The sequence below is a fragment of the Pseudoneobacillus rhizolycopersici genome (assembly GCF_054786815.1).
The window spans coordinates 1-115,343 of the sequence record NZ_JBTOOE010000001.1; the positions used below are offsets into that span (position 1 = coordinate 1).

The window sequence follows — 115,343 nt, forward strand, 5'->3', positions numbered from 1 at the left end:
ATAGTATTTAACGATATTAACGTTAAATACTACGCCCTGATATACTACATATAAGACGCAGTTTAGTGGAACAAGAAATTAGATATAATTTTTTGAAATTAAGATATAGGGTCCAGAAAGGAGAGGTAAAGTGGAGAAAATTAAAAATGTTATAGGCTTAATATTTGTTGCTATTTTAATTATCGTTTTATATTTAGGGGTTTTATTCAGTATTGTATTTTGCCTTAGTTTTATTCCCTTCTTGGGAATTGAAGTTAATAGTTGGAAATCCGTATTAGCTTTTTCCATATTCGTAATGATATGGTCAGTTCCCTTTGAAATTATTAGCTTTTTAATGGATATTCGCTTAAAGAACAAATCAACAAAGAAAGTCATATGGTCAGCAGCTATAATATTAAACTTTATAGCATTTACTATTTTTGTTATTTGGTTAAATTCGTATTTAGAAGGGATTCATTTTTCTAATACTGGCTTAGTTTTCTATATCATCATTGTAGCACTCCTAGTTTTTGTTATTAATACTAGTGGTAATCGCATAAAGGATTCAGACCACAAGCAAAGCATATAATAAAATCCAATTTAACTTATTCAAGTGACTGGAGCTATTCTTCAAGAATGAGAATAGCTCTTTCTTATTGGAGTAATGGAAGCAGGTTAGTGCAATAAAGAGAAGATGTTTTATGGTAATATAAAGGGAATAATTGATTCATTGTTTGGGGGAATCGTTGTGTCGAACGAGATTATTGAAAAAGTAAAAAGAGGGCTTATGGGATTTGAAATCGGATATTTTGATACAGGTCGAATCTTTGAGGAAGAAGCGTATTACAATTATTTTGGCTCTCCAGATAAAGAAACTCGTCGCTATGCGGTTGCTGTATTTGCAGTAAATTTAGGGAATTGCTATAGCCTTTGTAATTTTCCGTTTCTGAATGCAAAATCTAATTTAGAAGAGTTTATAAAGGCATTTATAGAGAATCACCAGCAAATCGAAAAGGATTTCCCTATTATGCATGAATATATCATTTCATTTTTAATTAAGATTGAAGAAGAAAATGGTGAAAAATATGCTAATTCAACCTTCAATATTGACCAGAAGCTACATGAGCGTTTGAAAAGGAAAGTGTTAATTCCTAAACGAGAATATTTAAACAAGTACACACCAATAAAATACTTTTTGAGGGAAATTAGAGTTAATCCTTTTTTTAAGTCTGATTTTCTTTAAGAATAGCATTAACAGATTGATTTTATAAAAAGCGAATACGCTCTTTCGCTAACGGATAGCGTTACTTGAAGAAGTCAGATAAAAAAGTCGGTTCCTTAATGTACAGGGAATTCGACTTTTTAATGTTTGAATTTGCTTAGCGTACAAAATTTCCGAAATGTTGGCGATACCCCATCAATAAGACAAAGGTAGTAAAACTGGAAGAATGCGAATTTGATTTTGACTATGCAAAAAAACATGATTGATCATTTTTAGGAATGGGAGTCCCGAGCACATAGTTTTGGGACTCCTTTTATGGCAAAATCAAGGCCACTGCCCATTTTTCTGTCTTCGTTTAGTTAAGTATCATACCTTATTTATGGCGCATAGACTAAAGCATGAATCTGATTGGAGGTTTAGGAAAATGGTAATATATCCATTTAGTTATCCCTATAGGTCCCAGCCTTATCCTCAGTCCTATTATCAATATTCTTATCCTTATCCCGCCTCTTATTATGGAACTTATCCTCCAGGATATTGGCATATAGGAGGTCAAATGGCAGGTATGTATGCCGATGGCCATTTGGGAAGCGGACAGGGGACTGGCTACAATGTTGGCGGTCATTTAGGAGGAGAACATGGTCTTGGGGTTTATTCGGGAAGCCAGCTAGGCGGCGGTCAAGGGATAGGTGTCCATGCAGGCGGTTATTTAGGGGGCCAGCATGGTCTTGGCGTCCAAGCAGGCAGCCAGCTAGGCGGCGGTCAAGTGCTCGGCATTCAGGCAGGCGGTCATTTAGGGGGCCAGCACGGTCTTGGTGTTCAGGCAGGCGGCAACTTAGGCGGCGGCCAAGGTCTTGGCATTCATGCGGGCGGCCAGTTAGGAGGCCAGCACGGTCTTGGTGTTCAGGCAGGCGGCCAGCTAGGCGGCGGCCAAGGTCTTGGCGTTCATGCGGGCGGCCAGTTAGGAGGCCAACAAGGTCTTGGTGTTCAAGCAGGCGGCCAGCTAGGCGGCGGCCAAGGAATAGGCGCTCATCTTGGCGGTAATCTTGGTAAATACAACGGTCATTTCGGCTTCAAATTTGGCGGTAAAGAGAATGCGTAAACCTAAATAAAAATGATAACCAATAAAGGCTGACCTATTGAATTCTTCTGGGTCAGCCTTATTTTAGTCTGGTGTAATAGTAATTGATTTAACTGTAAGGCCCAGTACCAGTGTTGGTGTAATCAGGGGCAAAGTAAATGTTAGGGCTAGTGACTAGCAGAGCTGTCATCATCCAGCTAATCAAGGGTAATACTTTTTCTTATTGAATGATTTTTGGTATTTGTGAAGGTTTGCACTTAAACTAATGGGTGCATTTATGCCTTAAGCTGTTCATGGAGAGAGCCGAGAATATACGAGATTTTATTCATTAAGACTTGGTTATCTCGGCTTTTTTGGTAGGGAATCAGGTAAAGACGCAGGCTAGCACAAGAAGGATATTTTTTACTAATCTTGAATACATAACAAAAGTTCCGATTCTTGGGAGGAATATTATGATTGATAATAGACGATTAAAAGAGTTTGAACACGAAATAGATGAGGCTTTGCAAGGAATTTCTGATACATCAATCTTACTGAATTTCCAACAAGCTATCGTCAGTTTGTATCCCCACTTAATACCAATAAATGCTTTCGCTTATGACTCTTGGGATGATATAGTAATTCCGTTATTTTATGAGATGGTTTACAATACTTTTGCTTTTAAATATGGGATTGACATTAATCGTAATGAAACCCATTCGTATATGTTTACTTTAAAATGCTATAAAGGGATAAATCATATTGAATGTACTCCGAAACATCATACGTTCAAAGCTCTGATAAACTATGAGTGGATTGAGATGGATAAAAGCGATTTGGATGAAAAAGTGTTAGTTTTTAAATCATTTGGTGATGGGGTACATTTTTTAACTGGTGGGCTGGATATAGAGGAAGCTTACAATGTAAGGTTCAATCTTGTTGAGGTTGATATTGTTTCTACATTAACAGATTATCCTTCTAAGACAAGTGTATTTATAAACAAAGACGATTTAGACTTTGAATTTGTTGCTGAAATATATGAAAAGGATATACAACGTTAATTTTCTTGTTGAACTAAACCAGCTAATAGTGGATCCTTCCTTAAGGAAGTAAAGAGAGCGATTGTGGTTTGAAGTTCAATAATAAAAAGCTGAAAAAATACAGGAATTCTCCATGATATGCTCCCCTTTACGTAGACAGATTAAAAAATAAAAATCTGGCTACTTATTGGGGAGCATATTAAACATATCCTCTGTGTATCTTGGACTTTTTTATTTTATAAGGACATAAAAGACGCAGGTTTGTTCAATAAGAAATCACAAAAGGTGGAGCATTTACTATAAAATAAGATTTAACGTATTAATGTCTAATAAAAAAGTAATTTTAAAAATTGAGATGATGCGCATTAGTATTATTACACGACATAAATAAAAATAAATGGGGTTATAGTTATGTGGTTAATATTAGGGTTTATTGCCATAGTAGTAACTGTTATAAATCTTTCTTTATATGCAGCAGGAAAGGATTATAAGCTTGCTATGGCGATGGCATTATCATTTACAGCATTAACAATTTGTGCAGATTACAGTTATCTAACTCGGTGGGTAAAAGTGGAAGATTGGGCGGCTTTATCGGATGTAATACCTGGTATGGCAAGGGCATTTTGGTTTTTGACAATTGTTTCTATCTTGCTAAATATAGCACCTATATTTTTAGAACGAAAACGTAAGAAATGATAACTTATGCAATTATTGTGTAAGTCTTTATATATAACTAAACCAGCTAATATAGCTTCTTTTCTTAAGAAAGTTACGTAAGGCTATTGTTGGTTAAAGATCCATATTAAAAAGCTGAAAATATACAGGTATTTATTCATTTCACCTGATGTATTTTCAGTTTTTCTTTCACTTGTGTAGTAAAGAAGGAGTTTACTCCCATAAGAAGGAAAAAACCATTATGATGAATATAAATACGTACAAAAGATGAAGGAGGCGAATTGAATGTTAATCAGAATTACCACTGCAATAGTTTCTACTATTGTTTGTTTTCTTTATTTAGCACAACCAATAAGTGGAAGCATTATCTCAAATGGTATTGCACTTTATTTGGTGATAATTATCTTTTTCGGTTATTTAATATTTGGAATTCCAGTTTCATATTTAATTGACATGGCAAACCGAAAAATCGTGATTCGGAGCAGTATTGGTAGATATTTTTTAAATATAGTTTTGTACGGAGTAATTGGAATTATGGCATTCTATATGCTACTTGTTATTTTGGAAGGAGAGATAATTATTAGGGATAGCTCAATCTGGTTTGGTGGATTTATCCCTGCTCTCATATATTATCATGTTCTATTAATGTTAAAAGGTTTAATCTTTATTATTCAACAGAAGAAGAATAGGGACATTCAGAGTTAAATTAAAGGTTGGCACCCCTATGGCTGTGGATTTATAAAAGTCTTAAAATATTCCTTCTTGAATTAACGAGAGTAATTCCTCCATAAATATGAGCTATCTAAAACCGAGATAATACGGGATTTTATTCATCCTGTAGGATCTTGGTTTTTTTTTTTTATAAAAGAGTTTATGAGCAGGTTAGTAAAAAATTGGATATAAATACAAGTTTAACTTAGAAAATAGATACTAAAAGGAGTAGATTTATTATGGAAAAGGTCACGCCATTTTTAATGTTTTAAGATAGAAAGGCAGAAGAAGCAATGAATTTTTACAGATCTTTCATTTTTCGATATGTTGCAAATGAAAGTTGGAATCCAACCCAATCTATCTAAATAATATTCTCGAAATGTTATAAGTAAATTCTGATACTTTGAAACTATTAGATATTATACATCATATTTTTTACCAACTTTGAGAACCTCTAGGTTATAATGTTTTTATAGCTGAATGTATATGGAAGAGTTGTAATCTTTCTTCTTCGGGATTTATTTTCTTAATCAAAAATGGGGTGGTTAAGCAGTAATATATACAACTAAAGGAAGGTAGTAACAAGCAAGGGTAATTAAATGTACAAGTTTGTTTTTGATAATTTTAGAGGGGTATTGAAAAATGACTAGTTTTATTCATGTGGAAGGTTTGTATAAATCATTTGGTCAACAATCAGTATTAGAAAATGTAAACTTCAAGGTAAAAAAAGGGGAGGTTGTTGGGCTTTTGGGCCCAAATGGAGCTGGGAAAACGACCTTTATAAGAATATTGAATGGCGTTATCAAACCGGAAAAGGGTTCGATTTTATTAAACGGAATGGATCCAACCCTAGGGGGAGATGCAATTAGAAAAATATCTGGTATTGTGACGGAAAGCGCAGGACTTTATCACCAGATGAGCGGTAAAGAGAACCTAGAATTATTCGCAGAATTATATGGGGTAACGGATAAGAGAAGAGTGGTAGAGCTACTTGACTTGTTTGATTTGAAAGAACATCAGGATAAGCCAGTAGGAAAGTATAGCACCGGAATGAAAAAGCGGTTGGCATTGGCTAAAGCGCTGTTGCACAAACCAGACATTTTGTTTTTAGATGAACCGACAAATGGATTGGACCCTGATGGAATTCAGATGGTCTTATCCTATTTAAAAAAATATAATCAGGAAACAGGGACCACAATTATCATTTGTTCACATGTCCTTCATCAATTGGAGACAATCTGTGATTCTTTTGCTTTCATTGAAAATGGGACGATAGCGGAACAAGGAACTTTAAAAGAGTTAGAGGATAAATATGTTCAAAACGTTATCGTGAAAGTGAATACCACCTTTAAGCCACAAGGAAACCAATATTCAGGGTTTCCTTGCAGAATAATAGGAGAATCCATGGTAGTTTTTGATCTACCTTCTAAAAATGATATCCCTCAGTTGCTAAATGGCTTGCTGAAGACGAGTCCTGTTTATTCGGTTACAATTCTGAATAATGACTTACAATCGATTTATTTCAGGGTAAGGGAGGGCAAGTAATGGGTACATATATTAGTATAGCTCTGATCAAAAAAGACATTAAAGATATTTTTAGAAGTAAAACATTGCTAGTAACCATGATTATCATTCCAATTATGTTTTGTGTTATATTCCCTTCCATTGTGATGGGGAGTGCCCTAATTTTTGATGTCGAAAAAATAGTCGGAAATGATGGACAGAAACTAATTGATACTTTTCTCAAAAGTACAACGGGAAATGAGTTTTCTTCTTATACACTTGAGCAGCAAATTGTTTATATGTTCATTAATTTTATTCTTCCAACCTTATTTTTGCTGGTTCCGATTATTACTGCCATGACAGTAGCCGGTAATAGCTTTGTTGGAGAGAAGGAAAACCGAACGCTTGAAAGTTTATTATTTTCACCAATTTCGATTAAAACGTTATTTCTGAGCAAGATATTAGCATCTTTCATACCGCCATTATTTGTTTCACTTATCAGTTTTGTTGTTTGTGGAGTCATTATCAATTCTTTGGGGTATCCTTTGTTTGGTGTGCTGATCTTCCCATCAGGTAACTGGATGGCGTTAATAACCTGTCTTTCCCCAATGGTTATTTTGCTCTCGGTGCTGCTGAATATCATAATATCAGCAAGGGTGAAGACGTATCAGGAAGCCCAGAACCTTGGCGGCATTATCGTTCTGCCTGTTATTGCGATGATGATCGGCCAGGTTACTGGACTGTTTTTACTGGGAGTTCAGCTAATAATCCTGATTTCAGTAGGTTTATTGATTGTTAATCTCGTGTTATGGAGCATCGTTTCAAAAAATAATAACAGGTATGTGTTATTTGAAAAACAAATTCATTAATGAATTTGATGGTTAAAAAGCCAAAAAAATTGATTCATTTTAATCGCTTAAAACCTAGATTAAATTAGCGATAAACCAGTACCATTAACCAAATTTGTTATATTTAATTCTATTTATAATTGAAATTACCCCTAACAACTTGTTTGGGGTTTTTTTATGAAAACAACACTCATAATTAACTAACATGAGGCAAAAATAAGAAAAAATTGAGGAGGATTTATATGTACAAACTTGCTTTTGCACTCCCCTTTTTGTTTAATTTATGGTTTGCGAATCCAGCATATGCAGTAGAAGTAAATGGCATTATTCAGATTATGGATCAAAACAATAAAGTTATAGTAAAGAAAAATATAACATTTGAAGAGGGAGACAATATTTACGACATAACCAAAAACAACTTTGATGTGGCGGAAACAAATGGTATGATTACAGGAATCAATGGATTGGTTGAAAAACCTTCAGAAAACATCCATTGGGCTGCATTTATTGATAGTAAATTTGTGGAAATTTCACCAGACGATGTAGGACTTTACGCAAATGAAATTTTAACTTGGGCGTTAAGGGATTTCGATAAGCAAGAAATTATGAAATAAAAAAGAATGTTCGTCACGGAAGTTATATAATCCACCTCTTTAGAGTAAGGATTTGAAGAGCCAGTTGCCAATCTCGGTAGCTTTTGTTATTTATGTAACGGTGTAGGATTTTTAAAGATGAATTTCAAATTTATATTAGAACAATTTTATGGGAAAATTATGTTATAAAAAGTTTATGTACCATTCGAAAGGAATGATAAAAATGACAAAAGTAACCATGTGTCAAAGCTGTGGCTTACCTTTTAACGAAGAGCATGCACATTTTATAGCAACAGAACCAGATGGAAGTAAAAGCATTTACTGTACAAATTGCTATAAAGACGGGAAATTCATTCACCCTAATCTAACTATGGAGGAAATGATTGAGATGCTGGTACCAGTTTTGGGAGAAGCAATGGGCGAAGAAGAAGCAAGAAAAGAGCTGACAACTTTATTACCAACTCTTAAACGCTGGAAAAGAGCATAATCCTTCTATAATCAATATGTGAAACAATGTACTTAACAAACGAAGAGCGATTGTACCTTAAGTTGCTAATAAAGAACGCCGAGAATATACAAGATTTTCATTCATCTTTTGTATAATCTCGGTTTATTTGTTTTATATTTGGAAATATAACGGCTAAAGGGGAATTTTAAATTGGAATTTTTTATAAAAATTGGGGGGATTAAGTGAAAAAATATATATTATTTATATATACACTGTTACTTTTAATACTTTTCGCTTGTTCATCAGATCCAGTTAATGATTTTGTTATTACTTATAGTGATAAAAATGTTAAACAAATAATTTTAATTATTAACAACCTATTTTAACAGAAAAGTATATTCAAAGATGCCGACACAATCGGTTTAGTTATTGAAGCGATAGAAAATGCTGAAAAAACACCTTCATTTGAATGAATGCTGATTAAATCCGACTACGACATGGTACTAAAATTTGATGATAATACAGATAAGAAATATCTTCTAACATTAAAAAATGACAGTAAAACAGGTCTTTTGATAGATTCTGAAGGCTCTGCTTATCGTATTCCAGTGGACGATACCACCAAAGTAAAAGAAAATATTACTGAGTAGGAAAATCCTTTTGAGGGATTTAGAAATGAGCGATTGTCACTTATGCAGCTGATATAGAAAGCCGAAAATATAAGGGTTTTTATTCATTCAAACTTGTATATCTTGGATTTTTGGCGCTTGATCTCGTAATAGAAGTAGGTTAGTTTAACTAGAAAAAAAGGATTCATCATATATTTCAGTTAAAGTACTGGATTAATATGGTAAAGTTGAATTAGGAAGGGTAAAGCTGTAAATATCAATTTTAGACTATGAATATCACTTTTCGGGATAATGTGGATTTTAACTTCAAGTGGTTCAGCAAGAACATTTGGGCTTGAGATTTTCATAGGGAGTTGAAAGAAATGAGTTTTATTAGATACATGTATGTCAGTTTAGTAATAGGTATAGGGATTATATATTTTCTTACTCAACTGCAAGGTGGATTTATGAATATCTCGTTTATTATTTGGATTCCTGTTTTAGGTTCTTTATTATTTATGTCTTTTTACTCTATGAGAATTACTTGGTTTGCTAGTCCCTTTATGTTCTTGTTATCTTATTTTTATCTTATGGGAGAAACGCCAGTGTTGAAGGATAGGGTTGTTTTTTCATTTAATTTTACTATTGTAAGTTTCTTACTTTCTATACCTTTCATGATTCTTTCAAGAATAATAAACAAGCAAAATAAATAATAATATTTTTTATTCAAATGAAAATTCATAACGTGGGCTTTTCTTTAGATAATAAAATAATATATGACCTTTTATTTAGGAATAATATTTCCACTAAAGAACGAACGGTTGTGATTGTAGTTCAAGTTGCTAAATCAGAAAGCCGAGATTATACGAGTTTTATTCATTAAAACTTGATTAACTCGGTTTATTTGCACGAGATCTACGAACGGGGCAGGTTTGTGTGAAAAGGGGGTAGTGAAATGGGACTAAAAATGGAGATTTATGAAGTAATCATTTTTATGCTTGTATATGGTGGTCTTTTTTTATATAAATTACGAACAATTTCTTCAAAGAACAAAACATTAGTTTATATAAAATCTATATTCCTAATAATTTTGTATGGTTTTATATCTACTATAATTTGGTTCACATACAAAGGGGAAGAATATCATATTAACAACCATAGCGGATATGAACCGATTAGTTTAACAAATAATGCAATTCTTATGATAGTTGGTTTGAGCATCTATAGCATAATTCTATTAATGTTAGATAAATCTCTAAAAAGAAAGAGCCATTCCATAAAATCAAAAAATTAATACATGATAATTACGCTTGAATATCAAAATCTTATTTAACTATAAGAGGCGATTATGCCTTAAGCTGCTAAAATGAAAAGCCGAGAATATACGAGTTTTTATTCATTAAAACTTGTTTATTTCAGCTTTTTTTGCACGAAAACCGGAAACGAAGTAGAGAAATAAAGGAATACAGACGAAAGCACAGTCAAAATAAACATTTGTAACCTTTACATTTTATAATTCGTCTTTTAATTATGAGGTGATACGAATGTATAAAATATATGGATTTATAATTATCAGTATTCTACTCTTATTCGTCCTTGGAGCTTGTGTAAATTCAAAGGGGAATACAGTTAAAAATGAAGATAAATCAAGTGGTTCTTCATTAGAAACAAAGGTAGAATCGGAGAAAATGGAGGAAAATGAGAATAAGTCTGGCCTTGAATACAAAAATGCCGCTTTAGTTGTGGAAGATGCTATATTTTTAGGTCAAGTAGATGCAAATTCAATTGAAGTAAAAACTAGCAATGGTGTAAGGACGCTTCAAATTGGAAGTGTTGGTAAGGTTAATTGGAGTTCCATAGAAGTAGATACACCAATTAAAATTGAATATTACGAGAATGAGTTCGGTCAGTTCGAACTTACTAATTACTTAGTAAAATAATAAAAAAGAGTAAAATCTAATAAGATGAACTGTGCCCGTCTAACAATAGCTTGGTTTAACAATAGGGATATTTAATCGAATAAATAATCCATAAACTATTAATAAACAAAAATAGCGAATTCCTTTTATCAAAGAATTCGCTTTGAAATTTTTCCATAAGCAATGATTTCACCTCCAATGTTAAATTCCTTCACTTCACCACCTTCTAATGCGTAACTTGTAACATCATCACCGTGCGTAATAATATCTCCATTAACGGTCAAACTTTCAATTTTGCCACCTGATTTAATACTTACGGCGTTTGCTGGAAGTTTCATATTTACAACACCTTTAACTAGGGATTTGCCAACAGGTCCATAGGTTGTGATATTTTCTTCAATAATCATATATCCAACTTGCTCCTAATCCATAGGTAATAATATCCTGCGACAAGAAATCTGTTACAGTTCCAAAATTCACAAATCCGATGCCGCTAGGGCCATAAGAAATGACTGGATCATGGCTAATCCATTTTTTAACTTTTCCCCATATCCGGAATGCCACAGACTGTATAAATGGCTCTGTTTGTTTTGCTAGTACCGTTAGGTTTGAAATGGTATTGTTGCGAGTCACTCCAAAACCATCACTATTATTGAAGCTTACTATACATGAATCAATATTTTTTCTAGTTAATTGATAGCCTTCAGGTAAAGGAATCGAATGAGGGGAAAGAATGGATCCTTGTACTTCCAAAACCTGTGGTACATTTTCATAAATAGCATTCAATAGTTCTAATCGTATAGTTACTTTTGTATTTTTCATTATTAAGATTCACCATTAAGTTCGTTATACTTATCTTAAGCTATGTTGACCAATTTATTAGAATGGTATTAAGAAATAATAATGGATCACTTAGATTTAACGGAGAGGGATACACCAGGAAGAATTTTGATATTAATGCCTAATCAGAAAGTAGACTATAGATTATTGATCAGTAAAATTCCAGAAGGAAACGATGAAGTTACTGTTGGCGCTGCAACAGGTTATGGAAGTATCCAAAATTTAGTTTTTACGATTGAAAATTAGATCAGGTTAGTGAAAGAATGCTAAATAGGTATAATAGAGATAAATGTAACTTTAAAATGGAATTGGGGAGAATCAGATGTCTCAAGATGGAATTGTTTTAGTAGCAAGTGTGTCAATCTTTCATGACGATAGAGTCTTGATTATCAAAGAGAGTAAACCTAATGCAAAGGATAAGTGGAACTTTCCAAGTGGTCATGTCGAAAACGGTGAGGATATTCTCTATTCAGCTCAGAGGGAAGTTAAAGAGGAAACAGGGTTTGATGTAAAACTTATTGGTACTACTGGTGTATATAATTTTGTTAGTAATACAAACAATCAAGTTATTTTATTTCATTTTGTTGGTGAGATTACAGGAGGTTCTCTAAATCTCGAAGAAGATGTCATTTCTGACAGCAAGTGGATAAAAGTAAATGAACTTGTAACATTTGATAACAAAGACATACGAGAACCCAGTGTAATGAAGCAAATAATTAATAACTTATTAGAAGAGAAAATACACCCAATTAGCGTGTATAATGAGCAACTAATTTGAATCGCCAGTGGGCAAAAACGAGTACAAGAGTTACAGAAAGTGATCGGTGCGGCGGTCTTTTTTCTTGTTGTACGAACGACGCAGTTTCGTTCAACAAGGAATATGAAATAAATGATGAAATTATTGTTTAAAAAACGAGGGTATTGTACAATAATCTTGAAAAATATGGAAGACTAAACTAAAAGGGTATAACTTTATGACATATTAAAAATAGCTGTAGCATTTATAAATTCAAAAGGCCAGAAGTTGTTATTTTAGTAAGATGTGATGACCATTACACACATTTTAAACAAAAAGCTCCTCTACCATTAGTCGTAGAGGAGCTTTGCTTTATATTTCATTCAGTCAAGACAAGAACATACGTTCTATAGGTGTGTCAATCAAATTAAAGAAGCCAATTTCCTAGCTTCTATAGTATTAGTTTAAATGAATTTTAAATATAAGTCTATATTTACCAAAAAGTTTATCTTATTCTTAATTGTACCTGGCCAGGAATCTTTATTAAGAGGAGAAACTGACTTGAAATGGTTTTCTTGGGATATTAATTTAAAAACAAGGCTAATTGGAGAGACGTTATTTAACATGTTGTTTTGGATGTATTTTCCCTTTCTAACTATTTATTTCAGTGAAGAATTGGGAGAAGTTAAAGCAGGTATGATGATGACGGTACCTTCTATCATTAGTATATTTGGGGGCATGATTGGAGGATATATAGCAGATCAATATGGAAGGCGGAAGATCATGCTAATAGGCGCATTTATGCAGGTGGTCTTTTTCGCCCTGTTTTCCCTTTCTATTTCCCCTTGGTTAGATTATGTAGCTTTTATTGGAATTAGCATTGGGAAGTCATTTTATAGACCGGCTAGTTCTGCAATGGTCGTCGACCTAGTGCCAGATGAAGAAAGGCGTAGTGTGTTTGCAACCTTTACATCGGCTAATAATCTTGGGGCTGTTCTTGGTCCAATCATAGGTGTAGTATTATTTTTCCAATATCGCAGTGAGCTTTTATGGACTTGTACAGCGGTTACGTTACTTTATTCGATTGCCATATTGTTTATTATTAGGGAAACCATGCCGGAGCGCGAAGAAGATGTGGTAAAAAACAAGAAGTTGTCATTCGTCATAACACAACAATTCGTCAATTATTATGTCATTCTTAAAGATAAGGTGTTCTTCTTATACATTCTCGGAGGGATCTTTATAACCGTTTCTATGATGCAATTGGATTTATATTTAGCTGTATATGTTAGAAACTTTGTACCGGCTCAAGAGTTGTTTTCTTATGGTGAATGGTCAGTCACATTAAGAAGTGAGGAAGTATTTGGATGGATGTTAGGATTAAATGGTCTTATGTTTGTTCTATGTGTTATTCCTATAACCAAAATTTTGAATGGCTGGAGTGAGCGAAATTCACTAATACTGGCAGCGTTATTATCTGGATTTGGCATGTTTTTAGTTGGATTCACCACAAATGCTTGGTTACTTTTTGGCATTACAGTCATCTTAACGATTGGAGAGATTATACATGGCCCAGTCGTGCAAAATTTTGTTAGTCATTATTCACCTAAACATGCAAGGGGGCAGTATATAGGAGCATCTAATCTCCAGTATTCTCTAGGGCGATTAATTGCCCCCGTAACGGTCATTCTCTCTGTCTCTTTATCACCCGTTTTGATATTTGGATTTATTATGGTATGTGCTTTAATCAGTGCATTTATTTATGTCTTCATGTTTAAGGTTTTGCCAATGAACAAAATGGCAAACAGTAATTATAGCGATTCTTAATTAGAATTGAATCTATTTAGAAAGTTTACTAAATTTCCCCTTGAGTAAGATATCAGAAAGGAAAAATGTGCTACAAGAGAGTGGGTAAGCAGGCGTAAATAATTGTAGTGATGGAAGTTTGCGAGTACTTAAACTAATATTGAGCTTATGTTGAATTGCTGGAAGAAGGATAATTTTACCTTAAGTAGAATAGATATAAAAGAACCTTACTAATTTGTGATAATAGTAAGGTTCTTTTGAATAACAAAAAGTAAGTAAGCTGGGGGTTACTATGAATACGTTTATATATCTGGTGAGACACGGAGACTCACCGAAAGTTGGAGATGAAAGAACCAGGGGATTAACTCAATTAGGAGAATTAGATGCTAATCGAGTAGCAGATCTTTTAAAAACAGAGGGGATTAACGCTGTTGTATCCAGTCCATACCTACGTTCAATACTAACGGTTGAGATATTAGCCAATGAAATAGGACAAGATGTATTAGTGTATGAAGAACTTAAAGAGAGAACCTTATCTGCTGAATCTAACAGAATTAGTGACCAGGAATTATACCCTTTACTAGAAAAATCATTCGCTAATCCAAACTACTCTTTAACAGGAGTAGAATCTAATGCGACTTGTCAGAAACGAGCTATAAAAGTCTTAAGGGAGATATTAGTAACCTATAGTGGTCAAAAAGTAGTAATTGGTACTCATGGTGTTGTAATGACTTTGATGATGAATTTTTATGATTCAGTGTACGACTTGAATTTTTTATATAATACATCTAAACCAGACATATATAAATTGGAATTTAGTAATCAAGAACTAGTAAAAGTTGAAAGAATATGGGAACCGTGAGCTTAGTTCTTGAACGAAGCAGTTTGGTATCCAAGTAAGCGGAAGAACTTGGGAATTATAGGAGACCATGATGAGAAAAATAGACCGAAGTATTGTAATTGGAATTTCAGGTGGTTCAGGCAGTGGAAAAACTACTTTTTGTAGTAGTTTAGCAAAGCATTTAGATTTATTGAAAGTTAAAATCATATCTACTGATGATTACTTTAAAGAAGTAAAACCAAAAGTAAATGCTCCCTACAATGGAAGAGAATATGATGATTATGACCACCCTAATTCTGTTGATATTATCAAACTAAATAAAGATATAAATAATTTATTGTCATCTAATATGTTTGATATCATAATTGTTGAAGGCTTAATGGTCTTGTATTTTGAGGAAATTAGAGCAAAGCTTGATTTGAAGATATTTGTTGATTGCCCATCAGATGAGAGATTAGTAAGGAGATTAAAAAGAGATTTAAACGAAGAAACCTTTGAAGAAATTTCTTCGGAATATCTCGATATCGTTAGACACCGTCATAACGAATTTGTTGAACCAACAAAATGGTACGCAGATATCATCATAAACGGTTCCAATACTACTAAAAATTCTATAGATGTTGTTCGAAAATGGTTATTAAATTAACACATTTTCAAATTCAAGTAACAGAGACGTTGGTTCTCAACACGCTTGTTAAAAGATGTCATCAAAGAAAAGCTAATACAAATCAAGCAAGATATGTTAAGAAAAAAATATTCTAATGAACTAAACTTGCCTTAAAGTAAATAATTAAGGCGGGATGATTTAATGGAATTCAAAGTCCAGATAAAAAATGAGTTTGTATTAATAGGATATAGTGCGGCAGGCAAATGGAGTGCAGATATTGTTCATCCTATTCCAACTTTATGGGATAAATCGTTTAAATTTTTCAGTGTAAATAATGTGGATAAAATTGTGGGAGTATGCCTTCCGCCAAGAAGTGACCATTATTTCTATACCTGTGGAATTGAGAAAGATTCAGTTGCTTTTGATGATATTGAAAAAGATATGACCGTACATATTTTTCCTAACCAAAAATATGTTGTATTCAAACATATTGGTCCTACTTATGAAATTCCACATACTTACTGTAAACTCTGGAAGAAATTTGATGAAGAAGGATTCAGAATAAAAGAAGGCATGCCCGAGATTGAAATTGTAAAAACGGATATGTTTGGGAAAGAGGATAAAAATCAGTATGAGATGGAAATCTGGATACCTGTTGAATAATAAACATTGTACCTCTAAAAGATAAGCTATTCTGCCTTCATCTACAATTTCAATAGTCTAAAATATGCAAGATCTTCAATCCTTAGCATAACTTGGACTTTTTTGGCTTTTAAGGCAATAAAGAAGCAGGTTTATCGAAAATAACATCAAATTCGGAAGGAATTATAGAAAAAAATATGGAAATAAAGAAATAGGAAGTCTAAAGAGGTAGTGCGGTTATGAACCTGTTAAATCAATTGATAGAACAAGCTAAGAATCCTGTTGGAATTATAGGTTCATTTATGTTGAGGATAATGAATACTGCTCATACAGAAATGAACAAATGGGCTTTAGCGAATATGAAAATTGGAGAAGATTCGATTGTGTTGGATGTAGGTTGTGGTGGTGGGAAAACGATCCAATTATTGTCACATATTAATAAAAACGGAAGAATATTCGGAATAGATTATTCTGAACAGGCTGTAAAAGATTCTATAAGATCAAATAAAATTGATTTAACATCGGGTAAGGTAATCATTCAACAAGCAAGTGTCACTGACATTCCGTTTCCAGAAAACTTTTTTGATTTAATTACGGCATAATGTTTGAATATTATGTTAATATGTATATAGAGTTATCAAACTAAAAGCTAAGTTGGGAATAATGCTAGGAGGTTTGAAAAGTGAAAAATAAAACTCGAATAATTATTACAATTATAGGTAGTTTGCTTATTTTTGGCGTAGGTATGTTTAGAATACTTACTGAATCGCTTTCTTCAACACCTTTGTTTGTAGCATATGTATTCGCAATTACTGGGTTTATCGGAGTTATTGCAAACGGAGTAACACTATTGAAGCTACAATCTAATTAAACAAACCAGAAGTGCGATTCCTAAAATGAATCGCTTTTTTCTTTTTGAAATATCCGGAAGTTATTATGCCTTAAGTTGTTCATAATGAAAGCCGAGGATTTACGTGTTTTTATTCATTAAAACTTGTTTATCTCGGTTTTTTGGTATGGAATCAGGTAAAAGTACAAAGTGAACAATCTAGTGGCTTCCAACAAAAGGGAGCTAACGCTTCTTACGCAGCTATTACAGAAAGCCGAGAAACATCAATGCCCTTTTGGTCCTTAAAATCCAGGGCTGAAAAGATTATCAAAAACAAATGTTCCTACATATAATGGATTTCGAACATTTGAAATTAAACACTAATTCACTTTATACCAGTTCTCGGTTCTATAGCTTAGTATAATAATGGTATTGGCTTATTTTTGTTGCAATAATCCTTTGGAGGTGAAATATGAAATTTAAAAAAGTTTTTTCAATTTCCTTCATTATTTTTTGGGGCTTTTTTGTAATTTTCACTTATTATATAGTGAATTATAAGACTCTCGATGAAGCAATAAGCGAATCAAACGTGCCAATTGATGAAATATTTCATACCACTGACTATAAAGGGCATACTATCATATTTTATGGCAAGGATGATAGTTTATCAGTTGGATTAGTTAAAAAAACCATTCTTGGATTTCGGTGGGGTTTTGGTGCAGGAAGTAAATTGTTCAATGAAGAAGATATTGTTTTAACTAGAATGTTTAGTAACCTACAGCCAAGGGATATAAATTCCGACGAAGAACTTGTGTCTTTAACATTTGGTGTAATTAACGACCCTTCAATAGAGGAAATGGAGATAAAATATAAAGACCAAGATTTTACTAAAGCTACAATTATAGATACTAATAAAGGTAGAATATGGTATAGCTTCTCAGAGACTCCTGTTAATTACGACCCAGAAGTGAAAGTTTTTTATAAGGATGGAACTAAAAAGTCAGGTTGGTATTGAACGAACTTACCCCATTCATAAAGAATTATCAGTCACCTTTATTAAAAACATTATGAAAGTAAAGGGAGCTATTATATCTCAAGCAGGTATTTGTGATAGCCGAGAAAATATGAGTTTTTATTCATAAAGACTTGTTTATCTCGGCTTCTTTACGCGGATCTACTAAAGAATGCAGGTTAGTTGAAAATGAATGTTATACGTATCTTGCTCAAAACCGAGGGGGCAGTTAATTGAAAAAGGTTGGACTAATTTCAATAATTATTGTCATTGTTATTTTTGCTGTATTCGTTTTTGAAAATAAATCATACTATCCTCCACTTCCAATAGAAAATTTAACAGCAAAAGAAGTAATAGAAAAACTGGAAGAAACAGATAGCAAGGTAGTAGAAATTGCAGTAGAAGATGATACGATTTGGTATATCACAAGAACTGAAAATCAGGGTATTTTAATAGTAGTTGAAAACATTAAGCAAATGATTGGCTCAAATGGTTGGGAATTCAAAGAAAAAGATGGTGCTGGTCTATTTTTTGAAAAAGATGGAGAACGTTTAGTTGCTACTACACAAATGTGGGGCAAACATTACGTACTAGTCAAAGTTCAAAGCAAGTTCAACAATCTATAGAATTTTATTAGGTAATGAAGGATTTAACAAGTAAAGGAGTTGTCGTGTGGCAGTTCCTTCAGCTATTAAAGTAAAGAAGCAGTGTTAATAAAATATGATTATCTTAGAAAATATTGTATAATTTGGCAGAGATGATTTCGATGGAGGAGATTTATGAAGAATAACAATCAATTTATAAGACAGTATGATTTAGACTGGATAAAGGTATTGGCTACTTTAATTGTGTTTCTTTATCATTGTTCAATGTTCTTTAATCCTTTTGATTGGCATATAAAGAATAACGTCATTAATCGGTCGTACATTGACTTTTTTTCACTCTTTGTTGGAAATTGGATTATGCCAATATTCTTTATCATTTCAGGAGTTAGTACATATTATGCCTTACAAAAAAGAAATTCTCAAAGTTTTATAAAGGAAAGGCTTGTCCGTCTTGGAATCCCTTTACTTCTAGGGATTTTTATTCTGTCACCTCCACAAGTATATATTGAAAGAATAACAAATTTTCAATTTGAGGGTTCTTTCATTCAATTTTTTCCTCATTATTTTGATGGGTTATATTTAGAAATCGGTGGAACAGGTAATTTTGCATTTTTCGGACATCATCTTTGGTATCTATTGGAGTTATTACTTTTTTCGATCATCACATTACCTATCTTCTTGATTGTCAAAAAAGGTGCAGGACGTAAAGACTTTGGAACTTTTCATTACTTGGTTATGCCAATCCCTTTAATGATTGTGGCTTTGACTGCCAACCATGTTGTGAATTTAGCTAGTTGGGGAATTATCTTTTATTTAATTTTATTTATTTATGGATACTATTTCTTTTCAAGAGAATCTTTAAGGGAATTTGTACGTAGAGTAGGAGTTATTGCTGGGTATTTAAGTGCATTTAGTACAGCTGGGTATATATTCTGGGCTATGTATATTGGGTTTCCCATGAATGTTTCGTTAAGTTGGGGTATTTTTATGATACTACGAGTTATTTTGGTGTGGAACGTTCTTTTCTTTATCTTATATCTAGGTGATAAATACTTAAACTTCAGTAATAGCACTTTAAAATATACAAGCGAGGCATCCATGCCTTTTTATGTGCTTCACCAACCTATTATTATAATGTTGGGATTTTTCATCTGTAACTTGGAATGGGCAGTTGCTGTTAAATTGGTATTTTTAGTCCCTGTAGCATTTACGATCATAATGATTTTATATCACTTTGTCATTCGAAGAATTAATTTTTTAAGAGTTATATTCGGTTTAAGAATAGCCAAAGAAAATAAAATTATGACAGAAAAAATAAGAACGAGTCTAAAAAATTAACACTATAATCGGGCCGGATAAGTAAAACGAGGAAGGTCATGCAATTTGCCAAAGCCTTTTATGTCTAACTTAACACTGGTTAAACCCATATATCAACGATGCTGATAGGGACGGTATATGGTGAGTAAGCCCTTAGAACTTTGAGGCAAAATAAAATTAGTCATCTCTAAAATTTGTACCATGAGATTATACTTATTTTTCGCTAACTGGTGCGTTTACTCCATTAAATTTAATCATAAGAAGTCCAAAATATACAGGATCTTATTCAAATCCTTAGCGTATCTTGGACTTTATTAATATAGGGATTATAGACCAGGTTAGTGAAAGAAAGCTAAACAGGTAAATGTCCGTTAAAAGGGAATTGGGGAGAATCAGATGTCGCAAGATGGAATTGTTTTAGTAGCAAGTGTGTCAATCTTTCATGACGATAAGGTCTTGATTATCAAAGAGAGTAAACCTACTGCAATGGATAAGTGGAACTTTCCAAGTGGTCATGTCGAAAACGGTGAGGATATTCTCTATTCAGCTCAGAGGGAAGTTAAAGAGGAAACAGGGTTTGATGTAAAACTTATTGGTACTACTGGTGTATATAATTTTGTTAGTAATACAAACAATCAAGTTATTTTATTTCATTTTGTTGGTGAGATTACAGGAGGTTCTCTAAATCTCGAAGAAGATGTCATTTCTGACAGCAAGTGGATAAAAGTAAAGGAACTTGTAACATTTGAAAACAAAGACATACGAGAACCCCGTGTAATGAAGCAAATAATTAATAACTTAATAGAAGAGAAAATACACCCAATTAGCGTGTATAATGAGCAACTAATTTGAATCACACTTGTTCAACTAATGGAAGCAATTGTCCCTTAATAATTCATTTGTAGAAGTCCAAAATATGCAAGGTTCTTTATAAAACCAAGTGTATTTGGACTTTTTACATGTGTATGGGTATTAAGGGAAAAAGAGTGATTTAAAAAAAGAAAGAAACTTTATTCTCTTTAAATCGTAAATAAGTTTAATGAGATTATCAGAGGTGGAGGGGTATTATGTCCGAGGAAGAAAGAGAAAGATTAAAAGCAAAAGAACTTCGGAAAAATCCTGTCGGTGCCCTGAACAACGCTTTTACTCGGGCTTATACTGGAGCTCCAAGTAGTGGCTGTTTCGTTAATATTATTTCTGTTTTAATCATTATTGCAATTCTTTTGTTAGTAAGGGCTTGCTCAAGCTAATCTTATAGAAGAATGGTAAGCAATTCTACCATGGTTATTATTACATAATTAACCAATTAATAAACCTATTTTAAATATGTGAAAGGTGTGTTGGATAATTTGGCTTTATTTATCGGGGTATTGTTCATTTTCTGGGGAATCCTTGTCATCTATTCATCTTTGTTCAGAATGAAAAAAGGGGATTATAAAGATAAGGGTGGTATCCGTGTGCACTATATTGAGTTTGAATTTTTATTTAGATTATTAAGTAGACTTCCGTTTGTTGTAATTAAGGGATTCACAATATTAATTGGAATCGCATTCTTTATCTTTGGAACAGTTTTCATTATTTGAAAAAGGACTTCTAATCGAAGTCCTTTTGTTATATTAAAAATCAACAATAATGATTAACATAGACAAATGAAAGTAAGTTTAATGGAAAGGAACGCTTCCATGGTTATTGGTTAAATATTTGAAAGGGTCTGTTGTTACATCCATGTGTTACTTCATTACTCTTTTAATTGCTTTCAGTCTCTATAATGTAATTTTTGAAATACCTTTTGACAGAAATAGAATCATATCTGGGATATTCGTTGGATCATTTGTTACTACCTTTCCTTAAGTTTTATTGGGAATTTTAATGATTGTCATAAACAAGAATAATCCATTAAGTGATTCATTTTTAATTGGTCTTTTTGTCGTTTTATCAGAACGGGTTTCTCTATATTTAATTGGATGGAGTTTTGTAAGTTCAGGAACAGACGGATGGACCAATGAAAATTTTTTATCCCCAATAAACTTTGTATGGGCAGAAGCGTTACCTTATTTTACACCTTTCTATATAATCGTTGGGGGTAATATAAGTCTTATCACATGTCTTAGTACTATTTTATTGAGTTTAAAGATGTTGAAAAATGGAGAATTTAATCCCAAAGTAACATAATCATGCCCTTCATCAACGCCTTAAGATGTTCATGGTCCCCAGTATAAATAAAGCTAGTTCGGTTAAGGAGAAGTGGATGGAGTTTTTTGATTTTGTTTTTGACCCTTTCACAGGATTAACAACTTTGTTTTATTTAGGTCTTCTATTAATGCTATATGGATTACTGAGGTTATTAAATTTACTTTGAGTATTTTACTAACGATGACCTAATCTTCCATTGTAAATAATCCAGATATGCTTGAAACATACGGAATTTTATTATGCAACATTTGAACAAAATTTGTATTTGTTCTGCTTATTTTTTTGGCTTATCAAACAATAGTAGCTGATAGTGGAAAAGGTTCTCGCAATGGAGGAACAAAACAATGAACAGTCTTTTAACAGAAAATTGGATAGTCACTTTTGTAATCACAACGGCATCTGTCTATTTGATATTAATCAAATTTTTTAAAGCAAGTACCATACAAAGGAACAATTTTATTATAAGCTATGTAATTTTAGTGCTAATTTTGGATGCGATATTCATTCTAAATAGAGAAGAAGTGAGTCCTGAATTATTTAAGGGGTTATCAATGGGCTTATTAATGGGAATGGTTTTTGCTGTATTAAGAAAAAGCAAGAACTCTGGTAATGTTTGAAAATCGCTAATAAAAAGCTGAAAATATACAGGTATTTATTCAATTTACCTGCAATATTTTTAGCTTTTTCTTTTATTTATGTAGAAAAGACGCAGCTTCAGGGAAGGATTATTTATCCAGGTTAACGAAAACCTATTAAACCACATTTAATGATGGCGTATGGTTGAATGCATGCATTACTAAAATGGTAATGCTTTTCTTTTATATAAAAAGCAACGTTTCAAAAATATTCAACTTAAACAACGAACCTTTTCTAATTTCAATGTGTATATAAGGTGAAGTTATGAAGAAAGGAGGAGAGATTTTGGAAACCAAAATAATAAAGGAAGAGGCAAACAGAATTTTCAATGAGTTCTCACCGTATGTTTATAGGACTGCTTTATTGCTAACGAAATCTGAATCACTTGCTGATGATGTAACGCAGGAAACATTTATTAAAGTATTTAAAAACTATCACTCATTTGATAAGACCAAGCCAATTAAACCCTGGATCTATAAAATTACTGTTAATACATTCCGTAATATGCATCGCAGGCAAAGGTGGCTCAAATTTATTGGTTTTGTTCCAGATATGCCGACAGAACATAATACGGTAGAACGTTCAATTTTACAAGGAGAACAAAACCAGGAGATTTGTAATCAAATAGCCAGATTATCGACTAAAAGCAGAGAGATAATTGTGCTGTATTATTATGCTGAACTGAAATTAATTGAAGTTGCATCCATATTAGATATTCCTATTGGAACGTGTAAATCAAGATTAAATAGGGCACTAAAAGAATTACGAAAGCAACTATGCGATAAGAGTTTTTACATAAATCAAGGAGGCGATATTTGTGAAGAAAATTAACGATTTGGATGTTAAGAATCACCTACAAAAGTATGGAAAAGATTTAAATCCGTCGGTTACTTTTGAACAAGTGTGGAACAGATATTCTCTTGAAAAGAATGAAAACAAAAATATTTTTTCACGTTCCAAATTAGCATATATCTTAAGTGCTGCGATATTATTGTTGATCGTTGTTCCAGTTAGTGCTGCCGTATTACCCATTGAATGGAATGGAATTAAAATAACGATTCATGATGATAATGGGGAAAATGCACGAATAGATCGATTTAAGGAATTTCTTTTTGGCCCCAGCCCTACCACTAAGGAAGTTATCGAAAATACAATAAACAAATCACTAAATATGAAGGGCACAGTGTCTTTGAAAGAAGCCGAAAAGGAATTTCCGTTTTCCATTTTGAGGCCCGAAGAAACTTTTACTCCTACAAAGTCCATTGGAGCATTGATGAATAGTAATTTGCAGGAGAACGGCGGTAAGGAAAATCTTATTGGCTATAATTATGTTTTTCATGATTTTTATGAAAAACATAATAAATGGGCTATTGTTACTCAGAGTATAAATCAAGCCGCAACGGATTATTTGACTGGTAATGTTGACAGTATGTCGAGTGCATTTTCGAGTAGATGGGAAAATGTTAAGTTGAACGATAACACGGTGGCAATGTTTGCAACTGGTGATAAAGAAAATACCTTATTACTAAATTATAAAACAAAAGACCTCAAAATCATTGAGCTAAAAGTGATTGGTAATCAATCTAAAGAAGAATTAATAAAGCTTGCAGAAGCGTATATGAATAATAATTAAGTTCAGCATTTACTTGGATAGTTTCTTTGGATGATTGCAAAAAGGATATTATCCTAATTGACTTAACAGGTGAGTGGGAGAAAGAAAGGGTTCAAGAAATGGTCGCTCCGGCGGTCATTTTTTTCTTTTTGAAGTACGTGGAAGGTTATATGGTCTATTTGATTTTAAGAAAGTTCTTACCTTGTAGATTAGGTGCGATTTATGGTATTACAACTGATGCAGTAACTTTTTGTATATGAGGAAAACTATTGGTCAAATGAGGGAAATATGTATGTGCTACTATCGAAAGTTTTGAGTTTGGATATGTCTATACATTAGAGCAAATAGGTCATTAGCATGAGTATCAACTAAGGGTAAGGAGAGTTAAGTGATTTAACCATTAGTCGCTTATTAAACAAACAAGGCAAGAGTTTGAAACTGTATCTCCTTCTACAGCATTTTTTGTTTGTTTCATTATATGTTCAGACAGTTCTACAAAATTAAATAAAAGTGACATCCATATAATTGTATATTTCCTATCCTCTCCATAGATAATATGAGAGATTAACGAAAGGAGATGAACAAGATGGAGACGAAGGATGATTTTTTAACCGGGGCTAAAGTAACGAAAGATAATCAAATCTATGGAACGCCTAATAGCAAGAACAAAAATGGTACCGGTGACTCACCAAACGATAATGTCAGTAAGAAAAAAAAGGGACTTGGGCAGTAAATAAAAACAAAATAAATACACTTGGATGCTATTTGTACCACTAGTTTTGAAAAAAATTAGTCAGGTAAACAACTAGTTAATTTGGGAACCGATTGGCGATGCTTATGGATGCATCGCCATTTCCTTGTTTGACTAAAAGAATCAGGATCATTGCAGTGGAAGTAACTGACAGATTTCAGCCACACATCAATCTTAAATATCCGGCTAGTATCGGTGATGAAGCAGGTGGCCGTCAGCACCTGAACGTCATCACTCTCTATCGTTGTCGTGATGCCCGAAGTTTTGAATTTTACGGTATTGTTTAAATGGAGTTAGGATATACAGACAAAACGACCGTCAAAATAAACATTTGTAATCAATATCAAGTAAGACTAACAATTTTGCAAGAGTCCCAGCAAACAGGTAAGTTAGTGGCTTTATAGAATATGAAATTAATAGAACCTTACTTAATCATAATGGTATAATAAGTTAAAAATGTAAATAATCTCTTTTACTTCATTTATTAAAGGGAGAAAAGCAAATAACATTCGAATCAGGTTTGTTGGAAAAGTTTAATTGATAATGAAAGAGAATTGATTTAGAAATTAGCGATTCTTGATATTTTTTTGGGGGAAATTTAAATGGAAAATAACAATAATAGACTAGAGGAAAAAAATTACATACAAACATTTCTTTCATATATGTTTAGAAATAAGTTCACAGTTCCATACGATGATTATCATTACTTTTCAACTAAGAAACTCCCAATAGATTATAATCCATACTATTTTAAAGAATCTCCAAATAAACTGGATTTTTCATCGATCGAATACTTACATAAAGGAAAAAAAAGAACTGCTGACTTCAATCAATTTATGGAGAATACCGGTACAACTGCGTTACTTATTATAAAAAATGATACAATTTTTTATGAGGGTTATTTTAATGAGCATAAAAGAAATACACCTCAAAAGTTGTTTTCTATTACAAAATCATTTATTTCTGCTCTTGTTGGGATTGCTATTGATACTGGTTATATTAAAAGTGTTGATGATTTCGTTTCTTCTTATATACCCGAAATTAAACTGAGAAATATCAAAATCAAACACCTTCTTCAAATGGATGCAGGAATAAAATACAAGGAAGGCCATTTTCCTTGGAGAGACGAGGCAAAAGTTTATTTGCACCCGAATGGAAGGCAATTGGCACTGTCTGTTGTAGAGGATACGAATGATCATTTTTTTCATTATAATGATTACCATTTGTTAATATTAGGTCTGATTCTTGAAAGGACAACAGGAAAAAGTGTAACAGACTTTTTTTATGAGAAATTTTGGAGTCAATTAGGAATGGAATTTCCAGGTTCAATGATCGTAGATAGTGAAAAGTATCAATTTGAAAAGATTGAGAGTGGGTTGGTCATGACCGCAATAGATTTAGCTAAGTTCGGTAGTTTATACTTAAAAAAGGGTGAATGGGAAGGTAAACAAATTATTAGCCGAGACTGGATTGAGACTTCAGTAAGTCCAATTAATGTACCAACATATAGTGATCATTTCCGATATTATCATAAACATCCATGGGGAAAAATGTGGTTTAATCAAAATAAAGCCTATTATAAATATTTATGGTGGGGACATTTAAACAACCAAACGAATAATGACTATTTTGCTTTAGGGGCATTAGGACAAGTTCTTTATGTTAGCCCAGAAAACAATACCATTGCTATTCGTCTTGGAAGAAAATGGGGAGTTATGGACTGGTGGCCAACAATCTTATATAAATTAATTAATTCTTCCATTTAATTATGTTGTTGCATAAAACTAAATACTGGTTCAATAAAAGATTGTGAAGGAGTGTACTGTAGCTAAAGATTGGTTTCTACTAGATAAGTAGTAAATGAGTTAATAGAAGGTATTGAGGATGAGAACCCTTAAGGACTAGGGGGAAAAAGCTATGAAATATTTATTCTTAATTAGTTTACTAATAATCGGTAGCATGACTTTTATAGGTTGTGGTACAAGTAGTGAAAATAAGACGGAAGGAAACAATGTCCAATTGTCTTTAACTGAGGAAGATTCTTCTGAAAGTAAGGAAGAGAAACACATAACAACAAAGATTGGTTCCTATGAAGCTAATAATTCTGAATCGAATTTACGGAAAAAATTGATTCTTACTATTGAAAAACCGAATCAAGTGCCTATCCAAATAGATATTAAGAAGTACATACCAGTTCTTGTATCATACTTAGAACAGTTTGATGAACCTGAAAGGGAAATGAATAGAATTCAAAGTAACTATTTGTTTTCAAACCAAGAAAGGGACTTCTTTCTCTTAAGTTACAATTGTGGAATTAAGATTTGTAACCAACTCTTTTTAGAGCATTATCAAGGCGACATTAAATCGATTGAAGTGTCAGAGGCGAGTTTCCTTCAAGATTTCAAACGCAGTAATACTTATTTAGCATTTCTCTTTGGAAGAAATGAAGGTACAGAAGTCATTAGAAACCAAGTCGTTATTTTCAACTTGCAGGACTTTCAAAAAACAAATCTGCCAGAGGACTTGGGAATATTGGAATCCTTCGAATTCCCGATACTAAGTATTGAATGGAAGGATGGGGTATTTATCTCCACTGTTGCTGTTGTAGAGGATACCTCCTATGATTGTATTATAGAATGGAATAAAAATAATAAAGTGCCTATTCAAAAATTAAAATGGAACATTCAGGAAACATAGGATTGGTGGAGAATGATTAGATACTTCAATAACATACATTTATCACTTTTAGCCAACTAATAGAATATGATAATAAAAATTCTATTGCAATTAAATGTCTTTTAACTGTAATTAAATATTAACCTCTTGAATAGCTAAGGCACCCACCGTTTATCCATATTACTAGCTTTACAGTTGTGGAAATAAATGGTAAAAATACGAAGTTTGTATTAGAAGGAGACATCAATCATAAAGATAGGGTTGATAACTAATGATAAGAAAAGCTGTTGGTGCTATTGTATTTCAAAATGATAAATATTTATTAGTACACAAAACAAAAATTAATACAAATACAGGAAAAGAGACGATTAATGGTGAATGGGATTTTATTAAAGGTGGAGTAAAAGAGACTGATGCTGACCTGGAACAAGCTGTATTACGGGAAATAAAAGAAGAAACTGGTTCGACTGACTATAAGATAATGAAGCAATTTAATGAAAAAATTTGTTTTGATTTCCCTGAGGAGTTAAAAGCAAAGGTGGGTTTTGATAGACAAGAAACTACCATGTTTCTTGTTGAATTTATTGGAGACGTTAACTCAATCAGACCACTTGATAATGAAATTAGTGATTTTATATTTGTAGAACAAGAAAAGGTGATAGAAATATTAACTCATTTTGATACAATGGATTTTTTTCTAAAATCAATTTAAGTTATCATATTTGTTAAATATTTTAAGTCTTTGTGAAATTATTTTATTAAACATACATACTAGATTTTTTATTTAAGGAAGTAAAGGTAGCTTTAAACTACTAATATAGTAAGTCGAGAATATACGGGATTTTATTCATTCTTGTATAAGCTCGGCTTATTTGAATTAAGGAAAGTAACATATGCAGGTTCGGTTCATTGATGGGATTGTCGATATAGTTATTGGTAAATAATACCTCATTTTGAAAAATATGATAAAATATTCATAATTGTTCTGATTTATTAATTTTTTAGGGTGAATGAATATGGAAGTAAAGAAAAACACTAACTTACCCATACGGTTAAACGTATTGTTCATAATTGTTTTTTTCTGTTTCAGTATCCTTGTCATTAAACTAGGGACACTTCAAATCATTCATGGAGAGGATTACCGAAAAGAAGTTACCAAAACAGAGAACTACATTGTTAGTGAGCCAGTACCTAGAGGAAAAATATATGATAGATATGGAAGACTAATTGTAGATAATCAAGGCAAGTATGCTATTACTTATATAAGATCTCCAGGTTTAAAGAATACTGAAGTATTAAGTATAGCCAGAAAACTATCTAAAATTATTCATGTTAACACTGATAAACTTACAGAAAGAGATTTAATGGATTATTGGATTCTCACTCGTCCTGACAAAGCGAAAGCAAAACTCACAAAAGCAGAACTTGGAAATAAGAAGATAACGTCTGCTGAACTTTACAAGATTCAGCTCAGTAGAATAAATGCTGAGGATCTATCAGAGATAAAGATGGCAGAGAAAAACGTGGCTGCAATCTATCGTGAGATGACCAAAGACTATGTATTAACACCCCAAATCATAAAAAATATTGATGTAACAACTAAAGAAGTAGCAGTTGTCAGTGAACATTTACATGAATTACCTGGGGTAGATGTCATTACGGATTGGGACAGAATTTACCCAAATGGTGGGGCTTTTCGCTCTATACTAGGAAATATAAGTTCACCTGAGGAAGGATTGCCAAGCGAATTATTAAGTTTCTATCTAGCTAAGGATTATAACCGGAATGATCGTGTAGGTAAAAGTCAAATAGAATACCAATACGAAGATGTTCTGAGGGGCGGGAAAGCCAAAACAGAATATAGTGTGAACCAAAAAGGAAAAGTAGAACAAACTAAAGTCTTATCAGAAGGTCAGATGGGTAAAGATTTAGTATTAACGGTTGATCTAGAATTACAGAAGCAAGTTGAGGCTATTGTAGAAAAAGAGTTAATTTCTGCAAAACAAAATGGTGGTGGGCCATTTTTAGATAGCGCCTTTGTAGTCATAACCAATCCAAGAACCGGTGAAATCCTTGCTTTGTCAGGGAAGAAATTAGTAGAGAAAGATGGGAGCTTTGAAGTAACCGATTTTGCCTTAGGAACTTATACATCTGCTTATGCGATGGGTTCCGTTGTTAAAGGAGCTACTATACTAACAGGTTATCAAACTGGAAGGATTGCACCAAATACATATTTAATTGACGAACCGTTGTATTTAGACGGGACTCCGGTAAAAAAATCCTATCAAACCATGAACCGAATTAATGATTTAGAAGCATTAAAGCGGTCATCCAACGTTTACATGTTTAAAACGGCTATTAGAATATTGGGGTCTGATTATTACTATAAGATGAAACTTCCGAGTAATCCAAAAGCCTTTGATACTTTTAAATATTACTTCAATCAGTTTGGTCTCGGTGTAAGAACAGGAATTGATTTACCGAATGAATCTATTGGGGTTCCAGGTGAAAATACTGCTACATCTGGATTGTTACTAGATTTTGCCATAGGTCAGTTCGCTACCTATACGCCCCTTCAATTAGCCCAGTACGTTTCAACTATAGCTAATGATGGGTATCGAGTTAAATTACAAATGGTCAAGGAAATTCGTGAGCCTTCCTTAGAGAGGGATTTAGGCAAGATTATTGATTCCTATGAACCAGTCATCCTTAACCGAATAGATATGAAAGATGAACATATTACCAGGGTACAAGAAGGGTTTAGACAAGTATTCCAAGAAAGTGGTGGAACGGCTACATCCTTCTTTAATTTCAAACCATATTCAGACTATAAAATAGCAGGTAAAACGGGAACGGCTCAATCTAATTACTATGATCCAATTGCCAAAAGAAATCTCACAGAATATCCCAGCTATAACCTGACGTTAGTCGGATATGCTCCTTTTGATCAACCAGAGGTTGCCTTTTCTATCGTAGTACCTTATGTAAAGACGGATAAACATCCAGTCAATAAATTAATTGGGCAGGAAATTATGAAAGCATACTTCGATTTGAAAAATCAAAATGATTTTTAAAATTAATCACTTATTGAAGTAACGAGGGCGATTTTTGTTTAAAATCGCTAAGAAAAAGCTGAAAATATACAGGTATTTATTCATTTCACCTGCTGTATTTTCAGCTTTTTCTTTCACTTTTGTAAAATAGCAGTCTAGTAACAGAACTCTAATATTGAAGGATATCAGCAAATATAAGGCGAATATATTTAGCAAAATAGTGAGATAAAATGGAGGAAAGTTTATGAGGTTATTTCGACGTATCCCCAAAAATAGCGAGCCAATAACTTTGAGCCATAAACAACTACGATTTTTATTAGGAAAGCAATTTGTTATTGGTATATTATTAGGGTTTATTATTCGAGAATTACTTATTAGATTCTGAACAAACATAGCGCATTTCTTCATGAAGGAGATATGCCTTTTTGAAGGAAGTGAATACCTTTAGGTAGAATATATATTTAGTAACAACAAAGTAGGTATTGGATGTATAAAGAACAAAAAGGTCAATTAGCTGATTAAAAGAAAAATATCTTAAGATTTTTAAAGGGAGATTAAGACATTTAATTTTATTGTTTTTCTGTTTCCACTTCCAAGCCATGAAAGAATAGGTGGACTAATCTTCAATTTGTACTTTTAGTATATAAATATCTTCTAAAGAATGGACTATTTTCTATGCAAATAACCAAACATTTATTGTTTAATTTTTCTATCTTAGTCGGTTTTGTGTTTATTTATCATATTTTAACTGACCGTAATGGACAAAAGGATTCAAAATTTTTATGGTTTCTTATGTTATTTTTTTCCCTTCTTGCGTGTTTTATTTTTAGTTTAGAGTTATCAAATTTATTTAGAATTGATCTTAGAATAATCCCTCTTGTATTAGCAGGACTATATTTTGATATGGGGTGGACCTTTATCCTCATTGCAATTTTCATACGTGCTTTACTTGGGGTAGATCATGGCTTCGTTATATTTACAGGTGTTTATATTGTATTAGCGTTTGTATTGAAATTACTCCACCCCAGGTTTATCCGACAATCATCATACAAGAAAATCATAACAACTATGGGTATTACACTCCTTACTCAATCTTTAATTATATTTTTTCGCCACCTCTACTTTGGGAGTATATGGGGAATGAGTATTCCATTTCTCGTTTTTCCTGTTATCGGTATAACTATATTTGTATATGTTATCGAATATATTCGCGAGACTGACCAATTGAAAAAAGAGATATACCAATCCAAAAAAATGAGTGCACTAGAGCATTTAGGGGCTGCTATTTCACATGAGATACGAAACCCATTAACTTCTGCCAAAGGTTTCGTCCAATTGGTAAAAGAACAGAAAGAAATTTCGGAAGAAAACCGATATTATCTTGAAATCGCTTTTGGAGAATTAAGCAAATCGGAAGGAGTCATTGAGGATTACCTCACATATACAAAACCAAGTTTAGAAGAAGTAATAGAATTGGATGTGTGTAGAGAACTTCAGACTGTTTCACGCACAATTAGCCCTTTAGCTAACCGTCACTCTGTAAATATCTTGGAAGATTTCCATTCGGTTGATTGTATTCTAGGGGATCGTGAAAAATTTAGGCAATGTCTGTTTAATGTGATTAAAAATGGGATTGAAAGCATGCCCCAAGGAGGAACTCTGAACTTAATGACTAAACAGTCTGAAAAAAATATCCTGATTATTATTGAAGATAATGGAATAGGAATGACACAAGCGCAAGTGAGTCGAATTGGGGAGCCTTACTACTCTACAAAGGAAGGAAATGGTACTGGCCTAGGTATGATGGTGGTCCAAAGTATTATTAGAGCTATGAAGGGGCAGTTGCGTATTCAAAGTAGAGTGGGGATAGGTACAAAGATTACAATCATATTTCCCTCAGCTAAATCTATGTCTCGATTCCAAACAAATTCTTCTCTAAATAGGGGCGAACTGTTTAGTTGACGGGATCAAGTCCCAGAAGAACGGCAGTCTAGAATACTTGTTCAACTAAAGTTCCTTTAGTTTGCTGAGCTTATTATAGCTTTTATTCATTAAGACTTGTTTGTCTCGGCTATTTTTATTGAAATTAACCGGAACATAGGGGGTATGAGAAATGAAGATCAATAGAATAGATCATGTGAGTATCAACGTAAATGATCTTTCAGGTGCAAAAGCATTTTTTCTTGATTTAGGTCTTGAAGTGAAAGCGGAATGGGAAATGGATGGAGAACAGTTGGACAGAATAGTTGGGCTTAATGGTGTTAAAACGGCATGTGTAGGATTGTGGATGCCAGACGGTCAGGCATGGATAGAGCTAGTCAAATATTATACGCCGGCAGATGAAAAAGATAATCAGCAAACCTTTGCAAATGCGCTGGGTATCCGACATATTTGCTTTGCTGTTGAAGATATTGAAGCTATTGTTGCAAAATTGAAAGAGAAGGGCACGGAAATCTTTAGTGAGATACAGCAATATGAAGAAAGCTACAAATTATGCTATGTTCGTGGTCCAGAGGGAATTATCTTAGAGTTGGCAGAGAAAATGAGATAAATATTGAATGGGACTTAATGGGGGCAATGGTAGCTTAAGCTGCTAAAACAGAATGCCGAGAGAAAATGAGTTTTTATCATAAAAACTTGTTTAGCTCGGTTTTTTTGCGTGAATGACAGAACCCGGCAGTTTAGTAGCTATGAAATAATCGTCTAGAATATTTACAGAAAATTAAATCAATTACTACACTTATGGTAAAATGGAAATATAAGGAGGCGTTTCAAAGAATAGAAGTCTTTAGTAATGACATTCTTTTAAGCTCTAAATGTCAATTAAAACGAACGAAGTGCAATGACTTAAGAGGATAATCGATTCTTGTTCTATCGGGACGGTTTATTTCATTAGTATGAATGATAAAGAAAAACGTAATAAGAAAGGATATTTAATATGTTATCTAAAAATTCTAGGATCATTTTATGTCCACTTTTATTTAGTTTTATACTTTATTTGTCATTTACACCGTGGGATTATACTCATTTTATGCAACATATAATGATGTTTTTGCTTTTGTTGGTTTTTCCCTTAGCGGTAACCATTAACTATATTCAGAATAAAATGAAGGCATTTTGGCTCTCTGCAATATTCTTTTTAATAGGGTTGCTAGCTCATTATCGTGGCTTCTATATGAAGGACCAATACTATGTTTTGGATTATATGATTAATAATAAAGTACAAGACACCATTGTAACGGAGAATAAAATCATTTATGGTGAACCCATTTCATTATGGTGGGTGGAAAGTGCCGTAATATATGTCTCGTTAAGTCTATTAGGATTAATAGTTGGTTATTTTTTCGAAAAGAAAAGGGATTCCTTTATATGAAAGGCAACTTACGGAGGATAGAGTTAATTAGAGGGATTGCTGAGGCGGTTCCTTTTTATTATTGCTATAAAGGGAGCAGGGTACTTACTTTTATCAAAATTCCCCTTTTTATTTTTCTTATCTTAGAATAGAGGTAATGAATGAGTTTTATAGAATTTATTATAAATAGAATAGAGAAAAGGAGTACATGAAAAGTGAGTGAACAAATAATCCCAGCGTTAATTGCTTTTATCGCAGTTTCCATTTTATCTCCACCATTAATTGGTGTTTTGAGAAAACTTAGGCTCATTCAACCGATAAGGAAAGAACTTCCTTCAGGTCATCAGTTAAAAAAAGGCACTCCGTTAATGTTTGGAATTATTCTTTTTGTAGGGATTATCGTATCGATTCTTTCTTCACCTACGCCATTAATGTATTTCTTGTCTATTACCTACATACTTTTTAGTTTTGTTGGGTTTTTGGATGATTTTTGGAAAGCTTCACGTCAAGATCCAGGAGGGGTATCGGGTAAGACTAAACTTATTTTTCAATTTATTTTTACTGGTACTTTGCTTTTTTACGTAATCAACGGACTAGGTGTTGACACCAACATTGCTATTAATAAAAATATTTCCTTGGAACTGCCCATGGTGTTATATGTCATTATCATTACCTTATTTGTCGTAGGTTCTGCAAATGCCATTAATTTCACGGATGGTTTAGACGGTCTTTTAGGAGTTGTGGCAATCCCTTCATACTTTTTCTTTTTTGTGGTTTCAGATAGTTCAGAGGTGCAAATTTTTTGTTTAATTATGATTGGATGTTTACTTGGGTTTCTCATTTATAATATATTTCCTGCAAAAGCATTTATGGGGGATACGGGATCATTAGCTATAGGGGGGTCGCTTTCATTTCTTGCTGTTATTGAAAAAGTTGAAATATTAATTCCCATTTTGTTCTTTATTTATTTTGCTGAACAACTTTCCGTTATTTTACAAGTTTCATCCTTTAAACTTACTAATAAGCGTATCTTTAAAATGACACCGATTCATTATCATTTTGGCTTAAAATATGGGTGGTCCGAAACTACTATTGTCACGGTTTTTGGATTTGTTTCTTGGTTTTGTGCTATTATTTGTTTAGCTTATTGGAGATTTCTTCTAAATCCATAAATAAAGTTAAAATCATGCCAATAATTATTAGCGGTAACCAGGCAATGCATAATACAGGAAAAAAAAACCAAGGACGGAAATCTGCCACAGCATAAATGATTGTACTAATTAATAGACCTATCATTAAATAAACGGAGATGATACCCATTTTGTCATTAAACTCCTTTTTAATATTATAGAAAGGTGTACTGATAGGGGTACCACATTTTGGCATAAAAAGAAGATTTTTTATAAGGTGATAGGATGTAGGTTACTTAACTAACAACTTGATATCTCTTATTAATATAAGGTATGGAGAATATAGACAGATTAAATGGATGAGAGATGTGTTTTACCATATTCATGCTGATTTCGAATGGATGAACCGGGGGCATTCGTTTTGAACTGTGTGGTAAGGTTTAGCTATTTTTTGAACTCTTCCTAATTTAATTATAGCATATAAAAAATGGTCAATATAGACTGTTTATTCTCATTTCGTCCTGCTACAATGCAATAGAACTTTAGTGAAATTTCTTGGGGGGATATGGAATGAATTCATTGGTTCTCGGTTTTCAGGAAATAGATAAAACACAGCTATTGCTTGTTGGTGGAAAAGGGTTGAATTTAGGGGAATTATTAAAAATTCAAGGAATACAAGTCCCAGAAGGATTTTGTGTAACAACAGTGGGATATCAAAAAGCTATCGAAAAAAATGAAATGTTTCAGAGATTATTAGATCAACTGTCAATACTAAAGATAGAGAATCTAAATCAAATTGGTGAAATCAGCAGGAAAATTCGCCAAACCATTATGGAAATAGAAATTCCTTCCGATGTTGTGAAGGCCATTGCTGATTATCTCTCCCAGTATGGCGATGAACATCCTTATGCCGTGCGTTCCAGTGCAACGGTTGAAGATTCACCACATTCCTCTTTTGCCGGCCAGCACGACACTTATTTAAATATCATCGGAAAAGAAGCCATTATGCAGCACATCAGCAAATGCTGGGCTTCCCTCTATAGTGATCGTGCGGTAATCTACCGCATGCAAAACGGATTCGACCACAGCAAGGTGTATATATCCGTTATTATTCAACGGATGGTTTTCCCACAGGCTTCAGGGATTTTATTTACCGCTGATCCAATTACATTTAACCGAAAGCTGCTATCCATCGATGCCGGTTTTGGACTTGGAGAAGCACTTGTCTCTGGTTTGGTATCTGCCGATTGTTACAAAGTAAAAGAACAAAAAATCGTTGAAAAGAGGATAGCTACCAAAAAGTTGGCTATCTACGGAAGAAAAGAAGGCGGAACAGAGACCGTGCCGATTGAACCTGATTTGCAAAAGTATCAAACACTTACTGATCACCAAATTATAAAACTGGCACGCATCGGAAGACAAATTGAAGCTTATTTTGGTTGCCCGCAAGATATTGAATGGTGTTTAGTTAATGAGACTTTTTATATCGTACAGAGTCGTCCAATCACGACTCTTTTCCCCATCCCTGAAGCGGATGATCAAGAAAATCACGTCTATGTATCTGTTGGTCATCAACAAATGATGACGGACCCCATCAAACCATTAGGATTGTCTTTTTACCTGTTAACGACTCCTGCACCCATGCGCAAAGCTGGTGGAAGATTATTTGTTGATGTCACACAACAATTGTCTACACCTGTCAGTAGAAACATTTTATTAAATGCCATGGGACAACACGATCCGCTCATGAAAGACGCCCTTATGAACATCATTGAGCGGGGAGATTTTATAAAATCATTATCAAAAGACAATAAAGCACCAAATCCCAGAAGAGGCAATACAGATATGCTGGCACAAATCGAAAACAATCCATCCATCGTTTCTGATTTGATTAAGCGTAGTCAAACATCGATAGAAGAGTTAAAACAAAACATCCAAATGAAATCAGGATTGGATTTATTTGATTTTATTCTAGAAGATATTCAGGAATTAAAGAAGATTTTATTTGACCCACAAAGTTCAGCTGTATTTATGGCCGCTATAAATGCTTCAACATGGATCAATGAAAAAATGAATGATTGGTTAGGTGAAAAAAACGCAGCAGACACGCTTTCTCAATCTGTACCAAACAATATTACTTCGGAAATGGGTCTGGCACTATTGGATGTTGCAGATGTGATTCGTCCTTATCCAGAAATAATTGATTATTTACAACATGTGAAAGATGATCACTTTTTGAATGAACTGGTTACGTTTGATGGTGGACAGGAATTAAGAGACGCATTCTCCGCTTTTCTAAACAAATACGGAATGCGGTGTTCCGGAGAAATCGATATGACGAAAACTCGTTGGAGTGAAAAACCAATTACACTTGTACCCATGATTATTGGTAACATCAAAAACTTTGAGCTTAATGCCAGCAATCGAAAATTTGAGCAAGGGCGGCAGGAAGCTTTGAAAAAAGAACAAGAGTTACTAGAACGATTGAAGCAATTGCCAGAAGGGGAACAAAAGGCCAAAGAAACAAAACGAATGATTGACCTAATCCGGAATTTCATCGGATATCGTGAATATCCCAAATACGGTATGATTAATCGCTACTTCATTTATAAGCAGGCTTTACTGAAAGTAGCCGAACAACTCGTGCAAGCGGGCGTTATTCATGAAAAAGAAGATATATACTACCTTACTTTTGAAGAACTTCGCGAAGTCGTACGTTCAAAAAAACTGGATTACCAAATCATCAACAAGCGAAAAGATGATTACAAATTATATGAAAAACTGACTCCCCCGCGCGTTATCACGTCTGATGGTGAAATCATGACAGGAGAGTACAAACGAGTAAATCTCCCAACCGAAGCCCTTGTTGGTCTGCCGGTTTCATCCGGAGTGATAGAGGGCCGAGCACGTGTCATCTTAAACATGGAAGATGCGGTTTTAGAAGAAGGAGATATATTAGTCACCACCTTTACTGACCCTAGCTGGACACCATTGTTTCTATCCATAAAAGGCCTAATAACTGAAGTTGGTGGACTGATGACGCATGGAGCAGTGATCGCACGTGAATATGGCTTGCCGGCAGTTGTCGGGGTGGAAAATGCCACAAAAATAATAAAAGATGGGCAACGAATTCTTGTCAACGGAACGGAAGGGTATATCCAAATTTTATAATGGCAAATACGTTCAGAATTAATACATCAATATGGCCAAATTTCCTATTTACAGAAAAGGATTAAATTGGACAGAAAGCGGCATGCATCGAATTGGTCATATTTTACAAACATGCCTGTCACCACCCAAATTTTGTTGAGTATCACGACATTTAACGGGGTGTGACAGGCACTAGGATATGAAACTTCATTCGTCAAACTGTATAATATACATCGCTAAATCTTTTCCCTCACCATTTAGTAAGAATGTTCCTTCTGAAGTAAACCGCGGCTTCACTAGACGTTCCTTTATGGAGGGTAATGTTGAAACTATTTGTAGCTTATTATTTTCCTCCCTAAATAATTGCACTGTATCGCTTTCATTACGAGCAACAGACAATGCGAAATATCTGCCATCTGTTGCATATGCGTTCGAGACAACAGGCATATATAAAACTTCAAATTTCCCTGAATACATATTAATTAGCCCAAGAACACCTGGATCTTTACCATTCAATAAATAAGCGAAAATAGTATCGTTCTGAATTTGAATGTTCTGCGCTATTTTATATGGGAATGTATAAGTTGCTATTTGTTTTTGCAAACGAAAATCATAAACATAAACCATGGTTTCTTTCTCCTTGTTAATCGTCAAGGTTTCTGGAATAACGATTAGATTCTTATCAATTGCTGGTTGACTATTAGCACCTTCGCCTTTCATTTCATGCAGAACACTTTCTTTCAATGAATCAAGTGCCATCGTTAAGTAACTAGTTTTTCCCTGATTACTGCCTAGGTAAATAAGCGTATCTCCACTCAAATGTAGGCCATAAAAATATTTATTTTCCACCGTTTTTAATTCATTGTTTTTGCGATTTAATATGTGTATTTCTTTTTTTTCATGAACAGGTGATACCCATATAAGCCATTTGGCAGACGCTGTTAACTCAAATACCCTGCCAATTTCATGAGTATTGACCAACTGCTTAGATTCATCTTTTTCAACATTAAATGAATAGATACCTTGATCGGTACTATAAATCAATTCATTGGATTCATCAATGTAAAATGATTTAATCAAGGAATCATAGGGTACATGGGGAATAACAACTTTTCTAATTGAAAAATGATTTTCACCTTGAAAAGTCTGTTGTAAATATGGCGAAGCTATTACTAAAAAAAGTAAACAGGCAAAAATGGTGATTAACGCAGGTTTCCAAGAGTTCCGTTGAGGCTTCTTTACCATCATATTCATTCTATATTTTGTATTTTCAATAATACGATCTCTATTTTCGTCTATATTCTCTAACGGATTCAATCGGTAATTACTCATTTAATAGCACCTCCCACTCTTCATGAGCAAGTTTCTTTTTTAAAAACGCTTTACCACTTTTCAATCTGGACTTCACGGTACTAGCTGGGCTATTCACAATTTGTGAGATCTCTTTAATCGATAAATTCTCTAAATAATAGTAAACGATTGCTTCCCGCTGTTTTAGAGGCAATGCTAAAATAGCCTCATCCAAAGTTGTCAGTTCATCTGCTTCAACTAAGGAATCCTTATCTAGTAAGCTCTCCTTCTGAAAAAATATATTTTTAATAAGTATTTTTTTATATGACCAGCTTCTCAAATAATCTTTACATGCATTAGCCGTCACTCTTGATAAATATGCTTTCAACTCGCCACGTTCTTGATAATTGGAGCAGTAAAACTTAAAAAAGACCTCTTGAACAATATCTTCAGACAATTGTTTATCCTTTAAGTAATAATAAGCAATACGAAAAAGTAACTCTGTGTATTCAGCCATTGCTCTTTCTACAATCATAGAATCCTGCACTATCAATAAACCTCCCCTCAAAGACATAAACGAATCTAATCCACAGAAAGACGAAATCAAACTAAAAATATCTAACATAAAATTAAAACCACAAAAGGGTTTTATTGATTTACCATAGTTATCTAGTATTATCGCATATTGCTGAGTAAACTTATGAGGGAAAATCAGCTGGCCATTCCAAATAACAAAAATTCCCTAAAAAGAGAGGTATTTTTAGATTAAAAAAGAATAAGGAAATATTGATGTATTTATTTGGAAAAGAGGGGGATAAGATGGAGATCATTAATTTAATAGCCCTAATTGTATTTTTAGGAACATTGTTATCGATAGAAGGAAAGGTAAGAAAGATAAATGAGAGCAACAAAGAAATAGTTGATTTATTAAAAGAAATGAAATCCAAAAAATAATTTTTATTAAACCCTAAAGGTGAAGCTAAGCCTGAAATTCAAAAATAGGAAATATATCGATACGATCTTGATGGACCTAACACAGGGGGGAGTAGAGGAATTTGTTAATAACTTAGGGGGGGGGGGGGAGAATGATTAAGAAATTATTCCTAGTTTTTTCAATAGTCATATGTCCCGTTATTTTCGCTGCTTTAACAGTAAAACCTACAGTTAGTTATGCGTGTAAGTGTGTTAAACAAATGTCAGTTGAAGAACAGTTAGAATTTTCTGATACAGTTTTTAAAGGGAAAATTATTGAAATTAAACAAAAAAGACATGCAAGAAAAATTCTGTTTGAAGTAAGTAACATATGGAAAGGTATTTCAACTTCCCAGATTGAATTAATTGATGAACCATCTTCTTGTAGTATTGACTTTATGGATGGGCAGGGATATTTGGTTTATGCTAAAAACTATGGAAATGATGTACTCACTACAAATATTTGTGATAGAACAGTTGAACTAAAAAATGCTGATAATGATTTATTGCTACTAGGTGAAGGTGGATTACCAACTGAAATGGTTAATTATGAAAACGAAATTTATCATTTTAATGTGATATGGTGGCTTCCCATTATTGTAATTCCTGTTCTTATTGTTTCTAGTTTTATATGGAAAAGGAAGAGAGTTACAAAATAAACAGTAGAATCTTTGTTTATGAAAATATGTACTGAAACTAACGAAAGACGATTGTATTATATCGAATGATTTCAGGAAGTAGGAATCATACAAATGCCAGACCCTACAGACTTTAACATAGTAAAGTATGTGGATCTGGCACCAATTTTTTAATTATTTATTCATAAATTCTTCAATTTCTTCAACAGATCGGATAATATCTTTTGAAAGAACTTCATTACCTTCTTCTGTAACTAACACATCATCTTCAATTCGGATTCCTATTCCTTCTTCTTCGATATATAAACCAGGCTCAACCGTCAACACCATACCAGGTTGTAAGATTAAGTCCTTATAATCGCCGACGTCATGGGTATCTAGTCCAAGAAAGTGGCTGACTCCATGATAATAATAATTTCCGATTTCACTTTCTTCCTTTATCAATCCTACGTTGATGCATTCTTCCGCAAGGATTTTCTTCGTATACTCATTCAGTTTGGCAAAAGGGACACCCGGTTTGATTAGTGCAGTCGTTTCTCTTAATGCCTTTAAAACAATGTTGTAATACATCTTTTGTTTTTCGCTAAATTTACCATTCACGGGAAAGGTATAGCTTATATCCGCATTGTAATAATGATATTGCGCGCCTAAATCAAGAAGGACAAGACTTCCTTCCTCAATCGCTGCATCATTTTTTTCATAATGAAGGACCGTAGCATTTTTGCCACTTGCTACTATTGTAGGAAAAGCATAATCTTTGACACCTTCTGATGTAAGAATAAAATCAAAATAAGCTTCAAGTTGATATTCTTTTGTCACTTCTTTTGCATGGCTCATAATATTTTTTATGCCTTTATAGGTGATATCAATTGCTTTTTTGATCTGCTTGATTTCTTCAGGTGTTTTATAAACACGTAACTTACAAATATCAGGATACACATTTTTCATTTGCAGGAATGGATAATTCGCTTGGATTTTACTTGCAAATTGTTGTGCTTTCGTCATTGTCTGATCTAATGATCTTCTTTCAAGATCTAAATAGACATTCGTTAGCGAACTTGTAAAGAGGATTCGAGCCAACAAGGAATCAAATTGTTCAATAAATTGGATATTGCCTATTCCCGAAGCCTCGACCGCTTCTTCTTTTGAAATAGACTTTCCAATCCACTTTTCCAATACTGGATCTGATTTTTCGATAAAAAGGTATTCTTCTACATGATTATTTGTTTTATGGGCCAAAAAGATAATATTGGGTTCATCCATTCCTGTTAAGTAATAAAAATTACGATTAGGCACAAACCTGTATGCTTCATCTGCAGATTTTTGTGGGGCATTTCCGGCAAACAAAACAAGTAATGAACGATCTTCTAAATTTTCATATATACGATTGCGATTAGTTGTATAAAAATCCTTTTGCATCTAATTACCTCACTTATTCAATGTTTTTCGTTTGTAGATTAATTATACTATAAGGCGGGAAAATTCGAACTAATTTGAACCGATAGAAAAAACAATCTCGTTTTCCCTATAAAGAGTAGTTAAAAGGTGCACTCCTTTGGGAAATAATTTTTTAAAAGGTGTAGAAAAGATATGGAATTCAAAAAAAGAAAGGTAGTTCCTGAGGAATAAAAGATAAGTAAAATAGAAGGTAGTTTTCTTTTAATGTGAAGGAGCGTTAATGTTTAGAAGCGTCTTTTTCCTTCTTCAACTTAAAAAGAGTGAGAAATAAAGATTAGGATTCCTTGCAATTAACTCCAACAAATGTTATTCTTAGATAGATTATTTTTGTTCGGTGTAACGGATCGTATTAGTAAAACTTTTCGTCTTGATATTCACTGAGAGCAAGGATAGTAATACATTGTGTGTACAAACACACTAGGAGGCAACAAACATGGAAAAAGGTAAAGTAAAATGGTTTAATGGCGAAAAAGGCTTCGGATTCATCGAACGTGAAGGTGGAGAAGATGTATTCGTTCATTTCTCAGCTATCCAAGGCGAAGGGTACAAATCATTAGAAGAAGGTCAAGAAGTGACTTTTGATGTTGAGCAAGGCCAACGTGGAGCGCAAGCAGCTAACGTTCGTAAGGCTTAATAACCATGACAACTATGAACAGGCTCTTTTTTTAGAGTCTGTTTTTATTTTTCTAAAAAACAAAAAACCCCACTCAATTATGAGTAGGGAACATGAAAACAGTAATTCAAATGGTAAACATATTTTAACATATAATTACGTTGATATCTAATTTCTTTTACCAACATAGATAAAAATAACTAGAAGAGTAACTCAAAGTGAATAATAAGGGGTGAGTGTATGAGTAAAGCTAAGGGGAAAAGTGGAACAGGCAGAGGAACAGACAAAAAAGGATGGAATCGTTGGCAAGCAAGTGCAAACAAAGCAAAGAGTGCCAAACCGTATATAAGTAAAGGTACGAAAAAAACGGATAGTGCCAATACCACGAAGAATAGTTAGAAGTAACATATCCATTTCACAATCGGGCGTTATCCTCGAACAAGGATAACGCTTATTTTTCGTTCTTTCTCAATTTAACTTATGATAAACTAAGGTTATCGGAATTTTCCGAATAATAGAAAGTCCATTGTTCCGTTTAAATCCATGTTAATTCATTAATTGTAAGAAAAAGGGATATAGAAAGGGAACTATTTGTTATACCAGATTAAATAAAGGAGAGAAGGCTATGGGTAAATCATTTATTGAACAAGTACATTATATTAGAATTCCTGTAAAAGATTTAGAACTGTCTGCACAATGGTATAGAGATGTATTAGGGCTCCAGTTACTAAACAATACTGAGGAATTTGCCATTTTAAAAGTAAATGAAGGACCTTTCTTACTTATCTTAGTTCCTACTGAAGATGAAACATTTGCCCATTTTACTATTGATAATGAACATGAATTTAGCATTGGCTTTACAAGTCCAGAATTATCTGAATTTCACCAACACTTAATTGATAATCAAGTTAAGGTCGAGGATATAAAAGAAGATAATGGTCATGCCTATTTTCACTTTTATGACCCAAATGGTAATAAACTTCAAGTACACTGGTAAGATTCTAATAAATAAATTACCTTATTCATTAACTTGTGCTTTATCGGATTAAGAACGGGAACGTCCAAATCAGACGTTCCCATATTTTTTTCCTGAAAACCAACAAAACTGTTTAACAAAGCCTTTCATTAAAGAACACGATTGCGAAAGTAGTAATCCTTTTAACCCACAAACTTATCCTAATTCATTAATGTAGATATTGATTCAGAAGACTATTGATTGAGTGATTTATTTCATATATGTTAAAGATTTTCTACTTTTGCATCGCTAATGTTATATTTCCTTTTTAGTTTAATAATTCTTTCTATACTTTCATATAATCTTAGTTCGGAAATTTCTCCATTTCTAACAGCCGTTAATAAAGAGGAGGCAACCTTTATAACATTTTGAAATTCATGTCCTACTAAAATGATATCGCTTCCTGCCTTTACTGATTCTACCGCTGCTTTACCAATATCAAAATGTTCTGTTATGGCTCCCATTGTCATATCGTCCGTTATGATTACTCCCGTGAAACTTAGTTGTTTTCGAAGAAGATCCGTCATGACAGCTTTTGACATAGACGCTGGATTGGTTTTATCCAATTGGGGTATTAAGATATGGGCGACCATTACAACATCTGCTCCATGATCAATCGCATGTTCAAACGGAATTAACTCTAGTTCTTTAAGATCCTTAAGGCTTTTATTGACAATCGGGAGTTCCAGATGGGAATCAACCGATGTATCTCCATGTCCAGGAAAATCGAATTCTCTGTATTTATACCGGTAGGTTTAGTATCGGATGGATTAGTTATTATTGGGTTTTCTTTAACTGGCATCTGTTCATAATCATATTCTCTGATTGTATAAGTAACTCCAATGATTAAGGCTACCATTAAAAGTAGACCTATAAAAATAGGTCGCTTATTTTGAGAAGTCCTTTTTCTTTTCATTATCCAATTCCTCTTTCTGCCTTTTTATGGGAAGTATTGACTTTATATTTTACCGTTTATTTGTCGCAATGCCAAACAGCATCCATAAAAGTGTGCTTTTCATTAATAAGAGGGCATCTTTTATAATGCTTCATCCAAATTTTTGATTAGATCTTGTTAGTGTCAAGAAAAGATAGGGAAGATTTCTACCTAAAGAATAAAGTTCTATTCTTCTAGAAGGATATAGCTTTTTATTAACGAAGTAATGGGTAGGCTTAATACATATTCAAGAAAACTAAATCCATACATGAAACCAATGATAATAAACGATCGTATTATATAGACAAACTATTAATTTGGGATAGGATGGTGCAATTATGGCAAAGTATGAAAAGTCAATTATTGGTCAATTTGAGAAAGTAGTTAATCATTTGGAAAACGATATTAGTAATAGTGGAATAAGTATGAAATTAGTGGATGAAAGCAACTACACTATTGGAGATACGAAAATAGCAGTTCGAGTCTATGATAAATATTTTATGCGAAATGGGAATAGAGCAAGTTTGAGCCTTACTGTAGTGGGGAACAACAATAATATTTATATTTCAGCAATTGGTGCTGGCGGAGGACAAGGTGTTTTTTTAAACTTTAGTCTTGGTGCCGAAAATAATATGGTTACAATAGTGCAAAAAAGTATAGAAAAACTGGAATGATCATTCTTTTTTTGAGTTTCCTCCAATTGGGAAGATTGATTGGTCAATACATTATTACCATACCTTGATAAAGATCATTTCCAAACTACAGGAATTCTTAAGGAATCGTTCCTTTCTAACCGAATGGGAAGCACATAATTCTGAGGTCAAAATACTCCAATATGGATTAGAGTTTTTTGGTAAGGTTAGAGTAGCAAAACGGGGAAATTACATAGGAAACGTAAATTAGAAATAATTTAGATAATAGGATTTCCGCTCTGATGTAATGTGAGAAAGGTGTTTTCCTCACTAAAATTAAAAAATACTCATAGGAGGGAATGTTTTTGTACTTATTAACAGCAGCACATGGAATGAATGTCGGCGATATTATTTTTCAATTAATCATGTTTATTATCTTACTAGCAATTCCTTTAGCTATTATCATTGTATTTTTAGTTATAAGAAAAAATAATAACAGATTAAAGAGGGTAGAAGAAAAAATTGATAAACTCCTTTCCGAAAAGGGCAAGTAATAAATAAAGGAAAGAAGGTACTAACGGTCCTAATCTGCCATAATGATAAGAATTCTATTAAGAAAATATGAAGTTTCTTGAACAACAATTTATAAAAAATTAACACAAAGAGGAGTAACTTATGTGTAGAAACATTCGAACATTATTTAATTTTGACCCACCAGCTACAGATGAGGAGATTCATGCAGCCTCTCTACAATACGTAAGAAAGATAACAGGTTATAACAAGCCATCAAAAGTTAACGAAGATGAATTTTATCGTGCAGTAAATGAAATAGTAGCTATTTCTAGAAATTTATTTAATGCAATGAAAACCAATGCTGAGCCTCGTGATCGTGTGGTCGAAGCAGAACGTGCTCGCACTAGGTCTGCTAAAAGGTTTGGACCGAAAATTGAGGAATAAAGAAAAGAGTTGGATTGCTATCGTTTCCCTTAATTAATGACTGGTTTTTTGGTTTAAACTAAAGGTTATGGCAAACCAAATCTTAGTGGTTTGACCGCATAATACTAACGGACGCAACTTTAGCTTAAGTTTTGTTGGTACGAAATCGGTTTTAAGAGACTTTTCACTGCAAATCATTATCAAAAAAGGTATTAAGACTAATTTATCTCTGGTAATACACAATTGTTAAAAAATTGAAACAATCACCCCCTAATAAAATAGATTATTATGATATATTGAAGTGGATATATACTGATAACAAGGGGTGAATCTTATGAAGTTAGTTGTTTCCTCCATTTTTATTTCGACCTCTTTAATGATGTTTTTTATACATAGTATGGTAAAGAATATTGCTAGTTATTTTCTTGAAAGCTATGAATACCAAATGATCCACACCATTTTCCCTTGGATACCTTGGTTAGCGTTAATTATCGGATTATATTATTTTTTTTCGCATACTTATGAAATTGGAGAGATAAAGAAGTAATCGTGTTATTTTAAGGGAATCACTCAATTTAATAAAGTTTAAAAGTGAATTGTAAGTACAGAGGTCCTTAAATAATTTTTTTATTTATCTGAAAAAAGATTGTTGACATTTCATCTTAATTAAATATATAATGTGGAAAATAATCATTATACGTTCGGCATTGAAAGGAACACGAGTAGTGGATGATCTCCCTGTCCAAGAGAGCTGATGGCGGTGCAAATCAGTACAAAGATCAACATGAAATACAATCCTGGAGCTTCTTTTTCGTAGCAAAGAGTCTTCTTTGTGAAGGGAAGGACGGTCATATGATCGTTAACAAAATCGAGAGGTGAACAAGACTGTTCACAACTAGGGTGGTACCGCGAAATCAATTCGTCCCTACTGGAAAACCAGTAGGGACTTTTTTATATTCAAAATTGAATAACATGCAAAGCAATGAACGGAAACAAGTAGTGGATGATCTCCCTGTTTAAGAGAGCTGATGGCGGTGCAAATCAGTACAAAGATCAACATGAATTACAATCCTGGAGCTTCTTTTTCGTAGCAAGGAGATATACTTGTGAAGGGAAAGACGGTCAATGATCGTTAACAAAATCGAGAGGTGAACAAATCTGTTCACAACTAGGGTGGTACCGCGAAATCAATTCGTCCCTACTGGATAACCAGTAGGGACTTTTTTATATTCAAAATTGAATAAGATGCAAAGCAATGAACGGAAACAAGTAGTGATGATCTCCCTGTTTTAGAGAGCTGATGGTGGTGCAAATCAGTACAAAGATCAACATGAATTACAATCCTGGAGCTTCTTTTTCGTAGCAAAGATTATCTTTGTGAAGGGAAAGACGGTCATATGATCGTTAACAAAATCGAGAGGTGAACAAGACTGTTCACAACTAGGGTGGTACCGCGAAATTAATTCGTCCCTACTGGAAGAAACCAGTAGGGGCTTTTTATTTTTAAAAAAATACGCCCTTACAAACTTAAAAGAGGTGATGACTGTTTAGACTTTAATATTTTCGGTTCATGCATAGTTTTCATTTTAAAAATTCGTGATTTTAATGATAAATGTTCAGGAGGAACAAATATGACAACCAATAGATTAACGCAATTACGAAACAAAATTGATGAGATTAACTTAGAAATATTACATTTATTAAACGAAAGAGCTGAAGTCGCTCTAGAAATTGGAGAAGAAAAGAAAAAACAAGGAGTTAATCGTTTTGATCCGGTTCGTGAACGAGAATCACTTGATTTCATTATAAAGCATCACCATGGACAATTTAAAACATCAACCATACAACATATTTTTAAAGAAATATTTAAAGCAAGTTTAGAGCTTCAAGAAGACGATAGTCGAAAAGTACTGTTAGTGTCGCGGAAGGCGCATCCTGAAAATACTATTGTCGATATTAATGGTGAAACAATAGGTGATGGAAAACAAAGATTTATTATGGGACCATGTGCGGTTGAAAGCTACGAACAAGTAAGAGAGGTGGCCATTGCTATGAAAAAGCAAGGCTTGAACATCATGCGAGGTGGCGCATTTAAGCCACGGACATCACCTTACGACTTCCAAGGCTTAGGGGTAGAAGGCTTGAAAATTCTAAAAAATGTCGGAAATGAATTTGGGATGTCCATTATTAGTGAAATTGTTTCCCCTAACGATGTAGGGCTTGCACTAGACTATTTAGATGTCATACAAGTCGGGGCTCGCAATATGCAAAACTTCGATTTACTTAAAACAGTTGGTAGGGTAAATAAACCGATTCTTTTAAAACGTGGACTTTCGGCTACAATTGAAGAATTTATTCATGCAGCAGAGTACATCATGTCTCAAGGAAATAATCAAATCATTTTATGTGAACGTGGAATTCGCACATATGAAAAAGCGACAAGAAATACGTTAGATATTTCGGCCGTACCTATTTTGAAAAAAGAAACTCATCTCCCAGTAATAGTCGATGTGACACATTCGACTGGTAGAAGAGATTTGCTGCTTCCAACAGCGAGAGCGGCGATGGCCATTGGTGCTGATGCGGTTATGGCGGAAGTACATCCGGACCCAGCAGTAGCATTATCAGATGCTGCACAGCAAATGAATATTCCGCAGTTTAATGAGTTTATCCAGGAATTAAAAACGTTACAAGAAAAATTAGCGTAAGAGCATCTTTATAAAAAAGAATAGCGATCCCTGCAATTCAGCAGGGGTCATAGGAGGATGTCACCAATGAGACATATTACAGCCGGTGAATCACATGGACCGCAGCTGACAACGATTATCGAAGGCTTACCCGCAGGGATGCCGTTAACGGTAGAGGAAATTAATCATGAACTTGCTCGCCGTCAAAAAGGGTATGGACGCGGAAGAAGGATGCAAATTGAAACCGATATGGTCCAAATCACTGCAGGTATTCGCCATGGCTTCACATTAGGATCACCGTTAGCCCTTGTCGTCGAGAATAATGATTGGAAGCATTGGACAAAAATCATGGGGATTGAGCCTTTGGATCTGGAAAATCAAGAAGAAGTGAAGCGAAAGGTAACGAGACCAAGGCCAGGGCATGCTGATTTAGTTGGTGGAATTAAGTATGGGCATCGCGATATGAGAAATGTCCTTGAGCGTTCCTCGGCGCGAGAGACAACGGTTAGAGTCGCAGCAGGTGCGGTTGCGAAAAAACTTCTTTCACTACTTGGAATTGAAATTGCCGGACATGTTCTAGAAATAGGCGGAGTGAGAGCAAATTCACCACAATATGAAAATATTAGAGAATTGCAGAAAAAAACCGAAGATTCTCCTGTTCGCTGCTTCGATCAAAAAGTGGAAAAACAAATGATGGAGGCTATTGATTTAGCAAAGGCAAATGGTGATTCGATTGGGGGAATTGTGGAGGTCATAGTGGAAGGTATGCCGATTGGTGTAGGTAGCTATGTTCACTATGATCGGAAACTGGATGCGAAAATTGCTCAGGCAATATTAAGCATTAATGCCTTTAAGGGGGTAGAGTTTGGTTTAGGGTTTGAGATGGCGAGAATGCCAGGAAGTGAAGTACATGATGAAATTATCTGGAATGAGAATAATGGATATGTTCGCTCAACAAATAGATTAGGGGGCTTTGAAGGTGGAATGTCAACCGGTATGCCGATTGTTGTAAGAGGGGTAATGAAACCCATTCCTACCTTATATAAACCGTTAAAAAGCGTTGATATTGATACAAAAGAGCCCTTTTCTGCAAGTATCGAACGTTCCGATAGCTGTGCTGTTCCGGCCGCAAGTGTCGTGGCTGAAGCAGTCGTTGCTTGGGAACTAGCCTCTGCAATAACGGAACAATTTAGTCATGACCGTTTTGAGTTATTGAAGCAATCGATTGAAGAACACAGACTATATACCAAGAGTTTTTAAGGAGTGAAGGCAAAATGAAATGGAAAGATCAAATACATCAACTGAATGCATATCAACCAGGTAAATCAATTGCTGAAGTGAAGGCACAGGATCGGCGATACCCGATTATCAAATTAGCTTCAAATGAGAATCCATATGGTCATTCATTAAAAGTAGATCAAGCGTTTAAAGATTTTGGGGGTTCATTAAATATTTACCCAGATGGAAAAGCGAGCAAATTAAGAGAGGAGACCGCCTCACTATTAGAAGTTGATCATAATCAATTAATATTTACAAATGGAACGGATGAATTAATCCAAATTATTTCGAGGGCTTTCATACAACCAAGCAAAAATACGATAATGGCTACCCCTACTTTTTCACAGTACAAACATAATGCGGTAATTGATGGTGGGGAGGTACGTGAAATCCCGTTAGTTGATGGGATACATGATTTAGACAGAATGCTTTCAGTCATCGATCGGAATACAACGGTGGTATGGATATGTAACCCTAATAATCCAACAGGGACTTATATCAATATCGACGAACTTTGGACATTTTTAAAGAAAGTTCCTAACGATGTGTTTGTCGTACTAGATGAGGCTTATTTTGAATATGTGGAACAGCCAGGTAACACGGTCAAATTGCTTGAAAATTTTCCTAACTTAATGATTACAAGAACGTTTTCCAAAATTTATGGGCTAGCTAGTTTACGAGTGGGATATGGGATTTCATCTATCGATATTATTCAAAAATTAGAAGCGGTTCGTCCGCCATTTAATACAAATGCATTTGGCCAACTAGCTGCTGCCGCTGCCATAAGTGATCAAAAATTTGTAATGGAGTGCTTTCAAAAAAATGCGGCGGAAAGGGAGAAATATTTTGCTTTTTGCTTAGAAAATGGGTTGAAAATTTATCCATCAGAAGGGAACTTTGTACTAATTGATTTCAATTGTGATGGAGACGTGGTCTCAAAGTTTTTATTGGAACGGGGGCTTATCGTACGGTCAGGCAGACTATTAGGGTTTCCGTTAAGTGTGAGGATTACGATTGGTTTACCAGAACAAAATGAAAGAGTCAGAGAGGCAATAAAGGAATTTATCAAGAACGCTTTATAAATGGAAGAAAATGAGGTGTGATGATGAAAGGAAATGTATTTTTGGTAGGTTTAGGATTAATTGGTGGTTCACTTGCCCTGACAATAAGAAACAAGCATCCACAGGCAAAAATTTATGGTTACGATGTTCATCAACAGGAGATAGAAAAAGCCATTGAACTCAACGTTATTGATGAAAAGGTGGATACTTTACAGCAGGGAGCAGAGCTTGCTGACTTAATCATTTTATCCACACCAGTATTAGAAATGAAAAAAATAATGAAACAATTATCACGCATGGCATTAAAAAACAATGTGATTATTACTGATACAGGGAGCACAAAGGGGGAGATTATGAATGCTGCCATTGAGCTGTTTAATGAAAAAATAACTTTTATTGGTGGGCACCCTGTAGCGGGCTCTCATAAAACCGGGGTAGAAAATGCCGATTTACATTTATTTGATGATGCCTATTATATTCTTACTCCTGCACCTGGAATCAGCAATAATAGGATTTGTGAATTAAAGAGTTGGTTAAGTGGCACCCATGCACGTCTCCATATACTCGACAAAGATGAACATGACTACATAGTAGGAATGATAAGTCATCTACCACATGTAATGGCTGGAGTATTGGTAAATCAAGCTAAAAAACATGCGATCAGAGAGCCACTTATTCGCCAAATGGCAGCGGGAGGATTTCGTGACATTACAAGAATTGCTTCAAGTAACCCAAGCAATTGGAGAGATATCGTTATAGATAATCGCCATCATTTACTGGAATTAATGGAGGACTGGATGAACGAAATTCGTCAATTGACTAATGTTTTGCAGGCTGGTGATGAACATGCAATCCGTCATTTTTTTGAAGGGGCTAAAGAATACCGTGATTCTTTACCAAGACGTGTTTAATGGGGTTTGATGTAAACATTTTACTGGTAGGGGATTACGTAGAAATGGAGGAAAAAGGGGGGCAGTTGTGTAAGCCAGAGGCTGTCCTTGAAGTTAAGAGTTCAGGAACAACCATCCGACTGCTATCGGGTTAGCAAGCTAGTTTCCATAATAATAGGATGGTCCTATTTTTTAGGTGAAATCGCTCTTTTAAAAAGCTCCTTAAATTTCTCCCTATCTTCTGCTGTAAATGGTTTGGGACCTTTTGTTCGCTTTCCACTTTTTCGTGCCATTGCACTCAAATAACGTGTTTGTAACAGTTGGTCAATGTTTTCATTTGTATAGCTAGACCCATTATGGTGAAGTACAGCACAACCTTTTGCTAAAGCTAGCGAAGCAAGACCATAATCTTGCGTTACGATTATATCTCCCTTTTCTGCCAACTTCATTATCCGGTAATCCGCAGCATCTGCTCCAGAATCGACATAAATGGTTTCTACACCAGATGGTTTTTCCACATTTGAAAAATGAGCGAAGCTAGTAACTAGGACAACTGGAATTTTAGCATTTGTACCCTCAGAGATAATGATATCTTTTACCGGACATGCATCTGCATCGACATAAATTTTCATCTTTAACTCCCCGTAGATAAGTTTGAGTTGATGATAATGATAAAGTTAGTCTTTGTCAAACGATAAATCGTGCGGTAGATGTTTAAGAAAATCAACATATTTGGTAATATGTAGAAAAAATGATAAAAAAGAAAAATTGTAAGGGGATGACTAAGCAATAATGAGAACAAAAAAATCAGGTGAAAATAAGAAGTTGTCAAGATCTGAACAAGTATCAGAATTTATGAATAACCTTGAACATCCACTTAAAGAAGAAATAGAAATGGTTCGAAATTTCATTTTAAGTACTGATAGCTAAATTACAGAACATATCAAATGGAATGCTCCGAGTTTCTGTTATGAAGGTGAAGACCGAATTACTTTTAATCTTCATGGAAAAGGATTTATTCGCCTTGTCTTTCATTGTGGTGCTATGGTAAAAGACCGAAAGACGGATGAACCGCTGATTGTAGATACTAGTAGTATATTAGAATGGCAAGCAACTGACAGAGCTATGATGAAATTTACGGATAAAAATGACGTTAAAGCTAAAGAAGACATACTTAGAGAAGTAATAACAAAGTGGCTCAAAGTTACTTAAGATAGATGATATTCCTTCCATCAGGAGTGCATTGAAAGTTTCAAATCAAAAATTGGACCTAAAGTGCTATCCTTGATGAAAGTCGAAAACAAAAGGAGAGAAAAATGACTACTAAATATGTCCACCATATTTGTATCCAAACAAATCATTATGAAGAATCCTTAAAATTTTATAGAGAAATTCTTGGTTTCGAATTAATTCAGGAATCCCCTAATTTCCATCAGCGCTATTATAACTCTTGGTTAAAATTAGGTGAATTTTATATAGAACTTCAAACCGGTAAAGCAGGTGAGAACCTTAACAGTGTAGACCCAAACCCACAGGGTATCACTCATTTTTGTATTTGGGTAGATGACTTAGTTAAGGAAGTCCAAACTATTAAAGGATTAGGTTATCATTTTATACCGAAAAATGGGGAAGAAATTTATCAAGTGGAAAATGGAAGTTTGTGTAAATTAATAGCACCTGAAGGAACAATAGTAGAACTAAGGGATAACAGAGGAATATAGCCAATAATAATGATAGATTCTATTTAACAGATTCTTTTTATCAAATAGTTTATGAAAAACGTACTTAAACGATAGATGAGCGTTAATCAATAAAGGATTAACGCTTGTTTTGTAGAAGTTGTTAAGCGAAAGCAAGAGTGTTTAACAAGAATTTTGTAGGGGAGGTAACATGATGTTTGTTAAAGTATATCAGTATTATATTCAAAAGGACCAATTAGACAATTATTTAGATATACAGGAAAAATCTAAAGAGATTTACAGTACGTATATAGATGTTCAAACAATATACTTAAACAGTAGGAATGATGAATCAAAATGGATAGAAATATCAAGATATCAATCCGAAGATGAATATAAAAAGAGTATAAAGTTAATAAATCAACAAAAAGAAATACAGGAACTATTTGAAGATTTTCAATCACTTTTGGTATCAGATAAGAATGAGATAAGCGAAGAGGATTTTATTGAATACAGAGAAAAATCCTTTAATTAATAAATATTTTGTTCAAATATTAGTTTTGTAGAACAACTGTGAAATGACTCATGAAAAACAGACTCTCTTTCAAGAAGAACTTCGATTTAACGTATTTGAATATGATTTGTGAAAATAGAAAATACTAAAACGTAGTAACTTTCTTACAAGGATGGAGTGGTTCACGAACCATGCTAATGGAACATTGGATTCTGATAGCTATGTGGTTGTTCGGATTGATTGGATGTTTTTTGTTCATTCCACGTAAAGATAGGCGTAAAGGTTTCTTGGCATTTTTAATGTTTCAAGCAATCATTTGGCTATGTGATGTGATTACCTTTGCATTAGATTGGCAACGTGCGCCTGTCCGTGAGCTACCCGAAGCGACGAATCTCCCTCTTACTCTCGATTATTTTTTTTATCCAGTATTATTTGCTATCTATTACATCAATAAGAAATCAAGAAGCGGAAGTTGGTCAAGGTTCATATACTTTTTTATTTGGATTTTTGCCATTACGTCGTTTGATTTTGTCATCGAGAAATACACAGGTATTTTAGAATATATATCATTGACGTGGTACTCCATGTGGATTCTCTTTGGTTCTCTCTTTTATATAAGTGAAGTTTGCTGTAATTGGTACTTTAAGGACAAAGCCTTGTTACAAACGGAGCGGCGGTGGGAGACCTAATGAGTATGGAATGGTGGATAATCATACTGGTCTACGTAGTGGCTACTGGAATTTTGTTCTTCATACCGAAAAAAAAAATTCGACTATCAGTATTTACATTTTTAATTACGCAGTTAATTACTTTCCTTATTGGTTTAGTGGTGGTAGAGTTGGGATTGCTTAAATATCCTGTTCGCTGCTTTCCATCTGTTAATCGGACAAGCTTTGTTTATGAATATTATGCCTTTCCAATCGTATGTGTCGCCTTCAATGTTTGGTATCCCCTTAACCAAAGACTCCTTTATCAATTGGGTTATTACGTTGCATTTAGTTCCGTGTTAACAATTGGTGAAGTCATACTTGAAAAATACACCAATCTCATCAAATACATACACTGGGAATGGTACACTTCATGGATTACCATTACTATTTCGTTTATTATTGTGCGTTTATTTTGTGTTTGGTTTTTCGCAAAGGGGAAATCTTCATCCATTTGAAACTGGTATTAGCTCTACTATTTCTATTGAACTTTCTCAAGCTTCTGCATGATAAAAATAATTATCTGTTCCGTTATAATTGCATATTGCTAAAATGGCATTGAAAAATGGCGTGGAATCTGCCTGCGCTATTTTTTTTATGGACATTACTTGTGATACAAAAAATAACTCTGTCAATTAGAGTTATTTTCCCTCAATTGCAACTCCTATTTTGTATAGTTGTTCCAAACGAAAAATAACTCATTAGTAATAAAGGATAATGCAAATAAAATATAGAATATATTTTTACTGTGAATACAAAAAATGGAGGGAATTTTGTTCTTTATCATTCACAAGGTTCCGCTAGCTTTTCACCTATAGATATTTTTAAAGCATTTTTTATATCCTTTAAAACATGGTTAGCATTAGTGGTTATCCTAGGGTCGGAAATAAATTTTTAAAATTTTTCCCACAAACTGCTCCCATATATGAATAAGGCAGCGTTTCCAGTTTATGTAATCCATCAGAGTATTCTTGTTGTAGTAGGTTTCTATATATTGAAATTAAACATTGGTGTTTATCCAGAATATTTCTTAATCATGATATCTTCTTTTATCATCTCTTTAGTTATTTTTGAATTTGTCATCAAGAGAACGGCTCTTACAAGATGGATCTTTGGTGTGAAAGTTAAAGCCTCTAAATCAAATGCCAAAAAGGTTCTAGCCGTTGAAAAGCAAAATATATGAATAGAGTAGTAGTACTGTGATACCTTTCCACAATTCTACCTACGATTTTATTCAAGTTCTATAGAGTGTGTTCTTAATCTAACGATATGTGATTATTCCTTAAGCTGGTCATAAAGAAAGCTGAGATTCTACGAGTTATTAAACATTAAAACTTGTTTTCTCGGCTTTTTTGCTTTGAAAGATCGTTTCAGGGGCAGGTTATTGAGATGGAATTTACAAACTCATAGGGAAAATTAAATATAATTGCCGAAGGAAGGGGTATCAAACGAGGTTGATGACCCCTTTAAGAAAAATTGCCGAAAAAAAGGCATCAAACCTTTAAAAACCAAACATCAAGTGAAGTTTCTAAAATAAACATTCCCTTTTACTTCGTTAATGTCAAATAGAAGAGCAGAAATAGAACGTTATCGAACTCAAATGTGAAGGAGAATCCGGAATGAAAGCGATGGTATACTATAAATATGGAACGACTAACGTTCTTAATCAAAAAGAAATAGAAATACCTGCTTTAAAACCAAATGAAGTATTGGTAAAGATTCATGCTGTTTCTGTAAATTCATGGGACTGGGACCTCCTAAGAGGAAAACCATTTCTCGCTCGTCTTGGGGGACTTCTAAAACCAAAATATAAAATCCTCGGTGCTGATATAGCAGGAAGGGTTGAAGAGATTGGTAGCGAAGTAAATCACATCTCTATCGGGGATGAGGTATTTGGAGATATATCCTGGTGCGGTTGGGGCGGGTTTGCGGAATATGTAAGTGTTAACGCAGAGGCTTTGTCATTAAAACCGGCCAGTATGACATTTGAGGAGGCTGCAGCGTTACCACAAGCGGGAGTTCTAGCTCTGCAGGGTCTACGTGATAAAGGACAGATTTATAAAGCTAAAAAGGTCTTAATTAATGGTGCCGGTGGTGGTGTTGGGACTTTTGCTTTGCAAATGGCCAAATTATATGGGGCTGAAGTTACTTGTGTGGACAGTGAGAAAAAATTAGATACATTAAAGTTCCTTGGTGCCGACTTGGTGATTGATTACAATAAAGAAGATTTCACCCAAAAAGGAAAATTGTATGATTTGATTCTTGATGTTGTAGGAAATCGATCTATATTTGACTACAAGCGTGTACTAAATTCTAAAGGAAACTATGTGATGGTTGGCGGTTCCATGTCTTTAATCCTGCAACTCTTGTTACTGGCACCCATAATTGATAAAACGGAAAATAAGAAAATGGGTATCCTTGTTCATAAACCAAACAAAGCTGACCAAAATTTTTTAAAAGAACTTTTCATTGATGGTAAACTAATACCTGTAATAGATAAGCGGTACCCTTTAAGCCAGGTTGCAGAGGCTATTCGTTACCTTGGAGAAGGCCACGCTATTGGGAAGGTACTCATATGCGTAGAAAATAGCGACTCAAACATTGATACTGTGAAAAATACGGAGAGGTAGATAGAGTATCGATTGTTCAATCAGAAGTACAAAATGCCCAAAGAATCATCAAATTTGCTGAAAACATTCAGGTTTTATTCACCAGTATGTTTCAGCTTATTAATTTGCCTATGGGAAAAATTGGTCCATTAAATCTTAATAATATTTGGAACTTTTTTTTAGAACATACGTCTAAAAAAATTTAGGTGGGAGATGGATGAAAATGAGGGAGCTACTAGATGGCTAAGTAATATCGAACTTAAGCTACAAACTTCAATAAAAGAAAAAATATATAAATATTATTTATTTATGTGTCGATTTTGACTTGCGCCATTCGTCGACTATATAGGGGCATTCAACCACTACCCTGTGTAGAGGAATTAGAAAAGCTCTATAAACTAGCAAATACTTAGGAGGAGTTACTATGAGATTTATGATGATTGTGAAAGCTTCGAGCCATTCAGAAGCAGGGACGATGCCGACTGAACAGATGGAGCAGATGTTTGCCGCGATGAAGAAATACAATGATGAACTGAAGAAAGCAGGTGTCCTTGTGGCAGTCGGTGGACTGCATCCAAGTTCCGAGGGCATTCGTATTTCGTATCCGGTGCCGGGAGAACGGCCGATCATTACTGACGGCCCTTTCACTGAAGTCAAGGAGTTGATTGGGGGATACTGGTTTATAGATGTGAAGTCTCGCGAGGAAGCAATCGAGTGGGCGATGCGTGCACCTGATCCGCATGGCCTTGGAGAAGGACGAATTGAGCTTCGCCAAGTATTCGAATAGACAAACAAACTGAACTTCACGAAAAGTCGAACGGGGGAATAATTCATGACCAAAGCAGATACCCATCGTACAATCGAAGCCATTTGGCGGCTTGAATCGGCGAGACTGATTGCAGGGCTCACCCGGCTTGTGCGTGATGTGGGACTCGCTGAAGATCTGGCCCACGATGCCCTCATTATTGCAATGGAACGATGGCCAGAGTCGGGCATACCTGACAATCCTGGCGCTTGGCTCATGACGACGGCGAAGCGTCGAGCTTTTGATATGCTGCGCCGTAAACAGTTGTATAAACGCAAGTACTCTGAGTTGACTCGTGAGGTAGACAGCAATTATCAACCAAACTTCGATGCCAACTTCGACACTGTCGTTGAAGACGATCTTTTGCGCCTTATATTTATGACTTGTCACCCAATCCTTTCCCGCGAAGCACGCATTGCACTTACGCTTCGCCTCTGGGGGGGATTATCGACGGTGGAAATTGCACGTGCCTTTCTGATACCGGAGTCGACTGTCGCCCAGCGCATTGTAAGAGCCAAGCGTACTTTAAGTACAGCGCAAGTTCCTTTTAATATGCCGGAAGGAAGCGATTTTGGCGCGCGTCTTGCATCGGTGTTGGAAGTCCTATATCTCATATTTAATGAGGGATATTCAGCGACATCAGGTGAAAACTGGATAAGACCTGTACTCTGTGAAGAGGCGCTTCGGCTCAGTCGAATGTTGGCCGAACTGGTCCCTGAAGATGCTGAAGTTCACGGTCTCGTTTCACTTATGGAGATTCAGTCATCTCGTTTCAAGGCACGAATCGGCCCATTCGGTGAACCTATCTTGCTTCAAGATCAAAACAGGGGAAAATGGGATCAACTTTTTATCAGCCGAGGATTGGCGGCACTTGAACGCGCGGAGAGACTTGGTGGTGTGTTCGGCCCATACAGAATCCAAGCGGCGATTGCGGCTTGTCATGCAAAGGCGAAAACGGCCCTGGAGACCGATTGGGTTCGCATCGCCGCATTGTATCATGCTCTTAGGCAAATATCCCCTTCACCGGTCGTGGAACTGAATCGTGCAGTGGCCTTGTCGATGGCGTTCGGACCTGAAATAGCGCTTGAAGTCATCGAGCCGTTGATGAATGATGCGAAGCTGAAAGACAATCACCTCTTGCCCAGTGTACGTGGTGATTTACTCGCGAAGCTCGGACAACATGCGGAAGCCTTCGCTGAATTTAATCGAGCAGCTTCACTTACACGAAACAAACGGGAACGCGAACTACTCCTCAAACGTGCGTCCAATCTACCGGTTACGCTTGATTGAAGTTCATTGGGATTAAGCTCTTGTTTAACTGATGTTTCACGGTTAGTAAGCTCGGTCCAAAAGAGTTCGGTAAGGAAACTGAAAGTGTAATATTGTTTTAGCATTATTTATTCTTATTTTATTAACGAATAGTTACGATGCCTTAATCGATTTTCGCAATAAGTCTATAATATTAGGGTTTTACTAGAACAAAAAGAGGGTCCGAGATTTTACGAGTTTTTATTCATTAAAACTTGTTTATCTCGGCTTTTTTTATAAGAGTACTGGAAAATATGGAGATAAATTTTATAAGAAAAGGATTTAATAAACAAGAAATATATATTTATGGTAAAATAAGGTATTGTTGTAATCGTTCTAAGCGTGCTGGTAACCGAACAATTCCCCAGTCATCTGATTACAGACTCGTTTATCAGATAATGAACATTTTTGGAGACTAATCCAGACGTCCCCGTAAATGAATGGGCTTTTATGGATGACGATGAAATTCTTGAGAAAAGTCATTTTTCCCCACAATAAAACAAGGAAATATGAAAGGGAGAAGGAACTAATCAAAGTAACCAATTGTTCTTAGAAAGAGAAGTGAATATTAGAGGAGATTCTAGAATGATTAAATGGGATTATAATGAAGTTAATGATAAAGATAGGTTGATCGTTTTTATTGGGGAAAGTAAAAAAGATAAATATCTACTCAAATTCGGAATCGGAGTTTATGATGAAAGTTACACACACTTGCCACGACTTCCAAAAATATCGTGGAATTGGAGTGCATTCTTTGCTGGTGTACTTTGGATGGGATACCGAAAAATGTACCTCGAACTAATTGTCTATTCAACCCTTAGCTTACTATTCAGTCTAATCATTCCAGATATAAATGATAATATAGATGCAATCTTAACAGCGTTGTCCTGGATCTTCTTTGGACTCATTACTAATTCTTTATACTTCTTTAGTTGTAAAAGAAAGATAACAAGGGTAAAGAATTTAAATCTTTCTCATTATGATGAATTAGAGGCTTTAAAGCAAAAGGGTGGAACAAGTGTAGCAGGCATATTCATAAGTATCCTAACCGTCATCATTCAAATAATAATATATTTAATGATTCGTTTTAATTTTTATTAAAGGGCCACATTCATCTCATTGTGTATTTTTTCTACTAAATCTCTAAACAACAAGAATGATATGAGGGAACACAACAACATGAAAGTTAGACTTACAGACTTAATGAAAATTGGTTACAAATGTTTAATACAGAGGCGGAGTTTCTTAAAACAGTATGTGGCGATGAAATAATAGAATGTGAGCATTTTGGAAGTACATCAGTTAAGGGAATGAAGGCAAAACCTGTAATCGACATGATGTGTATCGTTAAAAACATAGAGAAAATTGACTTTTTCAATAACCAAATGTCTTCTTTAGGCTATGAGGTTGTTGGGGAATGGGGGATTACGGGTAGAAGGTTATTTCGAAAAGGCGGAGATAACAGAACTCATCATATTCATTTTTACCAATTTGATAACCCTGAAATTGATCGACATTTAATTTTTCGAGATTACCTTAGGGCCCATCCTAGAGAAGCGGAAGGGTATAGTCGTTTCAAAGAAGAATTGGCTGAACGTTACGATACCACAAGTGAGTACAGTCCGGCGAAAAAGAAATTCGTAAGTGAGTTGGAACAGGCAGCGTTACGTTGGTTCAAACAGATAGATATTACGAGTCTGTAGGATAAGGATGCATAGCTATCTGTATTACTTTTGGATGGGAGATGGAGGTTCTATGGGTTTTCTTTTTTATTTAACTCCTGTTATAGCAATAATATTCTTTATTAACTGTGTTTCATTGGCTAAGAAAATACAAAAGGGCGATGTAGATACTGCAAATAATACAGGTTGGGGAGCTATCATGTTCGGTTATATTGTTTTCTCCATAATGGTTTTTGCGAGCTTAAATTAAGGTGATTTATAGATAAAGCTGCTCATCTAAAAGGGGAAGATTTTAATGCAAAAATGGCTTGTAGGGCTTTTTGCACCTTTTGTTTTATTATTTGTATTTATCGGTTGCAGTAAAAGTTCTAATGGTGATATAGAAAAGGTTAATGTTTATGAAATGGTTGACTTTTCCACTTATAATAAGGATTCGTTGATTACATTTTCAGATTCAAATGAAATTAAAAAATTCATATACGCTTTTAAGAGTGCAAATAGAGTGTCAGGGGTAGTCGATGTGGCTGAACCGGAGTATAAAGTTGAACTTGGTGACGAAACATATTTTCTTTGGATAGGGGAAGAATCAGGTGCCATCATGAATCTAAATGATAGGAATACCCTCTATACACTATCCAAAAGTTCTGCGGGAACAATATACGAGTTATTAAAATAATGTTAACCAATAATATATCAGAAAAGATTTACAGTTGTTTTTTGACTGAACATTTAGGAGTGACATTAATGCCGTTGACTTTTGCTCATCCTGCAGCAGTTTTACCTTTTTCTAGAAAAAGTAAGTATGTAAATTTTTTAGCCATGGTATTAGGAAGTATGTCACCTGATTTTGAGTATTTTCTAAGAGGAAAACCCTACGGTGAGATTGGTCATACATTTATAGGATTTGTCACTTTTAATCTTCCAATCGTTTTGGTTATTTATTTCTTATATCAAGCATATATCCATAGAACATTGTTTAGCCATCTTCCAAATGTTTTGCAAATTACTTTTACTAAAAAAGCAAATTCACCTAGGTCATTAAAGGTAATCGTATTCCTCTATTCCGCATTATTAGGAATGCTAACTCATGTAATCTGGGATTCTTTTACTCATACAGTTGGATTCAAGGTGAAGAACTTATCAATACTCACTAATACCATTCATTTATTTGATTATACTATCCCAATCTATAAATTTCTTCAGCACGGTAGTACAATACTCGGAATCACTACGATTTTAGGATATATGTACTTTCAAACAGTAAAGAATAGGTGTCATGATGGCGGAAATATAAGACTACTTCAAAAATTGATGTTTTGGGGTCAAATAGGATTTATAACAACACTTATATTTTTAATATGGTATTTTATAGAACAAATTTCGATTGAATCATATGGAATAATCGTTGTACGAATAATAGATTCAGTATTAATTAGTTTGTTAATCGTTTCATTATATTTTAAACATTTTATTAGAGCTTATTTTTAAATTGCCGATTATAGGGCATCTCTTAAAAAGCGCACTTTTTTTCTATGAAAAGTTAAAAAATATCAAGTATTACTATTTTCTCCACCAAACAGTATAATCAGGTTTGGGAGTTGAAAAAAATGAAGAAAAAAGACATCGCTAATATTCGCAAACAATTTAAATTAAATAATCATCTAATGAGAATCCAAGAAATTTTCAACGTTTATGTAAAAAAGGAAACAGGTGAAATTTATCACCAAGCCAGCCAACCTTTCCAAATGCTTGAACAAGAGGCACAGGAATTATTTTTAGCCAACTTTAAAAAGGTTCTAACCGGAAACTTGGATGCAAAGCTGTTTGAGCTGAAATTTAAGCGTGATGTGGAAGATAGCACTCAAACGATTCTGTTTAATAGTTTACGTTCCGAAACGGAAGACTGGAAGGAACACATGCTAAGAATCGTAGAAAAAATGAATGCGCAATCTGTTTATGAATTCGATTCTGTGGTAACCTTCATTCGCGGGGAGCATCTAAAACCAACCAAAAAACGGGATCTTGAGTCGGAAGAAGGTGGGGATGATGAAGTTTATTCGAGCCAATTTATCCTTTGCAGTCATAATAAAACAGATCAGCCGAAAAGAGCTTTAGTTTTCGATTATATTGAGCGAGAATTTAAACCTAATAATGCGGTTGACCCGATTATAAACTTAACTGCTCCGTTATCAGGTTTTCTGTTCCCAGCCTTTATTAACAATGCCGCAGACGTAAATCATATCTTATACTATGCCGGAAAGGCCAATCAGCCGGACGGATCGTTTATATACGATGTTCTCAATTGCGAAGATATCGTAACTGCTGAGGAAGACAAGGATAATTTTGAGATGATTTTAAAAGAGGTCATCGGAGACGAAGTCGACTCTAGAGTCATTTCCAGTGTCTATGAAGAAATTGATAAAATCATCCAAGAGAACGAAGAAAACGAAGAAGAAGAAGCTCCGAAACTAGATTATCACGATATCGAACGAATTTTGACGGTGAGTGGCGTAGAGAATGTCGAGACCGCAAAGGTGGAACATGCATTTAAAAGTGTCGTACTAGACGAAAATCATGAAATCAAAGCAAGTAACTTAGTTCCAAAGTCCGTGAAAATTAGCACAAAGATTGCGGACGTAACCATTAATCCCAAGGATCTAAAAAACGTCAAATACATCACCTACGAAGGAAAACGATGCTTGTTACTAGAAGTGGATGAAGAGGTAGTTGTGGAAGGATTTAGATTAGAGAAGAATACGCTTTAGGGTTTTTGTTGGGAAGCAGGTGGACCATGAGTTCATCTGCTTCTTTATTCTTTATAGGTTTTGCTTAAATATTTTAGCTAGAAAATGAACGAAATATCGTGCCAATAACATATCTACGACAAAATGGAGGAAAATGAGACGGAACTGTCGTAGAAGACTTGGTCTCTACGACAAAACGATCAGAAAATGAGTCAAAATTGTCGTAGAGAACCCGTCTCTACGACAAAACGATCAGAAAATGAGTCAAAACTGTCGTAGAGAACCCGTCTCTACGACAAAATGAACAAATAATGAACAAGAACAGTCGTAGAGAACCTGTTTCTAAGACAAAAAATATAATATATTAGCTAGATTTGTCGTAGAAAAACTGAAGAAGTATTCATTTACATTAAGCTTCTTTTAATTCCTCAGCATATTTCTTAAAATTATTGAGAATGGCTTGCCAACCTGCTTTTTGCATTTCAATTGGATTTGAAGTTTCAGCATCAAAGGTTTCAACTATCTTTGTTTCATTGCCTTGGCCAATGAACGAGATTTTCACTGTTCTACCGTCACCTAAGGTATAGGCGATAACCTCGTGTAGTTTTACTTCATCATACACTCCGCCAAAATCAAATCCAAAACTACCATCTTTTGCTTCCATTCTGGAAAGAAATGTTCCCCCAACGACTAAATTATTCTCAGCAACGGGTGTGTGCCAATCTTCAGATGCACTATTCCATTTTTTGATATGATTTGGTTCTGTCCAATATTTCCACACTTTTTCCACTGGTGCGTGTACGGTTGCTTCAATCGTTACACTTACAGAATTTCCTGTTTCCATTTTTTCCATTCGCCTCCAATTTATATAGGTTTATAGTTGATTATACACGATGATTGGACTAACACAAAGAACTGCATTAAAGAAAATAGAAATGATAAAAAGTATAGAAATGGCCAATATTAATAATGATAATTTAGGAAAGAGGCGATTGTGATTGTCTATAAAAAAATGGGTAAGTAAAATTGTTTTTCTTGGAATGATCATGTTTGTAACAAACTTGGGAACCTTCGACGTATTAGCCCAATCTCAGCCTATGGAGACGATTAAATCAATTGAGGTCGAGATAAATGATGATTATTTTAACCCAAAAGATATCATTGTTCCGAATGGAACGACTACAAAATTGATTTTAAAAAACAAGGGGATGAAGGAACACACTTTCACAGTGGAAAGACTCGGAATTGATGCTAAGATCCAATCAGGTAAAGAAGTAACCATTACCGTTAATCCGAAACAGTCCGGTACCTTTGAACTAATCTGTCGGTACCATTTCCAACAAGGAATGGTTGGAAAAGTAATCGTCAAATAGCAGCAAGGCCAATGGGGCCTTGTTTTTTTATTGATAAAACAAAATAAAATTAAAATTAAATAATAATTATTATCATAATCATCTAGAAATATTAATAAAGATTGTTTTAATTTAAAGAAATGCATGGAATAACCATTATCAATTAGAGAGTTAATTATCAATTACACTTGACGAAAGTAAACTGTAATAGTAATATTTAATTATAATAATTCTAATAAAGGGGGATGGAATAAATGAGTTCTTCTAATGAACAATATAATAAAAATAAAAAGTTATTTATTTGGGCCGCTTCTTTAACGATTTTCTTTGCCATGATTGAAATCGTCTATGGATTCTTTTCTGGTTCTTTAATGATTATTGGGGACGGAATTCATATGAGTTCAGATGCGATATCTTTAATCCTATCTTTGATTGCATTGATTATGGCAACGAAGGCAACAACCAAAACGAGGACATTTGGGTACAAGCGTTTTGAGCCCATTGCAGCATTTATCAATGGATTAACTCTTATATTACTCCCCATTTATATCATTTATGAAGCAATTCATCGTATGATCACGCCAGTAGATATCAGACCGGGGCAAATGATGGTGGTTGGTATGATTGGTTTGGCTATTAATGCCCTGGTAGGTTATATTTTGTCAAAAGGAAATTCCAATCTTAATATGAGAAGTGCCATCCTGCATGTTTTTGCAGATATGATTACAAGTTTAAGTGCTGTCATTGTAGCTCTCGCGATTATGTTCTTTGACTTTGTTTGGTTAGATCCGATTGGTAGTATTGTCACTTCTATTATTATCATCCGTGGGGGCATTGCCATTACAAAAGAATCGTTCAATATATTGATGGAAGGTACCCCAAATGGTTACTCCGTGGATGGAATTAAAAAGACGATTCAGGAAAATCATCGAGATTTAACGGTGGAAGATGTGAAGGTATGGAGTTTGAATGAAGAGGAAATATACACACTCATAAGAGTGAAATCTACTGATAATATGGTGAAAAACATTCAAAAAGTTACAAAAGAATTGGTCTCACGTACGACAAACATTCCTAACGAGAACATTTATGTGGATGTGAGTTAAGATTTTTACTACTAGCATTAGAAAAAGCCGCAACGATCGATTGCGGCTTTGTTATTTCTTTTTTAAGAATGGGTAGGACAGCACCAATCCTAACAAATATAAAATCACTAAAAAGTAAACAGGAAGCAAATGGATAAAGGTAGTATAGCCAATATAAAAATGTGTACCGAGTCCAGCAATAAACGCAGGTAAGGCACCAAGTGCTAGTGTATTCCAAATCCAGCTTTCTCCTTTTCTATATCCCCATAAAGAAATCATGAGAACTAATAAGCCAACACTGATAAGAGCGCTCCCAAATCCCGCTCGGTCATGGGCAATTACCGGAATTAATTTCTTGCTAATACCTTCTAACATTTCAGGTGGCATGCATAAATAGCTTATGTCTGTTGCCACAAAAACATTAGATACGCCAATAGCGGAAATCACGATTCCACCAATTAGAATCAAGGCTCCTAAAATAACAAACATTAGTTGCCCATAAAGTCCGTATTTCCATGCTTTGTCATTCCTACCGTGACTTGAAAAGGGGGGAGCGGTGGCATTTTTTCCTTCTTTGAGACTAAAGTAATAAATCGGCCATAATAACAGCCAAAATATACCGTGAAGCCAATCAAAATACCCGTAGCCAATAAATAATAAAATACCAAGAAATCCTACAATCGCTGCACTATTAAAAGCAACCTTCGTCCAATGAGTTCCATATCGAATCCCATGTCGGGCAAGCTGGATATACAATATTCCACCAGATATCATCGTGCCTGCAAGCGACATTCGATCATGCAACATAAACGATAGGATGAGTGGGTTAATCAGCATGATCTCCGACCTTTTCAGTCCAATAAAAGATTCGTCATATGGAAGAATCACACTCGTAAAGGCAAAATAGAAAGCAATGAATCCACCGATAAGGATGGAAAGGCCGAATAAGAATGACCATGACCAATTCTGTTTTGAAATGGGGGGATTTTTTTCAAATAATAATCGTTCGTTTATTCGCTTTGGCAACCCTGGGCCGGCTATTACATAGCCATCTGTCAATATTAATAGGTCTGCACCAGCATCAACTAGTTTACTAGCCTCTTCAGGTGACTCCACTCCACCTGAGGTTATGACAATTAGCTCGGGATGAAAGGCTTTCACTTTCTCAACGGCTTTGGCTAAGGTTGTATTCGCAATTGCTGTTTCACGCCAAAAGCCTTCATATGTTTGACGAGGAGCATTCAATACTACACCAGCTACTAAAGGATGTAAGTTAGTAATCTCAAAATCTACTTCGGGTGAGTGTGAGATGTAAAAAGAACGCACTCCTTTTTCAACCCAGGAGCTGATTTGCTGGTTTGTTCCGATAAAAGCATCCACAAACGGAGTTAGTTGCTCGACTATGATCTCCCATTCATTCCTAGTTACACTATCATCGATTTTAGCAAAGACAGGGATCCGGATATTTAATCGGGTTAATTTTCTAATAGCCAGTTTAAGAGGTAGCTTTTCATGATTTTTGGCAAATAGAACCTGATTATTTTCCTTTATAGGTTCAATTTGTTCTTTAGGTTCTTTTAAAACAATCGGTCCAATTTCGATAAAACCAAAACCTAATTCTTGAAAGGCGTTGATTCCTGACAAATGGGGATCAATATGGCCACTTAAACCGATTGGAGATTGAAATCTTGTCTGGTTGATCTCTTTTTGAAGTTCCTTTGGAGGAGTCATATGACCCAAAAATCCAATTAGGCTCCGACCACCTGGAAAAGATGCGATGGTACTCATCGATTGATGAATAAATTCTCGGCTTGTTGGCGGACTCATTTTATCCAATAACAGCTTTTTCAACGGATGGTACGACCAATCTGGCATCTAAAACACCTCCAACCTTTTAAATTTTCTTTCCAAATACCTTTGTATATATAGTAGCATGTTTTGTTCAAGCTCAAAAACGATCCGTTACTTGGTGTAAGATATTTGATAAAATTGGGATAGCTTAGACAATGAAAATTTTACGGAAAAGAGTAGATACTAATGAAAGTAATCGGTATAGATTTATCAGGACCAAGTAATCACAAAGATACCGTTTTAACCGTATTTGAAAAAAAGGACGGCAAGTTATACTTTATGAAGGTATTAAGAAATATTAATGACCATGACATCCTAAATGAAGTAGAGACACAAGCACAATTTGATGAAGTGGTTATCGGAATCGATGCGCCTTTATCCTATCAAGATGGCGGTGGTGACCGCGAAAGTGATAAATCGCTGAGACAATTTATTATGTCACTAGGGATGAAGCCGGGATCAATCATGCCTCCTACTTTAACTAAGATGGTTTATCTTACTCTAAGGGGAATTAGGATTAGTAGGGAGATACAAAATCTCAATCCTAAGCATCCGGTTTTTATTGTGGAAGTGCATCCGGGAGCGATAATAGGTTCACGACTACTTCAAACGGAAATGGACCTTGTATTAAACTATAAGCAAAACTTGGACGCTAGAAATTTTATTAGAAAATGGTTTAATAATCAAAATCTACAAAACCTTCCAAAGGAAATTGAAGAGGAAAGTCATACAATCGATTCTTGTGCAGCTGCATTGGGAGCATGGCATTGGAAGGATCCATCCTTTGAAACGAAATGGCTATTTCGTGCCAATCCACCATTGCATCCGTATGATTTTTGTTGTTAGGGTTCATTAAGTCAAACGTACATTCGCATTCAGATTAGCGATGTGGTATAATTTAGAAGTACAGCTAAAAGCTGAGTGGGCAGTGGCACTTCCTTAGTAAAGGAGGTGACGCTGATGCTGACTGTTTACGAGGGAATTAGCTTGATGATTGGTTTTGCTAGTTTGATCGTGGCAGTTATTGCAATTGGTTTTTCTTCTGGTAAAAAGAAATAACCCACCCCAGCTCTGACAAAGTAAGGTGGATTATTTCGCCCCAGGTCACTGCTCTTCTTGCAGTTAGCTGTATAGAGAGCATCCAGTTACTGCTGGAGCTCTTTTTTAATATATGATTATCTACTAAAATTATAACATGATTCCAAATAAAGTAAAGTAATCCAAATTGTCAAATCGACAATCGAATGGTTACAACCACCATGTGTCTTGCGGAAGTAAAATGGTTTCGATGTTAAAATGACGTTTAAACCAATCCTTCATCAATGTCTTATGGACAAGATATTCAGAGGCAGAATGAGAAACACCGATTAATGACATCGAAGTAGTTTCAACGTAATCCATCATTTGCTGAAATTTCAGTCTACCATAATCATTGTCAATATGGCAGTGAATTTCGCCGCTAATATATGCTTGGGCGCCGTTTTTCTCCGCTTCCTTCATCCAGTTAACAACATCTCCACAGCCTGCAACAATCGCTACTTTTTCAATATCTTCTAAATTTTTCCCTTCAAAATCAACATAGGGAATATTAAACGCATTTTCGAGTGTTACAATCAGATTGGTCGAGTTCGTCTTATTAATAGTAGCATATAAGATATAGTCATTTTTCGTTTGTATATTCTTATCAATTATAATTTCTGCCCTTATCCCTTTAGCCATTGCTATATTGGTTCCAAGTTGATTATGACAATCTAAAGGAATGTGACATGTATATATGGACAATTTTTTAGCAAGTATTTGTTGAATATACCGTTCCTTAATTGGAACAAATCCTCGACCCCATTTCCCTTTTGGATCGCCGCATTCCATCAGGAGGGGATGGTGCATAAATAATAAGTCACCACTTTCGCTTTCTTCTATGAATCTTTCTAAAACGTGGTCGGAGGGAAAGACGGCGAGAAATACTTTTCCAACGGATGAATCACCTTTCATCATCAACCCATTAAATAAATCAACAAAGCCTTTTTCAAAAGTAGCCTGCCAGTCAAAGCCAATTGGATTGTAAACACTAGGGATAAACCGACTAAATGAGAGATCCTTGCCAAACGCTTTAATATCAAATTCTGTGTCTAATTTACTTACAATTTCTTGTAAATCAGCCATTACCATTTCCCCTTTGCGCTATCAATATCTTTACATTACGGTAGGTTGGTTTAATATGTCAATTTTACTGGTATTTTTTTCTTGTTTTTGGATACCATAAAAAGGCAATTCAAAAGAGTGTTGGGGTGAATAGGATTGGTCGAGAAAAGACACAGGCTGTTTAATTTAATTTTGATAATCATACCTTGGTTTTCCTTATTATTTATGGAGAAACGCAACATCAAGCGATATTGGTTTGCAGGCATTTTTATCATTATTATTGAAATCATTAATCATATGTATGGACATAAGCGGAAGTGGTGGAAGTTTTATGATAAGAAAAAATTATTTGTCAAGGATGAGCTTCCATTTAGCATCGGTCCCTATATGCCACTCTCGATGTGGTTTTTAAAAATTTCGTATGGGAATTTTAAAAAGTTTATCGTTCTGAATGCCATTGCGGATGGACTTTTTGCCTTCTTTCTCATTGATGTACTAAAAAAATTAAAAATCGTTGGCTTGAATCGGCTAAGCCACCTGCAGTTCTTTATTTATCTACACCATAAAGCGTATTTATTGTATGGTTTTCAGTACTTGTACGAGAAAATGAAAAATAAAGTTGTCCCGACTCATTCGTAGCTGAGTTGGGCTTTTTATATTTTGAGTACTTGTTTTTCCAACATTTTGCCATTTTACGAATCGTTCCGGGGCATGCTACACTGAATAGACTAATAGTATCCTAGAACTTTTAGCTAGAATGGTAGGTGTAGTAAAAATGAAACGAATCAAAGCAATCCTTCTCATAGCTAGTTTGCTAGTCGGAGGTCTATTTCTATATTTATTTTTTCCCGGCTTAAATGAATCAAGTCAAACCACTTCGACACCTTCATCCCCACTAACCGAAAAAACCATTGAAAAACTGACGGAGGCCATTGTAGTAGAAGAAGAGACTGCTGAAGAAGGGCCTGTAAAAAATGATCTTCCAATAACAGAGGAAATAAAAGAGAAGGTCCGCGCTGTATTGGAAGGGGCATTTAATTTTTTCAAAAAGGATCAAAAGATAGTCGCAATTGGTGATTCGTTGACGCAAGGTGTAGGCGATGAAACAGGAACTGGCGGCTATGTCGGAATTTTGCAGAACACCTTTGACGACCATCATTTGAACATTTCTATTGAGAATTTTGGCAAAAGGGGCAATCGCTCCGATCAGTTGCTTAAACGATTGGAACAGAAAAGTATTACTACCGCTATCAAAAAGTCTGATATCGTCCTAATCACCATTGGCGCCAACGACATAATGAGAGTCGTCAAAACAAATTTCACCCATCTTAATAGTTTGGATCCTTTTATTGATGAGAGAGAATATTATACCGAGCGGCTTCGATCTATTTTTAACAAAATCAATGAGCTTAATCCCGATGCGCAGATCTATTTAATTGGATTCTACAATCCTTTTGAGCGCTATTTTAGCAATATTGAGCAATTGAATATGATCATGACAAACTGGAATGATGCCGGGAAGTCCGTAACAGAAGAATATGCTAATGTCGAATATATTCCAATTGATGATATCTTCATTCCATCTGAGGTTGATTTATTATCAGATGACTATTTTCACCCTAACACAAGCGGTTACAAACTCATTGCAAAGCGTGTTTTGGAGAATTTGAAAGAATTCAGTGAGGAAGAAACCGATGTGCTGCCAATAGAAGAGAGCGAGTAAGGTCAGGAAGAGGGCTCCTTGGCCTTTTTTGATTGAAAATGGAATAGGATGCTTGACATTTTTTATCAAGGCTGTTTTCAACTATGTGGTTAGCCATCTTTTGAAAGATTTAGTAAATTTTCAAAAGAAGAGCAATTAAAATTACGCAATTGAAATGAAAAGGAGAGCGTAAAAAAGACCGCTAATTAAACCTTCTTATCGTTATCTGTTCTCTCTTCGTATTGGATGTGATGTTTTGTATCTTGTATTGGTGCATCATGCTTTACATCAATTTTATTACCCATTGTTATTTCATCAAATGGTGTATATCTATTAGAAGGTGTTGATTTTCTTTTAAACATTCTGTAACAAATATATCCGATTACAGCAATTATGAATAAGGTAGAAGCATAAGCCATTACGCAAATCACTCCTTTGAATAGATTACTTAACATACTATTCTATTTAAGGTCAATATATTCCTTTCTTCAAAAGCAACAATCTTTTAGAGAACAGACTTTATCAAAAATATCCAAAAAGGGGATCAAATGAACAGATTTTTAGCTATATCTCCAGGACGTAACTCCATTAGTTAAAAGTTGCTAATTAGGAACGTTTGTTCTAAAATGATGGTAAAAATATACATAGAGGTGTTGATTGTGCGTCCTACCCTAACAAAGGATATTAGTATAGAAGATTTCAAGAATTATTATTGGCTTAAGGAAGAATTGCAGATATATTGTAGGGAAATTGGAATAAGTGCCACCGGTTCAAAAATGGATATTACAAAAAGAATTGAAATCTTTCTAAGAACTGGAGAGGTGATAAGCCTAATTAGAAAGTCGCGGGGGAATTCAAAGTCAAAGTTAACTGTACTGAAAGAAATAAATTTAGATACAGTTATCACGGAAAATCATCGCTGCAGTCAAGAGGTGCGGGCATTTTTTAAGTCAGCCATAAGTCCAAAATTTCATTTTTCTACCTTTATCCAAAATTACATCAAGAACAATATTGGAAAAACTTATCGTGATGTTGTTGCTGCTTGGCACGAGGAAGAAAAACGAAAAAAAGACCCGGCTTATCAAACAAACATTTCTTCACAATTTGAATACAATCAATTTACACGAGATTTTTTTGCTGACCCCAAAAATCAGGGGAAAAGTAGGGAAGATGTTATTGAAGCGTGGAATAAGATTAAAAAGCTACCTGGAAATAATAAATACATACCATCTATGTAAAGAAAGGGATGCCTCTGAATGGCATCCCCCGCAATTAATTCTTTAACTTCCCAGGATTTTTTATTTTTATCGAAACAACCTCACCGCAAGCCAAACAGACCTTATAAATCTTCTCGCAGCCCATTGCCATTTTCTTATCTAAAGGACGAAGATTCACAAAATCCGATGCTTGTACAAATGATTTTCCGCCACAACTTTGACACGCCAATTCATTAAGGATACTCATTTTCCATCACTCCTTTAATCATAAATACGATTATTATTGGTAAATAGTTTCAAATTTTTGTGGTAAAATTTCCTATTAAATTTGCTATACTTAGAGAAATAGATGATAGAAAAGGAGGTTTTTTCGTGGATAGAACGATTTTAGTCGTCGATGACCAGCCAGAAATCAGGGAATTAATTAAGCTTTATTTAGAAAAAGATGGTTATTTCATTTTAGAAGCGGAGAATGGACAAGAAGCACTACATACAATCGCCGCTCAAAAAATCGATTTAGTGCTGGTCGACCTCATGATGCCTCTATTAGATGGCTATCAGTTTATTAAAAAAGTGAGAGAGACACTTGCGATTCCGATTATCATCATTTCGGCCAAAAACGAAGACCATGATAAAATTCTAGGTCTGGGCTTAGGCGCTGATGATTTTATCCCGAAACCATTCAATCCATTACTGGTCGTGGCCAGAGTGCAAGCACTTTTAAGGAGAAGTTACAATTATGTTCGTGAGGTGTCGCAATCCACTGAAGTTCCGGGAACTCGGAGAAAAACGGTTGGCACTCTAATCTTAGATGAAGACACATTTTCAATTATTCGGAAAGACGAGGCCATTCCCCTGACGAAAATCGAATACAAGATTCTTGATTTGCTGATGGAATCGCCTGGTAGAGTTTATACGAAACAACAGATTTTCGAGCGAGCCTGGAATGACTATTATATTGATGGAGATGGCGATAACACTATTAACGTACATATTTCGAAGATCCGTGACAAAATTGAAGAAAATCCGAAAAAACCAAGCCATCTTAAAACGGTGAGAGGGCTTGGTTATAAATTCGAAAAATAGGGATGGGGTATGATTGACGAATTTTTTTAATAAAATTTATCCATCGGAAGAGGGATATTTTCCTTATATTTACTTGGGTAATATGATTATCCCAATCTATTTTCTTTTCCAAGAGCGGACCGAGAAACTATATCCTGGACTTTTATTGTTGTTACTATTTATTTTTCTTAATCGGCAGGCTTTTTGGAGTAAACGATACACTGCTTATTTTGTGGCTGCGGAAATGGCGATTACAATAGTGTTTGGCTATTTTTATAATCCATTGTACATCTATATTATTTTTGTTTATGTGTTTCAACTTGTTCGATTACCCGTGAAATGGCTGTATGGATTATGCGCCGGATTTACCGTCTTTAGTTTAATCCTGGTCTATCAAACGGCCATGCAACATCCTATTTATTATGCGATAACGCTCATCCCACCATTATTTGGGGGAAGTATTCTTCCTTTTATTATGAAGAGTTCGTTAAGGTATAAGGAATTAAACGAAAAACTAACGAGAGTCGCAAACGAATTGGAATGGAAAAATAAAGAAATGACGATTCTTGAGGAAAGTAAAAAACGTATGCTCGCGGACCTGTCCCATGATTTGAAAACACCAATGACGTCTATCCAAGGCTATTCACGAGCGTTATTTGAAGGGATGGTCGAAGATGAGATACAAAAGCAAAAATATTTGAAATATATTTATGACAAATCGATTCGCGTAACCGCATTAATCGATGAATTGTTTATGTTTTCGAAGCTTGATAATCCAGATTTTCCTATATATCGTGAAGAAACTGATTTATGCGAGTTTGTTCGTGGTGTTATTGTTGAATTTTATGAGCGGTTTCTTGAAAAAGAAATGGAGCTCGACATCGATTTGCCGGACGAAATGATGTTTTATCCTTTTGATCCGAAACTTCTCTATCGGGCCATGTCAAACATTCTTGAAAATACGATTAAATATAATCCGAATCGAACGGATGTCTACATAAGGATGGAAAGATCTATCGATTCTGCTATTATTGAGATTGGTGATAATGGGGTCGGTATCAATGAGGATATTGTCGAAACCTTGTTTGATCCGTTTGTTCGAGGCGACAGAAGTAGGAAGAATGATGGTGGGACTGGACTAGGTCTAGCGATTACGAAGAAAATTATCGAGAAACATGATGGCAAAATATCAGTCGATACACAACCCGATCGAGGGAAAACAAATTTTATTATTAAATTACCATTAAGGACCGCTGCTGAGTGATAGCAGCGGTTTTATGTGATACAATCACACCCAATTTATATGGGATATAATCTTAATTTGTTTAATAAAACTCACTACTAGTCCTTCCCTTCCAAAAAATATCCAAGATGTAGTAATTTTTAATAGAAAGATATGGTTGACTTAAGGTTAATTTAAGATTGCCCTTGTAGACTAAAGTTAATCAATTGAGTAAATGACTCTGGAAAGGGTGTTGGAATTGAAACAGACAGTTATTGAACTTGACAATATTAAAAAAGCTTATGGAAATGTGAAGGCCGTTGATGGGATTTCACTAAGTGTTCAAAAAGGTGAGGTGCTTGGAATCATCGGAGCAAACGGTGCCGGAAAATCAACCACACTCGAAATCATGATGGGCCTTCGTAAGCCGGATGCTGGTTCCGTAAAGGTTCTTGACATGGACATCACTAATACTTCCACTGAAATTAAACAAAAAATCGGTATTCAGCTCCAACAAACCTCTTTATACGACCGAATTAAAGTAAAAGAGGCGCTGGAATTATTCAGTTCCTACTATGAAAAAAAACGCGACCTTAACGAAATCATTCAAACATTGGGACTAGAACCATATTTAAATAAATATGTAAAGAATCTTTCTGGTGGGTGGCAGCAACGAACTTCATTGGCACTGGCTCTCGTCAATGATCCAGAAATCATATTCCTAGATGAACCAACAACTGGCCTTGATCCGCAGGCGCGACTTGAACTTTGGAATGCAATAAATAAATTTCGCGCTGAAGGGAAAACAATTATTCTTTCGACTCACTATATGGATGAGGCGCAACGACATTGCGACCGAATCGCGATTATTAAAAAGGGGCGTTTAGTGGCATGTGATCAGCCGAAGAATTTAATTGATTCGCTTGTAGCTGGTGAAGGAACGATGGAAGATGTTTATTTACAATACGCGGTAGGAGTATAAGGAGGAGAATTAAAAATGCAAACCGTTTTAACTCATACAAAAATGGAATTGAGATTATTTTTCCGAGAAACATTAGCTTTATTATTTACGTTTATTGTGCCGGCAGTTAGCTTTGTCGTCTTTGGCATGATGTTCAGATCCAATACTTATGAAGGTGGATTGGATTATTTCCAAGCTTACATTCCAAGTATGATCGCGATTATTATTTTTACAACAGCGTTCTTTTCGATGGGATTACAAGTGGTGATTGATCGTGAAAAGGGCGTTTATAAACGGTTAGCAGGAACTCCACTTGATCAAAAGGCCATTTTTACAGCGACAATTGTAAAAGGTTTTTTCGCGATTTATGTTGGTGCGATTGAAATATTACTTATTGCCAAGTTCGGTTTTGGCTCTGATTTAACGACAAATCCGCTACAGTTTTTTGTGGCATTAACATTTTGTTCCGTGGCGTTTTTTTCAATTGGGTTTATTGTCTCTAGTTTAGTGAAACGAATGCAAACGGCTTTAGGAATTGCGATGATTGCTATGTATCCGATGATGTTTTTATCAGGTGCAACTTTACCATTAGAGGCATTACCAGAGTTTTTACAAAAAATTGCTGTCGTAGTCCCACTTACTTACGTTGTAAATGTATTGCGTGATGGTTGGAATGGCACGCTCTTTGAAACGGGAGCCTTAATGGATTTACTTGTATTAACGGGCATTTTAGTTGTTTCGACGATTATTGGAACAAAATATTTTCGTTGGACAAATTAATTGTGTATAGGGCGGGGCTTTTGCGGACCAGGTTTCCGCCATGGTCCATTCATAAATTAATTTTAGGAGTTTCCCTATGAAAAAGCAGCAATTGAATCTTTTATACTTGACTCCCTCTACATTACCAATGCTTTTGATTGGATACCTTAATAAAAGCGTTTTATTAGTGACAGCGGGTATTATTTTACTGATATTTTATATTATCATTGGAATTAAGCAAGTTCGTGAGGGTAAAAAACGCAAATAGCCCTTCATTAATCCAAAAAAAATAAGAAAATGATAGCCCGGACTAAGGTATATAGGAGAAAAAGTAGGGATCCGACTATGAAAACTTTTCCCAAAACACCTAAAAATCTGTTAAAAGATCCGGGCTTACCTTTTTTCTGTACCTTTCGCATTAGTAAACCTACTAACAATATAGCAAACGCTGCTAGAACTAGCGGCATTGCCACGTCCCAAATTTCAACTAAACTCATTTTAATCAGCTCCATTATCATTTTTTCACCAAAAAGATAGATACATAAAGTATAATATTACCAGTACAAAAATTATAAATTATTGAGGGGAAATATGAAAAGAACAAAAACAAATTGGATTATTTCTGTATTTTTGGCTATCTTGTCTGGAACATTCATGTTTCTAAGTATGCCAAGTCATGATTTTGGAATCTTTGCTTGGTTCGGGTTAGTTCCATTGTTGGTGGCCATAAGGGGGAAATCACTAAAACATCAATCCATACTCATTAATCTTACTTGTATCATCTGGTCTGTTGGCACCCATTGGTGGTATCCGTCGATTTTTTCCCATTGGGGATATGTCATCATGATTGCAGGTGGTCTGTTTTATGGGGCATTTTTGAAAATGGGGATCGACATGCAAAGTCGTATCAAGTCATTTTATGGAATTCTTGCCTTGCCGATCACGTTTAGTGTTTTTGAATGGCTAAAAACGATTATTCCATTTACGAAAACTTGGTGGATTGAGCTGCTTGCCAAGTCACAATGGACCGTTCCAGAAAATCTACAAATCTTGTCCGTCACTGGGTTTGCCGGGTTAACCTTTTTGATTTTGCTCACAAATGTGATTTTGACGGAATTGGTTTTTTACCAAAGTGCCACGAAAGCGAAAATTGCTTTCTCACTTGTCTTGCTGCTTTTACCAATTGGAAACTATCTGTATGGCTATAGTTTGATTAAAAATAGTCAAGCGGAGTTGGCTAGTAATCCGGTCACGATTGCTGCGATGGTTGACCTCATTAATCAAGATGAAGAAGTGTTATCACTTGGCAGCGAAACGACAGCTGGGGATGGGTATCTAGCCGACACACCAGAAATGAAAGAAAAGATTTTTGAGATTAATCGTCAATTATCTAGAGAAATGGCCACAACAGAAAAAGCTCCTGATTTTATTGTCTGGGGCGAAAATGAGTTTATGAATACGAATGATGAAAATCTTTATAAAAGTTTAATGGATCTATCCAAAGAGTTAAATGCCCATTTCGTTGTTGACACCGTATGGCAAACCGATGACCATATGTATGATACGGCCATCCTAACGAGCCCGAAAGGAGAGGAAATCGGCAGAACGCCGAAAATTTTTACCCTTTGGGGCGAGGAATCCTATGGTTTTTCACCAGGTCCCCGAGACTATAAGGTTTATCAGACTGAACATGGGAAAGTAGCCTTAGCGGTATGCTGGGATCGCCATGATCAATCGATTCTACGAAACTATGCTAAAAATGGAGCCAGACTAGCTTTAATTCCAGCTGACGACGATTTTTATGGAAATGAACAATTTCCGCATTTTGCTGCAAGCGATGCAGTATTCCGTGCTGTTGAAAATCATTTAGCGATCGGATCCGGCTCAACCTCTGGCGTAGCCCAAGTCATCACGCCATACGGAGAGATGACGGCTAAAAGTGAAGTCAATAAGAGACAGTCGATTATCGGGGATACCTTTTTAGTAGAAACACAAACGTTTTACACCACATATGGTGATGTATTTGCCTATCTATTATCAGCCATTTTCGTCGTCATGTTCATTATTTCGGAAACAAATAAACGCAAACGATCTTAAGTCGTTTAGGGAAACCTGGAATGGGCTCTCTACATTTGATGTATTCGGTCATTACAATCGTAAGTATGTATTTCAATTAGTAATGAATGAAGGAAAATAGTATTAGCGAACAGTCCTAACACTGTTCGCTTTTTTCTATCTTTTTTACACTCTCTCGTACTGTTAGAAAAGGAACAAGTCTTTCTGCTTTTCCAACACCGCCATTGATTAATTCAATTAGTAACTCCGCAATCTTAATTCCGAATTTTGAAGCATGTATTTCGACGGTGCTGAGTGGAGGTGACGTGTATTTTGTTAAAAAAAGGCCATCATACCCAACAATTGAAAGGTCCTCAGGAATACTGACACCTCGTGTTGCAAGCTTTGAAATGGCACCGATCGCCATTAAATCATTTGCAAAACAACAAGCAGTCAAATCAGGGGAGGAGTCTAGTAAACGTTCAATGCTTTTTGCACCACCTTCACCAGTAAAATCGCTCTCCATAATCCACGATTCCTCATAGGTTAATCCTGCCTCCGTCATTGCTATCTTATATCCAGCTAAACGATCATGACAAATATTGGCATGGCTTGGACCATTTATGAAACCAATTTTTTTATGCCCATTCGCAATTAAATGTCGAACAGCCAAGCTAACTCCCTTTTGATCATCCACATTAACATATGAACAAGTTCGGGAGAGGATCTTTTCCCCAACCGATACAATAGGGAAGTTTACTTTTTTTGCTTCCGTATAAAGGGGGTGGGCACTAATGAATCCTGGTAAAATAATACATCCGTCAAGCCTTCTCTTTCTAATAATGGATTCCAGCGTTTGCTCTTGATATTTATGAGGGATCGCTGTCACAGGAGTAATAATTAATTCTTTTTGGAAAAGGGCAAGTGTTTGACTAATAGAAGGGAGAATCTCAAAAAAAGCAGGCCTTGCCTCGAAGTCAGTCTCCGGAATGATAATGCCAACTAAATTGCTCTTTTTACTTACAAGCTCTTTTGCCTGTAAATTTTGGACATAGCCTAACTCCTTAGCAACCTCGTGTACCAATTTAACTGCTTTTTTACTGACACCGTACTGATTATTTAATGCCCGAGATACGGTACTTACTGAAAGTCCACTTTTTTTGGCGATGTCCTTAATGGATATACTCATTGTTCTCCCTCATTACCTAATAGATTCAGTTCCTTTTGTTTATTTTACTAAAAATATTACATGATTAATAGACTTCTAGGGTTAATATTTCGGTAACGTTCCCAATACATTTTCATATTTCTTATGTTATTTAAATGATTATGTGTCATTTTCGGGAACGTTCCCGAAAAAATGATTGACCCAACAAGGTAAGAAATGGTATTTTTGGTTTATCTTATTTTTAAAAAGGGGGAACGATTATGAAATTAAAAGTCTTATATATTGGCCTTATACTAGGTTTATTAAACGGTTGCACCAATACTACTATGGAAAAAGTGGAGCTAAAGGAACCGGAAGAAGTAGTTGAACACGGGAAAATACCCGAAAAATTGCCCGCTTATTGGCCCACAACCGAATGGAAAACAAGCCTGCCGGAGCAGCAAGGGATGAGTTCCAGTAAGCTTGCTGATCTTTTTGAAAAAATAGTTGATGCTAGTCCACTTGATGGGCTCATCATTATACGCAATGGATATATTGTTGCGGAAAAGTATGATGAAGATCTATTTGGTGTCGATGAAACGCATCCGATTAACTCCGTTACGAAAAGCTTTATGTCTGCCGTAACAGGTGTAGCTATTCAAGAAGGTTACATAGAGAGTGTCGATGATCGGATACTAGATTACTTTCCTAATAGAAAGATTGCGAATGTCGATGAAAATAAGAAGAATTGGACCATTAAAGATTTCTTAACGATGAATGGGGGATTAGATTGGCCGGAACTGGATCAAGAAAGAAAGCACCAATTTTGGCGTGAGTTTGAATCAACTGATGACACAGTTCAGTACTCCTTAGATCAGCCAACGGATCCAAATCTAGTAGATAAATTCCATTACAATAGTGGATTACCCCATATATTGTCTGCCATTATTCAACAGAAGACAGGGATGAAAACATCAGAATATGCAAAAGCAAAAATATTCGATCGCATCGGAATCACAACTGCTTATTGGCCAGAAGCTCAGGGAGTTAGTAAAGGTGGCTACCGTATGGAAATGACCCCAAGAGACATGGCGCGGTTCGGTTATCTCTATATGAATAAGGGGAAGTGGGACGGAGAACAAATTATTCCAGAAGATTGGGTAGAAACCTCTATGAGTCCATTAATTCCAACGGACACCCCAGGTGGTGAACACTATGGTTACTATTTCTGGATCACTACCACTCAAGACGGTTATAAAGAAATTTCAGCAATGGGGGACAGAGGACAGTATATTATTATGGTCCCCGAGCTTGATTTATTAGTCATCCAAACCTCCAGTGATTGGTTTACGGATATAGATATTTATCAAGATTATATTTATTCTGCGGTGGAATCATCCCAACCAATCCCGGTGGATAAGGAAGGAAACTCAAGACTAAACGCAATCAAAAGCTTGTAGAATATTAAGAAGAGGATGAAGGACATTTTAGAAAAGGAGCAACATATATATGACAAAAAATATTAAAAAATGTACTCATGATGATTTAAACAAACTCCAAGAAAATGGGCTTTGTTCAAACAGGTGCCCACTCGTTTTTTATGGGGGATGAAGAACAAATAGACTTTATCATGACCAAAAAGCTTATATAATTTTTATTGGGAGAAGGTGTATTTATGTATATTCCAAAATATTATAAGGTCACGAATGCGGATGAAATATGGGAATTTGTTCAAAACAACTCGTTTGGTACGATTGTCACAACAAAACAAGGGAAACCAATTGCCACTCATTTGCCTTTGGGGATAAATAAAAAAGGAGATACTTATTATCTTACTGGGCATATGGCTTATGGAAATCCTCAGTGGAGAACCTTGGAAACCTGTGAAAATGTGCTTGTGATGTTTCAGGGACCGCACGCTTACATTTCTTCTTCCTGGTACGAACATGAAAATGTACCGACGTGGAATTATCAAGCTGTCCATATATATGGTAAAGCAAGTATACTAGACAAAGATGAATTAATCGAAGAATTGACAATGATGCTTGAAAAATATGAAAAACACCGAGATCATCCAGTTTTATGGGATAAACTTTCCCCACAACTTTTAGAAACTGAATTAAAAGGAATTGTTGGTTTTAAAATGAAAGTGGAAGAAATCCAAGCTGCAAATAAATTAAGTCAGAATCGGCATGAGACGGATTATAAGAATATCATTGATCAATTACAGAATGAAGGAAATCCAAATTCGAAAAGAATGGCTGAAGTGATGGAAAAGAGAATAAATAAGTAAAGAAAACTGGTTAAAAATGTCGAATCCTTCCTTTACTGGAATCGACTTTTTCACCAGTTTTTCTTTATGGCTTTAACAACGAATATACATTCGTATCATAGGCAATGCCGTTTTGATACATATAGCTCCGCAATATCCCCTCATGTTGAAAGCCGAGTTTTAATAATACTTGATTTGAAGATTCATTTTCTAAATAGACGACAGCCCCTATACGAGTTAACCCTAATTTACGAAAACCATAGGTGCTTATGAGCGAAATAGCTTCACTGGCGTAACCTTTTCTCCAAAAAAGCGGGTGTAGGTCGTAACCGATTTCTGCTCTCTTATGTTTAGGTGCCCAATTATTGAATCCAATCGTCCCGATTAATTCGCCGCTCACCTTTAATTCAATCCCCCAACGAATTCCTCGTTTTTCCGTATGGTTCTTAGAAAACAACTGAATTAATTGATTAGCCTGTTCGAGCTCCGTCATCGGTTCCATTCCGTAATACCGGGTGACATCTTCATTTGAAAAGCAATCAAAAATCGTCTGTGCATCAGTGCTGACAATTTCCCGAAGCACCAATCTTTCAGTTTCTAATTTTGGAAACATCGTTTTCATCCTATCTATAAAAATATTTTTTGCTATTTAATTGTTTGATTTTTGCATAATCTTGGAAATAATAAGCAAACTAAGGTTGTAGGTTGCAAACCTATTTACACAATTACCAGGTAAAACCTACAAAGCGTGTCATTAAGGTGGTGAAAAACATGGCTAAGAACAAAAATAACCAACCTAAAAATAGGAAGAAGGCAATGCCAAAGGCTGATGTTGAATTTGGAAGTGATAATGGTCTAGAGCAAAAGGCATTAAAGGCTCAAAAAAATCAGGTAAACAAATAATAATTGGACAAAAAGCCGATACATTCCCAGTAGGATGTAGCGGCTAATTTTTTGGTCTAAAGGTATGTATAGGAAATTCTTGGGGCGGAGTTGACCACATGCTTCCCATCCTTTTCCTTAATCCCGATTCGAAACGTATTCGGATTCCCCGATATGACAATGTCAGCAAATGAGGGTGGGATAATTTTATATTGAATATACGAGTACTTTCCTAAATTAAAACGTCGAAGAATTTTTTGATGTTTGCCCTCGCAAAAGATCGTTTCATGGAGATTTTCGCTCGTCAGTTCCTTCCCCATCAATAATTCCAAGCGATCCACTATGTCCTTATTATTAATCAATTTTATCTTTCCTTTCGATCCCATAACTTAATTATCTATATAACCATTTTAACCGCATTCTTAATAGTTGCAATCGTCACAATGGAAAAAAGCAAACAAATTAATTGTAGTAATTTTAAATATCTTTTATTATCAGTTAGTCTGGGAAACATTTAGGAATGAGGTAAAATGTGGATGATTATATACAAGCTATGGTCAGTTTCAAAGAAAAAATGGCATCAATCAAAGCGATTTCTGACTGGATTGGAGTAATAAACTTTTAGAAGGGATGATTTCTGTGAAATATATCCGTCTGGCCAAAACCAATGTCAAAATCCCTGTCATCGGTCAAGGAACCTGGAGGTATGGCGAAGCTAAGTCTGAAGAAAAATCCGAAATTGAAGCATTGCTGTACGGAATAGAACAAGGAATGACCCTCATCGATACAGCTGAAGAATATGGTCACGGAGGTGCAGAACGAGTTGTCGGCCAAGCGATTCGTGATTGTCGCAAGAACAATTTTTTAACAACGAAGGTTTCTGTCAAAAATTGTTCCTACAAAGGAGTTCTACAAGCAGCTGAAGCAAGTTTAGAAAGACTCCAAACCACTTACATTGATTTATATTTACAACATTGGCCAAGCAAGCAACACGAGTTGTCTGAAACAATGAGCGCCATGTCCGAACTAGTTTCCAAAGGATTGGTAAAGTATATTGGAGTAAGTAATTTCCCATTATCCCTGGTAAAAGAAGCGCAAAAGGGACTAGGCAAAAACCTCATTGTCTGTAACCAGGTCGGATACCACTTAAATGATCGGCGAATTGAAAATGACCTTTTACCTATTGTCAGGAACACGGAATCACTGTAATGGCCTACTCACCGTTTGGCTATGCACCACAATTTTTCGGGCAAAAAGGGTTTCCGCAGCAAGGAACGGTTGAGAGGGATGTACTTGAATTGATAGGAAACAAATACGGGAAAACGGCTTATCAAGTGGCACTAAACTGGATTCTTCGTCATAAAGAAGTAGTAGCCATCCCCAAAGCGAAAAAAATGGAGCATATCAAAAATAATGTGGATTCGCTGCAATTCGAAATCGATCAGGATGATTTTACAATGTTAGATAACTATTTTCCTATCTAAATTTCGGGAGGAAATAAATTATTCTCTCAAAAGTGTTTTTATTTTACAAATACAAATTCATGTACTATAATTTAATTTCTAATAGCTTTTTTCAGGCTATGTTATTCCTTCCTTCTCTTTAAAAACTTAAGCTAATGATTAGGGATAGCGCTTTCCTGAAAAACTAAACTTCATAATTCATGAAAATCAGGCTATGATACACCTTCCTTCTAAAACAATCAAAGGGATACTAGGGGCATCGATTTCCTGATTTTTTTTATTGGAATCATAACGAAGCTAGCTTTTCTAAATTCATACTAAGGTGGGAGCTATTCTTGATGATAAATTCGATATTTCTAAGAAGAAAATTAAAGGTGATGGTTGAACCAGGTGAAAACGTTAACCTACCCGATACCTATCTTGCGACCACTTTAAAAAATCTAGAAGGCTACGGTTTTACCTATTCAATCCCACTTATGGAGCAGCTTAAAACGCTTTCTACAAACGAATATCTTTCCTTTTACCAGCAGTTGCTTGCCGATCTTAAACAAATGCTTGGGGCCAATGTCCCTTACCAACCGGTGTATCCAAACTTTCCAACTGAAGTAATGAGGGCGGATGACGTGGAGCTTTACATAAATGCAATTATTCATTATCTCACCCATTGGCTTCCTGACACCGAAGCCGAAAAACGGCCACCACTTTTAGACAGAGTGGACTTAAAGGTAATAGAGTTAGGAAACCTTTCCGAGTTTTACACGATGACTCGATCGCTTTTGGAAGCGAAAACTTCCATTTCTGCTTCCGACAAAGCGGATATCGAGTGGGTTATCGCCTATATTGACGATTTAACACTGATTTTTCCTTTACAGCTACATCATAAAGAAAATCTCGCCTTTTTTATCAGCACTCTATTAAAATATGAAAAAATCGAAACCAATCAAATTTCTGTCTATTTTAAAACGGCTACTGATGTATTGCGATTAGCGACTGCTTTTTCAAATGGGGATGTTAGCCTAGCAGCAAATACAAAGTATAAAAAATTTAAACGCACAGAGAGAAGATTACTCCTAGCTCTTTTAGAAAAATGCCCAAACCGGGTAGAAGATATGCTGCGCCATAAAGACAAGTGGATTCGTTTAGGTGAAATTCTTCATCCGGGAGAATACAAACATCGTTATCCACGAAGCAAAGAAGCGTTCGATATCCTACGCAATAACGAAAAATATGGGACTTTTACTAGCAAGCTTGAGATGAGTTTAGCAGCTCGGGAGATTTCTTCTGCTGTGAAACTATTAAAATCTCGCCCAGGTGAATTTGCGAGAAGGCTCGATTTTGTGTTACGGACGGCCAACGATGTGGGTACTGTTTTAGGTTCATTTGCAGAAGTCGCTTCTGAGGTTGCCACACCAGTACTATTGCAAGTGATGACCCATTTTCAACATCGTAACAAGCAATCGCAGATGAGAACCATTTTTCCAAAAGGGAATGTTAGTAAAATGGTTGCAATTGAAAATCAGTTACCGGTAATCGATGAATCTACTTGTCGCCAGGTAGTCGAGATCTGTGAAAACGCATTATTTAGTAAATTTGCGGAACTTTCGCCACTTGGTCATGTTTTTATCGACGACCGACTTCGGAATTATATGATCCCTTTTTCACAACGTTCGGCAAGTAAGGCACTCCGGACGATTGTTCGTGGCAGCAAACTCCCGATACCAGAAGGAAATACGATTCGCTTTTTCACTTGGTGGAAGGAGGGGCTCGTGAATGGTGAGGAAACGGGCCGGGTGGATATTGATCTATCCGCAGCCATTTACAATGAAGATTGGCATTACCTCGAGCATATTTCTTTTACGAATCTGCGTTCACATAAATATCAAGCCTATCATAGTGGCGATATTGTTAGTGCTCCGAATGGTGCTTGTGAGTTTATTGATTTGGATATTGAATCCATGTTAGCCTTCGGTAGCAGGTATGTGGTGATGTCCTTATTTTCTTACTCCGAGCAATCCTTTGCGGCATTGCCGGAATGCTTTGCAGGCTGGATGATCCGTCAGCACCCAAATTCAGGAGAAATTTTCGAACCCTCAACCGTTCAGGATAAAATTGATCTTGCCACTGATACACGGATTTGCATCCCTGTCATTCTCGACTTGGTTGAAAAGACGGTGCTGTGGACGGATTTGGCGTTGCGACAACAACCGGACTTTTACAACACGATTGAAGCCAATCAAAGGGGAATGGTGGCAATAGGCCAAGCAATGATGTCCCTGAAAAAACCGAATCTCTTTGACCTGTTTATGTTGCATGCAAGAGCAAGAGGGGTATTGGTTGAAGATGTTTCTTTGGCTGAGACTGTGTTTGCAGTAGATCGAGGCTTAACACCATTTGATATCGAGGAGATTATGGCGAATTATATGTAAGGATAGGCGGGATTCGGAGTTTGATTGCTCCGAATCCTTTTTCTACATATGACGAACCATTTCCAATAAGATTGATGCTGATTGATTGGCCGCCAATTTTTCGAAATTCAAATAAGTCGCGCCAGCTTCATCATCTGCATTATCCGAAATACTCCTAAGTATAAGAAACGGAACATTGTTGATAAAAGAAACATGGCCAATCGCCGAGCCTTCCATTTCAACACAAGCGGGGGAGTACTCACTAATTAGCGTTTCCTTTAATGTTTTATCTGCCACAAAGCACTCTCCACTGATAATTCTTCCAACATGGTAGTTACTTACTAAGTTAGTGATTTTACAAGCATTTTTTGCCAGCTCCAACAGGTCCTTGTTTGCACTAAAGGTCTCTTGGAAGGGGAATAAATTTTTCATTTGGTCTTTCCTTACATCATGGTGGGTAACATCCGTCGAAATGACCAAATCACAAATGCCAATCTCTGGGCTTAAACCTCCGGCAATCCCTGTATTTATGACGCAATCCACTTCATATTTGTCTATTAAAATTTGTGTGCAAGCCGCCGCATTTACCTTTCCAACTCCACAACGAGTTAATACCACATCTTTTCCATTTAATGTGCCCGTGTGGAAAGGGAATCCTGCATGGGGAATCTCTTGGTGATGATCCATTTTGTTAATTATTAAGTCTAGTTCAATTTGCATCGCACCGATAATACCAATCTTCTTCATCTGGTAATCCTCATCTCCATTTCTAATGATAGCTATTAATTCGACAGAATCTGCCGTTGTTCCTTTATTGTTGTTTTGAATAGATTCCTAAATTTAGGAGAGGGAGAGTGGGTAGGAAGGACTTCGGTTAAGTGATTTCCAAACGGGGGCGATCGATGGTAGTTTGGGAATGACTACGGTTAAGTGATTCCTAAACTGGGTCGATCAATGAGAGTTTGGGAATGACTCCGGTTAAGTGATTCCTAAACTGGGGCGATTAATGGGAGGTTGGGAATGACTTCGGTTAAGTAATTCCTAAACTGGGGCGATCGATGGGAGTTTGGGAATGACTTCCGTTAAGTGATTCCTAAACTGGGGCGATCGATGGGAGTTTGGGAATGACTTAACATAGGTTATTCCCAAACTCGCTCAAGTGAATTTAGTTTGGGAATCAACCCTTCGTCTTGATTCCCAAACCCACTCAATCGTCAGAAGTTTGGGAACCAAACCCTCATCTTGATTCCCAAACTCACCCAATCGACAGAAGTTTCGGAACCAACCACCACCATATATCCTGTATTATAACCTAGTCCGAAAACATACAATCTTCACAAGGAGTGCCACATCTTAAAGGAGATGGTATAATGAATCTCAAAATGCAAAAAGGAATCATGTTATCCGAAAATATCCATAGCTTCATAAAGTATGTCCAAAAGCAAAAGGAAGAAAAGAGCGCCAATCGTTTCCACCCGGATAAATTATTTCAAATTAAACTTTTCATAGACGAATTTAGGTTCAAAATTCTTGCTGACGAGCTGTGGCGGATTAATCAATTTGAATGGGACGAAAAATACACGCATTATTTGGTTGATGAATTTTTGAAGGGAATTCAGATTATCGATGAATTTATCGAACGCAACCCGGATGACCTATTTCTTCTTAAAGGAAGATTATATACCTTAAAAAACCTTAGTCATTCCATCAAACAGGAGGATATATGGGAGAGTTCCTAATTAAGAAAATCAATAACCTGTTCAATCATGATTTAACTAGATTATTAGAGGAGAGCAAAGAAGAAGGCTTTCGATTTGTAGAAAGATTGGTAAACGAATATCAAAATGGAACGAATACATTCCATCAACCAAGTGAAACTTTATTTGGTATTTTTACCAAAACGAACAAAATAATCGCGATCTGTGGGCTCAATATTGACCCATTTTCAAATTCCACAAAAATAGGTAGACTCCGCCGATTTTATGTCGGTAGAAAGTACCGGAGAAATGGCGTCGGCAGTCTTTTATTAAAGGAAATCATCCTACAGGCTAGTAACCATTTCGACCTATTAGTGCTTCATACTGATACAAACGAAGCCGATCAATTCTATACCGCCCTTGGGTTTTCCCGAGACAACCAATATCCCAACTCAACCCATTTCATGAATCTAAAAAATGAGGTGATCTAAGTGCATATTTCAAACGAAGCAAGCCAGTTTCTTCAAACGTTAATGGAAAAACGAAACAAATTCTGTGTTCGCATTGGCTACAACGAAAATAGTAAATGAGGCTTGTCCAAGTTCAAATTAACTCTGGATGAGTTTAAGACAGGCGATTACACCGCCACAGTAGGTGGATTAAAAATCCTATACCGGGACGATGTCAAACCACATATTCACCGTTTACAAATTATTTTTGAAAATAATCGATTAGGTCTAAAAGACATAGCCACATTGTAAAAAATCCTCCTTTACCAATAAGAGGAGGATTAACTATACAGCATGAACAACAAATTAAAAGCTCTTCTCCAATTCATCCACGATCTTTCCAACAAAATCAACCGCTTCCTTATAGATGGAGGGATCCTTCATTTCAAGTCCTAGCATGTTAAATAGATCTAAGCCTTTCTTATTTCCACCTTGTTTCAAAACTTCTACAAATTCCATACCAGCTGACAGTCCTTCTTTTTCCATTCGCTTCGCCAATACCGTAGATGCAGAAAGTCCGACTGAATACGTATAAGGGTACAGTCCCATATAATAATGAGGCTGTCTCATCCAAGTCAATTTTGCACCTTCATCCATTTCAACTGTATCGCCCCAGAATCCGGTTAGAATATCGAGCTTCGTTTGTGAAATCGTCGCGGTCGTTAACGGAACCTTAGCCTCAGCCATTTTATAAAGTCTTCTTAACAGTTCTGCCTCCAAAATATGGGTAACAAAATTATGCTGATAACTCATCATCAAATACATATTCAGCCATCTCATATAACGTGGATTATCGCTATTATTTTTCCGAACATATTGAACAAGAAGATGTTCAACCAGTGTTGAAGGAGTTTCCACAAATATCTTCGAGCCGGCGTTGTTCAAGATTCTTTGGTTGCCTTGACCGAATGTATAATGAATCGCGTGGCCCAGTTCATGACCTAACAAGAACATATCGAATAAATTACCAAACCACGGGTAAAAAGAATAGCCATGGACTCCTTGAATACCGCCACCGAAAGCAATCATATTTCTACCTTCGTTATTGGCACGATAGACCCATCTTTCCTTCACTGCCTGACGCATAAATTCCTGATACTCTGGCCCCAGAACGCCTACTGCCTCAATAAGAATGTCCCCAGCTTCCTCGAACGAAATCGGTGGATCAAAATCTGGATCTAACGGTGCTTTCACATCAGAAAATAGCAAACAATCCAGTCCCAATACCTTTTTCCGCAGCCTTGCATAGCGCTGCATATGTGGAGCCAGGTTTGTTTGAATCGTATCCAACACCATTTCGAAATACTCACTGCTGACGCCGTCCGAATCCATAAAGAAATTTGTTGGCGAAACGTATTGGAGTAACATGTCCAGCGTTGAAGGGTAGCCGCGCAATTTAGCCAATGTGACATTTTTATAGATTTCCGTAGCCATCGTTTGTGCAATTCCATGCTGATATTCCTTTAGCCCATTCGTTAACGATTCATAAGCATTGCGGCGAAGAATCGTGTCCGGTGACGTTTCGATTTGTGTTAAATAGGAAAATAACGAAATCGGGATCTCTTCTCCATGGCGATTTTTAGCAGGTTTGAATTTAAGGTCCGCTGAAGTAATGGTATTATAGAGAGTCGTAGGTGATTGAATGGCTCCATTCAATGCGGATAACACATTTTCAACTTCCGCGGATAATGCGCCTTTTCGTGCTTCATTTATGCGTGAAATAAATCGTTGGAATGTATAAAGTCTTGGTTCTTCAGCAAAATACATCAACAGATACTCTTCACTCAAGGCAGAAATGGCGTTCACAAATTTCGTGTACACATTCATTTTCTTGTTATTTAGCTGCTGGGCACGACCTGAAATCATTTGATTATGTGGGTTCGTACTATCCTCACATAATTTATACCGTGCATAAGCGGCTGTTTTTTCCAAGCGGACTAATAACTCGTCCATTTTTTCTAGTAATAAAAATAACTGGGTACCATCTTTGATTGTATCTGTTTGTATAAGTTCCTCTTCAATAGTGGCATTCAGAAGGGCGTATTCCTTTTCCCATTCCTCCTCACATGAAAAAATATCCGTTAAATCCCAAGTTTCTAATTCATCGACTTCACTGCGTAAAAGTTGAACCATCCGATCGCCTCCAATAAATTTCGAATATTAACTATATTTGACATAGTCAGAAAGAATTCCTTGTTCATCCACTCGGAAAATGAGATGATAGGAAAAAGATGAGGTGGATAAAGTTGGATATTAATCTATTATTTTTTCAACTCGGGCATATTGAAAGGTTGAAGGCTTTTCATTTACCCCCAGAACAAGAGCAATTTACTGCTTTACCGATAGAAATGTTGGAAAAAAACGATGAACGGCATCCAATCGTCATCACTAACGAACACATTCCGATTGGTTTCTTTGTTCTCCACTCTAGTGCTAGAGTGCAAGAGTATACCGAAAATCCACATGCCATGCTGTTAACGGCATTTTCAGTCGATCATGCTCAGCAAGGAAAGGGCTTTGCTAAAGCTGGGTTAGCTCAACTAAAAGACTTTGTCCAAAACGAATTCCCCCAATATAATGAGGTAGTTTTAGCGGTTAATCAAAGAAATGTGCCTGCCCAGAAACTATATGAAAAAGTAGGATTTATCGATACCGGTAGAAGGAAAATCGGGGAAATCGGGGAGCAGAAGGTGTATAGCTTACAAGTATAGTATTTTGTATCAATAATTAGGCTAGGAGGGTTGGTTATGAATTTAAAAGAAATTGTCACAGTGTCGCAAAAAAAGATTGATTTCTCTGGATCCATATTCGTCAGTAACGCCCATGAAGTTTTCTTAGAAAAAAGCTTTGGATATGCTAATCGTTCAGAACAAATCGAAAATCACTCGAAAACTCGTTTTGGAATTGCGTCTGGCTGTAAACTTTTTACTGCAATCGCTATTTGCCAGCTTGTTGAACAAGGGAAATTGTCATTTGAAACTAGATTGAGTGACTGCCTAAATGATGAATTCAAACATTTTGATGAATCCGTAACCATCCATCATCTGCTTACCCATACCTCAGGAATACCGGATTACTTTGATGAAGAGGTAATGGAAGATTTTGAAGAGTTATGGGTAAAAAAACCCATGTACCACATTAGAAAGTTAAGTGATTTCTTGCCATTATTCCAATATCAGCCAATGAAAACTAAGGTAGGAGAAGGATTTCATTACAATAACGCCGGTTTTATTTTGTTAGGGTTAGTGGTAGAGGAAATGAGCGGAATGTCTTTCACTGACTATGTTCAAGAGTATATTTTTGATCGTGCAGGAATGGGGGAATCTGGATATTTTTCATTTGATTCACTTCCAGCGAATACGGCAATAGGCTATATCGATTTTCCAGATGGCACTTGGAAAACAAATATATATTCACTGCCAGTAAAAGGTGGTTCAGATGGTGGTGCATTTGTAACCGTACCTGATATGGCTAAACTGTGGGATGCACTGATGAACTTTCAACTACTAACTGAAGCCTATACAAACATACTTTTAACCGCTCATACCCAAGTTAATGAAAATGATTATTATGGATATGGGATTTGGATAAAGAAAAATGCAACAGGCAGTATCTTTAAATATCATGTAATGGGTTATGATCCTGGAGTTAGTTTTCATTCAGCTTATTATCCAAATTTATCGATTAAGGTTGTCGTTTGTTCCAATAAATCAAAGGGAGCCTTTTCGATTATTAGTGAGATTGAAGGAGAATTGTTGATGAAAAACAGTATTCATCAGTAATTTTCGTTTCAACTACATACCCACTAATTTTTACTATAGGAGATGTATCAATTGGACATTACTGTAAAACCACTACCTGAAATGGAAGTTGCGTATATTAGACGAACTGGAAGTTATTTTGAGCCACAAGAACATTGGGGAAAATTAATAAGCTGGGCCATTCAGAATGGACTATTTCCACCCCAACAATCATTTATTGGAATATCTTTAGATAATCCAAATATAGTGGGAGACCAAGAATGTCGCCACGATGCCTGTGTCACTATCCCTGAAAATTTTAACAAAGAGAACCAAGGGGAAATTCAATTTAAAAAACTCCCTGGTGGTCCATATGCTTTGTTTCCATTTTTTGACCATCCTGAAAAGCTAAACTCTGCCTATCAGTTTATGTTTGAAAAATGGTTGCCAAATAGTGGTTATATGTCGGATTTTGAAAGGGACAACCTTGAATACAATATGAATAATCCAGCTGATGATCCTGATGGGAAATGTAGGGTTGATTTATATATTCCGATAAAATAATGGTTGGGGGAGATAGGTCTATGAAATTAGCCAAGTGGTTTTATCTAGGTGCTTTGCTTTTCTATATTTTTAGCTTCCTATCAGCCTTTTCGATTGGGTTATATGTATTATCAACAACCATCGTACTACTCTTTTTCGGTATCGCTCTATCTTTAAAATTGATTTCTAGCCAAGCGCACTTTATCAAAAACTTCGTCATTTCATCTGTGGTTCTAGCTTTAGCCGTTGTGGCATGGCAACAATTAATATCTTATGTGGATGACTATTATTTATTTTTCCCATTCTTGATTTTCATGTAACCGTGCTTTAATTGTGTAAAATCGTTCTTAAACCCTTATACTAATATAGAATTATCGAATGGAGGGATACAGGATATGCAAATTGAAATTTGGACGGACTTTGCTTGACCATTTTGCTATATTGGCAAAAGGCGTCTGGAGGACGCCATCAGGCAGCTTGATCATCCAGTCGAAGTAACCTATCGATGCTTCGAATTGGATCCGAATATGAGTAAAAATGTAAAAGAAAATATTTATCAAAGCTTAGCAAGAAAATATGGGATGAGTGAGGCTCAAGCGAGAGCTAATACGCAAAACATGGTGCAAATGGCCAGAGAAGTGGGACTCGATTACAAAATGGACACTCTTATTCAAACGAACACCTTTGATGCACATCGTTTGACGATGTTTGCCAAAACAAAGGGCTTAATGAAGGAGATGACCGAACGACTTTTACGTGCTTATTTTATCGAATCGAAACACATTGGTGATCATCAAACACTTACCGAACTAGCAGTGGAAGTAGGATTAAACCGAGAAGCGGCAGAAGAAATGCTTGCTAGCAATGAAATGGCGGACGTTGTTCGGACTGATGAGCGCATGGCGAAACAAATAGGTGTTACTGGTGTACCATTTTTCGTTATTAATAATAAATATGCCCTTTCGGGTGCCCAACCAACCGAAGTGTTTGTCCAGGCATTGAAAAAAATCGCTGCAGAGGACCAAATCGTCGTTTTAAACAACCTCGATGGAGCAGCTTGCGATGACGATGGTTGCGAAATTCCGAAAAAGTAAGCTTTCATTCTATAAAGAATATGAGGACGGTGCCATAAAATCTGGCGCTGTCTTTTTTGTATTCGACAATCTACGCATGGTGTTTCCTTGTCTTTCGACAAGGTTTTGAATTTCGACAAAGATGAAGTTTTCATCTTTTTGAATTCGACAAGATGGCAGGATTTGTCGATAATGGTAATATGAGCGCTCGATCCCATTCGACATCGGGTCGAAAAATGGCGAAGTAGGTGAGATACTTGTTTTCCAATGCAATGACTGAACATTTACAAATTAACTATCCTATCATTCAAGCTCCCATGGCGGGGGGCATCACAACTCCAGAATTAGTTGCCGCTGTTTCCAATTCTGGTGGGTTAGGAATGATTGGCGCAGGTTATATGATTTCTAACCAAATTCGTGAGAGTATCAAAGAAATTAGAAGATTAACTTCCAACCCATTTGGAATAAATTTGTTCGTTCCTAATGAATTTAGCTTTTCCGATGACCAAATCATTTTATCAAAAAAATATTTACAAACGATTCGAGAACAACTAAATTTACAACAAAATGATGGTACGGAAATCCCAACCTATCAACATATATTAAAAACATTCCACGAGCAAATTAACGTGGTCATTCAAGAAAGTATTCCCGTTTGTTCCTTCACATTCGGTATTCCAGCTCTAGATGTAATTAAGGAATTAAAACAAAATAACGTAATTATGATTGGGACAGCAACCACTGTTGAAGAGGCGATTGAAATGGAACAAGTAGGGATGGACATGATCGTTGTTCAAGGTAGTGAAGCAGGTGGTCACCGTGGGAACTTCATTAGAAGTGTTCAGGAAAGTTTAATAGGATTAATGTCACTCATTCCACAAGTTACGGATCATGTAAAAATTCCTGTTATCGCTGCAGGTGGAATCATGGATGGAAGGGGCTTAATGGCCTCCCTTTGTTTGGGAGCAAAGGGAGTCCAAATGGGCACTGCTTTTTTAACATGTGTTGAAAGTGGAGCACAGAATGTCCATAAAGAGGCCATTCTCCATGCAAGGGAAGATCAAACTGTGCTAACCCGGGCATTCTCTGGTAAATCAGCAAGAGGGATAAAAAATAAGTTTATTACAGATATGCACAGCCACGAAGAATCCTTACCCGATTTTCCTATCCAAAATACTCTAACCCAAGAGATTAGAAAAGCAGCTGGCTCGCAGGGTAACCCAAATTTCATGTCCCTATGGTCCGGTCAAAGTCCAAGATTAGCGAAAAACCAGACTGTAGAAATGTTAATGACAAATATGATTGCTGAAGCTCAGAAAATGAATAATCTATTTTAGGCATTATCTGGTATTAACATCTTTCGTAACTAATGAAAGACATTTCGAATGGAAAATCAATAGAAAATGTTCTACACAATATAATATTATTAAACTTCCTAAAAATTTAAGCACTTTTTCCTAGCATCCAACATATATTAGCTTCTGTGTGTGAGATTTTTGTAGGAAGGATGTTAAAACAATGACAAACAACGAGATGACCATCGTAAGAAACATCGAGGACCAAAACGGAACGGGAGACATGAAGATTATTGAGTGGAACGTTTCCGATCCAACAGATAGCTTATATGCTGTTGTTACACCGGTAAAAATGAAATAAACCTTAAAACTCCAAAACCATCCCTTGTGTAACCTTACATAAATGGGGATGGTTTTTTCTTTATTTATAAAGTGATTATGTTAAAATATAACAATAGTTTATTAGAGAAGGAGCTTCCCGAATGCACGTATTAACAAAGAATTTGATCCCCGCCACCCTAGCAATGCTAGACCGAATAAATGACTTATACCTCAATTGCCGAGAACATTTACTCGCCCATAATATTTTGCAATGGGACGAGAACTATCCAAACAAAGACTATTTTGAGCATTGCATAGAAAATCAGGATTTATTTGTTCTGAAGGATGATGCCACAGTCCTAGGACATGTTGTTTTAAACGAATGGCAATCAGAGGAATGGGAGAACATTTTATGGCAAGGAATAAACCCTATTGTCATCCATTCTTTAATAATTAGTCCGAAATGGCAGGGAAAAGGTACAGGTACACGTTTTGTAGGGCTTTGTGAGGAATATGCGAGAGAAAAAGGTTACAAAAGTATTAGATTAGATGCGTTTTCAGGTAACCCGACAGCGATTCGATTATATGAAAAGCTTGGATACCAAAAGCGGGGCAGTGTCTTTTTTTCATCCAAACCGGAAGGTCATCAGGAGTATATTTGCTTCGAAAAAGAATTGTAGCATTGAAGTTGAAATCCGGACATACGTTCCGTTATTTCACTAAAATCAGTCGTTTTTAAGATCATTGAGGACATTGTTTCCGTTATTTTGTCAGAAACATAGAACCTAAGCCTATTTTTAACAGGATAACGGAAACAATGTCCGGAATATGGGCAAATATGCCGCATTTTAACACAATTGCAGACCGTATGTCCGTAAAAAGTCACGAACCGCATCCGCATACAGTCCACGAAAACGATCCCAATTCTACAACCATTCATCCGGTACTGACGACACCTCAGCAATTAAAAACGCTGCATTGGTAATGGCTTGTGACAATGTCTCCCCGGTAGCACAAACATCATTAAAACAAACTTCGAAATCACCAGTCACCCTATAAATAAAGCCGAACTTCTCTAATCTTTCAACAATCATCATGGCATGCTCCAAGTTTTGATCTGGTTGAAACTCAGAATCATAAATAAATTTTCCTTCTTCAAAATCATACCACCGATCCCAACGATTTAGTTTCCAACCGAAGATTCTGCGGGCAATGATTTCAATTCGATTGTTCATATGTACATACCCCCAACTAAAAAACCCAGGATTTCCTGGCTTTAGTTTATAAAACCTTTTTCCTTCAAATGCTCATAGGCAGCTGTTTGATTTTCATCTTTTACTTGATATTCTAGCACGTTATCAATGATTTTTGCACAGCGACCACCAAAAGGTTTTAATTCCTCTATAATCATCTTCAAATCTACTGTTCCATTAATCGGATAATTTACTTTCATTACAACAACACCTCCACCGATAACTATAAGCAATCACAGAAATATTTTCTGTGATTTATATTACGGTAGAATGTCAATTTTTGGCGTAAATATTTTGAAAAATAAAAATATTTGAGATTGTTTATTTTTTCCTAATAGATTATAATCATAAAAAAGCGTACCCTTCAAAAATTAATAAAATGAAGGATATACTTCACACCATAGAGGAGTGAAAAACTACCCATGATTTCAGTAGATTATATTACTTATAAGATAATAGAAGATTTAGCAGAAATCAATGAGGTTGTGGGGTTACAAACGGAAATCTGGAGTGCCAGTTCGGTTTCACCACTGCCACACCTACTAGCCTCCATCCATCATGGTGGAATCATTATCGGAGCTTTTAACGAAACCGAATTAATCGGTTTTTGTTACGGTTTTACCGGTTTTAAAAATGGGCAAGTATACCTAGTCTCACATATGGCTGCTGTTAAACAGCCTTATCAAAACTACGGTATTGGCTATCAGTTAAAATTAAAGCAAAGGGAATGGGCCGTTAAATACGGTTATCCCAAAATCGTCTGGACCTATGACCCATTAGAAGTGCGAAATGGCTATTTTAATCTCAATAAATTGGGTGCATATTCCCGAAAATATCATGTGGAGTATTATGGAGAAATGGAAGATAAGTTGAATAAAGGGCTTCCGAGTGATCGACTGCTAATCGAATGGGATATTCATTCTGAGCGAGTTGCTGGCGCAATAACCGGGAGTCTATTAAAACCAAATGTGGATGGCTATGAAATTTTACAAGATGGCCAAAAATTCGATGCTCAGAAACATGGATTTTTAGTACCAGCCCCTGCCAATATTCAATTTGTCAAACAAACAGCCATGGAAGAAGCACAAAAATGGAGAATTTCATTAAGAAACACACTCTCTATGGCACTCGCAAAAGGGTACGCGATTACTGGGGTCCATAAGCAATCGGATTCCATAACGCATTACTATATTTTAGAAAACGGTGAAAAGATATGATTGAAAAAATAAATGCCTGGATTTCTCAACATGAAAAGCTTATCAAAGACACTTATCATCATCTACATACAAATGCTGAAATTAGTTGGAAAGAAGTAGAAACAACTAAGTTCCTCTGTGAACAGTTAGATAGATTAGGAATTCCATATGAAACTTTTCCGGACCATACCGGGGTTGTGGGTTTTTGGGGGAATTCCAAGGAAGGCCCGACCATTGGGATTAGAGCGGATATGGATGCCTTGTATCAAAATGTAAATGGTGAATGGAAGGCCAATCATTCCTGTGGACATGATGCACATATGACAATGGTCCTGTTCGCGATTACTCTTTTAAAGCAGATTGGCTATACGCCACCCGGGATGATTAAAGTCATTTTCCAGCCTGCGGAGGAGACAGGGTCAGGGGCAAAGGCGATCATTGAAAAGGGTATAATGGAAGACCTTGATTATTTGATCGGCATTCACCTTAGACCCATTCAGGAAATGCCGTTTGGTGTTGCCTCTCCAGGAATTTATCATGGGGCCACAACTTTACTTAAAGGTAGAGTAAAAGGGGTCCAGGCACACGGAGCACGGCCACACCTGGGAATTAATGTTGTCGATTCGCTCAGTACGATTATTCAAGCGGTAAATGCTGTTAAAATAGACCCGACTGTTTCAGCATCTGCAAAAGTGACTATGGTCAGTGCAGGTGGGCAAAATCTAAACATCATTCCTGATGAGGCTGAATTTGGTATCGATGTTCGGGCCGAGCGGAATGACTTAATGGAAGATTTATTAGCAAAAATCGAGCATGCTGTATTGACAGCCGGATCAATGAATCGTGCAGAAGTTGTTATTGAACCACCTACATCAATGGTAGCTGCAGAGGCTAGCCCCATGCTAGAGGAAGTGGTGAAGGAAGCGATCGTAGAGGCGCTTGGTGAAGAGGGATTTGTTCCACCGCCAAAAACACCGGGTGGTGAGGATTTTCATTTTTATAAGCATTCCTATCCGCAGCTTCAGGCAACAATGGTTGGGCTTGGGACCGGATTAGCCCCAGGATTGCACCATCCCAATATGAGTTTTAACTTGGATGCACTTTTAAATGGAGTGAAAATTCTAAGTCTAGCATTAACGAAAATTCGATAAAGGCTGGTGAATGGCTTGGAAATCGTTGACCTTATGAATAACTCTCTCATTGTCGACGGCCACTTTGATTTATTAATGGACGTTCAGATTCAACGAGAAAAAGGGCGAACGAAGGTCATAGAAACAGACTATTTACCCCGATTTCTCAAAGGTGGAGTCCATGTTATCATTGCAAGTGTTTTTGTTGACAGTCAATTTTTACCCGAAATGGCGCTTCGGAAGGCACTGGGACAAATAAGTGCTTTATACGAAGAAGTTAAGGAATCACCTGACCACTTCATGATTTGCTACAATGGAGCCGACATGGAGACGGCAAGGCAATCTGGAAAAATTGGCTTCCTTCTGTCATTGGAAGGGGCAGAACCACTAGGAACCGACATAAGTTTAATGCGTGTCTTTTATGAACTTGGGGTGCGAAATCTAGGTTTAGTATGGAGCAGAAGAAACGCCGTCGGTGACGGCAGCTTTTTCCATCCAGTTCGCGAAGGAAGAAAGGGTGGGATTACCAGCTTTGGCGTTAAAGTCATTGAAGAAGCGGAAAATCTCGGAATCATGATCGACGTCTCTCATTTAAATGACGAGGGCTTTTGGGATGTGGTTGACATTGCCCAGAAACCGATTATCGCCTCTCATTCCAATGCCCGCCGACTTTGTTCAACGATGCGAAATTTAACGGATGAACAAATAAAAGCGATCGCGACTAAAAACGGTGTTATTGGTGTCAATGCAGTCAGCATGTTAGTAGGTGACGATGACTCATTTTCAACCATTAGTCAGCTGGTTCAACACATCAACCATATTATTACGATTGCCGGTATCAATCATGTTGGCTTAGGACTCGACTTATGCGATGATTTTATGAAGTATGTTTCACCAGATGATTTAGCTAGTATGCCACGCAAACCCTTTGACGTGATTAGTGGACATCAATCATTGCCGAAGTTAATCGACGCCTTCCTGCAACGGGGTTATTGCGAAAGCATGATAACCGCCATATTAGGAAAAAATTTACAACGAATGTTTATGAAGTAGGGGTACACGATGATGGATTCACTCAATACTGTCGTTCAAGAAAAATATAATGATTTTTCAAAGGGATTAAAAAAAGTAGCTCAATATTTCCTATCCAATCCCGAAAGCTTTGCTGTCCATTCGGCCGAACAAGTAGGATGCCAAATCAATGTTAGCGAGACGACCGTGATTCGATTTTGCCACGCCCTGGGATATAGTGGATTTAGCGCTTTGCAAAAAGATATACAGGAGCAGCTTATTCATCGCCAAAGCAGCAGTTTATATGAATATTTTGAGAAAAACAATATGGACAAAGACCAAGATTTTTCAAGGAAAATGATGTTAAAAGATGCCGAGGTCATTAGTCAAACAGCCGAACGATTAAGTGGAGAGGATTTCGAGCTGGCTGTTGAGAAATTGACCCATTCCGAGCGAATTCTCGTCTCAGGGATACGCTCCTCCCATGCGATGGCACATTGGTTTTCCTTCAGTTTGGATTTAATCAGAGGAAATGTTCGCCTTTATCGTCCTGATATTGATGATATTATTTTACGAATTCGTGAAATGGATCCCAATAGTGTATTCGTGGCCTTTTCATTCCATCGCTATGCGTTGGAAACCATAAATATTGCTAAGGAGGCAAAACGGCTAGGGGCATTTGTCATTGCGATAACCGATTCGGAGGTTGCTCCGATTAGGGAACACGCAGATGTTTTATTAACTATTCAACTTCCGAAAAAATCAACACTCGATGTGGCACCTGCTGTTTTTTCACTAATGAATGCGTTAATTGCTGCTGTCTCGGTGAAAAATGCTAAGCAGTTTAAACAACGGGTAGAAGATTATGAACAAGTCCATTTTGATCACTTTTTTGCAGAGTAAAGGAGGAATAGAATTTGACCAACGAACCATTTAATATTCGGAAAGTAACCCTTCATCGGTTGGCTATGACCATGATTCATCCATTTACAACAAGCTTTGGTACGATGCAGGAAAAAGAATTTTTTATTATTGAAGTGGAAGATGAGACAGGATGTATAGGTTTTGGTGAATCAGTCGCATTTACTAGTCCATGGTACAGTGAAGAGACAGTTGAAACAAACAAGCATGTAATGGAAGAGTTTTTAATCCCTCTGTTGTTTGAAACGCCTATTCAACATCCCGATGAATTAACGAAGCGCTTCGAAATTATTCGCAGAAATAATATGGCTAAATCAGGTCTTGAAGGAGCTATTTGGGACCTCTATGCGAAACGAAATAACCTCCCTCTTTATAAAGCTTTGGGCGGTGTCAAGCAACAGATTGATGTAGGAATAAGTATTGGTCTACAGCCTACAGTGGATGATTTGCTGCGTGTCGTGGATGGTTTTATTAATGAAGGCTACAAACGGATCAAAATAAAGATTAAGCCAGGTCATGATTATGAAATGTTGAAGGAAGTACGAAAACACTTCCCAGACACATTGCTAATGGCCGATGCCAATTCAGCTTATACGTTAAAGGACATTGATATGCTGAAAAGGCTAGATGAGTTGAACTTAATGATGATTGAACAGCCATTGGCCCATGATGATATTGTCGATCACGCTAAATTGCAGGCCGAAATCGCTACTCCTGTTTGTTTGGATGAGAGCATCCATTCGTTGGATGATGCCCGTAAGGCAGTGGAACTAGGTAGCTGTAAGATTATCAATGTTAAAATTGGTCGAGTTGGCGGATTATCTGAATCGAAGAAAATCCATGATTATTGTGCTGAAAACGGAATTTCCGTATGGTGTGGAGGCATGCTGGAGGCAGGTATAGGCCGTGCCCACAATATTGCGCTTACAACCTTGCCACAGTTTAATTTACCTGGCGATACGGCCGGTTCTTCGCGATACTGGGTAAGAGACATCATTGATCCAGAGGTAGTTGTTCATAATGGGATGATTCAAGTCCCTGAAAAGCCGGGAATTGGCTATGAAGTAAACCGTGATGTGTTGGAATCGTTTCGAATTGATAAATATGTTCATACGCCATCCAAGATTAGAAATTGATCATAAAAAGACAATATTAGAAACAAGTAATCTCTATTCCAAAATATACTAAAAATTAGTTGAAAATGGTATAGAAAGGCGGTCTCTATACCAAAATGACCAAGATATTAGCGGAAAATGGTATAGAGAAGCGGTCTCTATACCAAAATGACCAAAATATTAACGGAAAATGGTATTGAGAAGCGGTCTCTATACCAAAATGACCAAGATATTAACAAAAAATGGTATAGATAGACGACCACAACACCAAAACAACCAAAAACTTTGCCGTTTTTGTCGTTGAGAGATACTCTATGCTGCTCTTATTAAAACACCAACCATGGTTATGCATTGTACATTAAGTACAATCTATAATATAAAAATTCAGAATATTAAGAAAAGGGGTAATGAAAGTGACACAAAAGACAATCACACGTGAGTTTGATCAGTATTGCCAGGAAATTGTGAAGAAGTATGAGATCCCGGGATTTTCAATTGGCTTAGCGAAGGACGGAGAATTGTTTTTTGAAAATGGCTACGGCTACCGTGATGTAGAAAATAAGTTACCACTTTCTTCCGACACCGTTAATGGGATTGGTTCTGTCACTAAATCATTTACATGCGTCGCTATTTTACAATTACAAGAAGCTGGCAAACTATCAGTCCATGACCCTGTTATTAAATACTTACCAGAATTTAAGACTTCTAATGATGACTACACCAAGCAAATGACAATCCACCACTTCATGACTCATTCAGCAGGACTACCACCTCTTGGAACCTTATACAGTGCAATGAAAAAAACGATGGATCTTGATCCAAAATTTGAAGATGAGCAACCTGCCTTATCCCCAGAAGATAAAGCGAAAGCAGAGGAAGCAGCAGCAAAAATTCCTAATATCGAAACTTACGAAGAATTAATGGCAAATATTGCAGAGCAAGAGTTTACTTTCCTTGGTGCACCTGGCACAGAGTTCAGCTATTCCAATGATTCATACGCTCTACTAGGAGCCATCATTGAGCGAGTAAGTGGAATTCCTTACGAGCAATATACGAAAGAGTACATTTTAGAGCCGGCTGGCATGAAAAATACTGTTTTTAATTTGGAAGATTTAAATGATCATGACGATGTTTCCTGTCTTTATAACCAACGCAAAAAAGGTGAAGAGACCATCATTTTTGAATCCAATAACCAATGGGACGCACCTGCCATGCGTGCTGCCGGATTTTTAAAATCAACTGTTAACGATATGCTGAGATATGCTGAAATCTTTAGAAACCAAGGAAAAGTCGGAGATGCCCAAATTTTAACACCGGAAAGTGTGGAGTTAATGACGACTCCATATATCCAATGTGATTATGACAAATTTTATGGTTACGGTTTAATGATTACCCCAGACTATTTTGGATATAAGTTAGTCGAGCACGGAGGGGCCATTAAGGGAGTGGCAGCACAAATGAATATCCTTCCCGAATTAGGATTGACAGGGTATTCGATATCAAATTTAGGTGGTACTCCGTCTACCAAACTATTATACGCAGCATTTGCAGATTATTTAGGGAAGCCGGTAACGGCTTCACATATCGAGTTCACTGAACGGGAACTGACTGACGAGGAATTAAAGGAATATGAAGGAACGTTTGCTTCGAGTGAAGGGGCGAAATATCAGTTCAAACTGGAGGATGGCAAGCTTTATCTAAGTGCCGAGGGGATTGAGGCAACAGCAGTAAAACCGTTTGCTGAAGATCTATTTATGGTCAATTTTAGAGAATCTTCGCTTGCACTCCGTTTTGTCAGAGATGAAAATAAAAAGATTATTCGGGCTGCCTTTGGTTATAGACAAACACCAAAAGTAGAATAGGAGGCTACATTGTACATGGTGAAGAAACGACCAGTAAATCCATTTCAATTCATTACACTTTTATTCCTTGCTATGATGTTAATTGTTGGCTGTAGCTCCACATCTTCTTCAACACCTAAGAAGGAAAAAGATGATGACTCTAATTTACAAACCGAGGAAATGGCAACACCTAAGCCTGGTGGAACGATTACCATTGGGGCCTTTGCCGAACCAGATACGCTTGATGTTCATAAAACGGCCATGAGTATTGCCAGCCAAGTGACATCGCATATCGGTGGAAATCTAATCGTAATTAATCCGGAAACGAATGAATTAGAGCCGTATCTGGCAGAGGATTACCAAGTGTCCGAAGATGGTAAAACGATTACATTTAAAATTCGTCAAGATGTTAAATTTCAGGACGGCACACCATTAACGGCTCAAGTTGTTAAAGATACGTTTGATCGAATCCTAAATCCAGATACCGGGGCGACCGTTGCGGCAAGTCTTATCGCTGGAATTCAATCTACCTCCGCACCGGATGAGCAGACATTTATCATCGAACTTGTGGCACCATCTGCTCCATTTTTACGTAACTTAGCAAGCGAAGGCTACCTCCAGCCGTTATCGATGGCGGCCATTGAAAAAGCCGGCGATAATTATGGACGGAACCCAGTTGGGGTAGGTCCATTTAAATTCAAAGAGTGGGTAACCGGTCAATCGATTACACTAGAAAGAAATGAAGAGTTTAATTGGCCACAGTCTTATTACGAAAATAAGGGAAAAGCGTACCCAGAAAAAATAGTTTATAAGTTTATTCAAGATGAGCAAACAATGTTAGCCGCCCTGGATAGTGGTTCGATTGATGTTGCGATAGGTATTACTCCAAAGGATGTCCAACGCTATCGAAATAATGACCAATACTACGTTTTAGAAGTGGATCGTCAGGGTCTCGGCTTGTTTTTGGAAATGAACACAGAAAATGATATTTTGAAGGATGTCAACGTTAGAAAAGCGATTAATATGGCGATTAATAAGGACGCTATCATTAAAGCTGTACTTAATGGGGAAGGTGCTCCGGCTTATGGGCCGATTCCGTCCACGATTTTTGGTTATGACCCAAATGTCGAAAACTATGGTCATAAATTTAATCAAAATGAAGCTACCAATCTTTTAGAAAGCTCAGGCTGGCAGAAGAATAGCAAGGGCATTTTTGAAAAGGATGGAAAGGCAATGAAGTTTGACCTAACCATCATGGGTACTCATAATCAGTCGGCTCAAATGGTTCAAGCGATGTTAAAGGATGTTGGCATTGAGGTAAATATCCAATCAATGGAATCCGGTACCTTAATTGAAAAAGCATCTCAAGGGGATTATGACATGTCGTTCTTGGGATACTCCTATGGTGACCCAGATATTTTAACTCTATTATTCCATTCAAGTCAGATTGGTGGATTAAACCATACTCGTGTGAAAAATCCGGAGCTAGATGCGTTATTGGATAAAGGAAGAACCACAATTGATCCAGAGGAACGAAAACAGGTTTATGCCCAGGTGCAAAAGATCGTCGTTGACGAAGCTTATTTTGCCCCAATTTATGCGGAAAGGGTTTTCTTTGTAGTTAATAAGCGCGTCAAAAATGTCAAGTTGAACGCAACTGCGCCATTATTCCATGATAGTTGGGTTGAACAATAATGAAACAGTTCATTTTGAATCGAATTTTATCAGGAATTGTGGTCATCTTTGGAATATCGGTGTTTTCCTTTTTGCTGATACACTTTATTCCTGGTGATCCAGTTAAAATCATGCTCGGAATCAATGCATCTCCTGAGCAAGTAGAAAAACTGAATAAGCATTTGGGGCTGGATCAGCCCCTTTTGGTTCAGTATGGACAATATATCACAAATGCCGTTCAAGGTGACTTCGGGACATCATTAAAAACTGGTCGGCCGGTTCTAACTGAAATCGTGGACCGGTTTCCTGAGACCGTAAAATTAGCAGTATTTGGGCTTCTCATTGCCGTGGTCATCGGTATTACGATGGGAATGATAGCCGCTAAATTTAAGGATACATTTATCGATAAGCTATGTACTATATTCGCTACCTTAGGTGTATCCATTCCTAGCTTTTGGTTGGCCATTCTATTAGTGATGATTTTTTCGGTCAAACTACGCTGGTTCCCGATTGCGAATGGAACTGGTTTTCGTGATTTAATATTACCTGCTGCAACTCTAGGCGTAGTGGCTTCTACCATGATCATGCGCCTAACACGGAATGGAATGGTGGAAGTTCTATCAAATGATTATATTCGAACAGCGAGGGCAAAGGGCTTGGATGAACGCCTTATCTTGCTGCGTCATGCCCTCCGTAACGTGCTTATCCCGATAGTAACGGTAATTGGGCTTCAATTGGCTGGATTATTAGGCGGTGCCGTTATTATTGAGCAGGTTTTTAACTGGCCAGGACTTGGTACTTTAGCATTGGGGGGAATTATGTCTAGAGATTTCCCACTGATTCAAGGAACCGTTTTATTCATGGGTGTTGTTTATGTAACGATGAATATCTTAATCGATATTTTCTACAGTATCATAGACCCTCGGGTGGAATTGGGCACAAAGGAGGCATGATCGGGTGACAAAATTAAGTGAAAGCTATAAGCCACTACAAGCACGAGTAACGTATAAAACACCAATGAAGATAAAAACCGATACCGTGAAAAAAATCTTCTCTGATACCCGTGCCCGGATTTGTCTTATTTTTCTTTTCATCATCGCTTTAATTGGCATTTTTGCACCGTTTATAGCGCCTCATGATCCGGAGCAATTATTTTACGAATCCATCCTTCAGCCGCCAAACAAAGAGCATTTGTTGGGTACGGATGCGATAGGCCGTGATATTTTGTCCCGGCTAATTTTTGGAGTACGGGTGACAATAACCGTTTCGACTTTAGCCGTCGTGATTACCTTTGTATCTGGTACCTTTATCGGCTTAATTAGTGCTTACCTCGGTGGAGTTGTTGATAATATTCTTATGCGGATTATGGATATATTATTGGCACTGCCAAGTATAATCCTTGCACTAGCCATTGTGGCGATTTTAGGACCAAGTTTAACGAACGCGATGATTGCCGTTGGGATTGCTTCTATTCCTGGATTTGCCAGATTAATTCGTGGAGCGGCTCTGACGATTAAATCTTCAGGGTTCGTCGAAGCAAGTCGGGCGATTGGCAGCTCGCATAGCTGGATTATTCGCCGGCAATTTCTACCCAATGTAGCTGGTGTATTATTAGTTTATACGACTCTTTTTATCGGTGTGGCGATATTAGATACGGCAGCCTTAAGTTTTATCGGGCTAGGAGCGCAACCACCAACACCAGAATGGGGAACAATGCTAGCAGAGGGGAAAAACTATCTTTATGATGCCTGGTGGCTAGCAACATTCCCAGGGGTGGCTATTACCACGGTTGTATTTGCGGTCAACCTGTTAGGCGATGCATTACGAGATATTTTCGACCCAAGGTCAAGTTAGTCGGTAGGAGGGATACATGGATGTCAAAGGTGTTAGAAGTAAAAGGTTTAACCACTCAATTTGATAGTAAAAATGGCCCACTTACCGTTGTCGATGGGGTCGATTTTACCGTAACAAAGGGGGAAGTGTTAGGGATTGTCGGCGAATCTGGGTGCGGGAAAAGTGTTACTTCCTTATCCATCCTTCAGCTGTTAGGGAGGAAAGGGCGAATCTCCGCTGGACAAGTGCTTTATAAGGACATTAATCTTTTGGAAAAACCAGAAAGGGAATTACGGAAAATTAGGGGAAAAGAAATTTCAATGATTTTCCAAGATCCTATGACCTCCCTGAATCCGGTACTCACAATCGGAAAACAGATTAGCGAAGTAATTGAGAAACATGAAAAAATCAAGGGTGGGGTCGTGAAAACCAAGGTTGTGGAGCTGCTAGAACTTGTAGGAATCCCTAGGGCTAATGAAATATATGATGAGTATCCTCATCGTTTATCAGGGGGAATGAAGCAGCGTGTGATGATCGCAATGGCGATTGCTTGTAAGCCGTCCATTCTTATAGCTGATGAACCTACGACAGCCCTTGATGTCACGATACAAGCGCAAATATTGGATTTGTTGAGGTCACTGAAAGATGAGATGTCAATGTCGATTCTACTGATTACCCATGACCTCGGGGTGGTGGCGGAAATGTGTGACAGAGTCGTAGTCATGTATGCCGGTCAGGTTGTGGAAGCCACCGATACGCGGACATTGCTGCGCCATCCGCGCCACCCGTACACTGTTGGGTTAATTCAATCTACCCCGCACCAATCCAAGGGAGACAAGCGGTTAAAATCCATTGACGGTCAGGTTCCTACTCCAGACCAATACGGAAAAGGATGTCGTTTTGCCGACCGTTGCTCTAGAGTCATGTCGATTTGCCAATTGTCGATTCCGCCATTAGTGGAAGTGGAAGGACAAACATTATGTAGGTGTTGGCTTTACGACGAAAAGGAGGGAGCGATTTGAGTCAGGCTTTACTCCAAATTAAAAATTTAGAAAAGAGATTCATTGCGTCGAAAGGTTTGTTCCAGCCTGCAAAATATGTCCATGCTGTTAATGGTGTTAGCCTTGAATTAAATGAGCGTGAGACGATTGGCATCGTTGGCGAATCCGGCTGCGGGAAATCAACCACAGGAAGATGCGTGTTGCGGTTGATTGAGCCTTCAGGTGGAGAGGTGTTTTTTCAGGGAATGGACTTAACGAAGTTATCCAAAAGTGAATTGAAAAAAGTTCGTAAGGATATTCAAATGGTCTTTCAGGATCCGATGGCCTCGATGAATTCGAAACTTAAAATACGGGAAATCTTATCGGAGCCGCTAATCGCCCAAAAAATACCAAAACAAGAACATAGGAAACTTTTAGAAGAAACGATTCATCTCGTCGGTCTTTCAGAAGCTTATTTAGACCGCTTTCCACATGAACTTTCCGGAGGCCAGCGACAACGAATTGGAATTGCTAGAGCGATTATTTTAAGACCGAAGATTGTCGTGTTAGATGAACCGGTTTCCGCATTAGATGTCTCTGTTCAGTCGCAAATTTTAAATTTATTACAAGATTTACAGGAGGAACTAGGACTCTCATACCTTTTCATATCACATGATTTAGGGGTGGTCAAGCATATTGCCCATCGTGTTGGGGTAATGTATTTAGGGGAATTAGTCGAGTTGGCTGATAAGGAAGATTTGTTTGATGAGCCTCTTCATCCATATACACAGGCATTGATTTCAGCTATTCCTAGAACGGATCCCGATGAGGTGAAAGATCGGATGATTCTAATGGGAGAGTTGCCTTCACCTGCCAATCCACCTGCTGGATGTAAATTCCACCCACGCTGTGCATTAGCGCAGGAAACATGCAAAACCGTGAAACCACAAATGGTAGAAAGAGGAACCCGAAAGGTTGCTTGCCATCTATATTAAATAAAAAGACCAAATCCTTGGAGGTTTGGTCTTTTATGATTTTCTTGAACCACTTATGGTTATTATTGAAATTATAGCCGTAATAATAAATAATACCCCATTAAGCATAACTTCAAATTTACTTCCATTAAAAAAGTTGGAAATCGTTCCGCTTAATAAAAGGAGCGACAATACTGGCCAAAAGAATAGCTTATAACGTTCATAGTAGAACTTGAACATTTCTATCACCTCGATAACAGTTATGTGATTCATGATTGAAAACTACTATTGTTTCAATTATTAATTATAATAGTATTTTCTACCTATCAAAACTAAAAAATGGTAAAATTGGAACAAAATTATTTTGAGAGGACGTATTTTACCATGCGAGTAAAAATATGGTATTTCACGGTAATTGGAATCCTGCTTGTCGGAGCAGCAACTATGTTCCTATTACTAACGAAAGACAAAGACCCTGTTGGGGGAAAAAGCGTTGAAGTTAGTAGCAATCTAGTAAATGGAATGTTTTATGAGCCAGGAACACAACTATTTTCATCAAAGGATGTTAAACGCATAAAGATTCAAAATCACAATGGAAATACTTTTATTAAACAGTCCGATCTAGAGGAAGTTATGATCGAGGCGAGACCGACAAATGAAAATGAGTTAAATCTGCCAAAATATAAGGTAACTCTAAAAAATAAGGAATTACTCATTGAAGTATTAGAAGGCGAATCGTTAAATTTGACCATGACGATTCCTGAACAAATTAAAGAGCTTGATAGTCAATCTACTTTCGGAAATATTCGCGGCGAAATCAAAGAAACGAATTTCATCCGATTTGTCACATACTTTGGCAACCTTATAGCTAACTATGAAAACGTCAATCCACAAGGGGAATATATTTTTCTTACAAATGTTGGTGAAATTTTAACGATTGTACCTGAAGGGACAGAATTAAGTTACCAAAATCAAAGTACCTCTGGAAATACACTGTTAATAGGTGTAAAAGAAAATAAAAACGCGGTAAAATTTATCACAACCGTTCGAGATGCTGGTTGGATTCCGCCAAAATTTATTGGAAATCAATCGTTTAAAAGATTAAGCGAACATCATGACCCAACTCCTATTACCAATAAGGAGCTTATAGAGGATTTAGAATTCACCATCAAAAAGATGAAGGAATTTCATCCACATGTAAAAGAGGATCCTACCTTTTATGAGCCACTATTTCAACAGGCTAAACAAAAAATTCTTCAGGCAACCACAAGAGAGGATTTATTTCTTATCGTCAATGAACTGATGGTTGCCACAAAAGATGGTCATAGCGTTATTGTTTACCAAAATAAACAGATAGAAACCCCCATCATTAAGTGGACTAACACCAATGAGATGATCATAACTGAAGAATCGAAAGCATTTAAACGAGGGGATAAAATTATCTCCATAGGAGGTAAGGATACAGGATACATCATGGAAGCAGCTAAGAAAGCAATTCCAGCAGAACATGATGGCTATGTTAAAGCAAGAATAAATTCGTTCCTAAGTAACCCCATCTTTCTTCAACATTTTGGCATGTTAAGTGACATGGGCGAGACCAATATTTTATTTGACAGGGCCGGGGTAGAGCAGACTGCCACTATTAAGATTAAAAAACTGACCGAGCTAACGCCTGAACGCCTATTTAATAGGAAGGTGCCAAGACCTTATGAATGGTCAATAGATCCGACAGGTAAATACGGTATTTTTAAAATTGATGAATCGATTCCAACAGATATGTACACTAGGATGCTACAGGAGTTTTTCGCAGAAATGAACAAGAAAAACGTTCCGAATGTTTTCGTTGATTTACGTAATGGCGGGGGTGGGAATGGGGCAGTTGCCTTTGAATTCTTCACATATTTAAAGGTTGATCACTATAGTAACGGGTCTGACCAGATTACAAATTCGAAAGTGTCCAACGAATTATTGTTTGATGGAAATGTATATGTCTTAACTTCAAACCAGACTTTTAGTGCAGGTACTGATTTTGCTAAATTTATTCAAGGAAATGGAATTGGAAAATTGGTCGGGGAATCACCAGGAAATAATGCCTCTTATGGTGGGAATATCATTCAATTCAATTTACCAAATAGCGGTATTTATGTCCAAGTGCCAACAACCAAAAATCCGGCACCGGTATCAGATGACGAACAAGATATGCCATTAATGGTTGATTACCCGGTTCAAACCACGAAGGAATCCATATTAAATAATGAGGATATGTGGTTGAAAAAAATAGAAGAAATTGTAAATAGAAACTAAGAAAGGTGGGACAACATGTTGTCCCACCTTTTAATTGGCAATTAATAATTCTTTCTGATAAAGAGGTAAAATCACCTCAAAGGTACTTCCCACCCCTGGTTCACTTGTAATATGTACTTTTCCTTTATGGGTTTCAATGATTTTAAAACAAATAGTCAAACCTAATCCCGTTCCTTTTTCCTTTGAAGTATAAAATGGCTGACCAAGCATCCCGACAATTTCTTTTGGGATTCCTGGCCCAGTATCTTTGATAAAGATGGATACAAATTCATTTTGCACCTCTAAATTGATATCTATTTTTCCACTTGATTCGATTGCTTCAATCGCATTTTTTATCATATTTATAAAGACTTGTTTTATCCTACTTTCATCTCCATACACACAGATCGGGTAATCCATTGTCTGGATAGAAAGATCGATACTTTTCATATTGGTTTCTGAGGAAACCAATGTCAACACACTATTCATCGTTTGATTGAGGTCAACTTTTTTAAAGGAAACAGCTTGGGGTTTTGCTAATAGCAACATTTCACTTAGAACTAAATTGATTCGGTCAATTTCTGAGAAAATAACTTCGATATAATCGTCCTGTAAATGTTTATTTTCCTTTAATAGCTGAATGAAACCTAAGATAGAGGTTAGCGGATTGCGAACCTCGTGAGCAATTGCCGCAGACATTTGCGCAATAACGGCCATTTTTTCAGACTGAATCGATAGATTTTCGTTTAATTGAATCAGTTCTCTTTCAGAGATTTTCCAATGCGTTATATCTGTTATGGTTCCAATTGCCGAGGCTAAGGTTCCGTCTTGATTGTAGAAAATTTTGATACTTGTTTCGACCCAAATAAAGCCACCATCTTTTTTCTTATTTCGGAATTCTTCTGTTGTAATCGATTTTTTACTTTCTAAAAGTTTATGGAATCGTTCAATGGCCAATTGTCGATCATCAGGATAGATGAATGAATAGATCTTTTGTCCTAAGCTTTCCCCAACAGTAAACCCTGTTAATCTTTCCCATGCGGGATTAAGTAGTGAGATTGATCCTTCATGGTCAACTTGGAAAACGGGTTGTTCAAGGTTAGTAAAAACATGATAAGATGTTTCTGAAAGTTTTTTATATCTTTCTTCACTCTCAGACAAATGTGTTATTAAAATTCTATTTTTATCATAATAGGAAGATAGCCACCAAATAATAATCACAATAGCTAGTGTATAAATCGAATCTAATAAAAAATTATACCTATAATGATAGATTCCATAATAAATGATATCCCAAATTGCAACAGCCAATATGACAGTAATGACTCCGATTATACGTCCTTTATACTTTATAAGCATATTCGACGACCCCATCCCCATTTTTATTATCTTAAATATAACGCAATGGTATTTGGCTGTATAGTAAAATATTCCTAATTTTACAAATGCTAAAAATTATTAATTATACAAGGATATGTATAGAAGGATGGCGAATTAATTATTTGAAAAAGGAGGGTTATCACCGTGA

General features: G+C 36.0%; 124 protein-coding genes, 4 pseudogenes and 3 other annotated features (1 of these 131 running past the window's edge). Of the genes and pseudogenes, 108 read left to right on the forward strand and 20 right to left on the reverse strand.

Annotation, left to right across the window (positions count from 1 at the left end):
* Window positions 1-130 precede the first annotated feature (130 nt).
* The 12 genes from ACX9YW_RS00005 to ACX9YW_RS00060 all read left to right on the forward strand — a co-directional run bounded on the left by ACX9YW_RS00005 (window position 131) and on the right by ACX9YW_RS00060 (window position 10,627).
* On the forward strand, window positions 131-568 hold the full coding sequence (locus ACX9YW_RS00005; RefSeq protein WP_460339895.1) for a YrvL family regulatory protein: 438 nt from the start codon (window positions 131-133) through the stop codon (window positions 566-568).
* A gap of 159 nt (window positions 569-727) precedes the next feature.
* Window positions 728-1,222 (forward strand): hypothetical protein, encoded by a 495-nt coding sequence (locus ACX9YW_RS00010; RefSeq protein WP_460339898.1) that lies wholly within the window; start codon window positions 728-730, stop codon window positions 1,220-1,222.
* 535 nt (window positions 1,223-1,757) lie between these two features.
* The gene (locus tag ACX9YW_RS00015) at window positions 1,758-2,303 is read left to right on the forward strand and encodes a hypothetical protein (protein ID WP_460339901.1); all 546 of its coding nucleotides are present in this window, start codon (window positions 1,758-1,760) and stop codon (window positions 2,301-2,303) included.
* A gap of 431 nt (window positions 2,304-2,734) precedes the next feature.
* A complete protein-coding gene (locus ACX9YW_RS00020) occupies window positions 2,735-3,322 on the forward strand; it encodes a hypothetical protein (protein WP_460339904.1) in 588 nt (195 codons plus the stop codon).
* A gap of 390 nt (window positions 3,323-3,712) precedes the next feature.
* Window positions 3,713-3,997, forward strand: a complete 285-nt coding sequence (locus ACX9YW_RS00025) for a hypothetical protein (RefSeq protein ID WP_460339907.1) — start codon at window positions 3,713-3,715, stop codon at window positions 3,995-3,997.
* A 264-nt stretch (window positions 3,998-4,261) separates the two neighbouring features.
* The gene (locus ACX9YW_RS00030; RefSeq protein WP_460339910.1) at window positions 4,262-4,681 is read left to right on the forward strand and encodes a hypothetical protein; all 420 of its coding nucleotides are present in this window, start codon (window positions 4,262-4,264) and stop codon (window positions 4,679-4,681) included.
* A gap of 648 nt (window positions 4,682-5,329) precedes the next feature.
* Window positions 5,330-6,232, forward strand: a complete 903-nt coding sequence (locus ACX9YW_RS00035; protein WP_460339914.1) for an ABC transporter ATP-binding protein — start codon at window positions 5,330-5,332, stop codon at window positions 6,230-6,232.
* The gene (locus ACX9YW_RS00040) at window positions 6,232-7,059 is read left to right on the forward strand and encodes an ABC transporter permease subunit (protein ID WP_460339917.1); all 828 of its coding nucleotides are present in this window, start codon (window positions 6,232-6,234) and stop codon (window positions 7,057-7,059) included. The genes ACX9YW_RS00035 and ACX9YW_RS00040 overlap by 1 nt, the downstream gene beginning before the upstream one ends.
* A 221-nt stretch (window positions 7,060-7,280) precedes the next feature.
* Window positions 7,281-7,652 carry a DUF4430 domain-containing protein gene (locus ACX9YW_RS00045; protein ID WP_460339919.1) on the forward strand — a complete coding sequence of 124 codons (372 nt, stop codon included), beginning with the start codon at window positions 7,281-7,283 and terminating at the stop codon, window positions 7,650-7,652.
* A gap of 202 nt (window positions 7,653-7,854) precedes the next feature.
* Entirely contained in the window at window positions 7,855-8,118 is a 264-nt protein-coding gene (locus tag ACX9YW_RS00050) for a zinc ribbon domain-containing protein (protein WP_460339922.1), read from the forward strand.
* Between the two features lie 952 nt (window positions 8,119-9,070).
* The gene (locus tag ACX9YW_RS00055; RefSeq protein WP_460339925.1) at window positions 9,071-9,400 is read left to right on the forward strand and encodes a hypothetical protein; all 330 of its coding nucleotides are present in this window, start codon (window positions 9,071-9,073) and stop codon (window positions 9,398-9,400) included.
* An 831-nt stretch (window positions 9,401-10,231) separates the two neighbouring features.
* Window positions 10,232-10,627, forward strand: a complete 396-nt coding sequence (locus ACX9YW_RS00060) for a LytA/YqiH family protein (protein WP_460339928.1) — start codon at window positions 10,232-10,234, stop codon at window positions 10,625-10,627.
* A 128-nt stretch (window positions 10,628-10,755) separates the two neighbouring features.
* On the opposite strand, the gene ACX9YW_RS00065 is transcribed toward ACX9YW_RS00060, so the two are convergent.
* Together ACX9YW_RS00065 and ACX9YW_RS00070 are read right to left on the reverse strand one after the other, a co-directional pair.
* Window positions 10,756-11,013 (reverse strand): hypothetical protein, encoded by a 258-nt coding sequence (locus tag ACX9YW_RS00065; protein WP_460339930.1) that lies wholly within the window; start codon window positions 11,011-11,013, stop codon window positions 10,756-10,758.
* Window positions 11,003-11,428, reverse strand: a complete 426-nt coding sequence (locus tag ACX9YW_RS00070) for a hypothetical protein (RefSeq protein ID WP_460339933.1) — start codon at window positions 11,426-11,428, stop codon at window positions 11,003-11,005. The genes ACX9YW_RS00065 and ACX9YW_RS00070 overlap by 11 nt, the downstream gene beginning before the upstream one ends.
* 340 nt (window positions 11,429-11,768) lie before the next feature.
* On the opposite strand from ACX9YW_RS00070, the gene ACX9YW_RS00075 reads away from it, so the two are divergent.
* From ACX9YW_RS00075 to ppsA, 27 genes and pseudogenes are all read left to right on the forward strand, one after another.
* Window positions 11,769-12,224: an NUDIX hydrolase gene (locus tag ACX9YW_RS00075; protein WP_460339936.1), complete on the forward strand. Its 456-nt coding sequence runs from the start codon at window positions 11,769-11,771 to the stop codon at window positions 12,222-12,224.
* 519 nt (window positions 12,225-12,743) lie between these two features.
* Window positions 12,744-14,009 (forward strand): MDR family MFS transporter, encoded by a 1,266-nt coding sequence (locus ACX9YW_RS00080; RefSeq protein ID WP_460339942.1) that lies wholly within the window; start codon window positions 12,744-12,746, stop codon window positions 14,007-14,009.
* Window positions 14,010-14,280: 271 nt separating this feature from the next.
* The gene (locus ACX9YW_RS00085; RefSeq protein ID WP_460339945.1) at window positions 14,281-14,850 is read left to right on the forward strand and encodes a histidine phosphatase family protein; all 570 of its coding nucleotides are present in this window, start codon (window positions 14,281-14,283) and stop codon (window positions 14,848-14,850) included.
* 67 nt (window positions 14,851-14,917) lie between these two features.
* The gene (locus tag ACX9YW_RS00090; protein ID WP_460339948.1) at window positions 14,918-15,475 is read left to right on the forward strand and encodes a uridine kinase family protein; all 558 of its coding nucleotides are present in this window, start codon (window positions 14,918-14,920) and stop codon (window positions 15,473-15,475) included.
* A 162-nt stretch (window positions 15,476-15,637) separates the two neighbouring features.
* Window positions 15,638-16,099: a GyrI-like domain-containing protein gene (locus ACX9YW_RS00095; protein WP_460339951.1), complete on the forward strand. Its 462-nt coding sequence runs from the start codon at window positions 15,638-15,640 to the stop codon at window positions 16,097-16,099.
* A 218-nt stretch (window positions 16,100-16,317) separates the two neighbouring features.
* A pseudogene (locus ACX9YW_RS00100) lies at window positions 16,318-16,677 on the forward strand (class I SAM-dependent methyltransferase); the annotation flags it as partial.
* 83 nt (window positions 16,678-16,760) lie between these two features.
* Complete coding sequence (locus tag ACX9YW_RS00105; RefSeq protein ID WP_460339954.1) at window positions 16,761-16,949, forward strand: hypothetical protein; 189 nt, start codon at window positions 16,761-16,763, stop codon at window positions 16,947-16,949.
* Between the two features lie 430 nt (window positions 16,950-17,379).
* Window positions 17,380-17,922: a hypothetical protein gene (locus ACX9YW_RS00110; RefSeq protein WP_460339957.1), complete on the forward strand. Its 543-nt coding sequence runs from the start codon at window positions 17,380-17,382 to the stop codon at window positions 17,920-17,922.
* Between the two features lie 230 nt (window positions 17,923-18,152).
* The gene (locus ACX9YW_RS00115; protein ID WP_460339960.1) at window positions 18,153-18,545 is read left to right on the forward strand and encodes a hypothetical protein; all 393 of its coding nucleotides are present in this window, start codon (window positions 18,153-18,155) and stop codon (window positions 18,543-18,545) included.
* A gap of 153 nt (window positions 18,546-18,698) precedes the next feature.
* On the forward strand, window positions 18,699-19,862 hold the full coding sequence (locus tag ACX9YW_RS00120) for an acyltransferase family protein (protein ID WP_460339963.1): 1,164 nt from the start codon (window positions 18,699-18,701) through the stop codon (window positions 19,860-19,862).
* Between the two features lie 375 nt (window positions 19,863-20,237).
* Window positions 20,238-20,693, forward strand: a complete 456-nt coding sequence (locus tag ACX9YW_RS00125; RefSeq protein ID WP_460339966.1) for an NUDIX hydrolase — start codon at window positions 20,238-20,240, stop codon at window positions 20,691-20,693.
* Between the two features lie 215 nt (window positions 20,694-20,908).
* Window positions 20,909-21,091 (forward strand): DUF6366 family protein, encoded by a 183-nt coding sequence (locus ACX9YW_RS00130; RefSeq protein ID WP_460339969.1) that lies wholly within the window; start codon window positions 20,909-20,911, stop codon window positions 21,089-21,091.
* 99 nt (window positions 21,092-21,190) lie between these two features.
* Window positions 21,191-21,424: a hypothetical protein gene (locus ACX9YW_RS00135; RefSeq protein ID WP_460339972.1), complete on the forward strand. Its 234-nt coding sequence runs from the start codon at window positions 21,191-21,193 to the stop codon at window positions 21,422-21,424.
* A gap of 954 nt (window positions 21,425-22,378) precedes the next feature.
* Window positions 22,379-22,651 (forward strand): hypothetical protein, encoded by a 273-nt coding sequence (locus ACX9YW_RS00140; RefSeq protein ID WP_460339974.1) that lies wholly within the window; start codon window positions 22,379-22,381, stop codon window positions 22,649-22,651.
* A 304-nt stretch (window positions 22,652-22,955) separates the two neighbouring features.
* Window positions 22,956-23,501 carry an RNA polymerase sigma factor gene (locus tag ACX9YW_RS00145; RefSeq protein ID WP_460339977.1) on the forward strand — a complete coding sequence of 182 codons (546 nt, stop codon included), beginning with the start codon at window positions 22,956-22,958 and terminating at the stop codon, window positions 23,499-23,501.
* Entirely contained in the window at window positions 23,488-24,303 is an 816-nt protein-coding gene (locus tag ACX9YW_RS00150) for a hypothetical protein (RefSeq protein ID WP_460339980.1), read from the forward strand. The genes ACX9YW_RS00145 and ACX9YW_RS00150 overlap by 14 nt, the downstream gene beginning before the upstream one ends.
* Window positions 24,304-24,329: 26 nt before the next feature.
* Window positions 24,330-24,542 (forward strand): hypothetical protein, encoded by a 213-nt coding sequence (locus ACX9YW_RS00155; protein WP_460339983.1) that lies wholly within the window; start codon window positions 24,330-24,332, stop codon window positions 24,540-24,542.
* 326 nt (window positions 24,543-24,868) lie between these two features.
* Window positions 24,869-25,015 (forward strand): hypothetical protein, encoded by a 147-nt coding sequence (locus tag ACX9YW_RS00160; RefSeq protein ID WP_460339986.1) that lies wholly within the window; start codon window positions 24,869-24,871, stop codon window positions 25,013-25,015.
* A 620-nt stretch (window positions 25,016-25,635) separates the two neighbouring features.
* Complete coding sequence (locus tag ACX9YW_RS00165) at window positions 25,636-26,799, forward strand: serine hydrolase domain-containing protein (RefSeq protein WP_460339989.1); 1,164 nt, start codon at window positions 25,636-25,638, stop codon at window positions 26,797-26,799.
* A gap of 151 nt (window positions 26,800-26,950) precedes the next feature.
* Window positions 26,951-27,730, forward strand: coding sequence for a hypothetical protein (locus ACX9YW_RS00170; protein WP_460339992.1), 780 nt, complete (start codon window positions 26,951-26,953; stop codon window positions 27,728-27,730).
* A gap of 250 nt (window positions 27,731-27,980) precedes the next feature.
* Window positions 27,981-28,421, forward strand: a complete 441-nt coding sequence (locus ACX9YW_RS00175) for an NUDIX domain-containing protein (RefSeq protein ID WP_460339995.1) — start codon at window positions 27,981-27,983, stop codon at window positions 28,419-28,421.
* A 304-nt stretch (window positions 28,422-28,725) separates the two neighbouring features.
* Entirely contained in the window at window positions 28,726-30,783 is a 2,058-nt protein-coding gene (locus ACX9YW_RS00180) for a peptidoglycan D,D-transpeptidase FtsI family protein (protein WP_460339999.1), read from the forward strand.
* A gap of 654 nt (window positions 30,784-31,437) precedes the next feature.
* Window positions 31,438-32,724, forward strand: a complete 1,287-nt coding sequence (locus ACX9YW_RS00185) for an ATP-binding protein (RefSeq protein ID WP_460340002.1) — start codon at window positions 31,438-31,440, stop codon at window positions 32,722-32,724.
* 151 nt (window positions 32,725-32,875) lie between these two features.
* Window positions 32,876-33,313, forward strand: coding sequence for a VOC family protein (locus ACX9YW_RS00190; protein ID WP_460340004.1), 438 nt, complete (start codon window positions 32,876-32,878; stop codon window positions 33,311-33,313).
* Between the two features lie 480 nt (window positions 33,314-33,793).
* Window positions 33,794-34,135: a hypothetical protein gene (locus ACX9YW_RS00195; RefSeq protein ID WP_460340007.1), complete on the forward strand. Its 342-nt coding sequence runs from the start codon at window positions 33,794-33,796 to the stop codon at window positions 34,133-34,135.
* 194 nt (window positions 34,136-34,329) lie between these two features.
* Window positions 34,330-35,286, forward strand: coding sequence for a phospho-N-acetylmuramoyl-pentapeptide-transferase (gene mraY, locus ACX9YW_RS00200; RefSeq protein ID WP_460340010.1), 957 nt, complete (start codon window positions 34,330-34,332; stop codon window positions 35,284-35,286).
* A gap of 528 nt (window positions 35,287-35,814) precedes the next feature.
* Window positions 35,815-38,415 (forward strand): phosphoenolpyruvate synthase, encoded by a 2,601-nt coding sequence (gene ppsA, locus ACX9YW_RS00205; protein WP_460340013.1) that lies wholly within the window; start codon window positions 35,815-35,817, stop codon window positions 38,413-38,415.
* 186 nt (window positions 38,416-38,601) lie between these two features.
* Here the strand turns inward: ppsA and ACX9YW_RS00210 are convergent, their stop codons facing one another.
* The gene (locus tag ACX9YW_RS00210; protein ID WP_460340016.1) at window positions 38,602-39,726 is read right to left on the reverse strand and encodes a hypothetical protein; all 1,125 of its coding nucleotides are present in this window, start codon (window positions 39,724-39,726) and stop codon (window positions 38,602-38,604) included.
* On the reverse strand, window positions 39,719-40,231 hold the full coding sequence (locus tag ACX9YW_RS00215; protein WP_460340019.1) for an RNA polymerase sigma factor: 513 nt from the start codon (window positions 40,229-40,231) through the stop codon (window positions 39,719-39,721). Before ACX9YW_RS00215 ends, ACX9YW_RS00210 begins: the two co-directional genes overlap by 8 nt.
* A 272-nt stretch (window positions 40,232-40,503) precedes the next feature.
* On the opposite strand from ACX9YW_RS00215, the gene ACX9YW_RS00220 reads away from it, so the two are divergent.
* Together ACX9YW_RS00220 and ACX9YW_RS00225 are read left to right on the forward strand one after the other, a co-directional pair.
* Window positions 40,504-40,638, forward strand: a complete 135-nt coding sequence (locus tag ACX9YW_RS00220) for a hypothetical protein (RefSeq protein WP_460340022.1) — start codon at window positions 40,504-40,506, stop codon at window positions 40,636-40,638.
* A 131-nt stretch (window positions 40,639-40,769) separates the two neighbouring features.
* Window positions 40,770-41,315, forward strand: a complete 546-nt coding sequence (locus tag ACX9YW_RS00225; RefSeq protein ID WP_460340025.1) for a hypothetical protein — start codon at window positions 40,770-40,772, stop codon at window positions 41,313-41,315.
* Between the two features lie 153 nt (window positions 41,316-41,468).
* Here the strand turns inward: ACX9YW_RS00225 and ACX9YW_RS00230 are convergent, their stop codons facing one another.
* Window positions 41,469-42,713 carry an aminopeptidase P family protein gene (locus ACX9YW_RS00230; RefSeq protein ID WP_460340028.1) on the reverse strand — a complete coding sequence of 415 codons (1,245 nt, stop codon included), beginning with the start codon at window positions 42,711-42,713 and terminating at the stop codon, window positions 41,469-41,471.
* Window positions 42,714-43,185: 472 nt separating this feature from the next.
* Between ACX9YW_RS00230 and ACX9YW_RS00235 the strand changes: the two genes are divergently transcribed.
* From ACX9YW_RS00235 to ACX9YW_RS00245, 3 genes are all read left to right on the forward strand, one after another.
* Complete coding sequence (locus ACX9YW_RS00235; protein ID WP_066399688.1) at window positions 43,186-43,386, forward strand: cold-shock protein; 201 nt, start codon at window positions 43,186-43,188, stop codon at window positions 43,384-43,386.
* 219 nt (window positions 43,387-43,605) lie between these two features.
* Window positions 43,606-43,764 carry a DUF3934 domain-containing protein gene (locus ACX9YW_RS00240; RefSeq protein ID WP_460340032.1) on the forward strand — a complete coding sequence of 53 codons (159 nt, stop codon included), beginning with the start codon at window positions 43,606-43,608 and terminating at the stop codon, window positions 43,762-43,764.
* Window positions 43,765-43,990: 226 nt separating this feature from the next.
* Complete coding sequence (locus ACX9YW_RS00245; RefSeq protein WP_460340035.1) at window positions 43,991-44,362, forward strand: VOC family protein; 372 nt, start codon at window positions 43,991-43,993, stop codon at window positions 44,360-44,362.
* A gap of 242 nt (window positions 44,363-44,604) precedes the next feature.
* On the opposite strand, the gene ACX9YW_RS00250 is transcribed toward ACX9YW_RS00245, so the two are convergent.
* Window positions 44,605-45,069: a glycoside hydrolase family 3 N-terminal domain-containing protein gene (locus ACX9YW_RS00250; RefSeq protein WP_460341214.1), complete on the reverse strand. Its 465-nt coding sequence runs from the start codon at window positions 45,067-45,069 to the stop codon at window positions 44,605-44,607.
* 583 nt (window positions 45,070-45,652) lie between these two features.
* Here ACX9YW_RS00250 and ACX9YW_RS00255 point away from each other — a divergent pair.
* From ACX9YW_RS00255 to ACX9YW_RS00290, 8 genes are all read left to right on the forward strand, one after another.
* Window positions 45,653-45,988, forward strand: coding sequence for a DUF6054 family protein (locus ACX9YW_RS00255; protein ID WP_460340038.1), 336 nt, complete (start codon window positions 45,653-45,655; stop codon window positions 45,986-45,988).
* A 323-nt stretch (window positions 45,989-46,311) separates the two neighbouring features.
* A complete protein-coding gene (locus ACX9YW_RS00260; RefSeq protein ID WP_460340041.1) occupies window positions 46,312-46,500 on the forward strand; it encodes a hypothetical protein in 189 nt (62 codons plus the stop codon).
* Window positions 46,501-46,621: 121 nt separating this feature from the next.
* Complete coding sequence (locus tag ACX9YW_RS00265) at window positions 46,622-46,903, forward strand: DUF2277 domain-containing protein (RefSeq protein ID WP_460340044.1); 282 nt, start codon at window positions 46,622-46,624, stop codon at window positions 46,901-46,903.
* Window positions 46,904-47,216: 313 nt separating this feature from the next.
* The gene (locus tag ACX9YW_RS00270; RefSeq protein ID WP_460340047.1) at window positions 47,217-47,429 is read left to right on the forward strand and encodes a hypothetical protein; all 213 of its coding nucleotides are present in this window, start codon (window positions 47,217-47,219) and stop codon (window positions 47,427-47,429) included.
* 151 nt (window positions 47,430-47,580) lie between these two features.
* Window positions 47,581-47,812 (forward strand) — a binding site (T-box leader).
* A 43-nt stretch (window positions 47,813-47,855) separates the two neighbouring features.
* Window positions 47,856-48,085 (forward strand) — a binding site (T-box leader).
* A gap of 43 nt (window positions 48,086-48,128) precedes the next feature.
* Window positions 48,129-48,357, forward strand: a binding site (T-box leader).
* Window positions 48,358-48,513: 156 nt separating this feature from the next.
* The gene (locus ACX9YW_RS00275; protein ID WP_460340050.1) at window positions 48,514-49,590 is read left to right on the forward strand and encodes a bifunctional 3-deoxy-7-phosphoheptulonate synthase/chorismate mutase; all 1,077 of its coding nucleotides are present in this window, start codon (window positions 48,514-48,516) and stop codon (window positions 49,588-49,590) included.
* A 66-nt stretch (window positions 49,591-49,656) separates the two neighbouring features.
* Window positions 49,657-50,829, forward strand: a complete 1,173-nt coding sequence (aroC, locus tag ACX9YW_RS00280; RefSeq protein ID WP_460340053.1) for a chorismate synthase — start codon at window positions 49,657-49,659, stop codon at window positions 50,827-50,829.
* 14 nt (window positions 50,830-50,843) lie between these two features.
* Entirely contained in the window at window positions 50,844-51,929 is a 1,086-nt protein-coding gene (gene hisC / locus ACX9YW_RS00285) for a histidinol-phosphate transaminase (protein ID WP_460340056.1), read from the forward strand.
* A gap of 20 nt (window positions 51,930-51,949) precedes the next feature.
* Window positions 51,950-52,819 carry a prephenate dehydrogenase gene (locus ACX9YW_RS00290; RefSeq protein ID WP_460340059.1) on the forward strand — a complete coding sequence of 290 codons (870 nt, stop codon included), beginning with the start codon at window positions 51,950-51,952 and terminating at the stop codon, window positions 52,817-52,819.
* A 164-nt stretch (window positions 52,820-52,983) separates the two neighbouring features.
* Here the strand turns inward: ACX9YW_RS00290 and ACX9YW_RS00295 are convergent, their stop codons facing one another.
* Window positions 52,984-53,430, reverse strand: a complete 447-nt coding sequence (locus ACX9YW_RS00295) for a YaiI/YqxD family protein (RefSeq protein WP_460340062.1) — start codon at window positions 53,428-53,430, stop codon at window positions 52,984-52,986.
* Between the two features lie 310 nt (window positions 53,431-53,740).
* Here ACX9YW_RS00295 and ACX9YW_RS00300 point away from each other — a divergent pair, with 310 nt between their 5' ends.
* The 14 genes and pseudogenes from ACX9YW_RS00300 (at window position 53,741) to ACX9YW_RS00365 (ending at window position 64,867) form a co-directional block, all read left to right on the forward strand.
* The gene (locus ACX9YW_RS00300; RefSeq protein WP_460341217.1) at window positions 53,741-54,010 is read left to right on the forward strand and encodes a DUF1801 domain-containing protein; all 270 of its coding nucleotides are present in this window, start codon (window positions 53,741-53,743) and stop codon (window positions 54,008-54,010) included.
* 104 nt (window positions 54,011-54,114) lie between these two features.
* The gene (locus ACX9YW_RS00305) at window positions 54,115-54,519 is read left to right on the forward strand and encodes a VOC family protein (protein WP_460340065.1); all 405 of its coding nucleotides are present in this window, start codon (window positions 54,115-54,117) and stop codon (window positions 54,517-54,519) included.
* Between the two features lie 169 nt (window positions 54,520-54,688).
* Entirely contained in the window at window positions 54,689-55,012 is a 324-nt protein-coding gene (locus tag ACX9YW_RS00310; RefSeq protein ID WP_460340067.1) for a hypothetical protein, read from the forward strand.
* Between the two features lie 200 nt (window positions 55,013-55,212).
* Complete coding sequence (locus tag ACX9YW_RS00315; protein WP_460341220.1) at window positions 55,213-55,680, forward strand: CBO0543 family protein; 468 nt, start codon at window positions 55,213-55,215, stop codon at window positions 55,678-55,680.
* Window positions 55,680-56,156, forward strand: a complete 477-nt coding sequence (locus ACX9YW_RS00320; protein WP_460340070.1) for a CBO0543 family protein — start codon at window positions 55,680-55,682, stop codon at window positions 56,154-56,156. The genes ACX9YW_RS00315 and ACX9YW_RS00320 overlap by 1 nt, the downstream gene beginning before the upstream one ends.
* Before the next feature lie 467 nt (window positions 56,157-56,623).
* The gene (locus ACX9YW_RS00325) at window positions 56,624-56,881 is read left to right on the forward strand and encodes a hypothetical protein (protein WP_460340073.1); all 258 of its coding nucleotides are present in this window, start codon (window positions 56,624-56,626) and stop codon (window positions 56,879-56,881) included.
* Between the two features lie 436 nt (window positions 56,882-57,317).
* Entirely contained in the window at window positions 57,318-58,328 is a 1,011-nt protein-coding gene (locus tag ACX9YW_RS00330; protein ID WP_460340076.1) for an NAD(P)-dependent alcohol dehydrogenase, read from the forward strand.
* A gap of 403 nt (window positions 58,329-58,731) precedes the next feature.
* A complete protein-coding gene (locus ACX9YW_RS00335) occupies window positions 58,732-59,094 on the forward strand; it encodes a YciI family protein (RefSeq protein ID WP_460340079.1) in 363 nt (120 codons plus the stop codon).
* Window positions 59,095-59,139: 45 nt separating this feature from the next.
* Complete coding sequence (locus ACX9YW_RS00340) at window positions 59,140-60,402, forward strand: RNA polymerase sigma factor (RefSeq protein WP_460340081.1); 1,263 nt, start codon at window positions 59,140-59,142, stop codon at window positions 60,400-60,402.
* A 603-nt stretch (window positions 60,403-61,005) separates the two neighbouring features.
* Window positions 61,006-61,521, forward strand: coding sequence for a DUF2628 domain-containing protein (locus ACX9YW_RS00345; RefSeq protein WP_460340084.1), 516 nt, complete (start codon window positions 61,006-61,008; stop codon window positions 61,519-61,521).
* 78 nt (window positions 61,522-61,599) lie between these two features.
* Window positions 61,600-62,123 (forward strand): annotated as a pseudogene (locus tag ACX9YW_RS00350) (GrpB family protein).
* 274 nt (window positions 62,124-62,397) lie between these two features.
* Entirely contained in the window at window positions 62,398-62,778 is a 381-nt protein-coding gene (locus ACX9YW_RS00355) for a YhfM domain-containing protein (protein WP_460340087.1), read from the forward strand.
* 68 nt (window positions 62,779-62,846) lie between these two features.
* Window positions 62,847-63,590 carry a DUF4184 family protein gene (locus ACX9YW_RS00360; RefSeq protein WP_460340090.1) on the forward strand — a complete coding sequence of 248 codons (744 nt, stop codon included), beginning with the start codon at window positions 62,847-62,849 and terminating at the stop codon, window positions 63,588-63,590.
* A gap of 119 nt (window positions 63,591-63,709) precedes the next feature.
* The gene (locus tag ACX9YW_RS00365) at window positions 63,710-64,867 is read left to right on the forward strand and encodes a DUF4317 domain-containing protein (RefSeq protein ID WP_460340093.1); all 1,158 of its coding nucleotides are present in this window, start codon (window positions 63,710-63,712) and stop codon (window positions 64,865-64,867) included.
* Between the two features lie 388 nt (window positions 64,868-65,255).
* Here ACX9YW_RS00365 and ACX9YW_RS00370 read toward each other — a convergent pair whose 3' ends face one another.
* The gene (locus ACX9YW_RS00370; RefSeq protein WP_460340096.1) at window positions 65,256-65,690 is read right to left on the reverse strand and encodes an SRPBCC family protein; all 435 of its coding nucleotides are present in this window, start codon (window positions 65,688-65,690) and stop codon (window positions 65,256-65,258) included.
* Between the two features lie 154 nt (window positions 65,691-65,844).
* Here ACX9YW_RS00370 and ACX9YW_RS00375 point away from each other — a divergent pair, with 154 nt between their 5' ends.
* A complete protein-coding gene (locus ACX9YW_RS00375; protein ID WP_460340099.1) occupies window positions 65,845-66,219 on the forward strand; it encodes a cupredoxin domain-containing protein in 375 nt (124 codons plus the stop codon).
* A gap of 233 nt (window positions 66,220-66,452) precedes the next feature.
* A complete protein-coding gene (locus tag ACX9YW_RS00380) occupies window positions 66,453-67,304 on the forward strand; it encodes a cation diffusion facilitator family transporter (RefSeq protein ID WP_460340102.1) in 852 nt (283 codons plus the stop codon).
* Between the two features lie 51 nt (window positions 67,305-67,355).
* Here ACX9YW_RS00380 and ACX9YW_RS00385 read toward each other — a convergent pair whose 3' ends face one another.
* Entirely contained in the window at window positions 67,356-69,158 is a 1,803-nt protein-coding gene (locus ACX9YW_RS00385) for a dihydroorotate dehydrogenase (protein WP_460340105.1), read from the reverse strand.
* A 162-nt stretch (window positions 69,159-69,320) separates the two neighbouring features.
* Here ACX9YW_RS00385 and ACX9YW_RS00390 point away from each other — a divergent pair, with 162 nt between their 5' ends.
* Both ACX9YW_RS00390 and ACX9YW_RS00395 read left to right on the forward strand, forming a co-directional pair.
* Window positions 69,321-69,980, forward strand: coding sequence for a DUF429 domain-containing protein (locus ACX9YW_RS00390; RefSeq protein WP_460340108.1), 660 nt, complete (start codon window positions 69,321-69,323; stop codon window positions 69,978-69,980).
* A gap of 114 nt (window positions 69,981-70,094) precedes the next feature.
* Complete coding sequence (locus ACX9YW_RS00395) at window positions 70,095-70,193, forward strand: putative holin-like toxin (protein WP_460340110.1); 99 nt, start codon at window positions 70,095-70,097, stop codon at window positions 70,191-70,193.
* Window positions 70,194-70,382: 189 nt separating this feature from the next.
* Here ACX9YW_RS00395 and ACX9YW_RS00400 read toward each other — a convergent pair whose 3' ends face one another.
* Entirely contained in the window at window positions 70,383-71,297 is a 915-nt protein-coding gene (locus ACX9YW_RS00400) for a Nif3-like dinuclear metal center hexameric protein (RefSeq protein WP_460340113.1), read from the reverse strand.
* 135 nt (window positions 71,298-71,432) lie between these two features.
* On the opposite strand from ACX9YW_RS00400, the gene ACX9YW_RS00405 reads away from it, so the two are divergent.
* Both ACX9YW_RS00405 and ACX9YW_RS00410 read left to right on the forward strand, forming a co-directional pair.
* Window positions 71,433-71,915 (forward strand): hypothetical protein, encoded by a 483-nt coding sequence (locus tag ACX9YW_RS00405; RefSeq protein WP_460340116.1) that lies wholly within the window; start codon window positions 71,433-71,435, stop codon window positions 71,913-71,915.
* Window positions 71,916-72,051: 136 nt separating this feature from the next.
* The gene (locus tag ACX9YW_RS00410) at window positions 72,052-72,999 is read left to right on the forward strand and encodes an SGNH/GDSL hydrolase family protein (protein ID WP_460340118.1); all 948 of its coding nucleotides are present in this window, start codon (window positions 72,052-72,054) and stop codon (window positions 72,997-72,999) included.
* Between the two features lie 185 nt (window positions 73,000-73,184).
* Here ACX9YW_RS00410 and ACX9YW_RS00415 read toward each other — a convergent pair whose 3' ends face one another.
* Window positions 73,185-73,397: a DUF3951 domain-containing protein gene (locus ACX9YW_RS00415; protein WP_460340121.1), complete on the reverse strand. Its 213-nt coding sequence runs from the start codon at window positions 73,395-73,397 to the stop codon at window positions 73,185-73,187.
* Between the two features lie 240 nt (window positions 73,398-73,637).
* Between ACX9YW_RS00415 and ACX9YW_RS00420 the strand changes: the two genes are divergently transcribed.
* Complete coding sequence (locus ACX9YW_RS00420; RefSeq protein ID WP_460341222.1) at window positions 73,638-74,216, forward strand: DUF6434 domain-containing protein; 579 nt, start codon at window positions 73,638-73,640, stop codon at window positions 74,214-74,216.
* A gap of 34 nt (window positions 74,217-74,250) precedes the next feature.
* Here the strand turns inward: ACX9YW_RS00420 and ACX9YW_RS00425 are convergent, their stop codons facing one another.
* On the reverse strand, window positions 74,251-74,442 hold the full coding sequence (locus tag ACX9YW_RS00425; protein ID WP_460340124.1) for a hypothetical protein: 192 nt from the start codon (window positions 74,440-74,442) through the stop codon (window positions 74,251-74,253).
* Window positions 74,443-74,567: 125 nt separating this feature from the next.
* Between ACX9YW_RS00425 and ACX9YW_RS00430 the strand changes: the two genes are divergently transcribed.
* The 6 genes from ACX9YW_RS00430 to ACX9YW_RS00455 all read left to right on the forward strand — a co-directional run bounded on the left by ACX9YW_RS00430 (window position 74,568) and on the right by ACX9YW_RS00455 (window position 80,299).
* A complete protein-coding gene (locus tag ACX9YW_RS00430) occupies window positions 74,568-75,281 on the forward strand; it encodes a response regulator transcription factor (RefSeq protein WP_460340127.1) in 714 nt (237 codons plus the stop codon).
* A 13-nt stretch (window positions 75,282-75,294) separates the two neighbouring features.
* The gene (locus ACX9YW_RS00435) at window positions 75,295-76,524 is read left to right on the forward strand and encodes a sensor histidine kinase (RefSeq protein ID WP_460340130.1); all 1,230 of its coding nucleotides are present in this window, start codon (window positions 75,295-75,297) and stop codon (window positions 76,522-76,524) included.
* Between the two features lie 217 nt (window positions 76,525-76,741).
* On the forward strand, window positions 76,742-77,464 hold the full coding sequence (locus ACX9YW_RS00440) for an ABC transporter ATP-binding protein (protein ID WP_460340133.1): 723 nt from the start codon (window positions 76,742-76,744) through the stop codon (window positions 77,462-77,464).
* 15 nt (window positions 77,465-77,479) lie between these two features.
* Window positions 77,480-78,223, forward strand: a complete 744-nt coding sequence (locus ACX9YW_RS00445; protein WP_460340137.1) for an ABC transporter permease — start codon at window positions 77,480-77,482, stop codon at window positions 78,221-78,223.
* A gap of 76 nt (window positions 78,224-78,299) precedes the next feature.
* On the forward strand, window positions 78,300-78,470 hold the full coding sequence (locus ACX9YW_RS00450) for a hypothetical protein (RefSeq protein WP_460340140.1): 171 nt from the start codon (window positions 78,300-78,302) through the stop codon (window positions 78,468-78,470).
* A 323-nt stretch (window positions 78,471-78,793) separates the two neighbouring features.
* Window positions 78,794-80,299, forward strand: a complete 1,506-nt coding sequence (locus ACX9YW_RS00455) for a nitrilase-related carbon-nitrogen hydrolase (RefSeq protein WP_460340143.1) — start codon at window positions 78,794-78,796, stop codon at window positions 80,297-80,299.
* A gap of 115 nt (window positions 80,300-80,414) precedes the next feature.
* Here the strand turns inward: ACX9YW_RS00455 and ACX9YW_RS00460 are convergent, their stop codons facing one another.
* The gene (locus ACX9YW_RS00460; RefSeq protein ID WP_460340147.1) at window positions 80,415-81,446 is read right to left on the reverse strand and encodes a LacI family DNA-binding transcriptional regulator; all 1,032 of its coding nucleotides are present in this window, start codon (window positions 81,444-81,446) and stop codon (window positions 80,415-80,417) included.
* Between the two features lie 239 nt (window positions 81,447-81,685).
* On the opposite strand from ACX9YW_RS00460, the gene ACX9YW_RS00465 reads away from it, so the two are divergent.
* From ACX9YW_RS00465 to ACX9YW_RS00475, 3 genes and pseudogenes are all read left to right on the forward strand, one after another.
* Entirely contained in the window at window positions 81,686-82,864 is a 1,179-nt protein-coding gene (locus tag ACX9YW_RS00465; protein ID WP_460340149.1) for a serine hydrolase domain-containing protein, read from the forward strand.
* A gap of 98 nt (window positions 82,865-82,962) precedes the next feature.
* Window positions 82,963-83,055, forward strand: a pseudogene (locus tag ACX9YW_RS00470) (GNAT family N-acetyltransferase); the annotation flags it as partial.
* Window positions 83,056-83,079: 24 nt separating this feature from the next.
* Window positions 83,080-83,697, forward strand: a complete 618-nt coding sequence (locus tag ACX9YW_RS00475; protein WP_460340152.1) for an FMN-binding negative transcriptional regulator — start codon at window positions 83,080-83,082, stop codon at window positions 83,695-83,697.
* A 64-nt stretch (window positions 83,698-83,761) separates the two neighbouring features.
* Here ACX9YW_RS00475 and ACX9YW_RS00480 read toward each other — a convergent pair whose 3' ends face one another.
* A complete protein-coding gene (locus ACX9YW_RS00480; protein WP_460340155.1) occupies window positions 83,762-84,289 on the reverse strand; it encodes a GNAT family N-acetyltransferase in 528 nt (175 codons plus the stop codon).
* 158 nt (window positions 84,290-84,447) lie between these two features.
* Here ACX9YW_RS00480 and ACX9YW_RS00485 point away from each other — a divergent pair, with 158 nt between their 5' ends.
* The gene (locus tag ACX9YW_RS00485; protein ID WP_460340158.1) at window positions 84,448-84,579 is read left to right on the forward strand and encodes a hypothetical protein; all 132 of its coding nucleotides are present in this window, start codon (window positions 84,448-84,450) and stop codon (window positions 84,577-84,579) included.
* A gap of 56 nt (window positions 84,580-84,635) precedes the next feature.
* Here the strand turns inward: ACX9YW_RS00485 and ACX9YW_RS00490 are convergent, their stop codons facing one another.
* A complete protein-coding gene (locus ACX9YW_RS00490; protein ID WP_460340161.1) occupies window positions 84,636-84,920 on the reverse strand; it encodes a hypothetical protein in 285 nt (94 codons plus the stop codon).
* A gap of 268 nt (window positions 84,921-85,188) precedes the next feature.
* On the opposite strand from ACX9YW_RS00490, the pseudogene ACX9YW_RS00495 reads away from it, so the two are divergent.
* Together ACX9YW_RS00495 and ACX9YW_RS00500 are read left to right on the forward strand one after the other, a co-directional pair.
* Window positions 85,189-86,042: pseudogene (locus ACX9YW_RS00495) on the forward strand (aldo/keto reductase).
* A 317-nt stretch (window positions 86,043-86,359) separates the two neighbouring features.
* Entirely contained in the window at window positions 86,360-88,447 is a 2,088-nt protein-coding gene (locus ACX9YW_RS00500) for a TerD family protein (protein WP_460340164.1), read from the forward strand.
* Between the two features lie 42 nt (window positions 88,448-88,489).
* On the opposite strand, the gene ACX9YW_RS00505 is transcribed toward ACX9YW_RS00500, so the two are convergent.
* A complete protein-coding gene (locus tag ACX9YW_RS00505; RefSeq protein WP_460340167.1) occupies window positions 88,490-89,173 on the reverse strand; it encodes a 5'-methylthioadenosine/adenosylhomocysteine nucleosidase in 684 nt (227 codons plus the stop codon).
* Between the two features lie 623 nt (window positions 89,174-89,796).
* On the opposite strand from ACX9YW_RS00505, the gene ACX9YW_RS00510 reads away from it, so the two are divergent.
* Together ACX9YW_RS00510 and ACX9YW_RS00515 are read left to right on the forward strand one after the other, a co-directional pair.
* Window positions 89,797-90,165 (forward strand): hypothetical protein, encoded by a 369-nt coding sequence (locus ACX9YW_RS00510; RefSeq protein ID WP_460340170.1) that lies wholly within the window; start codon window positions 89,797-89,799, stop codon window positions 90,163-90,165.
* Window positions 90,150-90,614, forward strand: a complete 465-nt coding sequence (locus ACX9YW_RS00515) for a GNAT family N-acetyltransferase (RefSeq protein ID WP_460340173.1) — start codon at window positions 90,150-90,152, stop codon at window positions 90,612-90,614. Before ACX9YW_RS00510 ends, ACX9YW_RS00515 begins: the two co-directional genes overlap by 16 nt.
* A gap of 324 nt (window positions 90,615-90,938) precedes the next feature.
* On the opposite strand, the gene ACX9YW_RS00520 is transcribed toward ACX9YW_RS00515, so the two are convergent.
* On the reverse strand, window positions 90,939-92,765 hold the full coding sequence (locus tag ACX9YW_RS00520; RefSeq protein WP_460340176.1) for a M3 family metallopeptidase: 1,827 nt from the start codon (window positions 92,763-92,765) through the stop codon (window positions 90,939-90,941).
* A 113-nt stretch (window positions 92,766-92,878) separates the two neighbouring features.
* On the opposite strand from ACX9YW_RS00520, the gene ACX9YW_RS00525 reads away from it, so the two are divergent.
* The 8 genes from ACX9YW_RS00525 (at window position 92,879) to ACX9YW_RS00560 (ending at window position 98,284) form a co-directional block, all read left to right on the forward strand.
* A complete protein-coding gene (locus ACX9YW_RS00525; protein ID WP_460340179.1) occupies window positions 92,879-93,343 on the forward strand; it encodes a GNAT family N-acetyltransferase in 465 nt (154 codons plus the stop codon).
* 36 nt (window positions 93,344-93,379) lie between these two features.
* Window positions 93,380-94,414: a serine hydrolase domain-containing protein gene (locus tag ACX9YW_RS00530; protein WP_460340182.1), complete on the forward strand. Its 1,035-nt coding sequence runs from the start codon at window positions 93,380-93,382 to the stop codon at window positions 94,412-94,414.
* Between the two features lie 51 nt (window positions 94,415-94,465).
* The gene (locus ACX9YW_RS00535; protein ID WP_460340185.1) at window positions 94,466-94,936 is read left to right on the forward strand and encodes an AraC family transcriptional regulator; all 471 of its coding nucleotides are present in this window, start codon (window positions 94,466-94,468) and stop codon (window positions 94,934-94,936) included.
* A 20-nt stretch (window positions 94,937-94,956) separates the two neighbouring features.
* Complete coding sequence (locus ACX9YW_RS00540) at window positions 94,957-95,235, forward strand: hypothetical protein (protein WP_460340188.1); 279 nt, start codon at window positions 94,957-94,959, stop codon at window positions 95,233-95,235.
* 120 nt (window positions 95,236-95,355) lie between these two features.
* On the forward strand, window positions 95,356-96,009 hold the full coding sequence (locus tag ACX9YW_RS00545; protein ID WP_460341224.1) for a DsbA family oxidoreductase: 654 nt from the start codon (window positions 95,356-95,358) through the stop codon (window positions 96,007-96,009).
* Between the two features lie 236 nt (window positions 96,010-96,245).
* Window positions 96,246-97,325, forward strand: a complete 1,080-nt coding sequence (locus ACX9YW_RS00550) for an NAD(P)H-dependent flavin oxidoreductase (protein WP_460340190.1) — start codon at window positions 96,246-96,248, stop codon at window positions 97,323-97,325.
* 181 nt (window positions 97,326-97,506) lie between these two features.
* Window positions 97,507-97,644 (forward strand): hypothetical protein, encoded by a 138-nt coding sequence (locus tag ACX9YW_RS00555; RefSeq protein ID WP_460340193.1) that lies wholly within the window; start codon window positions 97,507-97,509, stop codon window positions 97,642-97,644.
* Between the two features lie 121 nt (window positions 97,645-97,765).
* Window positions 97,766-98,284: a GNAT family N-acetyltransferase gene (locus ACX9YW_RS00560; protein ID WP_460340196.1), complete on the forward strand. Its 519-nt coding sequence runs from the start codon at window positions 97,766-97,768 to the stop codon at window positions 98,282-98,284.
* 246 nt (window positions 98,285-98,530) lie between these two features.
* Here the strand turns inward: ACX9YW_RS00560 and ACX9YW_RS00565 are convergent, their stop codons facing one another.
* On the reverse strand, window positions 98,531-98,839 hold the full coding sequence (locus tag ACX9YW_RS00565) for a BC1872 family protein (protein WP_460340199.1): 309 nt from the start codon (window positions 98,837-98,839) through the stop codon (window positions 98,531-98,533).
* A 41-nt stretch (window positions 98,840-98,880) separates the two neighbouring features.
* A complete protein-coding gene (locus ACX9YW_RS00570) occupies window positions 98,881-99,057 on the reverse strand; it encodes a hypothetical protein (RefSeq protein WP_460340202.1) in 177 nt (58 codons plus the stop codon).
* Between the two features lie 222 nt (window positions 99,058-99,279).
* Between ACX9YW_RS00570 and ACX9YW_RS00575 the strand changes: the two genes are divergently transcribed.
* From ACX9YW_RS00575 to ACX9YW_RS00630, 12 genes are all read left to right on the forward strand, one after another.
* A complete protein-coding gene (locus tag ACX9YW_RS00575) occupies window positions 99,280-100,074 on the forward strand; it encodes a GNAT family N-acetyltransferase (protein ID WP_460340205.1) in 795 nt (264 codons plus the stop codon).
* Window positions 100,071-101,204 (forward strand): M20 peptidase aminoacylase family protein, encoded by a 1,134-nt coding sequence (locus tag ACX9YW_RS00580; protein ID WP_460340208.1) that lies wholly within the window; start codon window positions 100,071-100,073, stop codon window positions 101,202-101,204. Before ACX9YW_RS00575 ends, ACX9YW_RS00580 begins: the two co-directional genes overlap by 4 nt.
* 15 nt (window positions 101,205-101,219) lie before the next feature.
* On the forward strand, window positions 101,220-102,236 hold the full coding sequence (locus ACX9YW_RS00585) for a dipeptidase (RefSeq protein ID WP_460340210.1): 1,017 nt from the start codon (window positions 101,220-101,222) through the stop codon (window positions 102,234-102,236).
* 9 nt (window positions 102,237-102,245) lie between these two features.
* Window positions 102,246-103,097 carry a MurR/RpiR family transcriptional regulator gene (locus ACX9YW_RS00590; protein WP_460340213.1) on the forward strand — a complete coding sequence of 284 codons (852 nt, stop codon included), beginning with the start codon at window positions 102,246-102,248 and terminating at the stop codon, window positions 103,095-103,097.
* A gap of 65 nt (window positions 103,098-103,162) precedes the next feature.
* The gene (gene menC / locus ACX9YW_RS00595; RefSeq protein WP_460341228.1) at window positions 103,163-104,251 is read left to right on the forward strand and encodes an o-succinylbenzoate synthase; all 1,089 of its coding nucleotides are present in this window, start codon (window positions 103,163-103,165) and stop codon (window positions 104,249-104,251) included.
* Between the two features lie 392 nt (window positions 104,252-104,643).
* Window positions 104,644-106,092, forward strand: a complete 1,449-nt coding sequence (locus tag ACX9YW_RS00600) for a serine hydrolase domain-containing protein (RefSeq protein ID WP_460340216.1) — start codon at window positions 104,644-104,646, stop codon at window positions 106,090-106,092.
* Between the two features lie 15 nt (window positions 106,093-106,107).
* The gene (locus ACX9YW_RS00605) at window positions 106,108-107,766 is read left to right on the forward strand and encodes an ABC transporter substrate-binding protein (RefSeq protein WP_460340219.1); all 1,659 of its coding nucleotides are present in this window, start codon (window positions 106,108-106,110) and stop codon (window positions 107,764-107,766) included.
* Entirely contained in the window at window positions 107,766-108,698 is a 933-nt protein-coding gene (gene nikB, locus ACX9YW_RS00610) for a nickel ABC transporter permease (protein ID WP_460340222.1), read from the forward strand. The genes ACX9YW_RS00605 and nikB overlap by 1 nt, the downstream gene beginning before the upstream one ends.
* 4 nt (window positions 108,699-108,702) lie before the next feature.
* The gene (locus tag ACX9YW_RS00615; protein WP_460340225.1) at window positions 108,703-109,599 is read left to right on the forward strand and encodes an ABC transporter permease; all 897 of its coding nucleotides are present in this window, start codon (window positions 108,703-108,705) and stop codon (window positions 109,597-109,599) included.
* A 20-nt stretch (window positions 109,600-109,619) separates the two neighbouring features.
* The gene (locus tag ACX9YW_RS00620; protein ID WP_460340228.1) at window positions 109,620-110,600 is read left to right on the forward strand and encodes an ABC transporter ATP-binding protein; all 981 of its coding nucleotides are present in this window, start codon (window positions 109,620-109,622) and stop codon (window positions 110,598-110,600) included.
* Window positions 110,597-111,553: an ABC transporter ATP-binding protein gene (locus tag ACX9YW_RS00625; RefSeq protein WP_460340231.1), complete on the forward strand. Its 957-nt coding sequence runs from the start codon at window positions 110,597-110,599 to the stop codon at window positions 111,551-111,553. Before ACX9YW_RS00620 ends, ACX9YW_RS00625 begins: the two co-directional genes overlap by 4 nt.
* Before the next feature lie 363 nt (window positions 111,554-111,916).
* Window positions 111,917-113,836 (forward strand): S41 family peptidase, encoded by a 1,920-nt coding sequence (locus tag ACX9YW_RS00630; protein ID WP_460340234.1) that lies wholly within the window; start codon window positions 111,917-111,919, stop codon window positions 113,834-113,836.
* 30 nt (window positions 113,837-113,866) lie between these two features.
* Here the strand turns inward: ACX9YW_RS00630 and ACX9YW_RS00635 are convergent, their stop codons facing one another.
* Entirely contained in the window at window positions 113,867-115,174 is a 1,308-nt protein-coding gene (locus ACX9YW_RS00635) for an ATP-binding protein (protein ID WP_460340237.1), read from the reverse strand.
* Window positions 115,175-115,339: 165 nt separating this feature from the next.
* On the opposite strand from ACX9YW_RS00635, the gene ACX9YW_RS00640 reads away from it, so the two are divergent.
* On the forward strand, window positions 115,340-115,343 hold the 5' end (the start) of the coding sequence (locus ACX9YW_RS00640; protein ID WP_460340240.1) for a GNAT family N-acetyltransferase. Its footprint extends 509 nt past the window's final position; the window shows 4 of its 513 coding nt (coding positions 1-4); its start codon is at window positions 115,340-115,342; the stop codon falls past the right edge of the window.

Excerpts from the sequence above, each read along its gene's own strand:
- ACX9YW_RS00015 (WP_460339901.1), top strand. The coding sequence starts at position 1,758 with ATGGCAGGTATGTATGCCGATGGCCATTTGGGAAGCGGACAGGGGACT.
- ACX9YW_RS00020 (WP_460339904.1), top strand. The coding sequence starts at position 2,735 with ATGATTGATAATAGACGATTAAAAGAGTTTGAACACGAAATAGATGAG.
- ACX9YW_RS00025 (WP_460339907.1), top strand. The coding sequence starts at position 3,713 with ATGTGGTTAATATTAGGGTTTATTGCCATAGTAGTAACTGTTATAAAT.
- ACX9YW_RS00030 (WP_460339910.1), top strand. The coding sequence starts at position 4,262 with ATGTTAATCAGAATTACCACTGCAATAGTTTCTACTATTGTTTGTTTT.
- ACX9YW_RS00035 (WP_460339914.1), top strand. The coding sequence starts at position 5,330 with ATGACTAGTTTTATTCATGTGGAAGGTTTGTATAAATCATTTGGTCAA.
- ACX9YW_RS00040 (WP_460339917.1), top strand. The coding sequence starts at position 6,232 with ATGGGTACATATATTAGTATAGCTCTGATCAAAAAAGACATTAAAGAT.
- ACX9YW_RS00045 (WP_460339919.1), top strand. The coding sequence starts at position 7,281 with ATGTACAAACTTGCTTTTGCACTCCCCTTTTTGTTTAATTTATGGTTT.
- ACX9YW_RS00050 (WP_460339922.1), top strand. The coding sequence starts at position 7,855 with ATGACAAAAGTAACCATGTGTCAAAGCTGTGGCTTACCTTTTAACGAA.
- ACX9YW_RS00055 (WP_460339925.1), top strand. The coding sequence starts at position 9,071 with ATGAGTTTTATTAGATACATGTATGTCAGTTTAGTAATAGGTATAGGG.
- ACX9YW_RS00060 (WP_460339928.1), top strand. The coding sequence starts at position 10,232 with ATGTATAAAATATATGGATTTATAATTATCAGTATTCTACTCTTATTC.
- ACX9YW_RS00065 (WP_460339930.1), bottom strand. The coding sequence starts at position 11,013 with ATGATTATTGAAGAAAATATCACAACCTATGGACCTGTTGGCAAATCC.
- ACX9YW_RS00070 (WP_460339933.1), bottom strand. The coding sequence starts at position 11,428 with ATGAAAAATACAAAAGTAACTATACGATTAGAACTATTGAATGCTATT.
- ACX9YW_RS00075 (WP_460339936.1), top strand. The coding sequence starts at position 11,769 with ATGTCTCAAGATGGAATTGTTTTAGTAGCAAGTGTGTCAATCTTTCAT.
- ACX9YW_RS00085 (WP_460339945.1), top strand. The coding sequence starts at position 14,281 with ATGAATACGTTTATATATCTGGTGAGACACGGAGACTCACCGAAAGTT.
- ACX9YW_RS00090 (WP_460339948.1), top strand. The coding sequence starts at position 14,918 with ATGATGAGAAAAATAGACCGAAGTATTGTAATTGGAATTTCAGGTGGT.
- ACX9YW_RS00095 (WP_460339951.1), top strand. The coding sequence starts at position 15,638 with ATGGAATTCAAAGTCCAGATAAAAAATGAGTTTGTATTAATAGGATAT.
- ACX9YW_RS00110 (WP_460339957.1), top strand. The coding sequence starts at position 17,380 with ATGAAATTTAAAAAAGTTTTTTCAATTTCCTTCATTATTTTTTGGGGC.
- ACX9YW_RS00120 (WP_460339963.1), top strand. The coding sequence starts at position 18,699 with ATGAAGAATAACAATCAATTTATAAGACAGTATGATTTAGACTGGATA.
- ACX9YW_RS00125 (WP_460339966.1), top strand. The coding sequence starts at position 20,238 with ATGTCGCAAGATGGAATTGTTTTAGTAGCAAGTGTGTCAATCTTTCAT.
- ACX9YW_RS00130 (WP_460339969.1), top strand. The coding sequence starts at position 20,909 with ATGTCCGAGGAAGAAAGAGAAAGATTAAAAGCAAAAGAACTTCGGAAA.
- ACX9YW_RS00140 (WP_460339974.1), top strand. The coding sequence starts at position 22,379 with ATGAACAGTCTTTTAACAGAAAATTGGATAGTCACTTTTGTAATCACA.
- ACX9YW_RS00160 (WP_460339986.1), top strand. The coding sequence starts at position 24,869 with ATGGAGACGAAGGATGATTTTTTAACCGGGGCTAAAGTAACGAAAGAT.
- ACX9YW_RS00165 (WP_460339989.1), top strand. The coding sequence starts at position 25,636 with ATGGAAAATAACAATAATAGACTAGAGGAAAAAAATTACATACAAACA.
- ACX9YW_RS00170 (WP_460339992.1), top strand. The coding sequence starts at position 26,951 with ATGAAATATTTATTCTTAATTAGTTTACTAATAATCGGTAGCATGACT.
- ACX9YW_RS00175 (WP_460339995.1), top strand. The coding sequence starts at position 27,981 with ATGATAAGAAAAGCTGTTGGTGCTATTGTATTTCAAAATGATAAATAT.
- ACX9YW_RS00180 (WP_460339999.1), top strand. The coding sequence starts at position 28,726 with ATGGAAGTAAAGAAAAACACTAACTTACCCATACGGTTAAACGTATTG.
- ACX9YW_RS00185 (WP_460340002.1), top strand. The coding sequence starts at position 31,438 with ATGCAAATAACCAAACATTTATTGTTTAATTTTTCTATCTTAGTCGGT.
- ACX9YW_RS00190 (WP_460340004.1), top strand. The coding sequence starts at position 32,876 with ATGAAGATCAATAGAATAGATCATGTGAGTATCAACGTAAATGATCTT.
- ACX9YW_RS00195 (WP_460340007.1), top strand. The coding sequence starts at position 33,794 with ATGCAACATATAATGATGTTTTTGCTTTTGTTGGTTTTTCCCTTAGCG.
- ppsA (WP_460340013.1), top strand. The coding sequence starts at position 35,815 with ATGAATTCATTGGTTCTCGGTTTTCAGGAAATAGATAAAACACAGCTA.
- ACX9YW_RS00210 (WP_460340016.1), bottom strand. The coding sequence starts at position 39,726 with ATGAGTAATTACCGATTGAATCCGTTAGAGAATATAGACGAAAATAGA.
- ACX9YW_RS00220 (WP_460340022.1), top strand. The coding sequence starts at position 40,504 with ATGGAGATCATTAATTTAATAGCCCTAATTGTATTTTTAGGAACATTG.
- ACX9YW_RS00225 (WP_460340025.1), top strand. The coding sequence starts at position 40,770 with ATGATTAAGAAATTATTCCTAGTTTTTTCAATAGTCATATGTCCCGTT.
- ACX9YW_RS00230 (WP_460340028.1), bottom strand. The coding sequence starts at position 42,713 with ATGCAAAAGGATTTTTATACAACTAATCGCAATCGTATATATGAAAAT.
- ACX9YW_RS00235 (WP_066399688.1), top strand. The coding sequence starts at position 43,186 with ATGGAAAAAGGTAAAGTAAAATGGTTTAATGGCGAAAAAGGCTTCGGA.
- ACX9YW_RS00240 (WP_460340032.1), top strand. The coding sequence starts at position 43,606 with ATGAGTAAAGCTAAGGGGAAAAGTGGAACAGGCAGAGGAACAGACAAA.
- ACX9YW_RS00245 (WP_460340035.1), top strand. The coding sequence starts at position 43,991 with ATGGGTAAATCATTTATTGAACAAGTACATTATATTAGAATTCCTGTA.
- ACX9YW_RS00255 (WP_460340038.1), top strand. The coding sequence starts at position 45,653 with ATGGCAAAGTATGAAAAGTCAATTATTGGTCAATTTGAGAAAGTAGTT.
- ACX9YW_RS00265 (WP_460340044.1), top strand. The coding sequence starts at position 46,622 with ATGTGTAGAAACATTCGAACATTATTTAATTTTGACCCACCAGCTACA.
- ACX9YW_RS00270 (WP_460340047.1), top strand. The coding sequence starts at position 47,217 with ATGAAGTTAGTTGTTTCCTCCATTTTTATTTCGACCTCTTTAATGATG.
- ACX9YW_RS00275 (WP_460340050.1), top strand. The coding sequence starts at position 48,514 with ATGACAACCAATAGATTAACGCAATTACGAAACAAAATTGATGAGATT.
- aroC (WP_460340053.1), top strand. The coding sequence starts at position 49,657 with ATGAGACATATTACAGCCGGTGAATCACATGGACCGCAGCTGACAACG.
- hisC (WP_460340056.1), top strand. The coding sequence starts at position 50,844 with ATGAAATGGAAAGATCAAATACATCAACTGAATGCATATCAACCAGGT.
- ACX9YW_RS00290 (WP_460340059.1), top strand. The coding sequence starts at position 51,950 with ATGATGAAAGGAAATGTATTTTTGGTAGGTTTAGGATTAATTGGTGGT.
- ACX9YW_RS00295 (WP_460340062.1), bottom strand. The coding sequence starts at position 53,430 with ATGAAAATTTATGTCGATGCAGATGCATGTCCGGTAAAAGATATCATT.
- ACX9YW_RS00305 (WP_460340065.1), top strand. The coding sequence starts at position 54,115 with ATGACTACTAAATATGTCCACCATATTTGTATCCAAACAAATCATTAT.
- ACX9YW_RS00310 (WP_460340067.1), top strand. The coding sequence starts at position 54,689 with ATGATGTTTGTTAAAGTATATCAGTATTATATTCAAAAGGACCAATTA.
- ACX9YW_RS00315 (WP_460341220.1), top strand. The coding sequence starts at position 55,213 with ATGTGGTTGTTCGGATTGATTGGATGTTTTTTGTTCATTCCACGTAAA.
- ACX9YW_RS00320 (WP_460340070.1), top strand. The coding sequence starts at position 55,680 with ATGAGTATGGAATGGTGGATAATCATACTGGTCTACGTAGTGGCTACT.
- ACX9YW_RS00325 (WP_460340073.1), top strand. The coding sequence starts at position 56,624 with ATGAATAAGGCAGCGTTTCCAGTTTATGTAATCCATCAGAGTATTCTT.
- ACX9YW_RS00330 (WP_460340076.1), top strand. The coding sequence starts at position 57,318 with ATGAAAGCGATGGTATACTATAAATATGGAACGACTAACGTTCTTAAT.
- ACX9YW_RS00335 (WP_460340079.1), top strand. The coding sequence starts at position 58,732 with ATGAGATTTATGATGATTGTGAAAGCTTCGAGCCATTCAGAAGCAGGG.
- ACX9YW_RS00340 (WP_460340081.1), top strand. The coding sequence starts at position 59,140 with ATGACCAAAGCAGATACCCATCGTACAATCGAAGCCATTTGGCGGCTT.
- ACX9YW_RS00345 (WP_460340084.1), top strand. The coding sequence starts at position 61,006 with ATGATTAAATGGGATTATAATGAAGTTAATGATAAAGATAGGTTGATC.
- ACX9YW_RS00355 (WP_460340087.1), top strand. The coding sequence starts at position 62,398 with ATGCAAAAATGGCTTGTAGGGCTTTTTGCACCTTTTGTTTTATTATTT.
- ACX9YW_RS00360 (WP_460340090.1), top strand. The coding sequence starts at position 62,847 with ATGCCGTTGACTTTTGCTCATCCTGCAGCAGTTTTACCTTTTTCTAGA.
- ACX9YW_RS00365 (WP_460340093.1), top strand. The coding sequence starts at position 63,710 with ATGAAGAAAAAAGACATCGCTAATATTCGCAAACAATTTAAATTAAAT.
- ACX9YW_RS00370 (WP_460340096.1), bottom strand. The coding sequence starts at position 65,690 with ATGGAAACAGGAAATTCTGTAAGTGTAACGATTGAAGCAACCGTACAC.
- ACX9YW_RS00380 (WP_460340102.1), top strand. The coding sequence starts at position 66,453 with ATGAGTTCTTCTAATGAACAATATAATAAAAATAAAAAGTTATTTATT.
- ACX9YW_RS00385 (WP_460340105.1), bottom strand. The coding sequence starts at position 69,158 with ATGCCAGATTGGTCGTACCATCCGTTGAAAAAGCTGTTATTGGATAAA.
- ACX9YW_RS00390 (WP_460340108.1), top strand. The coding sequence starts at position 69,321 with ATGAAAGTAATCGGTATAGATTTATCAGGACCAAGTAATCACAAAGAT.
- ACX9YW_RS00395 (WP_460340110.1), top strand. The coding sequence starts at position 70,095 with ATGCTGACTGTTTACGAGGGAATTAGCTTGATGATTGGTTTTGCTAGT.
- ACX9YW_RS00400 (WP_460340113.1), bottom strand. The coding sequence starts at position 71,297 with ATGGCTGATTTACAAGAAATTGTAAGTAAATTAGACACAGAATTTGAT.
- ACX9YW_RS00410 (WP_460340118.1), top strand. The coding sequence starts at position 72,052 with ATGAAACGAATCAAAGCAATCCTTCTCATAGCTAGTTTGCTAGTCGGA.
- ACX9YW_RS00415 (WP_460340121.1), bottom strand. The coding sequence starts at position 73,397 with ATGGCTTATGCTTCTACCTTATTCATAATTGCTGTAATCGGATATATT.
- ACX9YW_RS00425 (WP_460340124.1), bottom strand. The coding sequence starts at position 74,442 with ATGAGTATCCTTAATGAATTGGCGTGTCAAAGTTGTGGCGGAAAATCA.
- ACX9YW_RS00445 (WP_460340137.1), top strand. The coding sequence starts at position 77,480 with ATGCAAACCGTTTTAACTCATACAAAAATGGAATTGAGATTATTTTTC.
- ACX9YW_RS00450 (WP_460340140.1), top strand. The coding sequence starts at position 78,300 with ATGAAAAAGCAGCAATTGAATCTTTTATACTTGACTCCCTCTACATTA.
- ACX9YW_RS00455 (WP_460340143.1), top strand. The coding sequence starts at position 78,794 with ATGAAAAGAACAAAAACAAATTGGATTATTTCTGTATTTTTGGCTATC.
- ACX9YW_RS00460 (WP_460340147.1), bottom strand. The coding sequence starts at position 81,446 with ATGAGTATATCCATTAAGGACATCGCCAAAAAAAGTGGACTTTCAGTA.
- ACX9YW_RS00465 (WP_460340149.1), top strand. The coding sequence starts at position 81,686 with ATGAAATTAAAAGTCTTATATATTGGCCTTATACTAGGTTTATTAAAC.
- ACX9YW_RS00475 (WP_460340152.1), top strand. The coding sequence starts at position 83,080 with ATGTATATTCCAAAATATTATAAGGTCACGAATGCGGATGAAATATGG.
- ACX9YW_RS00480 (WP_460340155.1), bottom strand. The coding sequence starts at position 84,289 with ATGTTTCCAAAATTAGAAACTGAAAGATTGGTGCTTCGGGAAATTGTC.
- ACX9YW_RS00485 (WP_460340158.1), top strand. The coding sequence starts at position 84,448 with ATGGCTAAGAACAAAAATAACCAACCTAAAAATAGGAAGAAGGCAATG.
- ACX9YW_RS00500 (WP_460340164.1), top strand. The coding sequence starts at position 86,360 with ATGATAAATTCGATATTTCTAAGAAGAAAATTAAAGGTGATGGTTGAA.
- ACX9YW_RS00505 (WP_460340167.1), bottom strand. The coding sequence starts at position 89,173 with ATGAAGAAGATTGGTATTATCGGTGCGATGCAAATTGAACTAGACTTA.
- ACX9YW_RS00510 (WP_460340170.1), top strand. The coding sequence starts at position 89,797 with ATGAATCTCAAAATGCAAAAAGGAATCATGTTATCCGAAAATATCCAT.
- ACX9YW_RS00515 (WP_460340173.1), top strand. The coding sequence starts at position 90,150 with ATGGGAGAGTTCCTAATTAAGAAAATCAATAACCTGTTCAATCATGAT.
- ACX9YW_RS00520 (WP_460340176.1), bottom strand. The coding sequence starts at position 92,765 with ATGGTTCAACTTTTACGCAGTGAAGTCGATGAATTAGAAACTTGGGAT.
- ACX9YW_RS00530 (WP_460340182.1), top strand. The coding sequence starts at position 93,380 with ATGAATTTAAAAGAAATTGTCACAGTGTCGCAAAAAAAGATTGATTTC.
- ACX9YW_RS00540 (WP_460340188.1), top strand. The coding sequence starts at position 94,957 with ATGAAATTAGCCAAGTGGTTTTATCTAGGTGCTTTGCTTTTCTATATT.
- ACX9YW_RS00555 (WP_460340193.1), top strand. The coding sequence starts at position 97,507 with ATGACAAACAACGAGATGACCATCGTAAGAAACATCGAGGACCAAAAC.
- ACX9YW_RS00560 (WP_460340196.1), top strand. The coding sequence starts at position 97,766 with ATGCACGTATTAACAAAGAATTTGATCCCCGCCACCCTAGCAATGCTA.
- ACX9YW_RS00565 (WP_460340199.1), bottom strand. The coding sequence starts at position 98,839 with ATGAACAATCGAATTGAAATCATTGCCCGCAGAATCTTCGGTTGGAAA.
- ACX9YW_RS00570 (WP_460340202.1), bottom strand. The coding sequence starts at position 99,057 with ATGAAAGTAAATTATCCGATTAATGGAACAGTAGATTTGAAGATGATT.
- ACX9YW_RS00575 (WP_460340205.1), top strand. The coding sequence starts at position 99,280 with ATGATTTCAGTAGATTATATTACTTATAAGATAATAGAAGATTTAGCA.
- ACX9YW_RS00580 (WP_460340208.1), top strand. The coding sequence starts at position 100,071 with ATGATTGAAAAAATAAATGCCTGGATTTCTCAACATGAAAAGCTTATC.
- ACX9YW_RS00590 (WP_460340213.1), top strand. The coding sequence starts at position 102,246 with ATGATGGATTCACTCAATACTGTCGTTCAAGAAAAATATAATGATTTT.
- menC (WP_460341228.1), top strand. The coding sequence starts at position 103,163 with ATGACCATGATTCATCCATTTACAACAAGCTTTGGTACGATGCAGGAA.
- ACX9YW_RS00605 (WP_460340219.1), top strand. The coding sequence starts at position 106,108 with ATGGTGAAGAAACGACCAGTAAATCCATTTCAATTCATTACACTTTTA.
- nikB (WP_460340222.1), top strand. The coding sequence starts at position 107,766 with ATGAAACAGTTCATTTTGAATCGAATTTTATCAGGAATTGTGGTCATC.
- ACX9YW_RS00620 (WP_460340228.1), top strand. The coding sequence starts at position 109,620 with ATGTCAAAGGTGTTAGAAGTAAAAGGTTTAACCACTCAATTTGATAGT.
- ACX9YW_RS00630 (WP_460340234.1), top strand. The coding sequence starts at position 111,917 with ATGCGAGTAAAAATATGGTATTTCACGGTAATTGGAATCCTGCTTGTC.
- ACX9YW_RS00635 (WP_460340237.1), bottom strand. The coding sequence starts at position 115,174 with ATGCTTATAAAGTATAAAGGACGTATAATCGGAGTCATTACTGTCATA.